The organism is Dongia sp. P2_B8, from assembly GCF_056404715.1.
The window spans coordinates 56,644-167,554 of the sequence record NZ_JBFUDM010000008.1; the positions used below are offsets into that span (position 1 = coordinate 56,644).

General features: G+C 61.8%; 115 protein-coding genes, 1 pseudogene and 1 riboswitch (2 of these 117 running past the window's edge). Of the genes and pseudogenes, 59 read left to right on the forward strand and 57 right to left on the reverse strand.

Features of this window, described 5'->3' with window-relative positions; all coding sequences use genetic code 11:
* Both AC1DWZ_RS20175 and AC1DWZ_RS20180 read left to right on the forward strand, forming a co-directional pair.
* A protein-coding gene (locus AC1DWZ_RS20175) for a TonB-dependent siderophore receptor (protein ID WP_477170743.1) crosses the window boundary here: on the forward strand, positions 1-1,670 show its 3' portion. The gene continues 718 nt to the left of window position 1, outside the view; 1,670 of the gene's 2,388 nt are visible here — the last part of the coding sequence; the start codon falls outside the window, past its left edge; it ends in the stop codon at positions 1,668-1,670.
* Positions 1,671-1,685: 15 nt separating this feature from the next.
* Positions 1,686-2,957 (forward strand): PepSY-associated TM helix domain-containing protein, encoded by a 1,272-nt coding sequence (locus AC1DWZ_RS20180; RefSeq protein ID WP_477170744.1) that lies wholly within the window; start codon positions 1,686-1,688, stop codon positions 2,955-2,957.
* 120 nt (positions 2,958-3,077) lie between these two features.
* Here the strand turns inward: AC1DWZ_RS20180 and AC1DWZ_RS20185 are convergent, their stop codons facing one another.
* The 5 genes from AC1DWZ_RS20185 to AC1DWZ_RS20205 form a co-directional block, all read right to left on the reverse strand.
* The gene (locus tag AC1DWZ_RS20185; protein WP_477170745.1) at positions 3,078-3,539 is read right to left on the reverse strand and encodes a hypothetical protein; all 462 of its coding nucleotides are present in this window, start codon (positions 3,537-3,539) and stop codon (positions 3,078-3,080) included.
* Positions 3,540-3,600: 61 nt separating this feature from the next.
* Complete coding sequence (locus AC1DWZ_RS20190) at positions 3,601-3,741, reverse strand: hypothetical protein (protein WP_477170746.1); 141 nt, start codon at positions 3,739-3,741, stop codon at positions 3,601-3,603.
* Complete coding sequence (locus AC1DWZ_RS20195) at positions 3,725-4,051, reverse strand: beta-barrel domain-containing protein (protein WP_477170747.1); 327 nt, start codon at positions 4,049-4,051, stop codon at positions 3,725-3,727. The genes AC1DWZ_RS20190 and AC1DWZ_RS20195 overlap by 17 nt, the downstream gene beginning before the upstream one ends.
* A gap of 381 nt (positions 4,052-4,432) precedes the next feature.
* Positions 4,433-5,419: an acrylyl-CoA reductase (NADPH) gene (acuI, locus tag AC1DWZ_RS20200; RefSeq protein WP_477170748.1), complete on the reverse strand. Its 987-nt coding sequence runs from the start codon at positions 5,417-5,419 to the stop codon at positions 4,433-4,435.
* A gap of 157 nt (positions 5,420-5,576) precedes the next feature.
* The gene (locus AC1DWZ_RS20205) at positions 5,577-6,923 is read right to left on the reverse strand and encodes a dihydroorotase (RefSeq protein ID WP_477170749.1); all 1,347 of its coding nucleotides are present in this window, start codon (positions 6,921-6,923) and stop codon (positions 5,577-5,579) included.
* Positions 6,924-7,139: 216 nt separating this feature from the next.
* Between AC1DWZ_RS20205 and AC1DWZ_RS20210 the strand changes: the two genes are divergently transcribed.
* From AC1DWZ_RS20210 to fghA, 3 genes are all read left to right on the forward strand, one after another.
* Positions 7,140-7,340 (forward strand): YdcH family protein, encoded by a 201-nt coding sequence (locus AC1DWZ_RS20210; RefSeq protein WP_477170915.1) that lies wholly within the window; start codon positions 7,140-7,142, stop codon positions 7,338-7,340.
* Between the two features lie 349 nt (positions 7,341-7,689).
* The gene (locus tag AC1DWZ_RS20215) at positions 7,690-8,799 is read left to right on the forward strand and encodes an S-(hydroxymethyl)glutathione dehydrogenase/class III alcohol dehydrogenase (RefSeq protein WP_477170750.1); all 1,110 of its coding nucleotides are present in this window, start codon (positions 7,690-7,692) and stop codon (positions 8,797-8,799) included.
* Positions 8,799-9,641 carry an S-formylglutathione hydrolase gene (gene fghA / locus AC1DWZ_RS20220; RefSeq protein WP_477170751.1) on the forward strand — a complete coding sequence of 281 codons (843 nt, stop codon included), beginning with the start codon at positions 8,799-8,801 and terminating at the stop codon, positions 9,639-9,641. Before AC1DWZ_RS20215 ends, fghA begins: the two co-directional genes overlap by 1 nt.
* A 3-nt stretch (positions 9,642-9,644) precedes the next feature.
* Here the strand turns inward: fghA and AC1DWZ_RS20225 are convergent, their stop codons facing one another.
* The 3 genes from AC1DWZ_RS20225 to AC1DWZ_RS20235 all read right to left on the reverse strand — a co-directional run bounded on the left by AC1DWZ_RS20225 (position 9,645) and on the right by AC1DWZ_RS20235 (position 12,966).
* A complete protein-coding gene (locus AC1DWZ_RS20225) occupies positions 9,645-10,073 on the reverse strand; it encodes a metallopeptidase family protein (protein ID WP_477170752.1) in 429 nt (142 codons plus the stop codon).
* A gap of 542 nt (positions 10,074-10,615) precedes the next feature.
* On the reverse strand, positions 10,616-12,046 hold the full coding sequence (locus tag AC1DWZ_RS20230) for a DUF294 nucleotidyltransferase-like domain-containing protein (RefSeq protein ID WP_477170753.1): 1,431 nt from the start codon (positions 12,044-12,046) through the stop codon (positions 10,616-10,618).
* Positions 12,047-12,219: 173 nt separating this feature from the next.
* Positions 12,220-12,966, reverse strand: a complete 747-nt coding sequence (locus AC1DWZ_RS20235) for a 3'-5' exonuclease (RefSeq protein WP_477170754.1) — start codon at positions 12,964-12,966, stop codon at positions 12,220-12,222.
* 254 nt (positions 12,967-13,220) lie between these two features.
* On the opposite strand from AC1DWZ_RS20235, the gene AC1DWZ_RS20240 reads away from it, so the two are divergent.
* Positions 13,221-14,258 (forward strand): cache domain-containing protein, encoded by a 1,038-nt coding sequence (locus AC1DWZ_RS20240; RefSeq protein WP_477170755.1) that lies wholly within the window; start codon positions 13,221-13,223, stop codon positions 14,256-14,258.
* Between the two features lie 41 nt (positions 14,259-14,299).
* Here the strand turns inward: AC1DWZ_RS20240 and AC1DWZ_RS20245 are convergent, their stop codons facing one another.
* The 4 genes from AC1DWZ_RS20245 to AC1DWZ_RS20260 form a co-directional block, all read right to left on the reverse strand.
* On the reverse strand, positions 14,300-14,863 hold the full coding sequence (locus AC1DWZ_RS20245) for a DUF1003 domain-containing protein (protein ID WP_477170756.1): 564 nt from the start codon (positions 14,861-14,863) through the stop codon (positions 14,300-14,302).
* A 264-nt stretch (positions 14,864-15,127) separates the two neighbouring features.
* Positions 15,128-17,572, reverse strand: coding sequence for a GcvT family protein (locus tag AC1DWZ_RS20250; protein WP_477170757.1), 2,445 nt, complete (start codon positions 17,570-17,572; stop codon positions 15,128-15,130).
* A gap of 259 nt (positions 17,573-17,831) precedes the next feature.
* Positions 17,832-20,258: a GcvT family protein gene (locus AC1DWZ_RS20255; RefSeq protein ID WP_477170758.1), complete on the reverse strand. Its 2,427-nt coding sequence runs from the start codon at positions 20,256-20,258 to the stop codon at positions 17,832-17,834.
* Positions 20,259-20,403: 145 nt separating this feature from the next.
* Positions 20,404-21,969 carry a trimethylamine methyltransferase family protein gene (locus AC1DWZ_RS20260; RefSeq protein WP_477170759.1) on the reverse strand — a complete coding sequence of 522 codons (1,566 nt, stop codon included), beginning with the start codon at positions 21,967-21,969 and terminating at the stop codon, positions 20,404-20,406.
* A gap of 178 nt (positions 21,970-22,147) precedes the next feature.
* On the opposite strand from AC1DWZ_RS20260, the gene AC1DWZ_RS20265 reads away from it, so the two are divergent.
* On the forward strand, positions 22,148-23,038 hold the full coding sequence (locus tag AC1DWZ_RS20265; protein WP_477170760.1) for a LysR substrate-binding domain-containing protein: 891 nt from the start codon (positions 22,148-22,150) through the stop codon (positions 23,036-23,038).
* 25 nt (positions 23,039-23,063) lie between these two features.
* On the opposite strand, the gene AC1DWZ_RS20270 is transcribed toward AC1DWZ_RS20265, so the two are convergent.
* The 7 genes from AC1DWZ_RS20270 to AC1DWZ_RS20300 all read right to left on the reverse strand — a co-directional run bounded on the left by AC1DWZ_RS20270 (position 23,064) and on the right by AC1DWZ_RS20300 (position 28,088).
* Positions 23,064-23,324, reverse strand: coding sequence for a TFIIB-type zinc ribbon-containing protein (locus tag AC1DWZ_RS20270; protein WP_477170761.1), 261 nt, complete (start codon positions 23,322-23,324; stop codon positions 23,064-23,066).
* Between the two features lie 200 nt (positions 23,325-23,524).
* Positions 23,525-23,749, reverse strand: coding sequence for a hypothetical protein (locus tag AC1DWZ_RS20275; RefSeq protein WP_477170762.1), 225 nt, complete (start codon positions 23,747-23,749; stop codon positions 23,525-23,527).
* A 78-nt stretch (positions 23,750-23,827) separates the two neighbouring features.
* Positions 23,828-24,115 (reverse strand): hypothetical protein, encoded by a 288-nt coding sequence (locus AC1DWZ_RS20280; protein WP_477170763.1) that lies wholly within the window; start codon positions 24,113-24,115, stop codon positions 23,828-23,830.
* A 15-nt stretch (positions 24,116-24,130) separates the two neighbouring features.
* Entirely contained in the window at positions 24,131-24,934 is an 804-nt protein-coding gene (locus AC1DWZ_RS20285) for a hypothetical protein (protein WP_477170764.1), read from the reverse strand.
* 77 nt (positions 24,935-25,011) lie between these two features.
* On the reverse strand, positions 25,012-25,656 hold the full coding sequence (locus tag AC1DWZ_RS20290; protein ID WP_477170765.1) for an HdaA/DnaA family protein: 645 nt from the start codon (positions 25,654-25,656) through the stop codon (positions 25,012-25,014).
* Entirely contained in the window at positions 25,653-26,864 is a 1,212-nt protein-coding gene (locus tag AC1DWZ_RS20295) for an AI-2E family transporter (protein WP_477170766.1), read from the reverse strand. Before AC1DWZ_RS20295 ends, AC1DWZ_RS20290 begins: the two co-directional genes overlap by 4 nt.
* A 75-nt stretch (positions 26,865-26,939) precedes the next feature.
* A complete protein-coding gene (locus AC1DWZ_RS20300; protein ID WP_477170767.1) occupies positions 26,940-28,088 on the reverse strand; it encodes a DUF2066 domain-containing protein in 1,149 nt (382 codons plus the stop codon).
* Between the two features lie 136 nt (positions 28,089-28,224).
* Between AC1DWZ_RS20300 and purM the strand changes: the two genes are divergently transcribed.
* From purM to AC1DWZ_RS20320, 4 genes are all read left to right on the forward strand, one after another.
* Complete coding sequence (gene purM, locus AC1DWZ_RS20305) at positions 28,225-29,298, forward strand: phosphoribosylformylglycinamidine cyclo-ligase (RefSeq protein ID WP_477170916.1); 1,074 nt, start codon at positions 28,225-28,227, stop codon at positions 29,296-29,298.
* A gap of 9 nt (positions 29,299-29,307) precedes the next feature.
* Positions 29,308-29,973: a phosphoribosylglycinamide formyltransferase gene (gene purN, locus AC1DWZ_RS20310; RefSeq protein WP_477170768.1), complete on the forward strand. Its 666-nt coding sequence runs from the start codon at positions 29,308-29,310 to the stop codon at positions 29,971-29,973.
* 5 nt (positions 29,974-29,978) lie between these two features.
* Positions 29,979-31,007, forward strand: a complete 1,029-nt coding sequence (locus AC1DWZ_RS20315; RefSeq protein WP_477170769.1) for a ribonuclease T2 family protein — start codon at positions 29,979-29,981, stop codon at positions 31,005-31,007.
* A 136-nt stretch (positions 31,008-31,143) separates the two neighbouring features.
* Complete coding sequence (locus AC1DWZ_RS20320) at positions 31,144-31,371, forward strand: hypothetical protein (RefSeq protein WP_298682606.1); 228 nt, start codon at positions 31,144-31,146, stop codon at positions 31,369-31,371.
* A gap of 88 nt (positions 31,372-31,459) precedes the next feature.
* Here the strand turns inward: AC1DWZ_RS20320 and ndk are convergent, their stop codons facing one another.
* Positions 31,460-31,882: a nucleoside-diphosphate kinase gene (ndk, locus tag AC1DWZ_RS20325; protein WP_477170770.1), complete on the reverse strand. Its 423-nt coding sequence runs from the start codon at positions 31,880-31,882 to the stop codon at positions 31,460-31,462.
* Between the two features lie 172 nt (positions 31,883-32,054).
* On the opposite strand from ndk, the gene AC1DWZ_RS20330 reads away from it, so the two are divergent.
* On the forward strand, positions 32,055-33,971 hold the full coding sequence (locus tag AC1DWZ_RS20330) for an ABC-F family ATP-binding cassette domain-containing protein (RefSeq protein ID WP_477170771.1): 1,917 nt from the start codon (positions 32,055-32,057) through the stop codon (positions 33,969-33,971).
* Positions 33,972-34,122: 151 nt separating this feature from the next.
* Here AC1DWZ_RS20330 and AC1DWZ_RS20335 read toward each other — a convergent pair whose 3' ends face one another.
* The 7 genes from AC1DWZ_RS20335 to fabD all read right to left on the reverse strand — a co-directional run bounded on the left by AC1DWZ_RS20335 (position 34,123) and on the right by fabD (position 41,091).
* Entirely contained in the window at positions 34,123-35,625 is a 1,503-nt protein-coding gene (locus AC1DWZ_RS20335) for an endonuclease/exonuclease/phosphatase family protein (RefSeq protein WP_477170772.1), read from the reverse strand.
* A 232-nt stretch (positions 35,626-35,857) separates the two neighbouring features.
* On the reverse strand, positions 35,858-36,361 hold the full coding sequence (locus AC1DWZ_RS20340) for a hypothetical protein (RefSeq protein WP_477170773.1): 504 nt from the start codon (positions 36,359-36,361) through the stop codon (positions 35,858-35,860).
* A complete protein-coding gene (mltG, locus tag AC1DWZ_RS20345; protein ID WP_477170774.1) occupies positions 36,361-37,362 on the reverse strand; it encodes an endolytic transglycosylase MltG in 1,002 nt (333 codons plus the stop codon). Before mltG ends, AC1DWZ_RS20340 begins: the two co-directional genes overlap by 1 nt.
* 133 nt (positions 37,363-37,495) lie before the next feature.
* Positions 37,496-38,758: a beta-ketoacyl-ACP synthase II gene (gene fabF / locus AC1DWZ_RS20350; protein ID WP_477170775.1), complete on the reverse strand. Its 1,263-nt coding sequence runs from the start codon at positions 38,756-38,758 to the stop codon at positions 37,496-37,498.
* Between the two features lie 180 nt (positions 38,759-38,938).
* Entirely contained in the window at positions 38,939-39,175 is a 237-nt protein-coding gene (locus AC1DWZ_RS20355; protein ID WP_133613758.1) for an acyl carrier protein, read from the reverse strand.
* A 214-nt stretch (positions 39,176-39,389) separates the two neighbouring features.
* Entirely contained in the window at positions 39,390-40,127 is a 738-nt protein-coding gene (fabG, locus tag AC1DWZ_RS20360) for a 3-oxoacyl-[acyl-carrier-protein] reductase (protein ID WP_477170917.1), read from the reverse strand.
* A gap of 16 nt (positions 40,128-40,143) precedes the next feature.
* A complete protein-coding gene (gene fabD / locus AC1DWZ_RS20365) occupies positions 40,144-41,091 on the reverse strand; it encodes an ACP S-malonyltransferase (protein WP_477170776.1) in 948 nt (315 codons plus the stop codon).
* 179 nt (positions 41,092-41,270) lie between these two features.
* Here fabD and AC1DWZ_RS20370 point away from each other — a divergent pair, with 179 nt between their 5' ends.
* The 21 genes and pseudogenes from AC1DWZ_RS20370 (at position 41,271) to hslO (ending at position 59,735) form a co-directional block, all read left to right on the forward strand.
* Positions 41,271-41,615, forward strand: coding sequence for a GFA family protein (locus AC1DWZ_RS20370; RefSeq protein ID WP_477170777.1), 345 nt, complete (start codon positions 41,271-41,273; stop codon positions 41,613-41,615).
* Positions 41,616-41,844: 229 nt separating this feature from the next.
* The gene (rpsF, locus tag AC1DWZ_RS20375) at positions 41,845-42,357 is read left to right on the forward strand and encodes a 30S ribosomal protein S6 (RefSeq protein WP_477170778.1); all 513 of its coding nucleotides are present in this window, start codon (positions 41,845-41,847) and stop codon (positions 42,355-42,357) included.
* Positions 42,358-42,464: 107 nt separating this feature from the next.
* Positions 42,465-42,695, forward strand: a pseudogene (rpsR, locus tag AC1DWZ_RS20380) (30S ribosomal protein S18); the annotation flags it as partial.
* 13 nt (positions 42,696-42,708) lie between these two features.
* Entirely contained in the window at positions 42,709-43,290 is a 582-nt protein-coding gene (gene rplI / locus AC1DWZ_RS20385; RefSeq protein WP_477170779.1) for a 50S ribosomal protein L9, read from the forward strand.
* 161 nt (positions 43,291-43,451) lie between these two features.
* On the forward strand, positions 43,452-43,880 hold the full coding sequence (locus tag AC1DWZ_RS20390) for a DUF2946 family protein (protein ID WP_477170780.1): 429 nt from the start codon (positions 43,452-43,454) through the stop codon (positions 43,878-43,880).
* Positions 43,881-43,954: 74 nt separating this feature from the next.
* Complete coding sequence (locus AC1DWZ_RS20395) at positions 43,955-44,539, forward strand: SCO family protein (protein ID WP_477170781.1); 585 nt, start codon at positions 43,955-43,957, stop codon at positions 44,537-44,539.
* A gap of 3 nt (positions 44,540-44,542) precedes the next feature.
* The gene (locus tag AC1DWZ_RS20400) at positions 44,543-45,013 is read left to right on the forward strand and encodes a copper chaperone PCu(A)C (protein WP_477170782.1); all 471 of its coding nucleotides are present in this window, start codon (positions 44,543-44,545) and stop codon (positions 45,011-45,013) included.
* Positions 45,014-45,233: 220 nt separating this feature from the next.
* Positions 45,234-46,724 (forward strand): replicative DNA helicase, encoded by a 1,491-nt coding sequence (locus AC1DWZ_RS20405; protein WP_477170783.1) that lies wholly within the window; start codon positions 45,234-45,236, stop codon positions 46,722-46,724.
* Positions 46,725-46,739: 15 nt separating this feature from the next.
* On the forward strand, positions 46,740-47,879 hold the full coding sequence (alr, locus tag AC1DWZ_RS20410; RefSeq protein ID WP_477170784.1) for an alanine racemase: 1,140 nt from the start codon (positions 46,740-46,742) through the stop codon (positions 47,877-47,879).
* 3 nt (positions 47,880-47,882) lie between these two features.
* Positions 47,883-48,662: an MlaE family ABC transporter permease gene (locus AC1DWZ_RS20415; protein WP_477170785.1), complete on the forward strand. Its 780-nt coding sequence runs from the start codon at positions 47,883-47,885 to the stop codon at positions 48,660-48,662.
* Positions 48,659-49,432, forward strand: a complete 774-nt coding sequence (locus tag AC1DWZ_RS20420) for an ABC transporter ATP-binding protein (RefSeq protein ID WP_477170786.1) — start codon at positions 48,659-48,661, stop codon at positions 49,430-49,432. Before AC1DWZ_RS20415 ends, AC1DWZ_RS20420 begins: the two co-directional genes overlap by 4 nt.
* A gap of 186 nt (positions 49,433-49,618) precedes the next feature.
* Positions 49,619-51,103, forward strand: a complete 1,485-nt coding sequence (radA, locus tag AC1DWZ_RS20425) for a DNA repair protein RadA (RefSeq protein WP_477170787.1) — start codon at positions 49,619-49,621, stop codon at positions 51,101-51,103.
* Positions 51,100-51,816: a CvpA family protein gene (locus AC1DWZ_RS20430; RefSeq protein WP_477170788.1), complete on the forward strand. Its 717-nt coding sequence runs from the start codon at positions 51,100-51,102 to the stop codon at positions 51,814-51,816. Before radA ends, AC1DWZ_RS20430 begins: the two co-directional genes overlap by 4 nt.
* A gap of 25 nt (positions 51,817-51,841) precedes the next feature.
* Positions 51,842-53,299 carry an amidophosphoribosyltransferase gene (gene purF / locus AC1DWZ_RS20435; protein WP_477170918.1) on the forward strand — a complete coding sequence of 486 codons (1,458 nt, stop codon included), beginning with the start codon at positions 51,842-51,844 and terminating at the stop codon, positions 53,297-53,299.
* Positions 53,300-53,301: 2 nt separating this feature from the next.
* Positions 53,302-54,045: an SDR family NAD(P)-dependent oxidoreductase gene (locus tag AC1DWZ_RS20440; RefSeq protein WP_477170789.1), complete on the forward strand. Its 744-nt coding sequence runs from the start codon at positions 53,302-53,304 to the stop codon at positions 54,043-54,045.
* Between the two features lie 116 nt (positions 54,046-54,161).
* Entirely contained in the window at positions 54,162-54,959 is a 798-nt protein-coding gene (locus AC1DWZ_RS20445; RefSeq protein WP_477170790.1) for an ABC transporter permease, read from the forward strand.
* Positions 54,956-55,768: an ABC transporter permease gene (locus AC1DWZ_RS20450; protein ID WP_477170791.1), complete on the forward strand. Its 813-nt coding sequence runs from the start codon at positions 54,956-54,958 to the stop codon at positions 55,766-55,768. Before AC1DWZ_RS20445 ends, AC1DWZ_RS20450 begins: the two co-directional genes overlap by 4 nt.
* 230 nt (positions 55,769-55,998) lie before the next feature.
* Positions 55,999-56,505, forward strand: coding sequence for a GNAT family N-acetyltransferase (locus AC1DWZ_RS20455; RefSeq protein ID WP_477170792.1), 507 nt, complete (start codon positions 55,999-56,001; stop codon positions 56,503-56,505).
* Between the two features lie 86 nt (positions 56,506-56,591).
* On the forward strand, positions 56,592-57,785 hold the full coding sequence (locus AC1DWZ_RS20460) for an acetylornithine transaminase (RefSeq protein ID WP_477170793.1): 1,194 nt from the start codon (positions 56,592-56,594) through the stop codon (positions 57,783-57,785).
* Between the two features lie 2 nt (positions 57,786-57,787).
* Positions 57,788-58,720 carry an ornithine carbamoyltransferase gene (gene argF, locus AC1DWZ_RS20465; RefSeq protein WP_477170794.1) on the forward strand — a complete coding sequence of 311 codons (933 nt, stop codon included), beginning with the start codon at positions 57,788-57,790 and terminating at the stop codon, positions 58,718-58,720.
* Between the two features lie 10 nt (positions 58,721-58,730).
* The gene (hslO, locus tag AC1DWZ_RS20470) at positions 58,731-59,735 is read left to right on the forward strand and encodes an Hsp33 family molecular chaperone HslO (protein ID WP_477170795.1); all 1,005 of its coding nucleotides are present in this window, start codon (positions 58,731-58,733) and stop codon (positions 59,733-59,735) included.
* A gap of 6 nt (positions 59,736-59,741) precedes the next feature.
* On the opposite strand, the gene AC1DWZ_RS20475 is transcribed toward hslO, so the two are convergent.
* On the reverse strand, positions 59,742-61,583 hold the full coding sequence (locus AC1DWZ_RS20475) for a sensor histidine kinase (protein ID WP_477170796.1): 1,842 nt from the start codon (positions 61,581-61,583) through the stop codon (positions 59,742-59,744).
* A 194-nt stretch (positions 61,584-61,777) separates the two neighbouring features.
* A complete protein-coding gene (locus AC1DWZ_RS20480; protein ID WP_477170797.1) occupies positions 61,778-62,335 on the reverse strand; it encodes a hypothetical protein in 558 nt (185 codons plus the stop codon).
* 271 nt (positions 62,336-62,606) lie between these two features.
* Between AC1DWZ_RS20480 and AC1DWZ_RS20485 the strand changes: the two genes are divergently transcribed.
* The gene (locus tag AC1DWZ_RS20485; RefSeq protein WP_477170798.1) at positions 62,607-63,215 is read left to right on the forward strand and encodes a hypothetical protein; all 609 of its coding nucleotides are present in this window, start codon (positions 62,607-62,609) and stop codon (positions 63,213-63,215) included.
* A 21-nt stretch (positions 63,216-63,236) separates the two neighbouring features.
* The gene (locus AC1DWZ_RS20490) at positions 63,237-63,527 is read left to right on the forward strand and encodes a 4a-hydroxytetrahydrobiopterin dehydratase (protein WP_477170799.1); all 291 of its coding nucleotides are present in this window, start codon (positions 63,237-63,239) and stop codon (positions 63,525-63,527) included.
* 7 nt (positions 63,528-63,534) lie between these two features.
* Here AC1DWZ_RS20490 and AC1DWZ_RS20495 read toward each other — a convergent pair whose 3' ends face one another.
* Positions 63,535-64,065, reverse strand: a complete 531-nt coding sequence (locus tag AC1DWZ_RS20495; protein WP_477170800.1) for a PAS domain-containing protein — start codon at positions 64,063-64,065, stop codon at positions 63,535-63,537.
* A 137-nt stretch (positions 64,066-64,202) separates the two neighbouring features.
* Here AC1DWZ_RS20495 and AC1DWZ_RS20500 point away from each other — a divergent pair, with 137 nt between their 5' ends.
* On the forward strand, positions 64,203-64,685 hold the full coding sequence (locus AC1DWZ_RS20500) for an ASCH domain-containing protein (protein WP_477170801.1): 483 nt from the start codon (positions 64,203-64,205) through the stop codon (positions 64,683-64,685).
* Positions 64,686-64,709: 24 nt separating this feature from the next.
* Here AC1DWZ_RS20500 and AC1DWZ_RS20505 read toward each other — a convergent pair whose 3' ends face one another.
* From AC1DWZ_RS20505 to cobA, 4 genes are all read right to left on the reverse strand, one after another.
* Positions 64,710-65,870 (reverse strand): MFS transporter, encoded by a 1,161-nt coding sequence (locus AC1DWZ_RS20505; RefSeq protein ID WP_477170802.1) that lies wholly within the window; start codon positions 65,868-65,870, stop codon positions 64,710-64,712.
* Positions 65,871-66,181: 311 nt separating this feature from the next.
* On the reverse strand, positions 66,182-66,793 hold the full coding sequence (locus tag AC1DWZ_RS20510) for a HupE/UreJ family protein (protein WP_477170803.1): 612 nt from the start codon (positions 66,791-66,793) through the stop codon (positions 66,182-66,184).
* Between the two features lie 177 nt (positions 66,794-66,970).
* Positions 66,971-68,293 carry a cobyrinate a,c-diamide synthase gene (locus AC1DWZ_RS20515; RefSeq protein ID WP_477170804.1) on the reverse strand — a complete coding sequence of 441 codons (1,323 nt, stop codon included), beginning with the start codon at positions 68,291-68,293 and terminating at the stop codon, positions 66,971-66,973.
* A gap of 7 nt (positions 68,294-68,300) precedes the next feature.
* A complete protein-coding gene (gene cobA, locus AC1DWZ_RS20520) occupies positions 68,301-69,140 on the reverse strand; it encodes a uroporphyrinogen-III C-methyltransferase (RefSeq protein ID WP_477170805.1) in 840 nt (279 codons plus the stop codon).
* A 69-nt stretch (positions 69,141-69,209) separates the two neighbouring features.
* On the opposite strand from cobA, the gene AC1DWZ_RS20525 reads away from it, so the two are divergent.
* Positions 69,210-70,334 (forward strand): cobalt-precorrin-5B (C(1))-methyltransferase, encoded by a 1,125-nt coding sequence (locus tag AC1DWZ_RS20525; protein ID WP_477170806.1) that lies wholly within the window; start codon positions 69,210-69,212, stop codon positions 70,332-70,334.
* Here AC1DWZ_RS20525 and AC1DWZ_RS20530 read toward each other — a convergent pair.
* Genes AC1DWZ_RS20530 through AC1DWZ_RS20545 form a run of 4 tightly spaced genes read right to left on the reverse strand, consistent with a single transcriptional unit; the run spans position 70,331 to position 73,169 of the window.
* Entirely contained in the window at positions 70,331-71,566 is a 1,236-nt protein-coding gene (locus AC1DWZ_RS20530) for an MFS transporter (protein ID WP_477170807.1), read from the reverse strand. The genes AC1DWZ_RS20525 and AC1DWZ_RS20530 overlap by 4 nt on opposite strands.
* 4 nt (positions 71,567-71,570) lie before the next feature.
* On the reverse strand, positions 71,571-72,329 hold the full coding sequence (gene cobM, locus AC1DWZ_RS20535) for a precorrin-4 C(11)-methyltransferase (RefSeq protein ID WP_477170808.1): 759 nt from the start codon (positions 72,327-72,329) through the stop codon (positions 71,571-71,573).
* Between the two features lie 7 nt (positions 72,330-72,336).
* Positions 72,337-72,735 carry a cobalamin biosynthesis protein gene (locus AC1DWZ_RS20540; protein ID WP_477170809.1) on the reverse strand — a complete coding sequence of 133 codons (399 nt, stop codon included), beginning with the start codon at positions 72,733-72,735 and terminating at the stop codon, positions 72,337-72,339.
* A 23-nt stretch (positions 72,736-72,758) separates the two neighbouring features.
* On the reverse strand, positions 72,759-73,169 hold the full coding sequence (locus AC1DWZ_RS20545) for a GFA family protein (protein ID WP_477170810.1): 411 nt from the start codon (positions 73,167-73,169) through the stop codon (positions 72,759-72,761).
* Positions 73,170-73,281: 112 nt separating this feature from the next.
* Here AC1DWZ_RS20545 and cbiB point away from each other — a divergent pair, with 112 nt between their 5' ends.
* Positions 73,282-74,256, forward strand: a complete 975-nt coding sequence (cbiB, locus tag AC1DWZ_RS20550) for an adenosylcobinamide-phosphate synthase CbiB (RefSeq protein ID WP_477170811.1) — start codon at positions 73,282-73,284, stop codon at positions 74,254-74,256.
* On the opposite strand, the gene AC1DWZ_RS20555 is transcribed toward cbiB, so the two are convergent.
* The 5 genes from AC1DWZ_RS20555 to cobU form a co-directional block, all read right to left on the reverse strand.
* A complete protein-coding gene (locus AC1DWZ_RS20555; protein ID WP_477170812.1) occupies positions 74,245-75,708 on the reverse strand; it encodes a cobyric acid synthase in 1,464 nt (487 codons plus the stop codon). The genes cbiB and AC1DWZ_RS20555 overlap by 12 nt on opposite strands.
* Positions 75,709-75,857: 149 nt before the next feature.
* Positions 75,858-76,478, reverse strand: a complete 621-nt coding sequence (gene cobO / locus AC1DWZ_RS20560) for a cob(I)yrinic acid a,c-diamide adenosyltransferase (protein WP_477170813.1) — start codon at positions 76,476-76,478, stop codon at positions 75,858-75,860.
* Entirely contained in the window at positions 76,475-80,212 is a 3,738-nt protein-coding gene (cobN, locus tag AC1DWZ_RS20565) for a cobaltochelatase subunit CobN (protein WP_477170814.1), read from the reverse strand. The genes cobO and cobN overlap by 4 nt, the downstream gene beginning before the upstream one ends.
* Before the next feature lie 3 nt (positions 80,213-80,215).
* A complete protein-coding gene (gene cobW / locus AC1DWZ_RS20570; protein WP_477170815.1) occupies positions 80,216-81,286 on the reverse strand; it encodes a cobalamin biosynthesis protein CobW in 1,071 nt (356 codons plus the stop codon).
* A gap of 57 nt (positions 81,287-81,343) precedes the next feature.
* Positions 81,344-81,907, reverse strand: a complete 564-nt coding sequence (gene cobU / locus AC1DWZ_RS20575; protein WP_477170816.1) for a bifunctional adenosylcobinamide kinase/adenosylcobinamide-phosphate guanylyltransferase — start codon at positions 81,905-81,907, stop codon at positions 81,344-81,346.
* Positions 81,908-81,939: 32 nt separating this feature from the next.
* Positions 81,940-82,165: riboswitch (cobalamin riboswitch) on the reverse strand.
* Between the two features lie 204 nt (positions 82,166-82,369).
* Here cobU and AC1DWZ_RS20580 point away from each other — a divergent pair.
* Genes AC1DWZ_RS20580 through AC1DWZ_RS20590 form a run of 3 tightly spaced genes read left to right on the forward strand, consistent with a single transcriptional unit; the run spans position 82,370 to position 84,680 of the window.
* Positions 82,370-83,608 (forward strand): sensor histidine kinase, encoded by a 1,239-nt coding sequence (locus AC1DWZ_RS20580; RefSeq protein ID WP_477170817.1) that lies wholly within the window; start codon positions 82,370-82,372, stop codon positions 83,606-83,608.
* Positions 83,609-83,658: 50 nt separating this feature from the next.
* Positions 83,659-83,940, forward strand: coding sequence for a hypothetical protein (locus AC1DWZ_RS20585; protein ID WP_477170818.1), 282 nt, complete (start codon positions 83,659-83,661; stop codon positions 83,938-83,940).
* Positions 83,925-84,680 carry an SDR family NAD(P)-dependent oxidoreductase gene (locus tag AC1DWZ_RS20590; protein ID WP_477170819.1) on the forward strand — a complete coding sequence of 252 codons (756 nt, stop codon included), beginning with the start codon at positions 83,925-83,927 and terminating at the stop codon, positions 84,678-84,680. Before AC1DWZ_RS20585 ends, AC1DWZ_RS20590 begins: the two co-directional genes overlap by 16 nt.
* Positions 84,681-84,701: 21 nt before the next feature.
* Here the strand turns inward: AC1DWZ_RS20590 and AC1DWZ_RS20595 are convergent, their stop codons facing one another.
* Positions 84,702-85,793, reverse strand: a complete 1,092-nt coding sequence (locus AC1DWZ_RS20595; protein WP_477170820.1) for a hypothetical protein — start codon at positions 85,791-85,793, stop codon at positions 84,702-84,704.
* A gap of 131 nt (positions 85,794-85,924) precedes the next feature.
* Between AC1DWZ_RS20595 and AC1DWZ_RS20600 the strand changes: the two genes are divergently transcribed.
* Together AC1DWZ_RS20600 and AC1DWZ_RS20605 are read left to right on the forward strand one after the other, a co-directional pair.
* Positions 85,925-86,173: a hypothetical protein gene (locus tag AC1DWZ_RS20600; RefSeq protein WP_477170821.1), complete on the forward strand. Its 249-nt coding sequence runs from the start codon at positions 85,925-85,927 to the stop codon at positions 86,171-86,173.
* Positions 86,170-86,574: a hypothetical protein gene (locus tag AC1DWZ_RS20605; RefSeq protein ID WP_477170822.1), complete on the forward strand. Its 405-nt coding sequence runs from the start codon at positions 86,170-86,172 to the stop codon at positions 86,572-86,574. Before AC1DWZ_RS20600 ends, AC1DWZ_RS20605 begins: the two co-directional genes overlap by 4 nt.
* 6 nt (positions 86,575-86,580) lie before the next feature.
* Here the strand turns inward: AC1DWZ_RS20605 and arsC are convergent, their stop codons facing one another.
* Entirely contained in the window at positions 86,581-86,925 is a 345-nt protein-coding gene (arsC, locus tag AC1DWZ_RS20610) for an arsenate reductase (glutaredoxin) (RefSeq protein WP_477170823.1), read from the reverse strand.
* A gap of 80 nt (positions 86,926-87,005) precedes the next feature.
* Here arsC and AC1DWZ_RS20615 point away from each other — a divergent pair, with 80 nt between their 5' ends.
* Genes AC1DWZ_RS20615 through AC1DWZ_RS20625 form a run of 3 tightly spaced genes read left to right on the forward strand, consistent with a single transcriptional unit; the run spans position 87,006 to position 88,306 of the window.
* Positions 87,006-87,578, forward strand: a complete 573-nt coding sequence (locus AC1DWZ_RS20615; protein WP_477170824.1) for a PAS domain-containing protein — start codon at positions 87,006-87,008, stop codon at positions 87,576-87,578.
* Positions 87,575-87,826: a molybdopterin converting factor subunit 1 gene (gene moaD / locus AC1DWZ_RS20620; RefSeq protein ID WP_477170825.1), complete on the forward strand. Its 252-nt coding sequence runs from the start codon at positions 87,575-87,577 to the stop codon at positions 87,824-87,826. The genes AC1DWZ_RS20615 and moaD overlap by 4 nt, the downstream gene beginning before the upstream one ends.
* 15 nt (positions 87,827-87,841) lie before the next feature.
* Positions 87,842-88,306 carry a molybdenum cofactor biosynthesis protein MoaE gene (locus AC1DWZ_RS20625; protein WP_477170919.1) on the forward strand — a complete coding sequence of 155 codons (465 nt, stop codon included), beginning with the start codon at positions 87,842-87,844 and terminating at the stop codon, positions 88,304-88,306.
* A 65-nt stretch (positions 88,307-88,371) separates the two neighbouring features.
* Here the strand turns inward: AC1DWZ_RS20625 and AC1DWZ_RS20630 are convergent, their stop codons facing one another.
* Together AC1DWZ_RS20630 and AC1DWZ_RS20635 are read right to left on the reverse strand one after the other, a co-directional pair.
* Entirely contained in the window at positions 88,372-88,701 is a 330-nt protein-coding gene (locus AC1DWZ_RS20630) for a hypothetical protein (RefSeq protein ID WP_477170826.1), read from the reverse strand.
* A 155-nt stretch (positions 88,702-88,856) separates the two neighbouring features.
* Positions 88,857-89,318, reverse strand: coding sequence for a carboxymuconolactone decarboxylase family protein (locus AC1DWZ_RS20635; RefSeq protein ID WP_477170827.1), 462 nt, complete (start codon positions 89,316-89,318; stop codon positions 88,857-88,859).
* A 66-nt stretch (positions 89,319-89,384) separates the two neighbouring features.
* Between AC1DWZ_RS20635 and AC1DWZ_RS20640 the strand changes: the two genes are divergently transcribed.
* Positions 89,385-89,876: a MarR family winged helix-turn-helix transcriptional regulator gene (locus tag AC1DWZ_RS20640; protein ID WP_477170828.1), complete on the forward strand. Its 492-nt coding sequence runs from the start codon at positions 89,385-89,387 to the stop codon at positions 89,874-89,876.
* On the opposite strand, the gene AC1DWZ_RS20645 is transcribed toward AC1DWZ_RS20640, so the two are convergent.
* Positions 89,873-90,670, reverse strand: a complete 798-nt coding sequence (locus tag AC1DWZ_RS20645) for an IclR family transcriptional regulator (RefSeq protein ID WP_477170829.1) — start codon at positions 90,668-90,670, stop codon at positions 89,873-89,875. The genes AC1DWZ_RS20640 and AC1DWZ_RS20645 overlap by 4 nt on opposite strands.
* A 99-nt stretch (positions 90,671-90,769) precedes the next feature.
* Between AC1DWZ_RS20645 and hppD the strand changes: the two genes are divergently transcribed.
* Genes hppD through AC1DWZ_RS20660 form a run of 3 tightly spaced genes read left to right on the forward strand, consistent with a single transcriptional unit; the run spans position 90,770 to position 93,421 of the window.
* The gene (gene hppD, locus AC1DWZ_RS20650; RefSeq protein ID WP_477170830.1) at positions 90,770-91,843 is read left to right on the forward strand and encodes a 4-hydroxyphenylpyruvate dioxygenase; all 1,074 of its coding nucleotides are present in this window, start codon (positions 90,770-90,772) and stop codon (positions 91,841-91,843) included.
* An 11-nt stretch (positions 91,844-91,854) separates the two neighbouring features.
* Entirely contained in the window at positions 91,855-92,412 is a 558-nt protein-coding gene (locus AC1DWZ_RS20655; protein WP_477170831.1) for a VOC family protein, read from the forward strand.
* A gap of 4 nt (positions 92,413-92,416) precedes the next feature.
* Entirely contained in the window at positions 92,417-93,421 is a 1,005-nt protein-coding gene (locus AC1DWZ_RS20660; RefSeq protein WP_477170832.1) for a fumarylacetoacetate hydrolase family protein, read from the forward strand.
* A gap of 141 nt (positions 93,422-93,562) precedes the next feature.
* On the opposite strand, the gene AC1DWZ_RS20665 is transcribed toward AC1DWZ_RS20660, so the two are convergent.
* From AC1DWZ_RS20665 to AC1DWZ_RS20690, 6 genes are all read right to left on the reverse strand, one after another.
* Positions 93,563-93,790, reverse strand: a complete 228-nt coding sequence (locus AC1DWZ_RS20665; protein ID WP_477170833.1) for a hypothetical protein — start codon at positions 93,788-93,790, stop codon at positions 93,563-93,565.
* Positions 93,791-93,969: 179 nt separating this feature from the next.
* On the reverse strand, positions 93,970-94,179 hold the full coding sequence (locus AC1DWZ_RS20670) for a cold-shock protein (RefSeq protein WP_298682756.1): 210 nt from the start codon (positions 94,177-94,179) through the stop codon (positions 93,970-93,972).
* 224 nt (positions 94,180-94,403) lie between these two features.
* Positions 94,404-95,558: a DNA alkylation repair protein gene (locus tag AC1DWZ_RS20675; RefSeq protein WP_477170834.1), complete on the reverse strand. Its 1,155-nt coding sequence runs from the start codon at positions 95,556-95,558 to the stop codon at positions 94,404-94,406.
* A 9-nt stretch (positions 95,559-95,567) separates the two neighbouring features.
* Positions 95,568-96,344 carry an enoyl-CoA hydratase gene (locus AC1DWZ_RS20680; RefSeq protein WP_477170835.1) on the reverse strand — a complete coding sequence of 259 codons (777 nt, stop codon included), beginning with the start codon at positions 96,342-96,344 and terminating at the stop codon, positions 95,568-95,570.
* Positions 96,345-96,361: 17 nt separating this feature from the next.
* Positions 96,362-96,736, reverse strand: coding sequence for a hypothetical protein (locus AC1DWZ_RS20685; protein WP_477170836.1), 375 nt, complete (start codon positions 96,734-96,736; stop codon positions 96,362-96,364).
* A gap of 70 nt (positions 96,737-96,806) precedes the next feature.
* Complete coding sequence (locus AC1DWZ_RS20690; protein WP_477170837.1) at positions 96,807-97,502, reverse strand: ArsR/SmtB family transcription factor; 696 nt, start codon at positions 97,500-97,502, stop codon at positions 96,807-96,809.
* A 134-nt stretch (positions 97,503-97,636) separates the two neighbouring features.
* Here AC1DWZ_RS20690 and AC1DWZ_RS20695 point away from each other — a divergent pair, with 134 nt between their 5' ends.
* The 9 genes from AC1DWZ_RS20695 (at position 97,637) to AC1DWZ_RS20735 (ending at position 108,270) form a co-directional block, all read left to right on the forward strand.
* Positions 97,637-97,864, forward strand: coding sequence for a DUF1127 domain-containing protein (locus tag AC1DWZ_RS20695; RefSeq protein ID WP_477170838.1), 228 nt, complete (start codon positions 97,637-97,639; stop codon positions 97,862-97,864).
* Between the two features lie 207 nt (positions 97,865-98,071).
* Entirely contained in the window at positions 98,072-98,983 is a 912-nt protein-coding gene (locus AC1DWZ_RS20700) for a hypothetical protein (protein ID WP_477170839.1), read from the forward strand.
* Between the two features lie 484 nt (positions 98,984-99,467).
* On the forward strand, positions 99,468-100,403 hold the full coding sequence (locus tag AC1DWZ_RS20705; protein ID WP_477170840.1) for a ribose-phosphate pyrophosphokinase: 936 nt from the start codon (positions 99,468-99,470) through the stop codon (positions 100,401-100,403).
* A gap of 116 nt (positions 100,404-100,519) precedes the next feature.
* Positions 100,520-101,251: a 50S ribosomal protein L25/general stress protein Ctc gene (locus AC1DWZ_RS20710; protein ID WP_477170841.1), complete on the forward strand. Its 732-nt coding sequence runs from the start codon at positions 100,520-100,522 to the stop codon at positions 101,249-101,251.
* Between the two features lie 52 nt (positions 101,252-101,303).
* Complete coding sequence (gene pth / locus AC1DWZ_RS20715; protein WP_477170842.1) at positions 101,304-101,939, forward strand: aminoacyl-tRNA hydrolase; 636 nt, start codon at positions 101,304-101,306, stop codon at positions 101,937-101,939.
* A gap of 11 nt (positions 101,940-101,950) precedes the next feature.
* Positions 101,951-103,054, forward strand: a complete 1,104-nt coding sequence (gene ychF, locus AC1DWZ_RS20720) for a redox-regulated ATPase YchF (RefSeq protein WP_477170843.1) — start codon at positions 101,951-101,953, stop codon at positions 103,052-103,054.
* Positions 103,055-103,345: 291 nt separating this feature from the next.
* The gene (locus AC1DWZ_RS20725; protein ID WP_477170844.1) at positions 103,346-104,776 is read left to right on the forward strand and encodes an MFS transporter; all 1,431 of its coding nucleotides are present in this window, start codon (positions 103,346-103,348) and stop codon (positions 104,774-104,776) included.
* Positions 104,777-104,853: 77 nt separating this feature from the next.
* Complete coding sequence (locus tag AC1DWZ_RS20730; RefSeq protein WP_477170845.1) at positions 104,854-106,158, forward strand: DUF3422 family protein; 1,305 nt, start codon at positions 104,854-104,856, stop codon at positions 106,156-106,158.
* A 171-nt stretch (positions 106,159-106,329) separates the two neighbouring features.
* Positions 106,330-108,270, forward strand: a complete 1,941-nt coding sequence (locus tag AC1DWZ_RS20735; RefSeq protein ID WP_477170846.1) for an ATP-binding protein — start codon at positions 106,330-106,332, stop codon at positions 108,268-108,270.
* Positions 108,271-108,300: 30 nt separating this feature from the next.
* On the opposite strand, the gene AC1DWZ_RS20740 is transcribed toward AC1DWZ_RS20735, so the two are convergent.
* The 3 genes from AC1DWZ_RS20740 to AC1DWZ_RS20750 all read right to left on the reverse strand — a co-directional run.
* Complete coding sequence (locus tag AC1DWZ_RS20740) at positions 108,301-109,053, reverse strand: class I SAM-dependent DNA methyltransferase (RefSeq protein WP_477170847.1); 753 nt, start codon at positions 109,051-109,053, stop codon at positions 108,301-108,303.
* A gap of 10 nt (positions 109,054-109,063) precedes the next feature.
* A complete protein-coding gene (locus tag AC1DWZ_RS20745; RefSeq protein WP_477170848.1) occupies positions 109,064-109,951 on the reverse strand; it encodes a VOC family protein in 888 nt (295 codons plus the stop codon).
* A 312-nt stretch (positions 109,952-110,263) separates the two neighbouring features.
* Positions 110,264-110,911 carry the 3' portion of a cytochrome c1 gene (locus AC1DWZ_RS20750; protein WP_477170849.1) on the reverse strand. The gene runs 147 nt beyond the window's last position, so only the last 648 of its 795 coding nucleotides appear in the window; its start codon lies beyond the right edge, outside the window; the stop codon is at positions 110,264-110,266.

The window sequence follows — 110,911 nt, forward strand, 5'->3', positions numbered from 1 at the left end:
TCAAGGGCCCCTCCGCCCTCCTCAACGGCGTCTCGCCGGGTGGCACGGTGGGTGGCGGCCTCAACGTTTCACCCAAGCGCGCCGGCGCCGATCCGCTGACCGAGGTCACCGCCACCTATTCCTCAAACACGCAATTCGGGACGGCTGTCGATGTCGGCCGGCGCTTTGGCCCCGACCAGGAGTTCGGCATCCGCTTCAACGGCGCCTTCCGCGATGGCGAGCTGGCGGCTGATGAAAAGAGCCAGCTGCTGGGCCTTGCCGTCGTCGGTGCCGATTACGATGGTGGCGATCTGCGCCTGTCGCTCGATGCCGGCTATCAGCATCAGGAATTCGACCGGTCGGCGGGCTTCGTCTATCTCGGCGCCGGAATCGACCTGCCGCACGCGCCCGATGCCGACACCAACATCCAGGACAAATGGACCTATAACGAGACCAAGGATCTGTTCGGCGCCATCCGCGGCGAATATGATCTCCTCGACAATGTGACACTCTTTGCTGCGTTCGGCGGCAGCAGTTCCGATCAGAAGTCGATCGGCCGTGGCGTCAGCATCATCAACGATGATGGCGATGTCGCGAGCTACGCCGCAGACATTCCCTTCTATAAGGATACGATATCAGCACAGGTCGGCATGAAGGGATCGGCTGAGTTCTTCGGCATGAAGCACGAAGCGACCCTGCAGGCAACGACGCTGCGATCGGAAGAAGGTTTCGGATTCGGCTTCGCCAGCATTCCCGGCACCAACCTCTACGATCCCAATTTTGTCGACGATCCGGACTTCTCCGACAATGCCATCGGCAAGTCGAACGAGAAGCAGCTCAACAGTATCGCTATCGCCGATACGATCGGCGTCTGGGATGACCGCATCCAGCTGACCCTGGGCGGTCGCCTGCAGCAGGTCAAGCTCGACGCCTATAACTACCAGACTGGCGATCACACCAGTTCCTATGACGAACATAAGCTCACCCCCTCGATCGGTCTCGTGGTTCGCCCGGTCGAGGAAGTGTCGCTCTATGCCAACTACATCGAAGGCCTGGTGCCCGGTGACATCGCACCCAGCACAGCCAGCAATGCCGGGCAGGCCTTTGCACCCTATAAGACGGATCAGATCGAAGTTGGCATCAAGCTTGATCTTGACGTGTTCACGGCGACTCTTGCTTTCTTCGACATCACCCAACCAAGCTCCTATGTCGATGGATCGAATACATTCGTCGTTGACGGCGAACAGCGTAATCGCGGCATCGAGTTCAGCGTTTCCGGTGAACCCATCAAGGGCTTCCGGCCGCTGGGCGGCATCACCCTGCTCGACAGCGATCTCGACGGCACATTGAACGGTGACAATGACGGCAATCGCGGCGTCGGCGTCCCCAAGGTCCAGGTCAATCTCGGCGGCGAGCTCGATATCCCGCAGGTGGAAGGCCTCACCGTGACCACGCGTGTCATCTATACCGGCGAGCAGTATTACGATGCCGGCAACACGCAGAAGCTGCCCGATTGGGTGCGCTGGGATCTCGGCGCCCGCTATACGCTGGATGCCCGCGGTACACCGATCACCGTCCGCGCCGACATTGAGAATGTACTGGACAGCGATTATTGGACCTCCGCCGGTGGCGGCTATCTCTCGACCAGCAGTCCGCGCACCTTCCTGGTCTCGACCGCGTTCAGCTTCTAACCCAACGGCCGCAGCTTGATTTCGCCACGCACCGTCTTTCTCCATCTCCACCGCTGGTGCGGCCTTGGCCTTGCCGGCTTCCTGTTCATGTCCGGGCTGACCGGCGCCATCATCTCGTGGGATCACGAGATCGATAGCTGGCTCAACCCGGAGCTTGTTACCGCGACGGCAGAGGGTACACCGAAGACACCGCTGGAACTCGTCGCCATCGCCGAGGCGCAAGACCCGCAGATCTGGGCCACCTATTTCTCGCTGCAGATCGAGGAAGGTCACGCCTTCGAGATCTACGTCTTTCCCAGGGTCGATCCGGCGACCGGGCAATCTTACCTACTTGCCTACAATCAGATCTTCATGGACCCGGTCAGCGGCGAGATTCTGGGAAAGCGCCTCTGGGGTGAGCCGGCGCTGACCCGCGCCAATTTCATGCCGTTCCTCTATCGGCTGCATTACAGCCTGCACCTCCCCGACCCCTGGGGCCTGTGGTTGATGGGCGGTATCGCCTGTATCTGGATCATCGACTGTTTCGTCGGCTTCTACCTGACCTTGCCCTTACGCAAACGGCCCGATCCGCGGCGTAGCCTGTCGGTGGGAAGGGCGCTGGCCCGCGGCTGGTGGGCGCGCTGGAAGCCGGCCTGGACCGTCAAATGGCAGGGCAGCCCTTACCGCGTCATTTTCGATCTCCACCGCGCGTTCGGCCTGTGGCTGTGGGGGTTCCTGTTCATCCTGGCGGTCAGTTCCGCCTCGCTCAATCTCGATACCGAGGTCGCAAAGCCGATCGTCAGCCTGTTCTCATCCTTCACGCCCTCGCCTTTCGACACGCGCGAGCAGGTCGCCTTCAACAAACCGATCCATCCCAAGATCAGCTACGCAGAGATCATCGCCAAGGCGAAGGTGGACGGGCCGGCGCGCGGTTGGGATGCGCCGCCAGGTGCTCTCTATTACGCACCCGATTACGGCGTCTATGGGGTCTATTTCTATCATCCCGGCGATGACCACGGCACCACGGGCGGTGTCGGTCCGGCGGTGCTCTTTTATGACGGCCTCGACGGCCGCCAGATCGGCGACGTGACACCCTGGGCCGGCACTGCCGGCGACATCTTCCTGCAGATACAGTTCCCCCTGCATTCCGGCCGCATCGCCGGTTTGCCCGGCCGCATCATGGTGTCAGCCTCTGGCATCGTCGTCGCGATGCTGTCGGTGACGGGTGTGATCATCTGGTGGAAGAAACGCCGAGCTCGGAAACGGATGTTGGTGGCGCGGGGATGGGGCTCACGTTCGCGCCATTAGGCGAAAAGTAATCTCACTCTGACCCCGATTTTGTAACTCCGATTTTCGTAATTTCTAATTGATAGATTACCCCCGGAGTTTCTGCAGTTTAGGCCAGGATCTCTTGACCGTGTGCCGCAATCAAAGGATCTTTTTCGATCGTGCGGTTAAACCCAAATATGATTTCAGCAGCAGCGCAACTGCCGAAAAGCTTGAAAGAAAGGATATGATGGGATGATATTCTGTATGCCAAAGAGCACAACGAGCGAGCATTGCGCTGTACTGCACGATCTGACCAGTGCACTGCTGAAGGGGCAGATAACTAGAGGACGCTGCGACGATCGCAAGTGTTCCTAATGTACCGTAGCTTGTCGATGGAACATCCAGAAGAACAGTAAGAGAAACTCCCCCGACAATTGCTAGAAACGCTCTTGAAAAGAGAACTAGATAATCAATCTGATCACATGGCTGATGATTGAACAGGCATCCCGCACTGCGCGCGTCAATGATCCAGACCGTCCCAGCATTTAGTAGGCATGCGAACAGAATAATTGCGCAGATACCTTTTATAATAATTGCGCCACGAACTCTGACGTTTGACATCTCAGTTACCACCCTGTAGCAGCCCCATTAGACGCACTCCTCGGCATCGAAAAGTTTGTTGTCACCGCTCTCTCCCCGCCTCATCACCCATCTTCATCAGTGGCGACAGCACGAACTCGATCAGCTTTCTTGTCCCCGTCTTGATCTCGACCGCGGCGACCATGCCAGGGGAGAGATGCACATTCTTACCATCCACATTCATGGTGTCTTTTTTCGAGGCGAATGCGTGTCGTGTAGATGAGGCGCGGCGGCTGGTAGCTGTCGCTCTGCTGTTCGACAGCGTCGTTCGAGATCGTCAACGCTTGGCCAATGAGCGTGCCGTAGCGTGTGAACGGAAACGCATCAGGATTCACGGCCGCTTCCTGGCCTTCTTCGACGAAGCCGGCGTCCTCCGGCACGATGATCATGATCGGTTTGGCGGGCTCGACGACACCGCCGATGGTGTGAAGCTGCAGCGAGAGAAGGTGTTGCGAATTGTCTTCAACCGCGCGCGCATCTTTCTTGAGCGACATGGTCTGTCCCTATTTTTAGCTGAATATATTGGATCATGTATATCAGCTGAATGCAGCTTTCGCAGCCCTACGTTTTGCGGCCCGGGGCAATTATGCTTTGATTGCCGGAATCCTTGCATCCGAAAGCCACGAAGCACTCTCCAGGGGCAACATCGCCATCTCGAGGTTGCTTTCCAAACTCGTGGGTGGTCCGCCTTCACGGACCATAACGATTCAGGCGACGCGCCGAGTGCAATGACTTTAGAGAAGGTCTACGCGGTCCCGTCATCCCCGGGCTCGATCCAGGGATCGGGAGCGACTGGACACGATGTCCATCAGTTTGAACCAGACCCCGGGTCAAGCCCGGGGATGACGATATTTAGAGAGTGCGGGGCGTTACGCTCAAACTCCCAAATCCACGACCACGCGGCCGCGGACTTTGCCCTCCAGGATGGCTTTGCCCAGTGCCGGCAGTTCTTCCAGTCTGGCGCGCTGGATCATGCCGTCGAGTTTTTCCATCGGCAGATCCTTGGTGAGCCGCGCCCACGCGACCTTGCGGCGCATGAGCGGTGCCATCACGGAATCGATGCCGAGCAGTGACACGCCACGGATGATGAAGGGGATGACGGTCGTTTCCAGCTTGGTGCCACCTGCCAAACCGCAGACGGCGACGGCACCGCGATATTTCATCTGCGGCAGGATGGCGGCCAGCGTCGATCCACCGACACTGTCGACGGCGCCCGCCCAACGTTCGCTGTCGAGCGGCTTGCCCGAGGGTGCAGCGATGCTGGCACGCTCGATGATCTCGGCCGCCCCCAGGCTCTTCAAATAATCCGCCTGCTCGGGCCGGCCACTGGAACACACGACCCGGTAGCCGAGGCGCGCGAGGATCGCGGTCGCGACACTGCCGACACCGCCAGCAGCACCGGTCACCAGCACATCGCCATGATCCGGGCGCAACCCATGTTCTTCGAGGGCCATCACGCAGAGCATCGCGGTAAAGCCCGCCGTTCCGATCGCCATCGCGCGTTCGGTGGAGAGGCCGCGGGGCAACGGCACCAGCCATTCACCCTTCACTCGCGCCTTCTCGGCATAGCCGCCCCAATGCACTTCGCCGACACGCCAGCCGGTCAGGATCACCTGGTCACCGGCCTTATAATCGGCATGCTGGCTCTCCAGCACCGTGCCGGCAAGATCGACGCCACCGACATGAGGATAGGTCTTCACCAACCGCCCCAGCCCACCGAGCACGAGGCCATCCTTGTAGTTCAAGGTGCTGTGATGGACGCGGATGAGCACATCCCCCGCCGGCAGCCGGTCGTCGGGCAGATCCTCGATCGCTGAGGTGACCTTGCCATCCTTTTCCTGCAACAGCAGCGCCTTGAACATTATGGACTCCTGAAACGGTAAGCGAATATCGCATTTATCACATTTACTACTCGTCATCCCCGGGCTTGACCCGGGGATCAGCTTCCGCCGCCGAGCTGTTGCCACCAGATCCCCGGGTCAAGCCCGGGGATGACGGTGAAGAACGTGCTCGGCATTATCAATCCTGCGGCTGCATGGTTTCCTGGAAGCGCACCGGGGCACCGTCGGGGCGGCCCAGCAGTTCGCCGTCGCGCATGACGATGGCGCCGCGGATGATGGTGGCGATCGGCCAGCCGGTGACTTCCATGCCGTGATAGGGCGTCCAGCCGGCCTTGGTCGCCATCCAATCGTTGGTGATGGTGCGCTTGGCCTTGAGGTCGACCACTGAAAAATCGGCGTCATAGCCCACGGCGATGCGCCCCTTGCCGCGGATATTGTAGATCCGCGCCGGGCCGGCACTGGTGAGGTCGATGAGACGCTGCAATGTGAGGCGCCCTTCATGCATATGATTGAGCATCACCGGCAGCAAGGTCTGGACACCCGGCATGCCGGAGGGACTTTGCGGATAAGGCCGGGCCTTTTCTTCCAGCGTATGGGGTGCATGGTCCGAGCCGATGCAATCGACGACGCCGTCGCGCAGCGCCTGCCAGATACCATCCTGATGATGCTTGTCGCGCACCGGCGGGTTCATCTGCGCCAGAGTGCCTAAGCGCTGATAGCAATCAGGGGCGGCCAGGGTAAGGTGATGGGTCAGCACCTCGACGGTCGCGATATCCTTATGGTCCTTGAAGATCTCCATCTCGTCAGCGGTGGAGATGTGGAGCACATGGACCCGCCGGCCAGCCAGCCGCGCGATCTTGAGGAGCCGGTTGGTCGACCGCACAGCGGTTTCCACGTCGCGCCAATGCGGGTGCAAGGCGGGATCGCCGCTGTCCTTCACCAGGGCCAGGCGTTCGCGCAGCCGCATCTCGTCTTCGGAATGGATGGCGACCCGGCGCTTGCCGTGACGCAGCACGCTTTCCAGCGTCTCGTCATCCGCGACCAGCAACGAACCGGTCGAGGAGCCCATGAAGATTTTGACACCCGCGCAGCCCGGCAGCATCTCAAGCTCGCCGAGCTTGTCGGCATTCTCGTCCGAGGCGCCGATGAAGAAGGCATGGTCGACCCAGGCCCGGCCCTTGGCGCGGGTCAGCTTGTCGTTGAGGTCCTTGGCATCCAGCGTATTGGGGTTGGTGTTGGGCATTTCGAAAATGGCGGTAACACCCCCCAGGGCCGCCCCGGCCGTGCCGGTTGCCAGATCCTCTTTATGCTCGAGGCCTGGTTCTCGGAAATGCACCTGGGTGTCGATGACGCCCGGCAGGATGGTCAATCCTTGCGCGTCAAGCTCCTGCGCGGTCACAGCCCCGCTCAGTTTCTTTCCCAGGGCCGCGATTCGCCGTTCGCGCACGCCGATATCGAGCGACTCCAGCCCATTTGGCGTGGCAACCGTCCCGTTCCGGATGATGAGGTCAAATGGCGCATCCATGCCGGACACCCTTTCTGCTGTCGAATACCGCTCCCTGATCTCTATCCCCTTGAGAGGAAAGGGTGCAAGGGCGGAGAGTTGGCAGCGCGGCAAACTGTCCCCCAAGGCCCGCTAAATCGTGACGCCGCGCCGGCTTTGGGGTACTATTCGGGCGTTGGGACAAGGTTATGCAAAACTGCCGTATCGCAATATGGGCGGGGAGATGGTCAGACCGTGATGATCGGCCTAAATGAGCTGCGGGTGCAGCTGGAAGAATTGCGCTCCGAACACCGCGATTTGGACGAGGCCATCCGTGCCATGGCCGAAGCCTCGCCCTTCAACCAGCTGCAGATCCAGCGGCTGAAAAAGCGCAAACTGTCCCTGAAAGACCAGATCATCCGGCTCGAGAGTAAGCTGCTGCCGGATATTATTGCGTAGGTCCGTGTGCGCCTTCCATGTCGTCGCGCCCGGACTTGATCCGGGCATCAGCCAGCAACTGACAATCAGAACCCAGTCGAACCGGATCCCCGGCCTCTCTCGATTCGAGGCAGGGGGATTCTAGGCCAGGGGGTCAAGATCGGGGGATTCAGGATCGGGCCCGGGGATGACGTTTTTCGGGTCATTCACCTCACGGGCCAGGCATGAAGGTCCGTCACCTTGGCCCCATCGCCGCAATCTGGCGCACGGAAATGACCCTGGCGTGCGACCTTGCTGTTACGATATTACAAGGCATTGCGACTGATCGGCCCATGGTTTCTTGTGGGCTTTCAACCGAGTGGAGACTCCCATGGACGTGCGCGCCGCCGTGGCCATCGAGGCCGGCAAACCCCTGGTCATCGAGACCGTGCAGCTGGAAGGACCGAAATCCGGTGAGGTGCTGGTCGAGGTCAAAGCGACCGGCCTCTGCCACACCGATTATTTCACTCTGTCGGGCGCCGATCCTGAAGGCCTGTTCCCGGCCATCCTGGGGCATGAGGGGGCTGGCATCGTGGTCGATGTCGGGCCCAACGTGACCAGCCTCAAGAAGGGCGATCACGTCATTCCGCTCTACACGCCCGAATGCCGCCAGTGTGAATATTGCCTCAGCCGCAAGACCAATCTCTGCCAGGCGATCCGCACGACGCAGGGCCAGGGCCTGATGCCGGACGGCACCAGCCGGTTCTCGATGGGCGGCAAGAAGATGCACCATTACATGGGCACCTCGACCTTCGCCAATTTCACCGTGGTGCCGGAGATTGCGCTGGCCAAGGTCCGTGAAGATGCACCCTTCGACAAGATCTGTTATATCGGCTGCGGTGTGACCACCGGCATCGGTGCCGTCATCAACACGGCGCGGGTCGAGATCGGCGCCAATGTCGTGGTGTTCGGCCTGGGGGGCATCGGCCTCAACGTCATCCAGGGTGCCCGCATGGCGGGTGCCAACATGATCATCGGCGTCGATATCAATCCCGCCCGCAAAGCCATCGCCGAGAAATTCGGCATGACCCATTTCGTCAATCCGAAAGAGGTCGAGGGTGATCTCGTTCCCTATCTCGTCAACCTCACCAAGGGTGGTGCTGATTACAGTTTCGAATGCATCGGCAACACGACCTTGATGCGCCAGGCGCTGGAATGCTGCCACAAGGGCTGGGGCGTCTCGGTCATCATCGGCGTTGCCGGCGCGGGCCAGGAAATCTCCACGCGGCCGTTCCAGCTGGTGACGGGTCGCGTCTGGAAGGGCACCGCCTTCGGCGGGGCACGGGGCCGCACCGACGTGCCCAAGATCGTCGACTGGTACATGGACGGCAAGATCAATATCGATGATCTCATCACCCACACGATGCCGCTTCAAGACATCAACAAGGGGTTCGATCTGATGAAGGCCGGGACCTCGATCCGCGGCGTGGTGCTGTACTGATGAGCGTCGTCACCGAACTCGCCCGCCATCGTTGCTTTGGCGGCTGGCAGCTATTCCTGCGCCATGACAGCAGCGAGATCGGCCTGCCGATGAAGTTTTCGGTCTATCTGCCGCCGGCCGCCGAAAAGCGGCCGGTGCCGGCCCTCACCTATCTTGCCGGCCTCACCTGCACCGAAGACACGTTCATGATCAAGGCCGGCGCCCAGCGCGTGGCGTCGGAACTGGGCCTGATGCTGATCGCCCCAGATACCAGCCCCCGCGGCACGGATTTTCCGGGCCAGGCCGACAGCTGGGATTTTGGCGTCGGTGCCGGTTTCTATGTCGATGCGACCGAAACACCGTGGCGCCAGAACTGGCGCATGTATTCATACGTGACCAAGGAACTGCCGGCTCTCATCGCCGCCAACTATCCGGTCGATCCGGACCGGCGCGGTATTTTCGGCCATTCCATGGGGGGCCATGGGGCACTGGTCTGCGGCCTGCGCAATCCGGACCTCTACCGCTCGGTCTCGGCCTTTGCCCCCATTGCCAATCCGATGCACTGCCCCTGGGGCGAGAAGGCCTTCACCGGCTATCTCGGCACGCATCGGCTCGATTGGAAAGCGTACGACGCCAGCGACCTCATGAAGCTGCACACGCACCCCGCGCCGATCCTGGTCGATCAGGGCGAGGCGGACCAGTTCCTGGAGGTGCAGCTGCATCCCCATGCGCTGGAGGAATCGGCAGCCATCTCCGGCCAGAAGCTGACCGTGCGCCGCCATGCGGGTTACGATCACGGCTACTATTTCATCCAGAGCTTCATAGCCGACCATCTCCATCATCACGCGCGGATTCTGGGGTAGGTCCTAGCCCTCCGCCATATTCTCCACGGCCTCCATCTCGGCGTCGGAATAGCCGAAATGGTGGCCGATCTCGTGGACCACGAGATGGCGGATGAGGATCTCCAGGCTGACATCCTCTTCCGCCCACCAGTCGAGAATGGCGCGGCGATACAAGAAGACGATGTCGAGGTCGGTGGGGTCGGCGTGGCCGCGTTCGGTCAGCGGAACACCGCGATAGAGACCGGCCAGCTCGAAAGGGTCTTCGATCCCCATTTCCAGAAGCGTTTCCTCGTCGGCGAATTCTTCCACCCGGAGCGCCACATTGCTGCAGCGGATGAGAAATTCCGCCGGCAAGGACGCCAGAATCCGGCGGCCCATTTCCTCGATTTCGCCAGCGCTGGGCGGCGGCCCGAAATGGCGCAGAGAATCGTCAGCGTCGCGATTGTCGGGCATGGGGGGCTCCTGGGGGTCCGGCTGGATTAGACCCCAACCGGGCAGGCCCGCGCAAGATCAGCCCAGAAGCAAGATTAACCCAGAAGGTCGGAGGCGGCCGCAAGCCAGAGGAGGCTCAGCGCCAGCAGGAATTCAAGCGCCAGCGTCAGCTTGACGATGCGCGCCTTGGTCATCTCTTCAAGCACCGGCGCCGGCCAAAACCAGCACCATCGCAAAAAGCGAAAACAAGGTGAGGCGGGCACTGATGGTGATCAAGCTGTCGAACATGGCGGCGGTTCCTGGAAGCGGTATGGGTCTATTAAACGGCGAAACGGTAAAGGTCTGGTGAAGATGAGCGAGACGACTTGCCCCATAATGTGAGCTAAAGCATTCAGTTACGCAGTGATCCGGGTCACCAATCGTGTTGGGCTGCGACCACCGATCAATGACCGGCGCGCATGGCGGCCAAAGGCCGGAAATGTGGCAAAATCAGGGGTTTCTCGGGGTCTGACAGCGGCGGACGCTGGCGCAATCAAGACCGGGCTGTGATGCCGGTCACCGCTCTAGACGAGAGCGTGGCGGACGATGAGATCGATGACCGACGCGATCTTGAGCCCGTCTTTCAGGCGTTCCTGGTCGAAATCAAGCAGGCGCTTCACCTCGACATCCGAGCCCGGGGCGCGGCCCTTGGCGATATCGGCCAATTGCTGGGCCAGCATCAGGCGGAGCGCCATGTCATGCGCATCGGTGATGCGCAGCAGGTCGTCGGCACTCACCCGCTGCGCTTTCCGCGCCGCCTCCCAGCGCATTTCTGTTTCCAGCGCCGTGCTGCCCAGGCTCAAGCCCAGCACGCGCGCGCCGGAGACGATCGGCAGCAGGGCACCACGCTTGAGATTGAGCCGGCCGCCCTTGGTCTTCATGCCGCCGAAGAGACCGAGCTGCGGCTCGAACTTGCCGATCGAAGCAGCAAGGCGCTTCAGGAACATCGGCTCCTGGCCAAGCTCGGAGGCAAGCGCCCGCAGCTTCACCGCCAGTGCAATGTCGCCATAGGCCGGGCGGAAATCGAAGAAGATATCGGCATTGAGCAACGCCACATCGTCGTCGCTCCCAACCCAGAGGCCGATGCGCTTGCGCCAGCCGGCGAGATTGTGCCGGCATTCGCGGTTGCTGGCCATGACGTCGCCGCGGCAGAAGGGAATGCCGATCTGATCGAGGATGGCGGAACAATGCAGGCCGAATTTCTCGAACCAGGGATCGTCATCCGCAGTCCCGTCATGCACCAGGGCATGATCCTGATCCGCGGCCAGCAGGCTTTCGCCACGACCGGCCGATCCAAGGACCAGGAAGCACCAGGCGGCGGGTGCTGCACCATGGCTGGCCAGCAGCAGATTTTCCGCCAAGGCCGCGACCCTGGCATAGACATCGCGCAGCACGGCGGCGAGGGCGCCGGCGATCTGGCGCGGTGGGACGCCTTCCGCCAGCAGGGCCGTGGCCAGACGCGGCAGGGCCGCCACCACATCCTTGAGGCTCTGCGCATCCGGCGCCTCTTCCGCATCCGCCGCCAACAACAACGCATCGTCGGCACGCAGCTTCAAAAGCGCGCTCATGCTGACGACACCCAGCGCCGCCTGGCTCGACCGGTCCACGACGATCAAATGCCGCGTGTTATGGCGGCGCAGATCGGTGAGCGCTTCGAACACGAACGCATCCGGCGGCAGGAAGGCCATCTCGCGCGACATCGCAGCACCCACCGGCTGCGACAGCGTCTCGGGCCTTGCCGCATGGTGCGCGAGATCACGGTCGGAGATAAGGCCGATCGCCCGTCCATCGCCATCCAGCACTGCAAGCGCGCCGACACGCTTTTCCGCCATCATCGCAGCAGCTTCCGTAAGCGGTGCTGCGGCATCGATGGCGATGACCGGGCTGCGCATGACATCGACCAGCCGGTGGCGATAGGCGAAGGCATCGATCCGCTGCACGATTTCCGGGTTCATGACGTGCCGGCCCTTATCATCGCCGGTGCCACCGCCTCTCCATCGTCAAGCCCGGACTTGATCCGGGCATCCACACTCTCAACTGCCGCAGTGGATCCCCGGGTCCCCCCTGATTCCAGATGGGCCCGGGGATGACGGCTAAGAAAAGGCTGAGTGTGCTGCATGCGCCCTCTTTACCAATGCCAGCGGCGAGGATGTTGCAGGATGGCAGCGCGCTCGAAGGCCAGCGCCTCGCCCAGCGTGCGGATACCGTGCTCCATCAGCAACGGCACCAGGGACAGGAACAGACGGCCGGTCGCTTCCGCATCGCCCCGCGCAGTGTGGCGGTCCGTGACCTCAATGCCGAAGGCGGCACAGCAAGGGGTGAGATCGCGGTGGCGTTCGCCGGGATGGAGGGCGGCATAGAGAAGTGCTGTATCGAGCGCCACCGGCGGCTGCAGACGCAGGCCCATGCGCCGCACCTCGCGCCCAAGCATGGCAAGGTCGAAATAGACCTGATGGCCGATGATGAGCCCATCCTGCAGATGCTGATGCAGTTCCGGCCAATGGGCCGGAAAATCGCCCGCACCCACTACCATCTGGTCGACGATGCCGTGAAAGACAGTCGAGGCCGCCGGGATCGGCCGCCTAGGGTCGATCAGCCGGTCGAAGCTGGGTGCTGCGGCCAGAGCACCTTGGTCGAGACGAAACCCAGCCGCCGAAATGATGCGGTCGCTGCGCACATTGAGACCGGTGGTTTCCGTGTCCATCACCAGGGCGGTGAGCGCGGTGAGCGGGGTGGCTGGCGAAGGCGGCAGGCCGCACTTGACCGTCCCGACCGGCGTCTGGAAGCCGCGCCAGACCCAGCCGACGGCCAGCTGGAGCGACGCCAGGCGCCGGCTTTTCGCCGGTGCGACCCCCATGTCCCGATCAAACGCCAACCAAATCCCCTCCCACCTGCCACATGAGGCCTGGCGCGAGCTTAAGGCAGCAGCTTCGGCCCTGGCCATGCTCATTCCGGCATCATGGAGCTCAAATCGACCTTTTCCGCAGCGCACAATAATGCTAATCAGATAGGAACGTCTCAAAGACGACTAAAAAACACCGTTCTGCTGGCTAGGGTTAACCTGCGCATCGTGTGCGCGCAGGTGTGTCTATTTGTTTCTACCCAACCCTATGGCCGCCAACGGATTCCATGACCCAACCAGAACGCATCATTGAATTGTCCCGCCATGTCAGCGACGTGGCCGAGGGCAAGATCGCCCTTATCAACACCATCACGCGGGAAACCCGCATCCTGGCCCTCAATGCGCTGATTGAATCGGCGCGTGCCGGCGATAGCGGGCGCGGCTTCGGTGTCGTTGCCAACGAGGTGAAGACGATCTCCGAACGCATCACCCAGATCTCGCACCAGCTTTCCTCGGAGCTGGCCGGCGCCATCGCCGAACTGGTGAGTCTGGGTGAAGGGCTGGTGCATCAGGTGCGGGGCCAGCGCTTAGCCGACCTTGCCTTCAACATGATCGAGATCATCGACCGCAATCTCTATGAACGCTCCTGCGACGTGCGCTGGTGGGCAACCGATGCTGCGGCGGTGGATGCGCTGGCAGCGCCGGGGCCGGAGAGTGCCGCCCATGCCAGCTCGCGCCTGGGGGTCATCCTCAACAGCTACACGGTCTATCTCGACCTGTGGATCGCGGATGCTGGCGGCCGCGTCATCGCCAATGGCCGCCCGCAGAAATATCCCAAGGTGATCGGCAGCAATGTGGCCGGGACGAGCTGGTTCAAGGCCGCAATGGCCACCAGCTCGGGCGATGATTACGCGGCCTTCGACGTGGAACGCGTCCCCAACCTCGACAATGCCCAGGTTGCGACCTACACCACCGCCATCCGCGCCGGCGGTGCTGCGGACGGCAAGCCTCTGGGTGCCCTGGGTATCTTCTTCGATTGGCAGCCACAGGCCCAGGCCGTGGTGCAAGGCAGCCAGATCAGTGCCGAGGAGCGAGCATTTACCCGTTGCCTGCTTTTGGATGCCCAGCATCGCATCATCGCTGCCTCGGATGGCAATGGCGTACTCACCGACAGTTTTGCGCTCAAGGAGCTCAGCCAGAAGGCCGGCTATTTTGCTGATACCGGCAAGATGATCGGCTATGCGCTGACACCAGGGTACGAGACCTATCGAGGCCTCGGATGGTACGGCGTCATTGTGCAGGACGTGCCGACAGCAACGCCCTAGGCAGGCAGGTTGGCCCTGCCGTACCCCAGCCTTGCCATGCCTTAACTTTGGCGTTGGACGGCCAGATCTTTTTGCAGTTCCTGGATAACGCTCATCAGCCGCTCCATCTCGCGGGCCCTCAGCATGTCGATCTTTTGGTGCAGCAATTCGATCTCCAACTCGGCCTTGAGGTTGACCTCGTAATCGTTGCGCTGGGTCTGCCGGTCGATCTCCGATTGCCGGTTCTGGCTCATCAGCAGGATGGGCGCCGTATAGGCGGCCTGGAACGAGAGCATGAGGTTGAGCAGGATGAACGGATAAGGGTCCCAGGCGCTGGTCCAGGCAAAGATGTTGAGGATAAGCCAGCCCACCAGCAGCACCGATTGAATGATGATGAAGCGCCATGAACCCACCACGCCCGCGATATTGTCCGCGGTGCGCTGGCCCAATGTCGCCGGCGCCACATCCCGCGGCGCCCGGTCTGCCCGCGCCTTGCGGAGATCGCGCAGCAATGCCTGGTCTTCCTGCGACAGCGCCGTGATCTCATCGAACAGCGCCGCCACGGTGCGGGCACCTGCAGCCACGTCGCGTGCGGCATCGGTCAGCTTGTTATCAGATTGAGCCATGATCTATCCCACCCCTCGCAGGCGCCGATCTGCGCCATCAGCCATTATCACCGGAGAATGCGGGTGTGAGTGGGAAATTTTTGGCTGAGTCGACCGGACGAACTCGATCGATCCATACCCCCCTCCCCGACCCTCCCCCTCAAGGGGGGAGGGTGGTGGGTGAGGATCTTGATTGATGTATTGCCCCGCAACTTATTTACCTCCCCCCTTGAGGGGGAGGTCGCGCGAAGCGCGGGAGGGGGGTGTTGAGCGACCGGGCTGGATTTACACCCGCATCCGGGCCGATTTCGGATCGTACATCGGGGTCAGAGACGCGGTAGCCGGATAGCGCTTCAGTGCAACGCCGATCTCGAACGTGCCGTCCGCGATGAAGCTCGCATCGACACCGTCCTTGTTGTGCACATAGCCCATGCCGATGGCGCCACCCAGATGATGGCCGTAATTGGCGGACGTCACCAGACCCACCAGCGTGCCATTCCGATAGATGGGTTCGTTGTGATAGAGCAGCAAGGCCGGGTCCTGCATCTTGAACTGCACCATGCGGCGGCCGAGCTTGCCCGATTCCTTTTGGCGAAGCACGGCGTCGCGGCCGATGAAGCCGCCCTTCTTGTCGAAGGCACAGGTAAAGCCGAGACCAGCTTCCAGGACGGTGTCCTTGATGCCGATATCGTGGCCCCAATGGCGATAGGCCTTCTCGATGCGGCAGGCATCCATGGCATGCATGCCGGCCGGTCGCACGCCGAGATCGGCACCAGCTTCCAGCACGGCATGCAAGACACCGCGGGCGAATTCGCTGGGGATATAAAGTTCCCAGCCCAGCTCGCCCACATAGGAGATTCGTGTCGCCCGCACCTTCGCATTGCCAAGCTCGATATGCTTGGTGGCCCCGAACGGGAACCCAGCATTGGTGAGATCAGCATCAGTCAGGCGCTGCAGCAATTCGCGGCTCTTCGGTCCCATGACACCCAAGGTCGCATAGGATGTGGTCATGTCGACCAGTTCGACATCCTCGCCGGACTGGATCCGGTCCTTGAGATAGTGCCAGTCGCGCGTCGAGGTGGCAGCCGCCGTCACCACCATGAACTTGGTGTCGTTGATGCGGAAGATGGTGAGGTCGGCCTCGATGCCGCCCTTCTCGTTGAGCCATTGCGTATAGACGGCCTTGCCCGGCTGCGCGATATCGGCGCAGGAGACCCGCTGCAGCAACGTCTCGGCATGTTTCCCCACGACCAGGAATTTGGCGAAGGTCGAGAGATCGTAAAGTGCCACACCTTCCCGCGTCGCCTTCACATCGGCCGCCGCATAGGGGAACCAGTTTTGGCGGCTGTATGAATATTCATATTCCGCCTTCACACCCTTGGGGGCATACCAGTTCGGCCGCTCCCAGCCAGCCACTTCGCCGAAGCAGGCGCCCAATGCCTTCCAATCCTCGTAGAAGGCCGTCTGGCGGACGTTGCGCGAGCTTTCGAACTGGCGGTACGGCCAATGCATGGCATAGAGCAGGCCCAAGGCTTCCGAGACGCGCGGCACGAGGAAGCTCTTGCGGCTCATATGCGGCTGCAGGCGACGGATATCGACGTCCCAGAGATCGAGCGGCGGCTCGCCCTCGACAATCCAATGGGCGAGCGCCATGCCGGCACCGCCACCCGATTGGATGCCGATCGAATTGAAGCCGGCGGCCACGAAGAAATTCTGCAACTCCGGCGCAGGCCCCAGGATATAGCGCTGGTCCGCCGTGAAACTTTCTGGCCCGTTGAAGAATTTGCGGATGCCAACCTTCTGCAGAGACGGCACACGGTGCATGGCACCTTCCAGGATCGGCGCAAAATGATCGAAATCTTCGGGCAATTCGTCGAAGGCGAAATCTTCGCGGATACCGTCCATGCCCCATGGCTTGGCCTTGGGTTCGAAGGCGCCGAGCAGCAGCTTGCCAGCATCTTCCTTGTAATAGGCGCAGGCATCCATGTCGCGCATGACGGGGAGGTCCGGCGTCATGCCCTCCATCGGTTCGGTCACAATGTAGAAATGCTCACAGGCATGGAGCGGAATGTTGACGCCGAGCTTCTGCCCGATCTCGCGTGACCACATGCCGGCAGCACAGACGACATATTGCGCCTTGATAATACCCTCGGACGTGCGCACGCCCGTGACACGGCCTTTCTCGACCAGCACTTCCTCGACCTTGGTGTCCTCGAAGATCTTGGCGCCCTGCATGCGGGCGCCCCGCGCCAGCGCCATGGTGGTGTCGGCCGGATTGCACTTGCCATCCTTCGGGTAAAAGATGCCGCCGATCACGTCGTCCGTGTTCAGCAACGGCCATTTCTGCTGCACGCCGGCGCGGTCGAGTTCGATGCATTCGACCTCGAAGCTTTGCAGCATGTCGGCGCCACGACGGAATTCCTCCCAGCGCGCCTCCGAGGTTGCGACCGACAGCGAGCCCGGCTGCACGAAGCCGGTCGCCTGTTCGGTTTCCTTCTCCAGCGTCTGGTAGAGCTCGGTCGTGTATTTCGCGAGCTTGGTCAGGCTCTCGCTATAAAGCGAGGCGCGCACCAGTCCCGCCGCATGCCAGGTAGTGCCGGAGGTGAGCTTCTTGCGTTCCAGCAGCACGGTATCCTTGCCCCAGCCGAGCTTGCCCAGATGATAGGCAATCGAACAACCAAGAATGCCGCCACCAATGATGACGACGCGGGCTTCCGTAGGGAGTGACATGGGTTGGGTTCTTCGTCTGGTTGGGTTGCGGGCGGATTATGCGGGTGGATGAGTTAGCGGGCAAATAGGTGGTTTCGATGGGGGGTATTGAGCTGAGGCCCCCTCACCCCAACCCCTCTCCCGCGAGGGGAGAGGGGCTTGATGCGAAGGTGGCAATAACCGTCAGTCGCAACGATCTTTGCAGCACGAGACTCATTCCCTCTCCCCTCGCGGGAGAGGGTCAGGATGAGGGGGTGCGACTGAAGACTCCCGCCCATCTTCACGCCTTCAACCGCTCGTTCTTCGGGTCGAAAATCGGTTCCTCGGCAACCACGGCCGGGAAGCGCGTGCCGAGAATCTCGACTTCGAGCTTTGTCCCGACCTCGGCAAGATCCAGCCGCACGTAGGAGAGGGCGACACTTTTCCCGATGCGGAAGCCCCAGCCGCCGGAGCCGACGATGCCAACCTTCTTGCCGTCCTTGAAGACGATCGAGCAGGAAGGTGCATCGGCCGTATTGCCCTCGACGATGAGCGGCACGAAGCGTTCCTTCTCACCGGCAGCATGGCGTTTCTTCAAAGCGTCGCGGCCGATGAAATCGCCCTTCTCCAGCTTCACGAAGCGTTCCAACCCGGCATCGAAGGGTGTGTATTCGTGGGTGATGTCCTGCTTCCAGGAGCGGTAACCCTTCTCCAGCCGCAGGCAATCCATCGCATACATGCCGAAATCGGCAATGCCGAATTCTTGGCCAGCCGCAAAGATCGCATCATACACATGGACGAGGTCACCCATCGGAACATGGAGTTCCCAACCAAGCTCGCCCACATAATTGACGCGGAGCGCGGTCACCTTGCGGCCAGCCACGGTGATCACCTGGCTGCTCGGCCAGGGGAAAGCATTGTTGGAGAGATCGGCATCCGTGATCTTTTTCAGAAGATCGCGCGAGCGCGGCCCGGCCAGCACCAGGGAGGAGGCCGTCCGGCTCACTTCCGTAAGCTTCACCGAGCCGTCGCCGGGTAGATGCTGCACCAGCCAATCCAGATCGTGCCACAGGCCGGAACCCGCCGACATCAGGTAGAATCTGTCCGCCGCGAGGCGCGTCATGGTGAATTCGGAGAGGATCGAACCCTTGGGCGTCAACGTATAGGCTAGGGTCACGCGATTGGATTTCGGCAGAGCGCCGCAGACCAGGTAATCCAGCCATTTCTCAGCACCCGGCCCCTCGACGATGAATTTCGAGAAGCCGCCAAGATCCATGATGCCGACGCGGTTAGAAACGGCATCGCATTCCGCGCGCACCGGTTCGAACCAGGCCTGCTCCGCACGGTGGAAGGAGAGCTTGGTCTTCGCCTCATCCGGATTGCGCGGGAAGTACGCCGCGCGTTCCCAGCCGCCGCGCGCACCCATGATGGCACCCTTGGCCGTCAGCTTCTCGAACAAAGGCGTCTTCAGACGCGGGCGACCTGCCGGCCGTTCTTCATTGGGGAAGCCGATCGCATATTCGTTCTGATAGAGCTCGATCGCCTTGTCGGTCACATATTTCTGGTCGGCAAAGACGGTGTAGCGGCGGTGATCGAGGCCCCAGAGGTCCCATTCGGGTTCGCCATGTACGATATATTCGGCAATCGTCTTGCCAGCGCCGCCGCCCTGGCAGATGCCGAAGCTGAACGTGTTGCAATTGTAGAAATTGGTCAGGCCATGCTGCGGCCCGATATAGGGATTGCCGTCGGGCGAATAGGGGATGGGGCCGTTGATGACCTTTTGTACGCCGACCTGGCCCAAGACAGGAACCCGCGCCACCGCCTGTTCGATATAGCTCTCCAACCGGTCGAGATCGTCGGGCCAGAGCTGGAAGGCGAATTCTGCTGGAATGCCGTCATGCCAATCAGCTTTGCAGTTCCATTCATAGGGGCCGAGGATGAGACCATCGCGTTCCTGGCGCAGGTAATAGGAGACGTCCGGATCGCGCACCAGCGGCAGCTTCTCCGGTCTGGCGGCGAGTTCGGGAATCATCTCGGTGATGAGATATTGATGCTGCATGGCGATGATGGGGAGATACTGACCGACCATGGCCGCCACCTCGCCAGCGCGATAGCCCGCTGCGTTGATCACCTTTTCGGCCGTGATTCTGGTGCCGTTCTTGGTGGTGATTTCCCATTCACCGGATGGCAATTGTTTGATCGCCGTCACCGCGTTGAAGCGCTGCACCTTGGCGCCCATATCCTTGGCGCCCTTGGCCAAGGCCTGCGTCAACTGCGAGGGATCGATATCGCCGTCATGGGCATCCCACAGCCCGCCCACCAGATCATCGAGTTCCATGATCGGATATTTGTCTTTGATCTCGGACGGACTGAGCATCGCGTAATCCAGCCCTTGCGCCTTCGCCATGGCGCAGGCATGGGCGAATTCCTCCATGCGCGATTTTGTGTGTGCCAAGCGGATCGAGCCGGTGACGTGGTAGTTCATCGGGTAATCGACTTCTTGGCCCAGGGTCCGATAGAGCTTCGCGGAATAGGCCTGCATCTTCATGATGTTCCAGGAGCCCGAGAAGGTCGGTACATTGCCCGCCGCATGCCAGGTCGACCCGGAGGACAGTTCATCGCGCTCGAGGAGCAAGCAATCGGTCCAACCGAGTTTTGCCAGATGATAAAGCGCGCTCGTCCCCACGACACCGCCGCCGATGATGACGACACGGGCATGTTCAGTCATTTGGTTCCCCTAGAAAACGGTCTCTTTTCAGTCAACTAAACTTGTCATGGTCCGCGCAGGCGGACCATCCACGAGTTTCCATCAGTATATGAAAGCAACTCGTGGATCCTCCGCCTTCGCGGAGGATGACAATCGAGATACTCCATCACCCCTTGCGCATATGCGCCCGGTCCAGCCGCACCGGATACTTGGCGCGGATGGCATCGTCGACATGTTCCGGGATATGCGCCGGGAAATGGTTGGTCATGATTGTTTTCAGTTTCTTGGTGGCGCGCTGCACCGCATCCGGCCTGCCCTGCTCGACCCATTCCTTGGGGTTCGAGCGGTCGCCGATCATCGGATAGACATATTCTGTCTGCATCAGCTGCAGGGTCTGTTCCGAACCCAGATAATGACCGGGACCTTCCAGACAGACCTTGCGGATGGTTTCCAGCGACAGGCTTTCATCCGAGACATCGATGCCCTTGATGGTGCGCTGTGTCGCCCCGATGATGTCATTGTCGATGAGAAGACTCTCCAGGCAGAAGCCCAAGAGGCTCGCATGCATGCCGGCTGATTCGTAGATCATGTTGGCGCCGGCATTGCCGACCAAAGCATGGTTATAGGCCTTCTCATAACCCGCCTGCGCATCGGGCAGTTTGGAATCGGTCATGCCGGACGCTGTCCCGCCGGTGAGGTCATAGAATTGCGCCATCTGCGCCGAGGCTGCCGAGAGCAACGCCTGTTCCGGCGAGCCGCCCGACATGGCGCCGGTGCGCAGATCGGACACGAAGCACCAGGTGCCGAAGATGGCGGGCGCCCCCGGCTTGATCGCGTTCACATAAACGAGGCCGGCGAGGCATTCGGCCACTTCCTGCACGATGGCGCTGGCCAGGGCCGCCGGCGCCGTGGCACCTGCCTGGCCGGCCGAGAGAAGCAGTACCGGCATGCCACCGCGCACCGCAAGTTCCAGACAACGACACGCATCCTGCGCGAATTTGAGGGGCGGGACGACGAAGCAGTTCGACTGGCTGACGAAGGGCCGTTCGCGCCACTTATCCTCGCCGCCGGCAATCATGTGCAGCATGCCGAGGCTGGCTTCGAGATGCTTGGGATCGACCCAGCTCGACCCCACATGCTTGGTGGTGCCGGAGACCGAGGCATAGCAGGTGTTGAAATCCATCTCGAACGGATCGGGCAGTTCGCGGCACACGACCGAACGCTGATAGAAATGGATGTGATCCAGCGTGTCGACGATGCGCGAGATATCGTAGCAATCGCGCGTGGTGGTATCGCGGTAATCGCCGGTGACCGGGTCGATCATATGCACCGCGGCACCCGCCGTGCCGAAATAGACCTTCTTGCCCCAGGGCTCGAGATCGTAGCGCGGGTCCTGGGCGTAAAGCGGGAAATGCCGCGCCGCCTTGGCCAGCGTTTCCTCGACCAGGGCGCGGGGGAAAGTGAGGCGGCCATTGTCGTTGAGGATCGCGCCGGCCTTGGTCATGACCTCAATGCCGCTGGGGATCGCATCGGCCATGCCGATCTGTTCCAGCACATCGAGGGCCGCGTTGTGGATCTTCAGCACATCGGCGTCGGAGAGCGGCTTGTAGCGCCCGCCTTCGAGACCCGGGCGCACCGGACGATCGTTCTCCGGCAAGGGGGCCGCGCGCGCCGCGCGCCGGGCCTCGCGGCCGCCGCGCCGCACTGTGGTATCGAGCACCGTCGCTGACATGGTTTTCTCTCCCGATTCTAATTGCTTATCCGGCAGCAGGGCCGTTTGAAGCGGATATTCGCCCCGCCCCCAACTTCCGGCAAGCGACCCTTCTTCAGCTTTCGGTGAATTAATTTCATGTATTTCACTGCAAAAATGCGATAAATCTGGACTTATGGCGAAACGAAATCTTCCATCGTTGAAATCCCTGCAGGCCTTCGAGGCGGCGGCACGGCATTTATCGTTCCGCGTGGCAGCCGAGGAACTCAGCCTGACGCAATCGGCCATCAGCCATCAGGTGGCAGGGCTGGAGGAGCGGCTGGGTGTGTCGCTGTTCCGGCGGGCAGCAAGACGCGTCGAACTGACCGAGGCCGGCGCCCAGCTCTATCCATATCTGCGCGATGGGTTCGACCGCCTGGCGCAAGGGGTGGGCCTTGTGGACCGGGTGCGCATCTCCGGCGATCTCGTGGTCCAGGTCTACGTCACCGTGGCGGTGCGCTGGCTGTTGCCCAGGCTCCACCAGTTCCAGGCGGGGCACCCCGATATCCTGGTGCGCCTCTCGACCAGCCAATTGGATTGGGAGTTCGACCCCACGACCGGCGATCTCGGCCTTATGTGCAGCCGGACGGCCAACGGCCCCGGCATCCATTACACGCATCTCTTCGACGCCAAGCTGGTCGCGGTCTGCGCGCCGTCTGTCATGCAAGCTGGAATCGGCCTGCGGCAACCGGCCGACCTCGTCAACCACGCCATGCTGCAGGTCTATACCGCCGCCGAGGATTGGCATGACTGGCTGGAAGCGGCGGGCCTCTCCACGCTCAAAGGCCGCGCAGCACCGAAGTTCGACTCATACCTGCTCGCCATCGAAGCCGCGGTCGAAGGCCAGGGCGTCGCCGTGGTGCCGGAATTCATGGTGGCGCCGGACCTGAAAAGCGGCCGCCTGGTGAAACCCTTCGCACAGATCGAGGTGCGCCACGGTGCGCGCTGGTATCTCGCCTGCCTCGAAGAACGCGTCAAGGAACCAAGGATGCAGCATTTCCGCGACTGGCTGGTGGCGGAGATCGCAGGCGATCCGGCGTTTGCGGGGTAGTGCCCCCTCTCCCTAACCCATCATCTCAATCAAACAATTCGCTCAGCCAGGATTTGCGGCTGTGATGCTTGTGCTTGTAATGATCGTCGCGGTCTCGATGCTGATAGGGATCGCGCGCCGGTTCGCGCCTCGGTGCCTCTTGCGGCACATCCTTCTGGCTGCGCTCGATGATCTTGTCCAACTCGCCGCGGTCGAGCCACACGCCACGGCATTTGCTGCAATAGTCGATTTCGATTCCCTGGCGGTCACTCATGACGAGATCTTGATTGCAGGCCGGACATTTCATCAACACATCTCCCTCATATTTTGTCGTCGCGCCCGCATCAAATGGTTTCGCGGATAGTCGGATGCAAGGGCTTCGACCTGCGGCAGATGTCGCAGGTCGAAGCTGACAAAACGCTGACAAGAGCTTTAACTCGGCGCATTGCTCCTGACGGAATGGTTTTAGGCGCGTGACCATCTTGTGTTCGATCGACGTAAGGCGCCTCACAAAACGAACGCGCCCACGCTCAGCGTCAGTTGTTTCGGATGCTTCATCAGGAACCAGGCGATGACATCGTCGATCGGAGCATTTTCGGGCAACTCAAATCGGTTGGCTAGAAGACGGCGCGCTGATTCACGATCAACGTCAACTAGGTTGGGTGAATGACCGAGTCCGTCGACATGCAATAACCGCAAGACGAGATCCAATGATTTGAGTTCCGCAGACAATACTCTCTCCCTGCGCCATCGCTTGGTGATGGTCCTGGCAAAGCGGCCTCATGAGATAGCGGCCGATGCCAAATCGCATTAGTCCTCTCGGAATCGCTTTAACCTCTTCACCATTTTGCCCGAGATCAGGGCGATGCGTCGCGCCATGGCGACGCGCTTCCGATCCGCTTCGGTCGCTTCAGAACATTCGGTCAAGAACCATGACACCAGATCATCGTCGCTCGTCGATTGATCCAAGCCAGAACGACTCAACAGGGTTTGTCGCGTCGCCTCTCGATCCAACTCGCTCAGATAAGGTGATTCACCGAGTTCCTCGACGTGCAACAATCGCAATGCAAGATCTTTGGAACTGAACTTTTCGCTCAAGCTGCCCTCCGACGACTAAAATAGTGGCAGTTCGGGATGGCCAAATGGAACACAAGACTCGTTATAGAGGTTCGCGGCTCTATTGTAGTCCGCCTTTACTGCATCACTTGTGTCGTCAGCTCTACCTGACAAGATATCGGCCCGCACTTGCCTCAGCCCTTCATACATCTCTTTGCAGGCCTCATCCTGCTCCGGGTCCATTGGGCAGTAGTTATCATTGGCTGGTGGCAACAAATTATCAATTGGCGGCAGTATGGTAGCTGCTATTTGCCCAATAGATGTTTGCTCTTCTTTCGCGCGCGACCCTTCGACCAGGTACTTCGATCCCTGTCTATTGCTAGGCAGCGATGCGCTTCTATTGTTCCCTTCTTTTTTGCCGAGAACGTATTGCAACGCCTCTTGCTCACCAGGCAAACTTGCCCCTTGAATCTCGCTTGCTGTTTTTCCTCGCAGACTTGCCGCTTTGATCTTCAGAACATCTGGATCTTCGGTCGTCTTGAAATTGCCCAGCCGAAATTGGCCGTCCGGGCCGCGAAATCCTGAAACGCCGCCTGCCAAACCGGCATGAACGACTGCCTCTGTCCTTTCGTCGGCTGGATTGCCGTAAAGCCAATTGGCATGATGCACGCCCTGTCGATAGGCATCTACAATCCAGGCTCGTTCGTTTGCCGGGGAGTGATACTGAAAGTTCTCTGAACTTACCCACTTTCCATGAGTCAGCTTGGAGGTCGTGCCAGGAGCTGGATTGGCGTCCTTCTCCGAAGACAACTGAGCCAACTCAAACTCTTTTCCTTGTGCGCCAATCCGCTTTTTCATCATCTTCGCCTCCAAAGTAGCAAAAGAGACGATGCTAGCATTTTAGTCCTAAATCTATCAAGAACAAACAAGGAACATTGTCACGCAAGAATCCGCTTTGCCAACGGCACCGTAATTGCCCTCCCCTCCGCCAATGCGGCACGATCGAGGCGGTCGGCGGTTTCGGCCGCTGCGGCGAAGCTGCGTTCGATGTGGCGCAGAAGATAGTCCACCACTTCGGGTGCCACATTGATCTGGCGGTCGGCAAAATGCTTCACCAGCACGGCGCCCAGCAGCGCGTCATCTGGTGCTGCCACCTCGACCGCCGGCAATGCCTTGAGGCGTGAGGCAAGGTCCGGCAATTGCACATCCCAGCGCGCGGGCGCCTCGCGGCTGAGGATGAGCAGAGAACCGCCATCGTTCTTCACGCGGTTGAGCAGGTGAAAGAAATCTGTTTCGCCCAACGACGGTTCATCGAGGATGAGCAGCGGCTTTGCCGGCAAGTCGGGCAGCGATGTCGGCGCTGTGAGGAACAACGCCCCGTCGCCAACCTTTTCCTGCCAGACATGGCCGAGATGCGTCTTGCCGCAGCCGGTTGGCCCATGAACGGCGAGCGTCGGCCCGGGCCAGTTCGGCCAGGCCTCGATCATGGCAAGCGCCGCTTCATTGCTGGCCGAGGTGACGAAGTCCGCTGCCCCCATGGCATTGCGCCCCGGGAGATCGAAGGGCAGTTGCCGACCGCTCATCTTTGACCCACAGGCCCGCTTTGATCTGTAGATCCATCGCCGGTGGCTGGGTCGACCAGATGCGGCGTCTCATCGGCCGGCCCTGCAGCAACCGGCACGACAATCTCGTGATGCCCTTGATAAAGCGGGCTTGAGAGGTACCGGCCGATGCCGAAGCGCACCAGCACACCGATCGCAGCGGCGACCGGAACCGCCAGCAATAAACCGACAAAGCCGAACAGGGCACCGCCCGACAACAGAGCGAAGATGATCCAGACCGGATGCAATCCCACACGGTCGCCGACCAGTTTGGGTGTCAGGAAATTGCCTTCGAGCATCTGGCCGACAAAGAAAATGCCGGCGACGATAGCGGTGCTGTGCCAGCTCTCGAACGTCGCGAGCGCAATCGCCATGGCGATGACAAAGCCCGACATGGCACCGACATAGGGGATGAAGGTCAGAATCCCCGCCATCATACCGATGACCAGGCCGAAGGGCAGGCCGACGATCATCAGCCCGCTGGCGTAATAGACGCCCAGGACCAGGCACACCGTGGCCTGGCCGCGGATAAAGCCGGCCAGCGTGGTATCGATGGCGCGTGCCTGGCTGCGGATCGCCTCAGCATGATCGCGCGGCAGCAGATGATCCATGCGCGCGATGACCAGATCCCAGTCGCGCAGCAGATAGAAGGTTACCACCGGCGTGATGAAAATAAGCGACAGCAGATTGGCAAGCGCCGCCCCACCCGACACCACACCCTGCAAGGTCTGGGTGACAAAGCCGAAGGCCGACCCCAGGCGCGCACGCAACATGCCGCCCAGATCGTCGATGGCTGGCAGATCGAACCGCAGCCGCAGATTTTCGTAAAGCGGCAGCAGACGCTGATGCGCCCGCTCCACCAGATCCGGCAGGCTGGCAATGAAATTGCTCAGCTGGTCGACAAGCAACGGCACGATCAGCAGGAAGGCCAAGACGATGATGAGTACAAAGACGATCGTCACCAAAGCCGTGGCCAGCGTGCGCGAGCAGCCCCATTGTTCAAGCTTGTCGCACACCGGATCGAGGAAATAGGCAACACCCATGCCTGCCACAAAGGGCAACAGCACGGTACGCAGCAGATAGACCAGGATGAGAAAAACGATGAGGGCCGCAAGATAGCTCGGCCAGCGCCGCACGCGTTGCGGCGGCGCCTCGTCGATCTCGATATTGATGTCGCGGATATCGGTCATGTTGCTCGTTCTGTTTGCCCCACACCCCAGCCCCTCGCCCCTCCGGGGCAGGGGCTGGGGTGTGGGGCTCTAAACCTACGGTGTCGGTGTCGCGGTGCTGCTGGCGCCGAGTGTCAACGTCGCCATGCCTTCGCCGCTGGGCACCAGCATGAGATCCGCCTGGGACAGCGCACGAATGAATTGCGCTTCGTCACCGGCATAGGAGATCTCCAGCTCCGCCCCGCTTTTGGCAAGTTCCTTGAGGTTGACGCCCTTGATCAAGCTGACCTGACCGAGGCGCCGCTTGATCGCCACCCATTGCTCGATTCCGGCCAGCGGCACATGGACGGAAACAGTTGCCCGCTGATTGGGATCGACCAGATTGGCATCCTTCCAGGCACCTTCCAGCATGGCCTGGACGGCCGCAACACCCTGCACCAACAGTCCATCGGGATCGGCAGCGTCACCGGTCAGCGTGTCCTTGAAGTTTTCCGCGCCGTCGACGCCGTGGCGCGTGACGTTGAGCGCCAGCGTGCGCTTGCCATCGGCACTGGCCGGGCTCATCTGCGCTTCGGCGACGATCACGTCGCCGGCCTGGTAACGCTCGCCCATGAATTCGAGCTTGGGCTCGTTCCCGCCCAAGGCTTCGGTCGCGGACAGCGTGTTCTGGTCGTCAAGGTCACCACGCGGCACGGCGATCGGCACCAGCGCGTTGCTGGGCGGCCGCGTGGTCCAGGCAGAGAGCCATTGATTGGTCGGACCCCACAGGCCGGTATTGCCGGTTTCGTCGGTGAAGACCGGGATCACCAGCATCTGCTTCGAGCGCGTCTCGGCAAAGGCCACGCCCTGGGCGCCGAGGAATTCCTGGATCGGTGCGGCGGCGAACCGGATCGTATAGCGGCCGACATAGTGCGTCGCCGCCATTTTCTCCTCTTCGATTTCGACATCGGCGACCCAGCCGCCGATTTCGTCATCGGAAGGCAGCTGCAAGCCGGCCACCTGATCGGCCGGGGCGATTTCCGCCAGGATTTTCTTCAAGGCCTCGCGCTGGGCCATCAGCACGGCCTGGTCGCGCAGTGTGGCGGCATCGCCGCTGACATCGACCGGGACGCCGCTCGCGACATAGACGTTCTGCGCCAGCGCCGGAATCGGCAGCAAAAAGCCACCCAAGAGCAGCAGCAGTGCCAGAATATTGTTAATTTTGCCGCGGCCGAAAATGCCGCGGAAGCCGCCCGTTGGGGCCATTGCAAACCACCCTGAAATGCGTATTGTCCGGACCGAGCTTATAGCAAATCTGTGCCCAAGGAAGCCAGAAGCGGCGCCAAAGTGCGGCGCCCGGGCGGCCAGGGCATCAACAAGAATAAGGACTTAAGTGATCACCATGGGCAATGGCATCACCTATCGCGATGCCGGGGTCGATATCGATGCCGGCAATGCCCTGGTCGAGGCGATCAAACCATTGGCAAAGGCCACGGCACGGGCCGGCGCCGATGCGGGTCTGGGCGGATTCGGCGCCTTCTTCGATCCCAAGCGGGCCGGATTCCGCGACCCCATCTTGGTTGCCACCACCGACGGCGTCGGCACCAAGCTGAAGATCGCCATCGAGGCTGGCCAACACGGCACCATCGGCGTCGACCTTGTCGCCATGTGCGTCAACGATCTCGTCGTCCAGGGTGCCGAACCGCTGTTCTTCCTGGACTATTTCGCCACTGGAAAGCTGGACGTCGAGACGGGGCGGCAGATCATCGCCGGCATCGCCGACGGCTGCAAGCAGGCCGGCTGCGCCCTCATCGGCGGCGAGACGGCGGAGATGCCCGGCATGTATGCCAAGGGCGATTACGACCTCGCAGGCTTTGCCGTCGGCGCCGTCGAACGCGAGGCCGCCATCACCGGCAGCAATGTGGCGGAAGGCGATATCGTTCTCGGTCTCGCATCGTCCGGCGTGCATTCCAACGGCTATTCCCTGGTACGCAAGATCGTCGAGGTGAGCGGGCTTGGCTATGAGGCTGAAGCGCCCTTCGCGAAGGGCCAGAGTCTGGGCGAAGCCTTGCTGACGCCCACCAAGATCTATGTCCGTTCCTGCCTTGCCGCCATCCGCGCCGAAAGCTCGAAGCTGGGCGGCGTGAAGGCCTTGGCCCATATCACCGGTGGCGGCCTGCTGGAAAACATCCCGCGCGTCCTGCCCAAGGAATTGGCCTGCAACATTGATGCGGCGAATTGGAGCCTGCCCCCGGTCTTTGCCTGGATGCGCAAGATTGCCGGCACCGACCCACAGGAAATGGCGCGCACCTTCAATTGCGGCATCGGCATGATCCTGGTGGTGGCGCGCGACGATGCCGCCCACATCGCCAAGACCCTGCGCGATGCCGGTGAAACGGTGAGCGAGATCGGCCGCATCAGCACCCGCGCCGCGGGGGCCGCCGGCTGCGAGGTCCGCAACACCGGTCACTGGTAAGCACCCGCGATGTCCCGGCCGAAGCTGAAAGTAGCGATTCTGATTTCGGGCCGGGGCAGTAATCTGCAGGCGCTCATCGACCGATTCGGGCCACAGGTTGCAGACAGTCCGATCGAGATTGCCCTGGTACTCTCCAATCGTCCGGATGCCTTCGGCCTGACGCGCGCCAGCAATGCCGGTATTCCGACGCTCGTGGTCGATCATAAAGCCTATGCCGACCGTGCCGGCTTCGATGGGGCGATGGACAAGGCCATTCGCACCGCAGGTGCCGAATTGGTGGTTCTTGCGGGCTTCCTGCGCCTGCTGACCGATGGCTTCATTGCCGGCTGGCACGACAAACTGGTCAACATCCACCCGGCGCTGCTGCCCTCGTTCAAGGGCCTCGACACCCATCGCCGCGTACTGAAGCGCGGCGCCCGCTTTCATGGCTGCACCGTGCATTTCGTGCGGCCGGACATGGATACAGGCCCGATCATCGCCCAGGCCGTAGTGCCGGTGCGCCCGGACGATACGGAAAACAGCCTCGGTCTGCGTGTGCTGGCGGCCGAACATCGCCTGTATCCGCAAGCATTGCGCCTCATCGCCGAGGGCAAGGTGCGGGTCGAGGATGAACGCGCGATCGTCGACGATACGGCCTTTGCTGGCGGCACCCTCTATAATCCGCTTGGTGCATGAGCATCATGGGCCAGCCCTTCAGCGGCAAGGGTCCTGTTCTTTTCAGCGCCATTCTTTGGATCTTCGCTGCCGTCATTCCACATAGAGCGCAGGCGCAGGCACTCGATCATTACACGCTGATCATGGCTTGGCTGCCCGGGCAATGCCTGGTCGCCCCGGAGCGGCCGTTGTGCGAGAAGCTCACGCTCAAGGACCCGGCCGGCCGCAACCTCACCCTGGTTGGCCTGCGCCCGGATCCGCATCCGGGGTCTGTCCCGATGCGCGATTGCGACCCGATGACAGATGCCTTCAGCACGCCGCTCTTCAGCGGCGAAGCCGATGCCATCGGCATGGAGGCTTGCCGCCTGCCGGAGGTCAAGCTCAGCGACACCCTCGCCGCCTCCTTGAAGACGCTCATGCCGACCACCGCGCAATGCGATGAGCGGCGCTTCTGGGCGAGCTATGGCAGCTGCTCCATGCTGTCGCAGGAACGTTATTTCCAGCGCGCGGTCGACCGGGCGGAGGAGATGCAGCACTCGCTGCTCAACATCGCCATCGCCGGCGCCATCGGCGGACGTATCAAGCGCGATGCCCTGGTCGAAGCTTTCACCCAGCAGTTCGGTGAAGACAGCGCCGGCTCGCTGCAGCTGGTCTGCGGCCGGTCGAAGGAGCGCCATGTGCCGGTGCTGACCGAGATCCGCCTCAGCCTGCGTCAGCAAGGCACCATGCAGACCTTGACCAAGGAGGGGCTGTGGCGCGAAACCGGCAACAGCCCACGGCAGCGCTGCCCGGACGACATTCTCATCGCGGAAGCTGGCCAGCCGGTGCCTGACCCGATCAAGAAGCCGGCCCCGCCGGGCACGGTCGATATCCCGCAAATGCCCAAGATTCCCGAGCCCGCGGCACCAACCATCGCGGCGCCGACGGTGACGGCCCCCACAATTGCCGCCCCGACCGTCACTGAACCAACCGTTGCGAAGCCAGCGGCACCCGACCCGACCAAGCCGCAGCCGATGGACACTGAGCCCATGCAGATTATTCCGCCGGTTCAGTGAAATCTGCACCCGCTCCCCTCAGGGGGAGGAGATCATCTAGCAAATCCCTACAATCCGGGGTACAGCGCCTGATTGCCCTCATCCCGGCAATTCGGTAAAACAGGGCCAAATACCAACCGCCTTGCTGGAGATATCCATGGCCAATCCGACCGGGTCGCTCAACGACCAGATTCTCGCCAACCGTCAGAAGACCTGGAACGGTCTCGGCCGCCTGCTGTTCTGGGGCACGATCTATGCCGTCCTCTTGGCGCTGATCACAGCGCTCCATGCGGTATTCGGCCCGTCCTGGGGCCTCAGCTTCCCGTCCGGCATCGCGATCGTGGTCGGCTTCGGGGTGGTTGTCGCGGCCGCTATGCGCGGCTGACATCCAAGCTTCCGGCATCCAAGCTTCCGGCAAAGAAAAACGGCGCCGCAATCGCTCGCGGCGCCGTTTTCTTTTGGGATACCCCGCTTTAGCCGACGATGTCGGTGCCAGCGAAGAAGTAGGCGATTTCGATAGCGGCGTTCTCGGGGCTGTCCGAACCATGGACCGAATTCGCCTCGATCGATTCCGCAAACTCCTTGCGGATCGTGCCGGCGGCGGCGTTGGCCGGGTTGGTGGCGCCCATGATGTCGCGGTTCTTCAGGACAGCGCCTTCGCCTTCCAGCACTTGGACGACGACCGGGCCGGAGGTCATGAACTTCACCAGATCGCCATAGAACGGGCGAGCGGCGTGGACTTCATAGAACTTCTTGGCCTGGGCCTCGGACATCTGGATGCGGCGCTGGGCGACGATCTTGAGGCCCGCTTCCTCGAACTTGGCGTTGATCTTGCCGGTCAGGTTGCGGCGGGTGGCGTCCGGCTTAATGATCGAGAAAGTACGTTCGATGGCCATGATTTTCCTCATTTCAGTGTTTTGGGCGTCCCAGATATGTCCTGGGAAGTGTGCAGTGCCCCTTGGCGGAATTCGGGCTGGCTTATATACAACTCAGCCGCACTGCACAACTGAACCCGGGAAAGCCCCGGCCTCACTGCCCTGCGTCGTTTAAAAAAGTAGCCAGATCAATATGTTAACTATTTCGAACCTGACCTATCGCATCGCCGGCCGCGAGATCCTGAGCAATGCCAGTGTCTCCGTCTCGGCCGGCCATCATGCCGGATTGGTCGGGCGCAACGGTGCCGGCAAGTCGACTTTGCTGAAATTGATCTCGGGCGACCTCCATATGGATTCCGGCACCATCGACGTGCCGAAGATGTGGCGCATCGGCCGCCTGGAGCAGGAAATGAAGGACCAGGGCCGCAGCCTGGTCGAATGCGTGCTGGCGGCCGACACGGAGCGCACGGCACTGCTGGCGGAGGCCGAGACCGCAACGGATGCCGGCCGGATCGCCGACATCCACGGGCGTCTGGTCGATATCCAGGCCCACAGCGCTGAATCGCGTGCTGCTGAAATCCTCGCCGGTCTCGGTTTCGATTCCGCGGCACAGAACCGACCCTTGAGCGATTTTTCCGGCGGCTGGCAGATGCGCGTGGCCTTGGCGGCACAGCTGTTCTCCGCCCCCGACCTCATGCTGCTCGACGAGCCCACCAACCATCTCGATCTCGAAGCAACCTTGTGGCTGGAGAGCTATCTCAAGAACTATCCCGGCACGATCCTGCTGGTGAGCCATGATCGCGACCTCCTCAACAAGGTCGTCAATCGCACCATCCATCTGTCGCGCGGCGGCATGATTTCATATGCCGGCGGCTATGACGATTTCGAGAACATGCGGCGTTTGCGCATGGAGCAGGACATGGCCATGGCGGCCAAGGTCGACGCCCAGCGCAAGCACATGATGGCCTTCGTCGATCGCTTCCGCTACAAGGCCTCGAAAGCGCGCCAGGCCCAGTCGCGCTTGAAGATGATCGCCAAATTGCAGCCGATCGCCTTGGTCGCGGACGAGAAGGGCATCAACATCTCCTTCCCGCAGCCTGAGGCTCTCGCCCCACCGCTCATCACAATCGACCATGTCTCGGTGGGTTACGAGCCGGGCAAGCCGATCCTCAAGAATCTCGATTTGCGCCTCGATCCCGATGACCGCATCGCGCTTCTGGGGTCGAACGGCAACGGCAAATCGACCTTCATCAAGCTGCTGGCCGGCAGGTTGGCGCCGATGACCGGCGATATGCGCAAATCATCGAAGCTGCGTGTCGGCTATTTCGCCCAGCACCAGACCGATGAGCTGGACCTGGAAGCAACCCCCATCGAGGTAATGGCGCGGGCGGCTCCCGATCTCCTCCCGGACAAGCGCCGCGCACATATCGGGCGTTTCGGCCTGGGGCAGGACCAGGCCAACACCAAGGTCGCCCGTCTCTCCGGCGGCGAGAAGGCGCGTCTGTTGCTGGCGCTCATGAGCCGCCAGGCGCCCAACATCCTGCTGCTCGACGAACCCTCGAACCATCTCGACATCGACAGCCGACAGGCATTGGTCGAGGCGATCAACGAGTTCGAAGGCGCCGTCATCATCATCAGCCACGACCCCAACCTTATCGAGCTCACCGCCGACCGGCTGTGGCTGGTGAAGGATGGGGCGGTGAAGACCTTCGACGGCGACATGGATGATTACCGCCGCCAGATCATCAACGAGCGCCGCGAAAAGCAGCGCAGCGAGAAGCGCGGTGCGCTGCCGGAGAAGGCCTCGGCGCCGAAGGCGGCCGCAGCCCATGCGGCAGCGCCCGTGAAACCGGCGCCCAAGGCACAGGCTCAGCAGCCCAATGGCAAGAAGGTGGCACTCTCGCCGGAGCGCAAGAAAGCGCTCTCCGGTGCCGAGACGGCGATTGCCAAGCTGACCCAGGCCCTCGACATCATCGAGGCCAAACTCTCCAGCCCCGCCCTCTATAACGGCCCCTCGCCCGAACTTGCCACCTGGCAGACCAAGCATGCCGAGGTGAAGAAGAGACTTGCCGAGGCCGAGGAAACCTGGCTGGAACTCAGCGCGGGTTAAGCTCCCACTTGTCCCCTCCCCCTAGAGGGCTAGGGAGGGGGGTTCTCTCCACCGCTTGGCTCTCTCGAGCCCAATCGCACCATACCCCCCGCCCGCGCTATCGCGCGACCTCCCCCTCAAGGGGGGAGGTAAGCTGCTTTCCGTCCGCGCTCTACTTCACCGTAAAGCTCGCACCTGCAAGCCGCATATAGGCGTCGTCGCGCATCAGACGGATGTCATACGCGCCGGCCGGCAGGACATCGCCCAGCATGTCCTTGTCGAGCACCAGCGAGCCGCTGACGCCCGAGTTCACATAGAAGAAATATTGGTAATTGTCCTCGGCCGGATCGTCCTTGGCATAGATGCCGAGCCAATCGAAACGATTGCCGGGCGCATTGGCCCAGCTGACCGTGATGGGGTCGCCGCTGGCGTAAGCGACTTTGTCGGTGGCAATGCTGGGCAGCTTGCCAGGCTCATGCACCCAGAAGGGTGCCCGTGCCAATTCCTTACCATCCTTGTCGACCAGCGCTGCGTCATAGGCACCAGGTACCAGTGTCGCCGACCCGAAGCTCATGAGATTCGCCCGGTCGGTGCCGTTGTTGGTGTAGAGCGTCATAAGCGGTGCGGCGACCTCCCCGCCGGCCTTGAGGATCGCAACGCGGCCATCCTCAAGGCGGCCATCCTCGGTCGTTCCATGGAAGCGGACATCGATGGCCTCGCCGGGTGCCACGCTGCGTTTCATCAACGATACCATCGCTGGCGCCGGACCGGGTGTGACGTCAAGCGTCGCCACCACCGCCCGGTGATCCGATGGCCAGGGCGAGACCGGGATATCAGTGTCCGGCATCGCTGGATCACCCAGGATCTCAGCAGCCTTGGCTGTCACCGGCCCGGTGACTTGGATGAGGTCGATGCGATCAAGCGCCTCGTTGGCATCGAGATGCGGGAACGGATAGCCATAGCTCCAGGTGATGCCGGGCTTGGCCACCGGGTCCGGATAAACCGCGCGATAGGCATCGGTGAAGCCGGCATCGGCCAGCGCCTTTGTTACCGGCCATTCAATAGCCGCCGTGATCTGCGGGCGCTTGCCCACCATCGCAGCGGTCCAATCGAGATGCGAGGGCGCATTGAAATCGCCGACGATTACGACAGGCGTGCCGGCATCGGCCAGCGCCCTCATGGGTACGATATAGGCTTCCATCGCCGGCAGGCGTGTTTCCTTCTCCAGCGCCAGAATCTCCTCAACGCTCTTCCCGTCGCGGAAGGCATAGGGACCATAAGGGTCGGATGGGAGATGCACGTCAGCCACGGCCACGAACTTGCCGGGCATCACTTCGGCAAAGACGTAATTGAGATCGTTGCCGTCAGGACCGATGGCTGTGGGCGGTGCAAACAGCGGCACGCGGGCGAGGATGTTGCGATTGCTTGCGGCATAGGGCCACCCCAAAGCCGCGGCAATTTCCGCCGTGCGGCCTTCGGCTTCCTGCAGGCACACGATGTCGGCACCGGATGCCTTGATGGCCTCTATCACCTTCGCGAAATTGACCTGATCGCCGCCGAGGAAAATGTTGAAGGTCATCACCTTCAAGGGGATCGGCGCATCGGTCGCCGCGGCATAGCCGGGCAGCGCACTGAGCGCGCAAAGAAGAACCAGACGCCGCAGCCAACCCCACATCGTGACCTCCCCCGTTTCTGGATTGATGCCGGGAAGTCTCGATTACTATTTCAATAAAGTCAATTATTTCAGTTTTTTAACAGTCAATATCTGAACTGTCATTCAATATATTTGACGCGAAATCAAGCAGTTGGAAGAAGCAGATGCCGGCTGGCTTAACGGCGGCCCCACGCTCCAATCGTCATGCCCGGGCCTGACGAACTAAAAGAAACGCTAAGAGGGAGCGGGCCCGTCAGCAATCCTGCGCCAGGGTCAGCGATTGATTCTTCATGTCGACACCGAAGGTGCATTCATAGGGCTCGTCCGGGGTCGAACCGTCGCCATTGGCGCCGTAGCAGACGATGCCGTTGCCGAATTTGGAGAGGCGACCCACGCACTCATCTTCGACCGGCTGCATCGGGAAGGCTTCCCACATCTTCTGCGCCGGGGCACCGGTGACGTAGAAGACGGCAACACTCTTGGGCGCCGCATCGTCTTCCGACCCCAGCGGCACCATCATGTCGAACTCGCCCTGCAGCGGTATGATGGTCTGTTCCTGCGCCACGGCAGGTGTGCGGTCGAACGGCCCGAAGAAGGCGACACCACCAGCGAGTGCCGCCACGACGGCGAGGTAGACGGCGCATTGCTTGCCGACATTCAACACCGGCTCCATGCGATGCATCATGGCGGGCGTTGTGGCCGCGTTCGACGTTGTTGAGCTACTATCTGTAACGCTGTTGTCTGGAATGGTCGACATCAGTTGGCCTGCTTGTTCTGTTTCTGGAGTTTGCGCCATTTGGCGACATTCTTGATATGGCCGTCCATAGTTTCGGCAAAGGCGTGACCACCCGTGCCGTCGGCGACGAAATAGAGTTCCTTGGTATTCTTCGGATGCAGCACCGCGGTGAGTGCCGCGACGCCCGGATTGGCAATGGGCGATGGCGGCAGACCGGTGACGACATAAGTATTGTAAGGGCTGTCGAGCTTCAGGTCGGCATAGGTAAGGTCGCGGCCCAAGGGCGCCTTGCCGAGCGTCACGGCATAGATCACGGTCGGATCGGATTGCAGGGACATGCCTTTTTTCAGGCGATTGTGAAACACTGCGGCGACACGCGCACGTTCGTCCTTGAGGCCGGTTTCTTTCTCGACAATCGACGCCAGAATCACAGCCTCCTGCGGCGACTCCAGCTCCACTGCCGGGTCGCGCTTGGCCCAGAGCTGCGCCACTGTCTCGGCCATGTTGGCCTTCATGCGCTCGACCAGCGCGCCGCGGCTGTCGCCACGCACGAAGAAATAGGTTTCCGGCAGCAACGTGCCTTCGCCAGGTGGTGGCGGCAACGGACCTTCGAGCAAGGGTGAGGCAGCCAGCACGTCGAACACTTCGCGCACCGTCCAGCCTTCAGCCAAGGTGATGCGATGGAGCACGGACTTGCCTTCGATCAGCACCTGCATGGCGCCGCGCGGACTGGCTGCGGTCGGAAAGCGGAACTCGCCGGCATGGAGCGGCTGGTCCTTGGAGAAGAATTTGACGCCGAGCTTGAACACCAGCGGATTGTCGATGACGCCTTCTTTGGCGAGGAGATCGGCAATCGCCCCCACCCCACTGCCCTTCGGGATCACCAGCACGGTCTCGTCGCGCAAGGGGCCGCCGGCATTGAAGGCGTTCCAGAACCAGGCTGCCCCACCGCCACCGATCAGCAGGATGATGAACAGGAAGCCGCCGATGATCTCGGCCAGGGTCTTGCCAGAGAGCTTCACGGTGCCGTGCTCACGAGCGGCCCGCCAGGATGATCATGACCAGCACAGCCATCGCCACGATCGGTGCCCCGATCGACATCTGGGCGATGATCTGCTGGACGAACATGGGCGGCGCGGCGCTGCCGGACCTAACTCAGTTCACGCCCGTGAAGATGACGCTGGCGTTGGTGCCACCAAAGCCGAACGAATTCGACAGAGCGGCCCGGATCTTACGCGGCTTTGCCTGCTTGGCGGCAAGGTCAAGGTCGCAGCCCTCGGAAGGATTGGTGAGGTTGAGGGTCGGCGGCGCCACCTGGTCACGGATGGCGAGGATCGAGAAGATCGCCTCGACGGCACCAGCGGCACCCAGCAGATGCCCGGTCGCCGATTTGGTCGAGGACATGGTGAGCTTATAGGCATGATCGCCGAACATCCGCTTCACCGCACCCAGTTCGATCTCGTCGCCAATCGGCGTCGAGGTGCCATGAGCATTGATGTAGTCGATGTCTTCGGGATTGAGCTGGGCCCGCTTCAGCGCCGCCTTCATGGCGCGGAAGCCGCCATTGCCGTCCTCGGCCGGGGCCGTGATGTGATGGGCATCGCCTGACATGCCATAGCCGATCACCTCGGCATAGATCTTGGCGCCGCGCTTTTTGGCGTGTTCATATTCCTCGAGCACCACCATGCCAGCACCTTCGCCCATGACGAAGCCATCGCGGTCCTTGTCCCAGGGGCGCGATGCCGCCGTGGGATCGTCATTGAACGAGGTCGACATGGCACGCGCGGCACAGAAGCCGGCAAAGCCGATGCGGCCGATGGTGGCTTCGGCGCCGCCAGCGACCATGACGTCGGCATCATCCAGCATGATCATGCGCGCGGCATCGCCAATGGCATGGCTGCCGGTGGCACAGGCTGTCACCACGGAATGATTGGGACCGCGGAAGCCGTATTTGATCGAGACGTGACCGGAAACAAGATTGATGAGACAGGATGGCACGAAGAACGGGCTGACGCGGCGCGGGCCCCTTTCCTTGAGGATGATCGCTGTGTCGTAGATACCATTGAGGCCGCCGATGCCGGAACCGATGAGCACGCCGGTGCGATCGAGATCTTCCTGTTCAGTAGGTGCCCAGCCGCTATCGGCCACCGCTTCGGTGGCGGCAGCCACACCCATGATGATGAACGGCTCCATCTTCTTCTGGTCTTTGGTGGAGACATATTCGTCCGGGTTGTAATTACCGAACGCCTTGTCGCCGAGCGGGACCTGGCCGGCCACTTTGCAGGGCAGGTCGGAGACGTCGAAGCTCTGGATTCCGCTGATGCCGGATTCAGCTTTCAGCAGCCGCTTCCACACATGTTCCACACCAACACCCAGGGGCGATACGATGCCCATTCCGGTGACGACCACGCGACGCATGATGTCCTCGCTCACTCTTTGCCGTTGACTGCACATAACCCTAGCCGGCGACCAAGCAACTCATCGTACCGGCTAGAAATCGTTTGGGCCCCGAATCCGGGGCCCGCACGGGAATTCCTAAACGCCCCAATCGACACGCCAGACCAATTGCCGGGTCAACCGCATCGGCTGGAGATAACCTTAGGCAGACTTCGACTTGATGTAGTCGATGGCGTCTTTCACGGTCAGGATCTTTTCAGCCGCGTCGTCGGGGATTTCGCAACCGAATTCCTCTTCGAAGGCCATGACCAGCTCGACCGTATCGAGGCTGTCCGCGCCCAGATCGTCGATGAAATTCGCACCTTCGGTGACCTTGGCTTCTTCCACGCCGAGGTGCTCGATCACGATCTTCTTCACGCGCTCAGCAACATCGCTCATCTCTGTCTTCCCTTGTTTGAGCCGGCCATTGATCCTGGCCGACGGTCCTTGCAGTTATTACCCGAATTCCGCACCCGAATATTGGTTCCGTCACGCCCAGGAACCAATGGAGTCAGGTGAATCAAATGGCTTCAGTCAGCGGTCACTTAACACAACTCTGCGGGACTTGACCAGTAGCGCCCGCACGAGAGAACCCGATCACATAAAAATGTAATCAGATCATGGCCATACCGCCATTCACATGGAGCGTCTGGCCAGTCACATAGCCACCTTCGTTGCTGGCCAGATAGACCACCGCAGCGGCGATATCGGTGCTTTGCCCCATGCGCCCCATCGGGATCTTGGGCAGCAATTGGCTGTGCTGCTCGTCATTGAGGGCGCCGGTCATGGCCGTTTCGATGAAACCCGGGGCGACACAATTGACCGTAATGCTGCGCGAGGCCAGCTCCTGCGCCAGCGCCTTCGACATGCCGATCATGCCGGCCTTGGCCGCCGCGTAATTGGCCTGGCCGGGATTGCCGGTGACGCCGACGATCGAGGTGATGCCGATGATGCGGCCGAAGCGGCGCTTCATCATGCCGCGCATGGCAGCGCGCGCGAGGCGGAAACCGGCGGTGAGGTTGACGTCCAGCACCTTCTGCCATTCCTCATCCTTCATGCGCATGGCGAGATTGTCGCGCGTGAGGCCGGCATTGTTGACCAGGATGTCGAGCTTGCCCATGGCAGCTTCGGCATCCTTCACCAGCGCTTCGGTGGACGCCACATCAGAAAGATCGGCCACCAGCACATGGATACGTTCCTTGAGCTCGGCAGCGACCGCTTCCAGCGCCTCGCGGCGCGTGCCGGACAAGGCCACCGTCGCACCCTGCGCGTGCAGCGCCTTGGCGATGGCACCGCCGATGCCACCGGAAGCGCCGGTCACCAGCGCGGTCTTGCCGGAGAGATCGAACATCATGAGTTTGGCTCCCTTAGGTCAGGCTCTTGAGGGCAGTTTCGATATCGGCTGGCTGGCCGACCGACTGGCTTTCGATTTCCTTGTCGATGCGCTTCACCAATCCACTCAGCACCTTGCCCGCCCCAAGCTCAAAGACATGCGAAACGCCCAAGGATTTCATGGTCTGCACGCATTCGCGCCAGCGCACGGTGCCGGTCACCTGGCTCACCAGCAATTGGCGAATGGTGGCGGGATCGGAAACAGGCTGCGCCGTTACGTTGGCGATCACCGGCACGGCCGGCATGACGATATTGGTCTTTGCCAGAGCTTCCGCCATGGCATCGGCGGCCGGCTGCATCAACGGGCAATGGAAGGGTGCCGACACCGGCAGCATGACCGACCGCTTGGCACCGGCTTCCAGCGCCAAGGCACCGGCACGCTCCACAGCAGCTAGGGCGCCGGAGACGACGACCTGGCTTGGATCATTGTCATTGGCAACGGCGCAGACGAGGCCCGTCTCCTTGGCCGCTTCCGCCGCCACCTTCTGGGCACGCTCGAGATCGAAATTGAGAAGGGCCGCCATGGCGCCCTCGCCCACCGGAACGGCCTTCTGCATTGCCTGGCCGCGCAGCTTCAAAAGACGCGCCGTGTCGGCCAGCGTGAAAGCACCGGCAGCAGCCAGCGCCGAATATTCGCCCAGACTATGGCCAGCGACGTAAGCGGCCTTGTCGGCGAGACGGAAGCCGCCCTCAGTCTCCAGCACACGCAGGACCGCGAGCGAGACCGCCATCAGGGCCGGCTGGGCATTTTCCGTGAGGGTGAGGTCCGATTCCGGTCCTTCGAACATCAGCTTGGAGAGTTTCTGCCCCAGCGCCTCGTCGACTTCCTCGAACACCAGGCGGGCCGATCCGAATGCCTCGGCCAGAGCCTTGCCCATACCGACGGCCTGCGACCCCTGGCCCGGAAACACGAAAGCGCGCATGAAAGTCCCTCCCATGAAGAGTGCCGGGCTTAGACCCCAAACGGCACCCTGCCGTCAACCCGGAACGGATCGACCCGGCCAGGAACGCCATACCGGGAACGTTATAGTCGACCGGCAAGTTAATGCTTATGACGGGCTCATGCCTATGTCGGGCACGTTAGATCTTCAGGAGGGAATCCATGCAAAAGGGCAGCTGCCATTGCGGCCAGGTGAAATTCGAGGTCGAGGGGACCTATGGCGACGTCATTGAGTGCAATTGTTCGCATTGCAGCCGCAAGGGCTATCTGTTGTGGTTCGTGCCCAGGGATAAGCTGCGCCTTGGCTCACCGGAAGTGCAATTGGGCACCTATAAGTTCAATAAGCATGTGATCGACCACCATTTTTGCCCGACCTGCGGCTGCGCGCCCTTCGGCTTTGGGGTGGCGCCGGACGGGTCGGCCACGGCTGCCGTCAATGTCCGCTGCCTGGAGGGGATCGATCTCACAGCGTTGAAGCGGATTCCCTATGACGGACGGAGCGCATAGGCCCCGGATTCCGCCCAAACCCTTGCATTTCCTGCGCCCCTGTGTATAACCCGCCCGTCCATAGCCCTGCCGACCCTCCGTCACTCTTCTGAGTGCCACCCGCTGACGGTGTGAGGGGATCGGCTAGGTCCGTGAAATGATTGGATTTTCCAGTCAGATCAGCTGATGCGTTGCCGATGGTCGGCAAACCAGCAGCGGGCCGCTAAGAGCCAGAGGGAGTGTTCCTTAAATGCCGTTCTACGAGAACGTCTTTATTGCGCGCCAGGACGTCACTGCCCAGCAGGTTGACGTGTTGGCCGAAACCTTCACCGGCATCGTGACCGCCCAGGGCGGCCAGGTGTTGAAGAAGGAATATTGGGGCCTGAAGGGTCTCACCTACCGCATCAACAAGAACCGCAAGGGCCATTACGTGCTCTTGAACATCGAAGCCCCGGCCAGTGCCATCGCCGAAGTTGAGCGCAACATGCGCCTCAATGAAGACGTGCTGCGCTACCTGACCGTGCGCGTCGATGAGCTCGAAGCCGGTCCCAGCGCCATGCTGCAGTCCAAGGGTCGTGATCGCGAAGGCCGTGAAGGTGGTCGCGAAGGCGGTCGTGAGGGTGGCCGTGGCTTTGGTGGCGGTCGTGACCGCGACGATCGTCTGCGTCCCGGTCGCGAAGGTGGCCGCGAGGGTGGTTTTGGTGGCCGTGACCGTGGCGAACGCCCGGCTGCCGCTGCCGAAGGTGAAGGAGACCGTTCATGAGCGAGTTTGATCGTGGCGGCCGCGAAGGCGGAGCCCGTGACGGTGGTCGCGAAGGCGGCCGCGATGGCGGTCGTGAGGGTGGCCGCGAAGGTGGTCGTGGCGGCGCCGCTGGCGGCCGTCGTCCCTTCTTCCGTCGCCGCAAATCGTGCCCGTTCTCGGGCCCCCAGGCACCGAAGATCGATTACAAGGATGTGAAGCTGCTTGGCCGCTTCGTGTCCGAACGCGGCAAGATCGTGCCGAGCCGCATCACCGCGGTCAGCAACAAGAAGCAGCGTCTGCTCGCCCAGGCGATCAAGCGCGCCCGCTTCCTTGGCCTGCTGCCCTACGTGCTGAAGTAAGGAGATTAGGATCATGGAAATCATCCTGCTCCAACGCGTCGAAAAGCTGGGTCACATCGGCGACATCGTCAATGTGAAGCCGGGTTTCGCCCGCAACTTCCTGCTGCCGCAGAAGAAGGCGCTCCGCGCCACCGAAGAGAACAAGAAGCGTTTCGAGACGCAGCGCGCGCAGATCGAAGCCAACAATCTGAAGCTCAAAGAAGAAGCGCAGAAGATTGCCGGCAAGGTCGACGGGCTGAAGGTGGTCCTCATCCGCCAGGCCTCGGAAACCGGCATCCTGTTCGGGTCGGTCTCTGGCCGCGACATCGCCGAAGGCGTCACCAAGGCCGGCTTCACCGTCGACCGCCGTCAGGTGGTCCTCGACAAGCCGATCAAGACCTTGGGTCTGCACCCGGTGCGTGTTGCCCTGCACCCTGAAGTCGTCGTCACCGTCACCGCGAACGTCGCGAAGTCGGAAGACGAAGCCATTGGGCAGGAAAAGGCCGGCGGTTACGTCGCCAAGAACGAGGACGACGATACCCCCGATCTCGACAAGCTGCTGGCCGAGGCTGCCGAAGCCACGGGCGAAAGCACGTCGGAAGAAGCCGAAGCCTAAAATCAGATCTTCAGGATCTGGTTGCCGCTACCAGAAACGGCCGTCCTTCGGGACGGCCGTTTTTCTTTGCGCGCCAACCTTGGACACCACGGCAAAGGGCCGCATCTCACCTTGCTTGTAGGCATCGGCATTGGGGCAGTAGGATGACGGCGAGGCGACAGATGACAGATTGCGTCACCATTCCTGCCGGCCGTGTGCCGGCCACTGCCACCCGCCGCTGGATTGTCCTGGCGGCGGGGCTGATGGCGTTGTGGTTGCAGTTGACGGCACAGGTCCTGCCGCCAGACGCCATGCAGAACGCCATGCGCGTGGCCGCGCTCACCAGCGAGGAAGCGCAGAGTTTCGCAGGTACTTGCCTCGGCTTCGGCCCGCGCAGCGATGGGCAACCGGCCAAACCCGGCAATCATGCGAGCTGTCCGGTTTGTTTCGCGCTGGCACAGACGCAGGGCCTCGCCCCTGCGCCCATCGATCTACCGGCGACGGTCGCTTGGGCGACGCTCGCCTTGGCTCGGAAACCGGCCACCTCGCCCGCCTGGTCGCCAGCCACGGCGGCTTTCGCCTCGCGCGCACCGCCGGTCTCCCTCAGTTGATTTAAGCCGCCGGCCGCGAATAATCGGCGCGGGCTGGCTCGCGACCCATTTGCTTATCTCTGAGGAGACATCCCATGAACCGGCGCGCCTTGCTGGTTTCCGCCGTGGCCGTTGTGGCCGCCGCGGGTATCGGCGCAAGCTACGTTCTCAACAACAAGAAAATGAGCGAGACCCTGTCGGTGGGCGGGCCGTTCAAGCTCATCGGCACCGACGGCCAGGAAGTGACCGAAGCAGCTTTGAAGGGGAAATATTCCCTGTTCTTCTTCGGTTTTACCTTCTGCCCCGACGCCTGTCCGACGGCGCTCAACACTTTTTCGCTGGTGCTGGGAAAACTGGGGGCGGATGCCGACAAGGTGCAGCCGGTCTTCGTCTCAATCGACCCTGCCCGCGACACGCCGGCTGTGCTGAAGGAATATCTAAGCTCCTTCGATCCGCGCATCATGGGCCTCACGGGAACACCCGAGGCGATCGCCGAGACTGCCAAATCCTTCCGTGTCTATTACGCCAAGCAGGGCGATGGCGAGTTCTATCTGATGGATCACAGCACGGCGATCATCGTCATGAATCCGGATTACGACTATGCCGGCGTCATGGCCGGCAACATGCAGCCAGACGAGATGGTTGCTCGCCTCAAAGACATCATCGCGCAAGGAGCCTGAACCATGAAGCGCATCGCTGCCTTCCTTCTTGCCATGTCGCTTTCCATCATGACTTTCGGCTCTCTCGCCACCGCGCACGAGCAAAAGGTGGGTGATCTCATCCTGCATCACGCCTGGTCGCGCGCCAATCCGGCCGGTGCCAAGTCCGGTGCCGTATTCCTCGTCATCGAAAATACCGGCGATGCGGCAGACCAATTGCTCAGCGTCACCACCGATATCGCTGCCATGGCGGATGTCCATCAGATGTCGATGGCCAACGACATCATGACCATGAAGCCCGCGGGTCCGCTCGATATTCCACCCCATGCCAAAGTCGAATTGAAACCCCATGGCCTCCACATCATGCTGATGGGGTTGAAGAAAAGGTTCTCTGAGGGTGACACTTTCCCGGTAACACTCACCTTCGCCAAGGCGGGGACCGTCACATTGCAGGTCGTGGTCGACAAAGTGGATGCGATGGACTCGATGGATTGAAATCATTTGGGGATTGAGACAAAGCTGACCGATGACCGGATTGCCACATTGGTTCGTCGTTGGTCAGCGAACGTCCGCCAGCGTAGTGGCGCGTGCAGCGCAATGACGCTCTTCACAGCACGCAAGCAAAATTTCGGGCCGACTCGAATAATGGGTTTATGATTGCTATCCCCGTTATCCACAGGCGCTATTGCTGAACCGCTCTGTTAGGGTCGCCGCCATGGAAGCTACACAACAGACCAATGTCACCCGGCTGCGCGGCACCGACGGTTCGACGCCGACGCGCACGCCACCTGTCAATTACGAAGCCGAGCAGGCGCTCCTGGGCGCCGTCCTTGCCAACAATCTGGTCTATGACCGGGTCAACGAGTTTCTGCGGCCGGAACATTTTGCCGATCCGCTCCATGGCCGCATCTTCGCAGCTATCGGCAAGCTCATCGAACGCGGGCAGATCGCCAATCCGGTGACGCTCAAAAACCTGTTCGACCAGGACGGTGCGCTCTCCGAAATCGGCGGTGCTACCTATCTGGTACAGCTCGCCCAGGCTGTCGTGACGGTGATCAATGCCGAGGATTACGGCCGCACCATCCATGATCTTTATTTGCGCCGGCAGTTGATCGATCTCGGCGAAGTGACGGTCAACGAGGCCTATATCCACGATACCGATGTCACTGCCCTGCAGCAGATCGAGCAGGCGGAAGGGAAACTTTTCGCACTTGCCGAAACCGGCCAGGTCGAAGGCGGCCCGAAGGATTTCCGTACCATCGTGGTCTCGGCCCTGCAGATGGCCGAAGCAGCCTTCAAGCGCGACAGCCATTTGACCGGTGTCACCACGGGCTTGACCGATATCGACCGCAAGCTAGGCGGTTTGCAGCCCTCGGATCTCATCATCCTCGCCGGCCGCCCCTCCATGGGCAAGACGGCGCTCGCCACCAATATGGGCTTCAACGCCGCCTCGGCCTTCAAGGAAGGCGATACCGGGACGCGTTACAAGGTTGCCTTCTTCTCGATGGAAATGTCATCGGAACAGCTGGCCTTGCGTATCATGGCAGAGAAGTCGGGCATTTCTTCCGACCGCATCCGTCGCGGTGACATTAAGGGCGATGAGGAATTCATCCGTGTCGTCGAATCCGCCAATGAGATGAGCTCGGCAGGTTTCTTCATCGACGACACGCCGGCGCTCACGATCCCGGCCTTGCGGACGCGCGCGCGGCGCCTGAAGCGCCAGCATGGTCTCGATCTCATCATCATCGATTACCTGCAGTTGATGCGCTCGGCCAATAACCGTGGCTCAGAGAATCGCGTGCAGGAAATTTCCGAAATCACCCGCGGCCTGAAGGCCATCGCCAAGGAACTCAATGTGCCGGTGATCGCACTCTCGCAGCTCAGCCGTGCTGTCGAGCAGCGCGACGACAAGCGCCCGATGCTGTCGGATCTGCGTGAATCGGGCTCGATCGAGCAGGATGCCGACGTGGTCATGTTCGTCTACCGCGAAGAATATTATCACGAGCGCCGGAAGCCCGGGGACCACGAGACCGACAAGATGCAGGAATGGCAGCGCGAGATGGAGCGCGTCCACAATGTCGCCGAAGTGATCATTGCCAAGCAGCGCCATGGCCCGATCGGCACGGTGCCGCTGCAGTTCGAGGGCATGCTGACCAAGTTCAGCGATCTGCTGCGCAGCGATTACGTCCCGGCGCAGACCGAATAGGGACGGGCGAAACGCATGCCCGACTCCTTTGCGCCGGTGCTGACGGTCGATATCGGTGCGCTCCTTGCCAACTATCGCCTGCTCAGCGCCACGGTAGCGCCAGGCCACTGTGGCGCAGCCCTCAAAGCAGACGCCTATGGTGTCGGCGCTGCGATGGTAGCCCCGCATCTGAAGCGGGCCGGCTGCGAGCATTTCTTCGTGGCGACGGTGGATGAGGGGCTTTCGCTCCGCCAGATGCTCCGCACCGGCCGGATCTACCTTCTCAATGGCCTGCCGCCAGGGGCGGAAAGGGACATCGCGCAAGGCGAGCTCATTCCCATCCTCAATTCCCTGCCCGAAATCGAACGTTGGCAGGCCTTTACCCGCGCCACCGCCCCGCGGCCGGCCGGACTGCAGTTCGACACCGGCCTCAACCGATTGGGGCTGGGGCCGGAAGATGCGCTGCGCCTCATCGGCGATCCGCATCTGCTGGATGGGCTGGAGATCGGGCTGGTCATGAGCCATCTCGCCTGTGCCGACGATCCCGAACATCCGCAGAACCGCGCACAGCTCGCCCGCTTCCGGGAGATCGCCGACAATCTGAAGATACCATCGCGGGCCGATGGGCGCGCCGGGACGCGTGGCGGCGCCCAAAAACCCCTGCTGTCGCTGGCTGCCTCCTCGAGCATTTTCCTTGGGACCGATTATCATTTCGACCTCAGTCGGCCGGGGGCGGCGCTCTATGGCATCAACCCCGTTCTGGGAGCCAGGAATCCACTCCGCCCCGTCATCCGTTTGCAGGCAAAAATCCTGCAATTACGCGAGGTTGACTTGAATATGACCGTTGGTTATGGTGCCTCGCATCAAGTTCGGGGGCCGTCCGTGCTGGCCACTATTGGGGTTGGCTATGCGGACGGAATTTTCAGGTCGCTGGGTAATCGTGGTGCGGTCTTCGTGGCCGGCCAGCGGGCCCCGATCGTGGGGCGCATCTCGATGGATTTAGTCACGATCGATGTCGGTCATCTGCCGCGGGCTGTCTTGCAGCCCGGCATGTCCGTCGACCTCATCGGTCCGGAACAATCGATCGACGATCTGGCACGTGACGCCGGCACCATCGGCTATGAAATCCTGACCAATCTCGGTGCGCGCTTCCAGCGCCGCTATACCGGCGCCTGAGCGATGGCCGTGCCGGTTCTGCAGCCGATCGGCCGCACCTTCCTCGCCAGCCTGGAATCAATCGGCCGCCTTGCGCTGTTCACGTTGAAGGCGCTGCTGCATTGCGTGACGCCGCCCTTTTATCCGCGCCTGATCCTCAAGCAGATGATCGAGCTTGGCTTCTATTCCCTGCCCGTGGTCGGCATGACGGCGGTTTTCACCGGCATGGTGCTGGTGCTGCAAACCTATGTCGCCGTGTCGCGCCTCAATGCCGAATCCACCATCCCCTATGTCGTGGTGATCTCGCTCACCCGCGAACTGGGTCCGGTGCTGGCGGGCTTGATGCTGGCGGGCCGCGTGGGTGCCGCCATGGCCGCCGAAATCGGCACCATGCGCGTTACCGAACAGATCGATGCGCTGCGCACCCTCTCCACCAACCCGTTCAAATATCTGATCGCACCGCGCCTTATCGCCGCCATCCTGATGCTGCCCGTGCTGGTGGGTATTGCCGACATCATCGGCGTGTTCGGCGGCTATCTGGTGAGCGTGTTCAAGCTGGATTTCAGCCCGCATATCTATCTGAAGAACACGGTCGATTTCGTCGAGACGATCGATATCGTTTCCGGCCTGGTGAAGGCTGCGGCCTTCGGCTTCATCGTGGCGCTCATGGGCACCTATAACGGCTTCCAGTCCAAGGGTGGCGCACAGGGTGTCGGCAAGGCCACGACCGATGCCGTGGTCAGCGCCTCCATTCTCATTCTCGCGGCCAATTTCATCATCACCGGGATTTTCTTCAGCCGATGAGCGATTTGAAGATCAAAGTACGGGGATTGAAAAAGGCGTTCGGCCCCAAGCAGGTGCTGAACGGCGTCGATCTTGACGTGCCCCGTGGGCAATCGCTGGTGGTGATCGGTGGGTCGGGCACCGGCAAGTCGGTGCTGATCAAATGCATCCTGGGCCTCCTCGAACCGGATTCGGGCTCGATCGAGATCGACGGCCAGGAAGTGGTCGGCTTGGCCGCAGCCAAGCGCGAAGACATCATGCGCAAATTCGGCATGCTGTTCCAGGGTTCGGCCCTGTTCGACAGTCTGCCGGTCTGGGAGAACGTCGCCTTCGGCCTCATCGCCGGCCGCGGCATGGACCGCAAGTCGGCGAAAGAGGTCGCCTTGCGCAAGCTCGCCGCCGTCGGCCTTGGGCCGGAGGTGGGTGAGCTTGTGCCCTCAGAACTCTCTGGCGGCATGCAGAAGCGCGTGGCGCTCGCCCGCGCCATCGCCGTCGAGCCGGAGATCATTTTCTTCGACGAGCCCACGACCGGCCTTGATCCCATCATGGCGCAGGTCATCAACGAGCTCATCGTCAAATGCGTGAAGTCGCTGGGCGCCACGGCCCTTTCCATCACCCACGACATGCATTCGCTGCGCGCCATCGCCGACGGTGCCGCCATGATCTATGAGGGCCGCATCATCTGGTCCGGCGATGCCAAGGGCATCGACCATGCCGGCAATGACTATGTCGAGCAGTTCGTGCAAGGCCGCGCCGAAGGCCCGATCCGCATGCCCGTCCGGCCGCTGTGAGGCGGGCGGTGACAGCTAGACTGAAATCTCCCCCTCACCCCGTCCCTCTCCCGCAAGGGGAGAGGGAGATTCCAGCGAGCTTGTGCGCAGAGCTCACCTCCTTGCGGCATGAAGATTATTGCCGTGTTCGCACCAGGCCCCTCTCCCCTCGCGGGAGAGGGGTTGGGGTGAGGGGGTGTCGCCGCGATGACTAAACCTATCCGCAACTATGTCTGTCAGTCCTGCGGCTCCGCCTTTCCGAAATGGGCGGGGAAATGCGAGGCGTGCGGCGCCTGGAACTCGATCGTCGAGGAGCCGGTCAGCAGCGGCGATGTCCCCAAGGGTCTCAGCGGCAAGCGCGGCAAGGGCGTCACCTTCGTGCCCCTCGACGGCGACGTGCCGCAGACGATCCGCCGGCCGACCGGCATGGCGGAATTCGACCGTGTCACCGGTGGTGGCCTGGTGCGCGGCTCGGCGGTCCTCATCGGCGGCGATCCCGGCATCGGCAAATCGACGCTGATGCTGCAGGTGGCGACGATGCTACGTGGCATCCGCGTCGCTTATATCTCCGGCGAAGAAGCGGTCGAACAGGTACAACTGCGCGCAAAGCGTCTCGGCCTCGGCCCCGACGGCAGCACACCGTCCGCCAAAAACCCGGCCGGCGAGATGCAGACCGAACTGGCTGCCGCCACATCCTTGCGCGACATCATGGCAAGCCTCGACCAGGTCGATGCGCCGCAGGTCGTGATCATCGATTCCATCCAGACGCTCTATCTCGACAGCCTCGATTCCGCCCCCGGCACGGTGGCGCAGGTGCGCACCTGTTCGGCCGAGCTCATCCGTCTTGCAAAATCCCGCGGCTTCACCTTGCTGCTGGTGGGGCATGTCACCAAGGAAGGGCAGATTGCCGGTCCCCGCGTGCTCGAACACATGGTCGACACCGTGCTCTATTTCGAAGGCGAGCGCGGCCATCATTTCCGCATCCTGCGCTCGGTCAAGAATCGCTTTGGCCCCGCCAATGAGATCGGCGTCTTCGAGATGACCGACCGAGGGCTGGCCGAAGTGCCCAACCCCTCGGCTTTGTTCCTCGCTGAACGCCACGGCAATATCTCCGGCGTCTCGGTCTTTGCCGGCATCGAGGGCACCCGGCCGGTACTGGTCGAGGTGCAGGCGCTGGTCTCGCCCTCGCCGCTCGCCACGCCGCGCCGCGCCGTGGTCGGCTGGGACAGTGCGCGTCTTGCCATGACGCTGGCCGTCCTTGAAACCCGCTGTGGCCTGGGCCTTGCCGGCAGCGAAGTCTATCTCAACATTGCAGGCGGCCTCCGCATCACGGAACCGGCAGCCGATCTGTCCGTGGCGCTGGCGCTCATCTCCTCGCTCTCGGACCGGCCGGTGCCATCTGACCTCATCGCCTTTGGCGAAATCGGCCTCTCGGGCGAGGTCCGCATGGTCACGCAAGCGGAGACGCGGGTCAAGGAAGCAGCCAAGCTCGGCTTCAAACGCGCCATTCTCCCCAAGCGCCTCAGCCAGCCCAGCGGCAAGAAATTGAAGGTCGAAGGACTGGAACTGATTGAAATCGGGCATCTCCAAGAAATGATCGATTGGCTCTATAATGAGGTTCGTTCGAACGCGCTGCAGGCGACGGTGACCGCCAGCCGCCAGCAGCATGCTGTGGAAGGTAAGCCGCGTTGAATTTCCTCGATCTCATCATTCTGGGTGTCATCGGCCTTTCCACGCTGCTGGCTTTCTCGCGCGGCTTCATCAAGGAAATGCTGTCGATTCTGGGCTGGATCGGTGCTGTCATCGCCACCCTCGCTTTGTTTGGCCCGGCCCGGACCATCGTGCGGCAATACATCGCGGAGCCCCTGCTGGCCGACATCGCAGCCGGCATCGGCATCTTCGTTGTGACCCTGGTCCTTTGCGGCATGCTCAATCATTGGATTTCCGCCCAGGTGCGGAGCAACGGCCTCGGCGCCCTCGACCGGTCGCTGGGCCTGGTGTTCGGCCTGGTGCGCGGCTCGGTGGTGGTGTGTGCCGCCTATATCCTGATGGCCTGGGCCTTGCCGAACCCGGCCGAGCGCCCAGATATGGTGAACGAGGCCCGGATGCTGCCGGCGGTGGAGCGGGGGGCGACCTTTATCCTCACTTTGCTGCCGGACGACATCCTGAAAACCGGCGAAGACGCCATCAACCAAAGCCTGAAAGCGGTCGAACAGGGCCAAGCGATCGGCAATGCCTATCAGTCGATTTTGCCAGACCCAAATGCCACCAATGCAGTGGGCACAGACCCCGCCCCCACAAAGGCGGGTGCTGCACCGCAAGATCAAGGTGGACAAGGCGACGGATCGGGGTATAAGGACGCCGAACGCAACGACCTAAACCGACTAATCCAGGGTTCCGAATAACCCGGCCGGAAAAAGGTAAATGCCGATGCTCACAACGAACCCCTTCGATGACGACAAATTGAAGGAGGAGTGCGGCATTATCGGCATCTTTGGTGTCGAAGAAGCCGCTACCCGCACAGTTCTGGGCCTCCATGCCCTCCAGCACCGCGGCCAGGAAGCTGCCGGCATCGTGTCCCACGATGGCAACGACTTCCATGCCCACCGCGCCATGGGCCATGTCGCCGACAATTTCTCCCATGAGAGCGTGGTGGGTCCGCTGAAGGGCCGCGCCGCCATCGGGCATGTGCGCTATTCCACGACCGGCGAGACGGCGCTCCGCAACGTGCAGCCTTTCTTTGCCGAACTGGCCTTTGGCGGCATTGCCATCGCCCATAACGGCAACCTCACCAACGCCGCCGCCATCCGGCGCGAGATGGTGAAGCGCGGCTCGATCTTCCAGGCCTCCAGCGACACCGAAGTCATCCCGCATCTGATGGCCACACATCTGCGCGGCAATGTCGTCGACCGGCTGATCAACGCCCTCCATCAGGTCGAAGGCGCCTATTCGATCGTCGCCATCGCCAAGGACATGGTGATCGGCGTCCGTGACCCGCTGGGTGTCCGGCCGATGGTGCTGGGCAAGCTCGGCGACGGGTTCATCCTAGCGTCTGAGACCTGCGCCCTCGACATCATGAGCGCCGATTACATCCGCGATGTCGAAGCTGGCGAGATGGTGATCCTCGACAAGAACGGCGTCACCTCGCTGCGGCCCTTTTCGCCGGCGAAGCACCGCTTCTGCGTATTCGAATATATCTATTTCGCGCGCCCCGATTCGGTCATGGAAGGTGTCAGCGTCTATGACGCGCGCAAGCGCATCGGCGCGGAACTCGCCAAGGAAGCCGGTGTCGATGCCGATGTCGTCATCCCGGTGCCGGATTCAGGCGTGCCGGCAGCCCTCGGCTATGCCGAAGGGTCCGGTATCCCGTTCGAATACGGCATCATCCGCAATCACTATGTCGGCCGCACCTTCATCGAGCCCACCGACCAGATCCGCCATCTCGGCGTCAAGTTGAAGCACAATGCCAACCGCGCCAAGGTCAATGGCAAGCGGATCATCCTGGTCGACGATTCCATCGTGCGCGGCACCACCTCGAAGAAGATCGTCGAGATGATGCGCCAGGCCGGGGCGACCGAGGTGCATATGCGCATCTCGTCACCACCCACTTCCTATTCCTGCTTCTACGGCATCGATACACCGGAGCGCAGCAAGCTGCTGGCTGCCCGCATGGATGTCCAGGAGATGGCCGATTTCATCGGCGCCGATTCGCTGGCCTTCATTTCGTTGGACGGCCTCTACCGTGCCATGGGCCATGCCGAAGGTCGCGACAGCAAATCGCCGCAATATTGCGATGCCTGCTTCACCGGCGATTATCCGACCGAACTCACCGACCAGAACACCGATACGGTGACCCAGCTCTCGCTGCTCGCTGAAAAGAGCGCATGAACATGGCTACGTCGGTTGTTGCACCCGGCATGCTTGCCGGTGGAAAACTTGCGGGCAGGATTGCGCTTGTAACCGGCGCCTCGCGCGGCATCGGGGCCGCCATCGCCCGGGCCTATGCGCGTGAAGGCGCCGAGCTGATCCTGACAGCCCGCACCACCGGCGGCCTCGAGGAGCTGGACGACGAGATTCGCGCCATCAACGGCAAGACCAGCCTGCTGGTGCCCTTCGACCTCAAGGATTTCGACGCCATCGACCGGCTGGGGGCCGCTCTCTACGAGCGCTTCGGGCGCCTTGATGTGCTGGTCGGCAATGCTGGCGCCTTGGGCACGCTCTCGCCGCTCGGCCATATCTCGCCCAAGGAATTCCAGGAGGTCATCGACCTCAACCTCACCGCCAATTGGCGCCTCATTCGCCAGATGGATCCCCTGCTGCGCCAGTCCACAGCCGGCCGGGCCATTTTTGTGACCTCCGCCGCAGCGCAAGGGCCCCGCGCCTATTGGGGCACCTATGCCATTTCCAAGGCAGCGCTGGAAATGATGGTGGGGATCTACTCTCAGGAAATCCTGCAGACCAATGTGCGCGCCAACATGATCGACCCCGGCCGCACCCGCACCAAGATGCGCGCCAAAGCCTATCCCGGCGAAGACCCGGCCACCCTGAAGACGCCGGACGAGATCATGGAAAAGTTCGTCGAGCTCGCCACGGCAGAATTCACCGGCAACGGCAACGTCGTGAAGGCGCAGTAGCGGCGCTTCCCTGAGTTCGTCATGGTCCGGCACGCCCCCATATGCATTCAACGACGGGCCGGGCCACGATCTAAGCAATTGCCTGACCGCCGCGCCGCCACTACCTTCCCGTCATCATGACACCTGCCCTTGCTCCCCGCCGTTATGGCCCCGTCAATTGGATCGGCCTGTGGACGCTCTACCGTAAGGAAGTGCGCCGGTTCCTGGCCGTGGGCACGCAGACCGTGCTGGCGCCGATGGTGACGACCTTGCTGTTCCTGGCCGTCTTCGTGCTGGCGCTGGGGCATTCGGTCGAATTGGTGGGCGGTGTTCCTTATATGGAATTCCTGGCGCCCGGCCTCATCATGATGGCCATGACGCAGAACGCCTTTGCCAACGCCTCCTCCTCGCTGATGATCGCCAAGATCCAGGGCAACATCGTCGATCTGCTCATGCCGCCCTTGTCGGCGCTGGAGATCACGCTGGGCCTGGCCTTGGGCGGCCTCACCCGCGGCATCGTCGTGGGCCTTGCCACCGCCGCCGGCATCTGGGTGTTCGTCCCGCTGCATGCGGCCCATGTCAGCGCGCTGCTGTTCTACGGCGTGATGGCCAGCCTCATGCTGGCGCAGCTCGGTGTCGTTGCCGGCATTTATGCCGAGAAGTTCGACCATATGGCGGCGGTCACCAACTTCATCATCACGCCTTTGGCGTTCCTCTCCGGCACCTTCTATTCGACCGAGCGTCTGCCGGATCTGGGACGCTTTCTCGCCCACCTCAACCCCTTCTTCTACATGATCGACGGCTTCCGTTACGGCATGATCGGCCATGCGGACGGATCGCTGATCATCGGCGCCCTGGCGCTCATCGGCGTCAATGCCGCTTTGCTACTGGCAAATTTCTTGAGCTTCCAGCGCGGCAGCCGGTTGAAGGCATGAGCGCGCCGGCATCCGGGCAGATCGGCAAGCTGCGGCGCTTCGGCCTGGTCAACTGGCTGGGCCTCGGCACACTCACCCGGCGTGAAGCCAGCCGCGGGCTCAAGGACTATCACTATCAGATCCTGGGGCCGGTCATTTCCAGCCTGCTCTATCTCGCTGTCTTTCATCTGGCGATCCGCACATCCGGCACCAGCGCCAGCAATGCCGACCTCCTCAACTTTATAGCGCCCGGCCTCATCATCTTCGTCGCCTGCGAGAAAGCATTCGAGAATGCCTGCTTCTCGTTCATCTTCGACAAGCATGAGCGGGTCATGGCCGATCTCCTGATGGCGCCGCTCACCTCGCTTGAGCGTGTCTGTGGCTATCTCGCCGGCGCCTGCCTCGCTGGCTTTACGATCGGCGGCGCCGTGGCCCTGGTCTCGCTGTTCTTTGCCGAGCTCACCTTGATGGAGCCGCTGGCGCTGATCTTCTTCGGCCTCATGGGCGCCATGATGCACGGGCTCATCGGTATCCTGGTCGGTATCTGGGCGGAGAAGTGGGACAATTACGCCCTCGTCCACACCTTCATGCTGCTGCCGCTCTCCTTCCTCTCCGGCCTCTTCTACCGGGTCGAGAACCTGCCGGCGCTGGCGCAGGATCTGGTGCGCCTCAACCCTGTTTTCTACATCATCGACGGCTTCCGCTTCGGCATGACCGGATCGGCATCGGCCAACCCCTGGGTCGGAGCCGCAGTGTTGCTCGCGGTCAATGCCGGCCTCTTTGCCCTGGCCTATAGCTGGTTCCGACGCGGGTATCGCCTGAAGCCCTAGGCTGCTTGACCGCCTTCTGTTTCTTTTTTAGAGTGGCCGCATGCTTGCACGTCTTTCCGCATGTTCCCAGCGACGCCGATTCTGCACCCTGGTGCGGAGCGGTCAGCTTATGGCGCGAACAGGAAGAACTGCCGGGAGATAGCTCCCAAGCTTCCGTCGTCCAACCAAAGCGTCCCCTGCCCACCCCCCGGTCGGCGGGGTTTTTTGCATCTGCATTTCGGAGCCAGTAAATGACCATCGACCCAACCATCGACATCAGACCCATCGACATCAGACCGGCCGGGCCAGATGAGGCAGCGGTCATCGGCAATATTGTGCGCGCCGCCTACGCAAAGTGGATTCCCGTGATCGGTCGTGAACCGCGCCCCATGCAGGTCGACTATCAAACGGCCCTGCAGGATCACCAATTTGATGTCGTCGTCGAAAACGGCCAGATCCTGGGATTGATCGAAACCATCCAGCATGGCGATCATCTTTGGATCGAGAATGTCGCCGTCGTGCCGGAGGCCCAGGGCCGGGGGATCGGGCAGCGCCTGTTGGCGCATGCCGAGCATAGGGCTGCCGAACGGGGATGCTTCGAGGCCCGCCTGCTCACAAATGGCGCATTCCAGGCCAATGTGTCGCTTTACCGGCGGCTGGGCTATGCGGTGGACCGGGAAGAGGATTTTATGAACGGCACGACCGTCTATATGAGCAAGAAGCTTGCGCGAGAGCCCCACGCATCACCCACCGGTTGACAGCAGGGGGCCATCTCCCGATAGTCGCCGCTTTCCGGCCCCAACCGACCCCAAATGAGCCCTTTTTTGACCCGCCAGAGGCAGAAATGACCGTCCAGAAGCCATCCAGCCTGATGCAGACCTATGCCCGTTCCGAGCTCGCCTTCGAGCGCGGTGAAGGAGCCTATCTCTTCACGGCCGATGGGCGACGTTTCCTCGATTTTGCCAGCGGCATCGCGGTGACGGCGTTGGGTCACAGCCACCCGCATCTGGTGAAGGCGCTGACCGACCAGGCGCAGAAGCTATGGCACACCTCGAACCTCTATCAGGTGCCGGGGCAGACCCGTCTTGGCGACCGGCTGACCGAAGCCACCTTTGCCGACCAGGCCTTCTTCGCCAATTCCGGCGCCGAGGCGATCGAATGCGGGCTGAAGCTCATCCGCAAATATCAGGACGATTTCGGCGATCCCGCGCGCTACCGCGTCATCGCCTTCGAAGGCTCGTTCCACGGCCGAACCCTCTCGACCCTCGCTGCCGCCGGCAATGAGAAGTACCTTAAGGGCTATGCGCCGAATGTCGACGGCTTCGATCATTGCGCCTTCGGCAACCTCAACGAAGTGCGCGCCAAGGTGGGTCCGGAAACGGCCGCCATCATGATCGAGCCCGTGCAGGGCGAAGGCGGCATGCGTGCCGCCGACATCGAGTTCCTGCAAAACCTGCGCAAAGTGTGCGACGAATTCGGCCTGCTGCTGATGTTCGACGAAGTGCAATCCGGCGTGGGACGTACCGGCAAGTTCTTTGCCCATGAATGGGCTGGCGTGACACCGGATATCGTGGCAACCGCCAAGGGCATCGGCGGCGGCTTCCCGTTGGGCGTCTGCCTGGCCACCAACAAGGTGGCGGCGGCCTTCGGTCCCGGCGCCCATGGCACGACCTTCGGCGGCAACCCGCTCGCCATGGCGGTCGGCAATGCCGTGCTCGACATCATTCTGGCGGATGGCTTCCTTGCCAATGTCAACAAGGTGAGTGCGCATCTGGATGCACGCATCGACGAGCTGCTGCGACGATTCCCCGGCGCATTCGAGAGCAAGCGCGGCAAGGGTCTGATGCGCGGTCTCAAATGCGCGAGCGGCGTCGTCAACACGGAGATGGTGGAACGCTTGCGCGGTGTCGGTCTGCTGACCGTGGGCGCTGCCGACAACACCATCCGCCTGTTGCCGCCGCTCATCGTCACCAATGCGGAAATTGATTCCGCCATCGATATGCTGGCCACGGTTGCGGCCCAAGCGAAAGCTGCCTGAAAATGACATCTGCCAAACTGACAACGCCGAAACATTTCCTCGACCTCGACATCATGTCGGCGGCCGACCTGCGGCGCATCGTCGATACCTCGAAGGCCGTGAAGGCGAAGGACTTCCCGAACGGCAACGCCAAGCCCTTCGCCGGCAAAGCGCTGGCCATGATCTTTGAAAAGCCCTCGACCCGCACCCGCGTCTCCTTCGAGATCGGCATGAAGAGCTTGGGCGGCGAGGTCGTGGTGCTTGAGCGCGAGAGCTCGCAGCTCGGCCGTGGCGAGACCGTGGCCGACACGGCCCGCGTGCTCTCACGTTATGTCGATTGCATCATGGTGAGGACGACCCGCGAACAAAAGCTGATGGAACTGGCGGAGAACGCCACGGTGCCGGTCATCAACGGCCTCACCGACCGCACCCATCCCTGCCAGCTGATGGCGGACGTCATGACCTTTGAGGAACATCGCGGCCCCATCCAGGGCAAGCGTATCACCTGGTCGGGCGATGGCAACAACATGGCAACGAGCTGGATCCATGCCGCCGTGCGCTTCGACTTCGAACTCAACATCGCCTGCCCGGCCAATCTCGCGCCACCGCGCGACGTCATCAATTGGGCACACGCCCAGGGCGGCAAGGTCAAGATCTCCGACAATCCACAGGAAGCGGTCAAGGGTGCCGACTGCATCGTGACCGACACCTGGGTTTCGATGGGGGATGCCGATTCCTTCGACCGGACCGAGCAATTGCGGCGCTTCCAGGTCGACGAAAAACTGATGAAAATCGCCAAACCCGATGCCATCTTCATGCACTGTCTGCCGGCCCATCGCGGCGATGAAATGACTGCCGCCGTGATCGACGGGCCGCAATCGGTGGTGTGGGACGAGGCGGAAAACCGTCTCCATGCCCAGCAGGGGATTCTTTATTGGTGCCTCGGTCTGCTTTAATATGACGTCCATGGAAGCAGCCACCCTGGTCCCACCCGCCAGCGATTTCGTCCAGCCGTTCCAGATCGAAGGCCATGGCGTACGTGGCCGCCTGATCCGCATCGACCAGGTGGCGAGCGAGATCATCGCCAAGCATGCCTATCCGGAGCCGGTGGCACATCTGCTCACCGAAATGATGGCCCTGGCCGCCATCCTGGCGGCGACCCTGAAATATGAGGGCGTCTTCACCCTGCAGGCCAAGGGCAATGGCGCCGTCCGCGTGCTGGTGGCCGACGTCACCTCAGCCGGCAATGTCCGCGGCTATGCGCAGTTCGATGAGAAGGCGGTGGCAGCCATTCCGGCTGCCTCCGTCAATCTTATGCGTCTTACGGGCGGCGGCTATCTTGCGTTCACGGTCGACCAGGGTGAGCACGCTGAACGCTATCAAGGCATCGTCGAGCTGGAGGGGACCAGCCTGGTCGAATGCATCCACCATTATTTCCGCCAGTCGGAGCAATTGCAGGCCGCCTTCAAGCTGGCGATCGAGCATCATGCGGATGGCTGGCGGGCAGGTGCCATCATGCTGCAGCGCCTGCCGGCACAAGGCAGCTCGCAGGGTGGCTGGACGCCCGACGGATCGACGCCCCATGATTGGCACGGCCGCAACGACGATGCGTTCGACGCCGGCACCGAAGAAGCCGAGGACGCCTGGCGCCGTGCTGTGGCCCTGATGGCCAGCACCCAGGACCGCGAGCTGCTGGGCCCGGAAACCGGCATCCACGATCTGCTTTATCGCCTGTTCCACGAGGACGGTGTCCGCGTCTTCACCGGCCATCCCCTGCAGGCGCAATGCCGCTGCTCGCGCGGCCGGGTCGAGAACGTGCTGAAATCCCTGGCATCAGACGAGCTCCATGACCTCGCCATCGACGGCTCGCTGGTGGTGACCTGCGAATTCTGCAACAGCGAATATCGCTTTGCCCTGAGTGATGTGACGCCCGGGGTCGACACTGGGGCCGACACTGGCGCCGACACCTGAGATCGATCAGTCGGCCGGAATCGTCACCGGATCGATGGCCGGCTCGATCGTCATCGCCGCGTTCTGCCGCGGCGGAAAATAGAGTCGCACGGTCGTGCCGCGGCCAAGAATGCTGTCGACCTTGATCTCGCCGCCATGCATTTCAACCAGGCTGCGCACGATCCACAGGCCCAGGCCCAGACCTTCCTCCTTGCCCGCGGTCATCGGGTCGCCGCGCGAGAAGCGCTCGAAGATGCGCGGCAGGACGGCGGGGGCGATGCCAGGCCCTTGGTCGGCGACATCGATCATCAATCCCTCGTCCATGGTCTTCTGCAGGCGAACGAGCACCGTGCTGCCGCGCCCGGAGAATTTGACGGCATTGGTCAGCAGATTGCCGAGAATCTGCAGCGCGGCACGATGATCGACCAGCCAAGGCGGCAGGTCCGACCCGGCGTCCAGCTTCAAGATGACATTCTTGGTATTGGCGGCAGGCTGCAGAAACGTGATGGCTTCGCGCGCGAGGATGACGGCATCGTGCTCTTCTTCCTGCAATTCGACCTGGCCGTTTTCGATTCTCGCTGTATCCAGGATGTCGCTGATGAGGTGCAGCAGGTGCGATCCGCTGTCGCTGATATGTTTGACGCAGTCGCGCTGCCGCTCATCTTCCATCTGCCCGCAGATGCCAAGGCGCATCATGTCGGAGAAACCGATGATGGCATTCAAGGGTGTGCGTAATTCGTGACTCATATTGGCCAGGAACTGGGACTTTGCACGGTTGGCCTGTTCGGCGGCGTCGCGTGCCAGCGACAGCTCGACCACATGGCGGCGGAACATCTCGGCAGCCTGCTTGGCGGTCGCCGACAAGGCCCGCTCGCGCTTGATCTCGTGGCGCGCCAGCAGGAACAGCAGCGCGCAGAGCACTGAAAAACACAGGCCGCCAATAAGCACGGCATTGGCGAGATTGCGGTTCGGCCCGCCCTGGAAGGTCGGCGCCAGTGACCAGGTGAGCTGCCATTCGGCACCGGCAAAGGCCAAGCGCGACGTCAGTGTCTCCTGTGTCGCAAGAGCAAATTGGCCCAGCGTCGTCATGCTGGGATCGCCGGGCAGCGGATGGAAGGTGACGGCGAATGTTTCGCCCTCGATCATGGTGCGGTGGGCGAGGCCGAGATGCAGTCCCGATGGCACTTTCTCGGCAACGAAGGTTGCGAGTATTTCCTCAAGATTGAGCGGCGCCACCAGCAAGGGCGGATGCGGGCCGCCTTGCAAGGCCACCACCAGGGCAAAGCGCGGACCGATCGTGTCATGGAACATCGGGACGGGCGAGAGCAGCAGATGCTGCGGCTGCTGGGCGGCGAGGTCCGCCGCGGCCACCAGCCCCGCCCACTTCGCCGGGTCATGGCCGAATTTGCCATAGCGCTCCAGACCAGTTCCGAACGGCATTTGATAATCGCCCCGTGGGCCGGCCGTCAGATAGGCAATCGAGATCGTGCTGGGTGCCAGATCATTGGTGGTGAGCGCTGCGATGGCGCGGTTGAATTCTGATTCGGTGACATTCTCGGACCCGAGGAAGAGGCCCGTCACGGCACGCACAGGCACTTGCGTCGCACGCAGCACATCGAGCAACGCATCGTCCAGGCGCTCAGTCTGATTCTGTGCGATCTCGCGCCACGTATCGTCGGCGCGGCGCGTCAGTTCCGCATAGATGACATAGGTGGCAAGGAAGCCCACCAGCAGGATGATGAGGGGAATGGCGATAAGCAGCCAGGAGATATGGCGCTGCGTACGGTGTGTACCGACATAGTCTGCAAGATGCGTTGATTCCAGAAACGCCGGCGCCACCTCGGTAGCGGATGCAGCGCTCCCTGACATGGCAACGGGCATCCGATGCGGGCGTGCGCTGGCGGCCAATGTCATCACCACACCATCGGCGACGGATATGGCCCGCGCGCGATGCTGGCAACGCGAGGTCTCATCGTATGATGATGTCTCGCAAGCACTTTACCCGCAAGGTTAATTGATTGCTAACGTCCTAGGAACATTGACATATCGATGATCGCGCCAGATCAGTGCAGCGTTGGCTGCGGCATCGCGTACTGCGCCGTGCTGCTGCCGGCTCGCGCTGCCGTCACCGATCCCTCATCGAGACGGTGCGCCCGTGGTGCCAACCGCAAATCCGCCTGCGCCAGCAAGGTAGCGAAGGTGACGAGTGAGCTGAAGCCGATGCGCGCTGCGGCCGGCGGGACCCACGCACGCAGTTCGTGATAGGCAGCGAAAGCTTCGCCATGCTGCGCTGCCGACAGGGCTTGGTGGAAGATCATCTCATCGGGGCTGACATGGCGGCATTTCAAGCAGCGGATGTCGATCTGGCGCGTGGCGGCGCTGGCGATGGTCATGAACAGCTCATCCAGGGCCTGCTGCGCCGGCAGCAGGTCGAGTCTGCGGAAGGTGCCGCCGTCGATTGCCTCGAATGGCTGTTCGAGTTTCAACGCCGTCACCCAGGCGCGCACCGCCCAGATGGCGAACTGACTGGCAAATGGCAGCGACTCGATAGACGTCTCGCTGCCGTCCTCGCCAAGCAAAGTGTCCGGATGGTGTGAACAGGCATTGTCGTTGGCTGCCATGCGCTAACCTTCAGTAAGCTGCCCTCCTGGTCCTTGGCGGGGGTCCTTGGCAGGGGTCCTCGGCGGGGATCCTCGGAAGGGCGGGTTTCGATCTGCCGGCATCCTAGCCAGCCGGAATTCTAATTGCAAATGATTTGCAATTGCAAATGAGAAATCGGATCCCACTTGCCCACCCACGGCGCCACTGGCAGTTTCGAGACCCATACCGGGAACAGATCGACCCACCTGCCGTTGATCCCGGCACCGTATTCCAGACGAGCCATTCCAGGACATGACCCAGCCCCATCGCCCCCTTACCCGCCTCGGTTTGCTGCTGCTTGGCCTCCTCGCCACGGGCCTTGCCGCCGGTTGCGACACGCCGCCCGAGCGGCAACGCTTTCCCGACATCACCTTCCAGCACCTGGCACCCTTCAAGCTGGACGTGGCGCAGATCGAGATCGAATCGGCCTATCGCAGCGCCGACCATGCCGATGACAATGGGGCCGAGTATCCGGAACTGCCGGAGAAACTGGTGGCCGATTGGGCGCGCGACCGACTGCGGGCGGTGGGCGAGCGCGGCCAGGCCAATTTCACCATCGTCAATGCGCGCGCCGTTCGCATCCCGCTGCCTCGTTCATCCGGTCTCGACGCCGCCTTGAAGAACGAACAGTCTGACCGCTATGAGCTGACCCTCACCGTGAAGATCGAGGCCGGCAATCCACTGCTGGGCAAAGCCGGCAGTCTCACGGAAACGGTGACCCGCTCACAGACCGTGGCCGAGGATCTGACGCTCAATCAGCGCGAAGTCGTGCTGTTCAACCTCCTCGATTCCGCGATGAAGGATTTGAATACCCGGCTGGAACAGAGCATTCCGCAATATCTGGCGCCGCTTGTCCGCTGACGCGCCGAGGAGAACACAGACATGATCGCCAAACTGACCGATGCCGAACGGAAAGCTGCGCTGGCGACGCTTGCCTCGTGGCAGATGGTGGACGGCAAGGACGCCATCCATCGTGCTTTCAAGTTCAAGGATTTCATCGAGGCCTGGGGTTTCATGAACCGGGTCGCCTTGCTGGCGCAGGCGCAGGATCATCATCCCGAATGGTTCAACGTCTATAACAAGGTCGAGATCACGCTGACGACCCATGACTGCAAGGGCTTGAGCGCCCGCGATGTGAAGCTTGCCCAGGATATCGACAAGCTGCTGGCCTAATTCGTCGTCAGATGCGGACGATGGGCGGTGCGCGCGTGATCTGGTGTTGCGAGAACAGAAAATCCTCCATCGACAGGCAGCGATCGACCACGGCCCCGTCCGATGACAAAGGCAGGATCGCGATTTCGCTGCGTCCGGTCATCTCACCTGCCAACGGCCAGGCATCCAGGCCAAATATCGGCGCCTTGAGCTCAAGGACAAGCTGATAGGCGCGCGTGTAGCGGCCATGCGTGTCCCAGCGCAATTCATCGAGATAGCGGCCGGTGAAATCGAGCCGGTTGAAATCCACTACCTGGGTTCCGACCAGGCGATAGCGAATACGGAACGGCTGCTCGATATCGACCATGACCACATTGGGCAGCAGATCGAGAATATCGGCAGGATCGATATCGGCGCGTCCCGGCATCTGCCGGCCACCGCAACATGATTGCCAATAGGCCACCAGGCGGCGGATCCGGTTCGACGTGATGATTTCAGGGGTCGGCGCGAAATCCGGAAAGGATTGGCCGGCCTTATGTTCCCCCCCGTTGTCGCTCATATATCCTTGGGCTCCAGCTATTTTGGATCTTGAGATTAGCACGTTCCGCAGCAACCAAGCCCGGCTTTGCAATCACCCGCTTGACCTTGGCCCGGCATCATGGCGATGTGCGACAAGTTTCCATGAGAGAGCCCTTCATGAGTTCCGACCCGCAGATATCCCCCGCGATCAAGGCCTTCTGGGCCGCAGCCCGGCAATCCGTGTCCTCTTTGCCGGCAGAGGTCGACGCCGACATCTGGTTCTTCGGCGACAGTCAGGAACTGGCGATGTCGCTGGCCGGGCTGGTTCTCCATGGGCCGAAACGTGCGACCACCGGCCTCGTCGCGGAAATGGAAGCAGAGGGGGTGGCGCTGCCGCGGCAGGGCGGGCTCAGCCTGGTCACCGATTTCCAGGGCACGCCGCTAATGATCTTGCGCTCTACCCGCGTCGAGATCCTGCCCTTCAACCAGGTCGATGCCGATTTTGCCGCAGCCGAAGGTGAAGGCGATGGCAGCCTTGGCTATTGGCAGAACGCCCATGAACGTTATTTCAGGCGCAGCTGCCAGCGCATCGGCATTGCCTGGCGCCCGGATCTGCCGGTCGTATGCGAGCGGTTCGAGCTGCTCTATCCGCTGCCCTAAAGAGAGCCCCGATCAAGTTGCAACCTAAAGGCTGCGGGGGAGTTTCAACGCCAGCAGCGCGCAGAACAGCGCAAAGCAGGCATTGACCAGGAATACCACCGGCAGCGGGAAGAAGCTGAGCAGAATCGCGAACACGGCCGGCGGGATGAGGGCCGCGGCATCACGGTAGATGCTGAACACCATGGTCATCTGCGGCCGTTCCCAGCCCCGCACCGCACGCAGGAACGTCACCACCGCCACGGAATCCAAGGATACCGCACCCACGGCGGAGACGATCAGCATCCAGCTTGCAATATCGGGCTGGTCGCGGAACCACACCACGGCGAAGGTGGCACAGGAAACCCAGAGGAATCCACCACAGATGAAGCGGCGCAGGCCGATGCGGCGCCCGAGCCAGCCCAAGAACAGGCTGACAAACAGCAAGGCGGTGCAGGAGGAAATGAGATTGCCCGCTTCGACCGCAGGCTTACCCGCCTGCACCAGATAGATGGGCGCATAGGTGAAGAGCGTCACCCACCACATCTCGCGGCCGAAATTCAAGACCCAGGCCAGAGTCAGGCGCTTTTGTGAGAAGTAGCGCCGGATATTCCTCCCCGGCTTGAACCCACTGGGCGTGAAGCCCACGCGCATCAGGGCCGGCGATGGCGCCTGCAGATGCAGCGCCTGGAAATAGAAGAACAGGATGACGGCTGCGGCGATCGAGACCAGGAAGGGGAGGACCGGCCAGATCTCGTAGAGCCGGATACCGAGGAACGGCCCACCGACCCAGGCCGTGGCCGAGAAGAAGGTGCGCAGCGGTTCCGATTTCGCGAGGTCGCGCTTCTCGATGAAGCCGGCGATATAGATGTTGAGGAGGCCGAGGAGGCCCGCTGCCGCCATGGCGCGCAGCATCCAGCCGCCACCAAAGCCGGTCAGCGTTTGCGACGCCATCAGCAGGGACGCAACACCCAGCATGCCGATCGCCATCAGATAGGTGGCACGCGGCCGCCACAGATGGATGATGGTCGGCAGCACCAGCGCCATGCAGACACCGGCGATGCCCACCACGGTCACCGCCACACTGACATTGCGCGCCGAGCCTAAAAGCTCAAGCGCTGCCAGCGGAATGACCGGCGCGATGATAGCGCGAGCGATGGAATCGAGTGTGAAGAGCGTCGCAAAGAGCACGGGGCCCGGACGCGTCACGGGCGCATGCCAGGGGGGTCGACCCAGAGGGGGTCGGTCGGCAAGGGCTTCGGTACTCATGGAGATCGGACGATCGCTTTATCGCGGTTCTAGGGACCTGACCGGTTCATCATAGCGATTATACGCCCCAAGACGACGCCCGCCTTTGCATAGCGGGTATCCGTGGGAGGATGAGACAGGAATCACCGCTCCCTCGCGTCGCATCACTCCCTCAGCCGTCATCCCCGGGTGAAGACCCGGGGACCCACTGGTGCCATTGAGAGTGTGGATGCCCGGGTCAAGCCCGGGTATGATGGATAATAAGTTGGCGCCTAAAACCCAGCCACCATGGCGCCGCCGGCAATGACGGTCACCGCACCGGCAATCTTCAGGACCGCCGGCTTGGCGTAGTTGAATACCGCCCACCCGAGACCCAGCCCGACGAGATGGAGCGCGCCGGTCGTCAGCACGAAGCCGGCGCCGTAGCTCCAGGCCGAGGCCATCGACGGCAGCTCCGTCCCATGGGCATGGCCGTGGAAGAGGGCCATCAGCGCCACCAAGGCACCGGCAGCGGCACTCGGCATGCGCGTGCCAAGGCTGACCAGCAGGCCGATGACGATGACCGATCCGGCGACGCCGAGCTCGACATCGGGCAGCGGAAAACCAGCGAGCGCCAGCATCGCGCCGAGGATCATGGTGGCAACGAAGGCGAGCGGCACCAGCCACAGATTGCGCCCACCCAATTGCGCCGCCCAGACACCGATACCAGCCATTACCAGCAGATGATCGAGGCCGTTGAAAGGATGCGAGAGGCCGGCTGCGAAACCGAGACCATGGAGACCGGTATGCGCGAAGGCGGGGGTGGCAACGAAAGTCAACACAGGGAACGTAATCAACGCAGAGAAAGTCGGGGCGGCCGCAGCCGCGAGGCGGGTCAGGGTCATGATCGTCCTCGGCAATAGGATGAAGATTGCCTCGTGACAGATCCGCGTGCGCCTTTATCCCTGACAGCGACTTTTCTGGTCGCAGCACGTCTCAATCAACTGAGGCATTTAAGGTGCCCGAAACCGCCGCACCTTGGCAAGCGCTTCAATCCCTGGGCGCTTCAATCCCTGGGCGCTTCAATCGGTTGCGCGGTCGATGAGGTGCATGAAGGACCCCATGACACTGCCCCGCCGCCGGCCGACAGCGCCGAGGTCGCGACCGCGCGACTCCGCGGCCTGGAACAAGGCCGGCCCGTCACCTTCGCTGAGGATGCTGGCATAGTGGAACTCATGGCCTCGGAACCGACTCTTGGCCTGCGCAAAAGGCGCCGCCGCCAGCAAGCTTGCCTGGCGATAGCCAAGATGCAGCTTGCGCTGGGCGAAGCTGGTTTCGACCGGCAGCAGCCCCGCCATGGCGTGGCGTTGCCCATCGGCATCGATGAGGCCGGTGCCCAGGGTCATATAGCCACCACATTCGCCGTAGATCAGCGTGCTGTTCGACGCTGCAGACCTCAACCCGTTCAAGAAGTTGGTATTGGCCGCGAGCCGGCCCGCATGGAGTTCCGGATAGCCGCCAGGCAGGAAGATCGCATCGGCATCAGGTCGCGGCGCTTCATCGGCCAAGGGTGAGAACGGCAGAATCTCGGCCCCCGCCGCCGCCCAGGCTTCGAGATGAAAAGGATAGGCAAAGGCAAAGGCCGCATCGTCGGCGACCGCGATGCGCTGCCCCAAGGGCGGCAGCAGGGGTGCAAGCTTTGTGCTTTGCGCCGTGATCGACCCTGCCACCGCTTCGATGCCATCGAGATCGACGCAATCGATGAAAGCATCGCGGGCGGCGGCGAAGAAGGCTTCAAGGCCCTCATGCTCGCGGGCCTGGACCAGTCCCAGATGCCGCTCGGGCACTTTGAGTGCGGCAACACGCGGCAGATAGCCCAGCACCTTGATGCCCGCCGCCGCTGCCGCATCGGCCAAAATCTCGCGATGCACGCCGCCGCCGATATTGTTGAAGATGATTCCGGCAAATTTCTGTGCCGGATCGTGGCGCATCAGCCCTTCGAGCACCGCCCCGGCGGTCGCGCCCTGCCCCTTGGCATTCACCACCAGCAGGATGGGGAGGCCGAGATGGCGCGCAAGCTCTGCGGTCGACCCGTTCTCGCGGCCGCCCTTGCCGGGGACGCCGTCGAACAGGCCCATGACACCTTCGACGATGATGAGATCGGCGCGGGCTGCCTGATGCGCCATGAGGCCATCCAGCGCCGGTTTGCGCATCGCCCAGATGTCGAGGTTAAAACAGGGGACACCTGTCGCCGCGGCATGGAAGGCGGGGTCGATATAATCAGGCCCTGCCTTGCAACCGGCAACGCGGACACCGCGTGCCTTGAAGAGGCTGAGAAGGGAAAGGGTCGTGAGGGTCTTGCCGCTGCCCGAGGCGGGTGCGGCGATGATGAGGCCGCGCGACAAGATGCGCTTAACCCGTCTGGTCGCGGTGACGCCGGCCGAGCGGATCAGGGGTCAGGCGCTTGCCGCCGATGGCGCCCAGCCAATCCATGGCTGCGCGCAGGCGCACGACTTCGCCCACCACCACCATGGCCGGCGGTTCGATGCCGGCGTCGGCCGCGTCACTGGCGGCACGCGACAAGGTCGTTTCCAGCACCCGCTGTTCGGCGGTGGTGGCCTTGGCGATGACGGCCACGGGTTCATTGGCCGCGCGGCCGGCCGCCATCAACCGCTCGGCAATGCGGTCGAGATGTTTCAGCGCCATGTAGAGCACGATCACGGGGGCGCCCTTGGCGAGCGAGGCCCAGTCGACGGAGTCCGGAATCTCGCCGGTCGCATCATGGCCCGTGACGAAAGCGACCGCGGCATTGCAATCGCGATGCGTGACCGGGATACCGGCATAAGCAAGGCCACCGATGCCCGCCGAAATGCCCGGCACGATGCGGAAGGGAATGCCGTGTTCAACCAGGGTCAGGGCTTCTTCACCGCCGCGCCCGAACACGAAGGGGTCGCCGCCTTTGAGGCGGAGGACCCGCTTGCCCTCGCGCGCCAGCTGCACCAAACGCAGCGAAATATCCGGCTGCTTGGACGAAGGCTTGCCACCGCGTTTGCCCGCATATTCCAGGACGGCACCATCGCGGGAGAGGTCCAGAATCGATTTATCGACCAGCGCGTCATAAACGATGACATCCGCCTGGGCCAACGCCTTGACGGCGAGCAGCGTGAGGAGGCCCGGATCGCCCGGACCGGCGCCGGTCAACCAGACCCAGCCCGATTCCAAATCCGGCAATGTCGCGAATAGCTTATCCATGACCCACAAATTAGCCGAAGATCGCGCCGGGACTAGCCAGCAAAAGACATCGGCCCATAAAATAGCGTCATGACCGGTAAAAACACGACAGAGACCGATAATTCCCGGAAACCTTTGGGTGAATTGCGGCGTGGCTGGACCACGGGCTGCTGTGCCACAGCAGCCACAAAAGCTGCTTTTTCGGCCATTTTGACAGGAACATTCGCCCAAAACGTCACAATTTCCCTGCCGAAGGGCGAAAAACCCACCTTTCCTCTGCTGGAACCGGCCTTGACAGGCGAATTTGCGTCGGTTGGCATCATAAAGGACGCTGGCGACGACCCGGATGTGACCCATGGCGCCCATATTCGGGCCACAGTGCGGCGATTGCCACCCGGGTCCGGAACGGTTTTCAAGGCCGGTGAGGGGGTGGGTACCGTGACCAAGGCCGGCCTGCCGATTCCCCCAGGCGAGCCTGCCATCAACCCCGCCCCGCGCGCGATGATGGTGGGGGTCCTCGCCGAGGTCGCCGCCGAACATGGCACGCACCCGGATGCGGAAATCACCATTTCGGTCATCGGCGGGGCAGAGATCGCCAAGCAGACCTGGAATCCCCGCCTTGGCATCGTCGGCGGCATTTCGATCCTGGGGACGACCGGCATCGTGCATCCCTTTTCCTGTGCCGCCTGGATCGCCTCCATTCATCGCGGCATCGATGTCATCCGCGCCGCCGGTCTCATCCATGCTGCGGCCTGCACCGGGTCGACCACGGAAGCGGCGGTCGGAAAGATTCACGGCCTGCCGGAGTTCGCCTTCATCGACATGGGCGATTTTGCCGGCGGCGTGCTGAAATATCTGCGCCATCATCCGATCCGGCACCTCACCTTGGCCGGTGGTTTTGCCAAGATGGCAAAACTCGCCGAGGGTCATCTCGATCTTCATTCCGGCCGCAGCCAGATCGATCTTGGTCGTCTTGCGGAACGTGCGCTGGCCCTGGGCGGCGATGCGGTGCTGGGTGCGCGGATCCGCGCCGGCAACACGGCGATGGAAGCGCTGGAGCTTTGCACGGAAGCCGGCGTGCCTATCGGCGCCGACATCGCGCAATCGGCCCGCGATGTGGCGCTGCGTGAATCGGACAACCAGATCGACATCGAATTGCTGGTCTTCGACCGCAAGGGCAAGCTGGTGGGCAAGGCGGGGTTTGCGCAGCGCTAGAGACCGCGCAACTTCCGCACGTCGGAGAAGAACGCCACCACGGGCGAAAACACATAACCTGCGATGGCCACCCACATCATGGCGTTGAGGCCATGGACGTCGGCCATGAAGCCGGCGAGCATCGCTGCGAACGGCAACGGCCCGTCATTGACAAGGCGGATCGTGGCACCGGTGCGCGCGAGATAGGAAGCCGGCACGCGGCGCTGCCTGAGGCTACGCTCGACCACGACGAAATAGCCGGTGCTGCCATCGCCCAGCAATTGCTGCAGGATCAGGAACACGATCATCAGCGTCGGCGACACGCCCAGCAGCAAGCCAGCGAACGGAATGCAGGCAAGGCCCAATGCCTTCACCGCAAACGCGATGACGAGGCCGGGCCCGATCGGGAAACACCTGGCCAGCGTTGGCGCCCAGGCGGCACCGATGAGGCTGGCAGCACCGCCCGTGGCGATGATGAGGCCGAGGGCGAAGGGGGAGAGCCTCAAGTCGCCCACCAGATAGAGCACGTAGAAAGGCCCGATCATGCTGCCGAAGAAGGCACGTATGAAGCGTGCAAACAACAGCGGCCGCAGCACGGAATCATGCCAGATGATCCTGAGACCATCCCGGATCTCGGCGCGGAGGTCAGGCTTCACTGTCAGGGCGGGTGAGTCTTCCGGCGCCTTGATGCGCAGCAGGAACAGGGCCGAGAAAAGATAGCTCACTGCATCGAGGAGAATCGTGAGCGGCCCGCCGATCGCCTGCACCAGCAGGCCGCCCAAAGGTGGACCGACAATCTCGGTTGCAGCATCACTGGCTTCCTTCGCCGCATTGGCACCCAGAATCTGGCCGCGCCCGACCAGGCCCGGCAGATAGGCCTGATCGGCAACGTCGAAGGCCAGCGTGAGACTGGAGACGACAAACGCCACCAGGCACAGCTGGCCGATGCCAAGCCAGCCCAGATAGGCCGCAACCGGCACGGTGAGGAGCAGCAGGAAGCGTGCAAAGTCAGCGACGATCATGCTGGGCCGGCGGCGGATGCGGTCGAGAAAAGCCCCGGCATGGAGCGCCATCAGCAAGGTGGGGAGGCTCGCTGCAATACTGAGCGACGACATGGCGATCGGCCCGACGCCCAGCACCAGGACGGCGGTCAATGGCAATGCTTCGCGGGCGAGCTTTGCCCCCAGTTGCGAGACGATGAGAGCCGACATCAGGCGGCGGAAATCAGCATGGCGCCAGATGGATGGCGTCATGCCGTCATTCCGTGCGGTAGAGATGCTGGTGTGTCGCCTTATAGAGCTGGCTGTCGTTGAAATCGGCACTGCCGAAGACACGACCCACAAGAATGAGCGCGGTGCGGGCAATGTCGCTGCCGGCGAGCTTGCCTTCAATATCGGCGAGTGTTCCGCGCACCACGGCCTCATCGGGCCAGGAAGCGCGGTAGACCACCACCACCGGGCAATCGGCGCCATAGTGTGGAGTGAGGTCGCGCACCACCTTGGCCATGCTCTTGACCGAGAGATGGAGTGCCAGCGTGGCGCCGGCAGCGCCCAAGGTGGCGAGATCCTCGCGGGGCGGCATCGGCGACGAAGAACCCTGCACGCGCGTGATGACGATGCTCTGGCTGACGCCGGGCAAAGTGAGTTCGGTCTTCAGCAAGGCAGCTGCTGCGGCAAAAGCGGGGACACCAGGGATGACGTCGTAGGGAATGCCCAGCGCATCCAGCCTGCGCATCTGTTCGCCGATGGCGCCGTAGATGGAGGGGTCGCCGGAATGAACGCGCGCCACATCCTGGCCGGCTTGGTGGGCGCGCTCCATCTCGGCAACGATCTCATCGAGATGCAACGGCGCCGTGTCGATGACACGGGCGTCCGGCCGCGCGAGACCCACGATGCCCTGCGGCACCAGCGATCCGGCATAAAGCACCACCGGCGCCTGTTCGATGAGACGGCGGCCCTTGACCGTGATGAGGTCGGGATCGCCTGGACCGGCGCCGATGAAATGAACGATGCTCATAGTGTCTTTATTGCCCGGGAATGCCGCGCCGGGCAATGGCGCAGGTGACACGCCCACCCTTGGTCTTGGGCACAATCAGGCTGGCGACCGGTCCGGCCGCGGCCAGGGCGGCGGCTTCCGCAACACCATGACAGCCGACCGCCTCAAAGACCTGGTCGGAAGGATTGAGGAGCCGTGGCGTCTCCGCTTCCAGCGCCGCCGCGGTGAAATACTGCACCGCGCAGCCGAATTGCCGGCCGAGACCATCAACGATGCCATCTGCCGCTTTTGACTCGAGCGAGGCAATCGCCGCGATCTCACCTGGCGTCAGCCCGGCCTGCCGGCAGCATTGCTGCACCAGCGCCAGGGCTGCTGCGAGATCGGCGCCGGTCTCATGGCCGACGCCAATGTAATGCGCCCTCTTCACGCCACCCTCTTCACGCCACTGGCCTATTCGCCACGATGACGCGGCAGATCATCGGCCGTCTCGAACCAGGGCAGCTTTTCCTCGACATGCCAGTGTGCTACAGGCACGAGATCGTCGGCCTGGTCGAAGCAGCTGATATTGAGATGGATCTCATCCGGATATTTCTCGGCCTGATAGCTGAGTGGTGTCCCGCAACGGGCGCAGAACTTTCGCGTGACGCCGGGCGAAGAGGCATAGGCGGATGGCTCGCTTTTGGTCCAGCGGAACGTGTCGCTGACCTGGAAGGCTGCAAAGCTCGCCACCGCCGCCCCCGTCTGCCGCCGGCAGGAGAAGCAATGGCAGTGGAAGACCGATCTCGGCGTACCCCGTGCCACAAACCGTATCGCACCGCACAAGCACCCACCTTGATGTTCGATCACGGGATGTTCAACCATATCGCCTCTCCTTCGAGTCTCCGGCCTGACGCAGAAGGTCTGGCGCAAAATCGGCGGTCGACGACGCTGCCACGCTTGACGTTCGCCTGCTAATCGGCAGGATCGCGGTCTTATGTCGACCGACCTTCTGCATCCAGCCGCCCTCTTCATCGCCATCCTGGCCGATGCCGCTCTCGGCGAGCCGCATTGGCTGTACCGGCGCGTGGCCCATCCGATCACGCTCATCGGTGCTGTCATCGCATGGGCCGACCGCAGGTTCAACCATGTGAGCGACAGCGCCGACAAACGGCGCCGGGGGGGTATCCTGCTCACCCTCGTCCTGACATCGGCCGCATTGGCGCTTGGCTGGATCATTCAGGCCCTGCTGCTGCAGCTGCCCCTGGGGCCGCTCTGGCTGGGGCTGGTGATGTCGGCCTTGATCGCGCAGCAGAGCCTTTATGCCCATGTGGCCGATGTCGCCAAGGCGATAACACTTTCCGGCCTGGAAGGTGGGCGCATCGCCGTCGCCCGCATTGTCGGCCGCGACCCGGACGCGCTCGATATTGGTGGCGTCGCGCGCGCCGCCATCGAGAGCCTGGCCGAAAACTTCTCCGACGGGATCGTGGCACCGATCTTCTGGGGCCTCATCCTGGGACTCCCCGGCATGCTGACCTACAAGGTCATCAACACCATGGACAGCATGATCGGCCATAAGACGCCGCGTCACCTCGCCTTCGGCTGGGCGCCGGCGCGGCTCGATGATCTCGTCAACCTACCGGCCTCCCGCCTTTCGGCATTGCTGCTGGTCCTGGCCGCCATCATACAGCGGGATGCCAAGCCTGGCGCCGCCATCCGCGCCGTCCACCGTGACGCCAAGCGCCACAAATCGCCCAACGCCGGCTGGCCGGAAGCCGCCATGGCCGGTGCCCTGGGCTTTGCCATCGCCGGGCCGCGCAGCTATCACGGCCACCTTGTCTCCGATCCCTGGATGAATGATGGCGGTCGCTGGCAGCTGGGTGCCGCCGACATCCGGCAGTCGCTCGGGCTCTATTGGCGAGCCTGTGTAATTTTGGCGGTTGGCGTGTTGGTGGTGGCGCTAGCAGTCTGAACGCGCAATCTCCAGCATCCGGTCCAGATCGGCATGCCGCTCAAGATGTACCGCGAGATCATCCAGTGCCTGTTCGACACCCTGTTCATAGGCAACGCCGGTTTCAGCGCGGGGCCGCAAGCTGGAGAGGAACGCGTGGCGGAAACCGTCGGCGGCGAAGAGGCCGTGGACGTAGCAACCCATGATCCGTTCGTCGGCAGAGACCGCGCCATCCGGCCGATTACCGATGGCGAGATAGGGACGGGCGCAGTCAGGGCCTTCGCTCACGCCCACATGCATTTCGTAGCCATGGACATCGTGGCCTGATGCCCGGGCCGTCACCTCGACCAGCGCCTTGTCGTCGGTAAGGGTGGTGACGATATCAAGAAGGCCCAGCCCATCAATGCCGCCCCTGGGTCCTTCGATACCGCCCGGATCTTCCACGCGCCGGCCCAGCATCTGATAGCCGCCGCAGAGGCCCAGAATGGCACCGCCGCGCCGGCGATGGGCGCGGATGTCTATGTCCCAGCCGGTGTCATAAAGTGCGCGAAGATCGGCAATGGTGGCTTTCGAACCCGGCAACAGGATGAGATCGGCATCGCCGGCCAAGGCGCGGCCGGGGCGCACCAGCTCGACGCTGACATCGGGTTCGGCGCGCAAGGGGTCGAGGTCGTCGAAATTCGAGATACGTGGCAGTTGCGGCACCACAATCTTGATCCCGGCTTTGGTGTTGGCTTTGTAGCTGTCGAGAGCCACCGCATCTTCCGGCGGCAATCGGTCGGCACCGGCAAACCAGGGCACGAGGCCGAGCGCATCAAGACCCGTCTTCTCGCTGATCAGTTTCATGCCGTCGGCAAAGAGCACGGGATCACCGCGAAATTTGTTGATGAGGAAGCCTTTGATGCGTGCAGCTTCCGCCGGCGCCAGCAATTGCACGGTCCCGAAGATGCTGGCGATGACACCGCCACGGTCGATATCGCCCACCAGCACCACGGGAATGTCGGCAGCCTCGGCAAAGCCCATATTGGCAATGTCGCCGGGGCGCAGATTGATTTCAGCTGGCGACCCGGCCCCTTCGACCAGAACCAGATCGGCCTCGGCGGCGAGACGCTGATAGCTGTCGAGGACAGCCTGCAGCAATTGCGGCTTCAGCCGGTGATAGTCAGCGGCCTTGGCATTGCCGAAGATCTTGCCCTGCACGATCACCTGGGAACCGACATCGCTTTGCGGCTTCAGGAGCACCGGGTTCATGTGCACGGAAGCCGCCACCCGCGCCGCCCGCGCCTGCAACGCCTGCGCCCGCCCGATCTCACCACCATCGGCGGTGACGGCGGCATTGTTCGACATGTTCTGCGGCTTGAACGGCCGCACCTTGAGACCGCGATTCGTGAACGCGCGCGCAAGGCCGGCGACGATCAGCGACTTGCCGACGTCCGACCCGGTACCCTGGAACATGAGGGTGGGGGTGGTCATGGCGCGAGCTCGGTGGGAACGAGCTTGCTGCGCCCCCACCCTACCCTCCCCCTGAAGGGAGAGGGTTTGGACCGAGTGGTGGCGACCATCTCGCTATAAAAGCCCTCTCCCTTCAGGGGGAGGGTTTGGGTGGGGGCAGCTCTCACCGACTAAAACTCAATCCCTGCCTGCGCCTTCACGCCGTCGCGGAAGGGATGCTTGATCATTTCCATCTCGGTCACCAGGTCGGCGATGGCGATGATTTCATCTTTCGCATTGCGGCCGGTGACGCAGACATGAAGATCGGGGCGCTTGGCTTTCAGGAACTCGACCACTTCCTCGACCGGCAGATAGTCATAGCGAAGGGCTATGTTGATCTCGTCCATCAGCACGAACTGGAAGCTGGGATCAGACATCATGCGCTTGCCTTCATCCCAGGCGGCCCGCGCAAAGGCGATGTCGCGGGCGCGGTCCTGGGTTTCCCAGGTGAAGCCTTCGCCCAAGGCCTTGATCTCGATCTGGTCGGGGAAGCGTTCGAGGACCGTGCGCTCGCCGGTATCCCATTTCCCCTTGATGAACTGGATGACGCCCACCTTCATGCCATGACCGATGCAGCGCATGACCATGCCGAAGGCCGCGGTCGACTTCCCCTTGCCCTTGCCGGTATTGACGATGATGAGGCCCTTTTCGCGGGTCTTTTCCGCCATCATGCGGTCGCGCGCTTCCTTACGCCGCGCCGCCTTCTCATTGGCGCGCTGGTTTGATTCGTCGGTATCGATATGTTCGCTCATGCTGCTTCACTCCCTGTCGCCCAGGCTTGCAGCTGCACGCCTGCCGAATTTGATTTTGCCTGCCAGAGGCCGCGCGTCTGCGCTTCCAGCAGCCGGTCGGCGATGTCCTTGAGGGCCGCCGGATTATGCCGTTCGAGAAAGGCGCGGACCTCGTCATCGACCAGATAGGCGTCGAAGACCGCGTCGAAATGATGATCCGCCACGCAATCCGCAGTGGCGGCGAAGGCGAACAGGTAATCGACCGTGGCGGCGAGCTCGAAACCGCCCTTATAGCCGTGGCGCATGATGCCGCTGATCCATTTCGGATTGACGACGCGGGCACGAACGATGCGGGCGATTTCTTCATCGAGGGCGCGCACCTTGGGCGCTTCGGGCCGGGAATGGTCATTGTGCCAGACGATGGCGCGCTTGCCCGTGAGATGCTTGATGGTGGCGGCCAGGCCACCTTCGAACTGGTAGTAATTGTCGCTGTCGAGGAGATCGTGTTCGGCATTATCCTGATTGTGCAAGACCGCTTCGACACCTGTGAGACGCTGCGCAAAAAGCTGTTGCTGCGCTTCGCCGCTCGACCCCTGGCCATAGGCATAGCCGCCCCAGGCGAGATAGGCACGGGCAAGATCACCGGTCTCGGTCCAGCCTTTTTCATCGATGAGCGATTGCAGTCCGGCACCATAGGCGCCGGGCTTGGAACCGAACACGCGGTAGCCGGCACGGCGCGTGGCATCGGCTTCCGACATGCCATCGGCGACAAGCGTCTGCCGTTCGCTGCGCACGCGAGCGGCCAGTGGATTGAGGTTGTCGGGCTCATCCAGTGCGGCCACATCGCGCGCTGCGGAATCGAAAAGGTCGATCTGTGCCGGGAAGGCGTCACGGAAGAAGCCGGAGACCCGCAACGTGACGTCGACGCGCGGCCGGCCCAGGACGGAGAGCGGCAGGATTTCGAAGCCCGCGACACGGCCCGATCCACCTGGATCCCAAGTGGGCTTCACGCCCATCAGCGCCAGGGCCTGGGCGATATCGTCGCCACCGGTGCGCATGTTGGCGGTGCCCCAGGCGGAGAGCACGATGGCCTTGGGCCAGGCACCATGTTCCTGCCGGTGCCGGTCGAGGACCAGCAAGGCTGATTGCCAACCCAAAGCCCAGGCGGTAGGCGTCGGCACGGAGCGCGTATCCACGGAATAGAAATTGCGGCCGGTGGGCAGCACATCGAGACGACCGCGCGTTGGCGCGCCGGAAGGGCCGGGTGCGATGAAGCGACCGTCAAGACCGCGCAGGATGGCGCTGATCTCGGCCGGACCGCAGCCCGCGACGCGGGGCCGCAAATCTTCGTCGATGAAGCTCAGCACATCGCGCGTGCGCGTCCATGCCGTGTCGGATATTTGCGTGCCGGACACCAGCGCCAGTGCCAGAATTTCCAACCGCTCGACCGTGTCACCGCCCAAGCGCCAGGCATCGTCACTGATTTTCTGCAGGGCACCGGGCTTGGGGCCGGTCCAGGGATCACCAAGCCTGGTGTTCAACGGATCGAAATCGAGGCCGAGCTCGAGATCTGCAGCGAGTGCGCGAATGAGCGATTGGCTGCGACCTTCGCCCTTGCCACGCGGGAGGCGCGTGAGAGCCACCAGCAACTCATCCAACATGGCGCCTTCGGGTGCCTTCCCAAAGATGTGCAAGCCATCGCGGATCTGAGCCTCTTTCAGCTCACAGAGATGATTGTCGAGTTTTGCCAGCGCCGCATCGGTATCGTCGGTCGGCAGCACGCCGCAATCGGCGGCGAGGCCACTCGATATCGCAAGATCAAGGATCTGGCGCTTCAAATCCACACAGCGCCTGGGATCGACCTGGCTCGCCTCGAAATATTCATCGACCAGCCGTTCGAGATCCCGCAGGGGGCCATAGCTTTCCGCACGGGTGAGCGGCGGCGTCATGTGATCGATGATGACGGCCTGGGCACGGCGCTTGGCTTGCGCACCTTCGCCGGGGTCGTTGACGATGAAGGGATAGAGATGCGGCAGCGGCCCGAAGATGGCCTCGGGATAACAATTTGCTGAGAGCGCCAGGGATTTCCCTGGCAGCCATTCGAGATTGCCATGCTTGCCCATATGCACGATCACATGGGCGCCGAACTGCCGCCGCAGATAGGCATAGAAAGCGAAATAGCCGTGCGGGGGCACGAGATCCGGGTCGTGATAGCTGCTGGTCGGATCGACATTGTAGCCGCGGGCCGGCTGAATGCCGATCACCACCTGGCCCAGCGACATCAGCGGCAGATCGAAGGCGCCGGCACTGTAGAGCGGGTCCGCCGTCGGGGCACCCCAGCGCGCGGTGACCGCGTCCTGCATCGCTGCCGGCAGTGTACTGAAGAAGGTGGCATAATCGGTACCACTCAGTCGGAAGATGCCGGCAGGCCGTGCCAGCAACCGCGCCATCAAGGCTTCGCCGTCCTGCGGCACGTCAGTGACACCGTAGCCAGCATCCCGCATGGCGTGCAGCACCTCGATCGTGCCGGCCGGCGTATCCAGCCCGACACCATTGCCGATGCGGCCATCGCGGTTGGGATAATTGGCAAGGATCAACGCCACGTGGCGATCGGGCGCGGACGTGCGGCGCAGCTTCACCCAATTGACCGCGAGATCCGCGGTGAAGGCCACGCGATCGGCGACCGGCTGCGGTGCCACGATCGTGCATTGCGTGGCTTCGTCATAGCGCGCTGCGGACTTCCATGAAATGGCGCGGGTGATGATGCGGCCATCCAGTTCCGGCAGCGCCACCTGCATGGCCAGATCGCGGGGGCTAAGGCCGCGCAGGCCGGTTTGCCACTGCGCTTCGCTCTCGCTGGACAGCATGACCTGCAGCACCGGATGATCCGCGCCGTCGAACGGCGTCGAGAAAGCCGTGGCGCCCGGCTGCGAGATGGCAAAGCCGGTGCAATTGAGCGTGATGTCGGGCGCCGTCTCGGCGTAAAGCGATCGAATGAGATCCGCCGCCACCGCTTCCTTCAACGAATTGACGAAGATGGGAAGTGGATTGAGGCCGCGCGCAGTCAAGGCGCCGATCAGCGCATCGATTGGCGCCAAGGTGCCTGATTGCAGCAGCGCGCGGTAGAAGACGATGCCGGCAACCGGCGCGCCTTCGCGCCACAGCGGCGCAAGATCAGAAAGACTGAGCACCGGCGTGCCAGGCCAATAGAGCCCAGCACGCAGCAGGGGCCGCGGTTCCTGCCAGGCTGTGTCATAGCCGATGAGGCTTGCGGCATAGTTCAGGAATTCTTCGGCATTGCTCTTGCCGCCATGGACCTGGAACTGCCACAGGCGGTGTGCTGCCTCATCGTCGATGGTCGAGCGGCGCGACAATTCGCTGTCCGGCTGGTCATCGCCGGAGAGACAGGCAAACCTGATGCCGCGCGCTGAGGTGACTGCCGCCAATTGTTCGACGCCATAGGGCCAATAGCGCTCGCCCCCGATGAGCCTGAGGATCACCAGCTTCGCTGACGCCTTGGGATCGGCAATCACTTGGTCGAGATAGAGATCGACCGACATGTTGTGCTGCAACTGCAGCAGATTGACGAGACGCAAACTTGGCCGGGGTTCAGGCAGTGCCGCATGCGCGGCTGCCAGCGCCGCAAGCTCGGTATCGGCGGCACTCAGCACCACGATTTCGGCCGGTGACTGGCCGAGATCGACGGCCTCGCCGCCGTCGCTGATGGTTCCGGGTTTGGCGGCGAGAAGATGCATGGGTCAGGCGGCGACGCCGAGCGGTGCCGTCAGCGCCGCCGTGATGGCGGCGCGATCAAGGCCCTGGAGGCCGATGATCACGATCTGGCCTCGACGGCCTTCGGCCGCTTCCCACGGACGGTCGTAATAATGCTGCAGGCGATTGCCGACACCTTGCAGCACCAGGCGCATGTCCTTGTCAGCCACAGCCAGGAAACCCTTCACGCGGAGGATGTCGTGCTGTTCGATGACAGGGACCAGCTTTGCCAGCAGGTCCTGCGGCTGGCCCAGTTCGGCAACGTCGATATGGAAGCTTTCGAAATCGTCGTGGTTATGATCCTCGCCTTCCAATTCGTGATGCGAATGGCGCTGGGCGAGATCGTCTTCGGCCGCGGCATCCAACCCCAGGAGCACGCGGGGATCCACCTCGCCGAAGCGTGCCGTGATCATCTTGGCCGGGCGCTGCAATTCCTTGATGATATGGGCCTGGGCGGATTCATGCTCAGCGCCCGACATCTGGTCGGCCTTGTTGACGATGATGAGATCGGCGCAATTGATCTGGTCTTCGAACAGTTCTGCCAAGGGACTGTCATGGTCGAGCCCGTCATCCATTTTGCGCTGGCTGTCGACCGCTGCCGGGTTGTCGGCAAACCGCCCTGCCGCCACCGCCGGGCCATCGACCACCGCGATGACGCCATCGACCGTGACACGGGTGCGGATTTCCGGCCAGTTGAACGCCTTCACCAGGGGCTTCGGGAGCGCAAGGCCGGAGGTTTCGATGACGATATGATCGGGCGGATTGGCGCGGTCAAGCAGTGCCTTGATGGTGGGGAGGAAATCGTCGGCCACCGTGCAGCAGATGCAGCCATTGGCTAGCTCGACGATATTCTCTTCCGGGCAGCCCTCGATCTTGCAGCCCTTGACGATTTCGCCATCGACGCCAAGCTCGCCGAATTCATTGATGATGAGCGCCAGGCGCTTGCCGCCGGCATTCTTCAACAGATGCTGGATGAGGCTGGTCTTGCCGGCCCCCAGAAATCCGGTGACGATGGTGGCGGGGATTTTCCCGCCGGTCTTTGAATTCGTGACTGACATGATCATTCCTTAGTCGGCAGACGCGATGTTCGCGTCGTTATTTCAGGACCAGCGGCCCTACTTCAGTATCAAAGGCAGGCCGGCCGCGATGAACAGCACATGATCGGCGCGCGCGGCCAGGCGCTGGTTGAGCCGCCCGGCATGGTCGCGAAAATCACGCGCCAGTTTGTTGTCCGGCACGATGCCAAGACCCACCTCGTTGGCGACGAAAATGATCGGCCCGCCGCATTGGCCGAGCGCTTCCTCAAGGGCTGCGGATTCCACCGCGACATCACGCTCCGCCAACATCACATTGGTGAGCCAGAGCGTCAGGCAATCGACCAGGACCGCCGCGCCCTTCTCTGTTTCCGACACGAGGGCCTGGGCGAGGGCCAGGGGTTCCTCCACCAGGCGCCAGTCGGGATCGCGCCGCTCGGCATGCAGCTTCACCCGCTCAGCCATCTCGGCGTCGCGAATCTCAGCGGTGGCGATGTAGGTGCGGCTGCCCGTATGGCGGTCGAGCAGCTGTTCCGCATAGCGGCTTTTGCCCGAGCGTGCGCCACCCAGCACCAAAGTGATGGCGGGGAGCGGGGTGATCAAACCGGATAGGCCGGTGCCTAAGCCCAAGGGTTGCGTAGACAAGATGACGCGCACCTCCCTCCGAGGTCGTTGCCGAAATCGAATGATCGCCGAGGTTTCCTGGCTCGACCGATGTCCGCGGGGTCGCCTTCCCAGCCAAACCGGCCAGTGGCCTTGAACCCGCGGTACCCCGAGAAAACTTGGGGCAACAGTCCTACAGTTGCGGGGGCAGCGCCGGAATCACCCTGTCACCAGGACTGACCGGCTTCCCTCACTGCGATCGGGCGCCAACCTATCCAAAGCAGCAGCAATTGGCCAGAAAGCTTTTGGGCAATCGCTGACCAGTAGAATGACGCTTCCCTTAGGAATTAGAACGTCTCCAAACACATATTATAGTGTAAGTATTTCTGTGCGAAATTTACCCCTTCTTATCTATCGCCTGCCAATCTGTGGACTGTATGGTTGCGCTTGCCCGAGAGGGGTTCGCGACTAGCATATCGGGGACGGGTATATCGGGCGGCCGCGATGAGGTGGCTGCCGGGTGGAGAAGCGTTGCCGCATTCGAGTGACAGGAATCTGCGCCGCCGTTTGGCCTTCCCCCGACAGGGCACCGCACTGTCGGCTGCCGACGTGACGGTGCTCGACGTCGTGGCAACGCCAACCGTGATCACCTGCCTTGCCAGCGGCAAAGTCCTTTATGCCAACAGTGCCGCCCGCGACCTGTTCGACCGGCCGGAGGACCAGCCAGCCAACCATTCGAGCGACTCTTTCTATGCCGATCCGGCGGCGCGGACCGAGCTCGTGCGCCTGTTGCGCGACGAGGGCCAGGTCATCAACCACGAAATCGAGTTCGTGACCCATGGCGGGCGGCGTTTCTGGGGCCTGCTCTCCGGCCATGTCGCCGCATTCGACAATTATGACGCCATCATCGCTTCGATCGTCGACATCTCGGCACAAAAGGCGCGCGAGGTGCAGCTGGCACAGGCGACAGAGCAACTGCGCGCCCAGGCTGCGGCGAGCACGCTGCTCACCCGCGAACTCAAGAATCAGCGCCAGGTGGCGATCACGGCCAGCCGCGCCAAAAGCGATTTCCTGGCACGCATGAGCCATGAACTGCGCTCGCCCTTGAACGCAATTCTAGGCTTTTCCGAGATCATCGCCGACGATCTCTTTGGCGCAGCCGGTGTCGTGCGGTATCAGAATTATGCCCAGAACATCCATGATGCCGGCGCGCATCTTCTCGCCCTCATCAACGACATCCTCGATCTTTCCAAGGTCGAAGCGGGCGAGCTGCAGCTGACCCTGGAACCTATTGAACTCAAGGAACTGATCAACGGTTCGGTGCAGTTGATGGCACCGATGGCTGAAAAGCGCGGCGTGCAATTGGTGGCGGATCTTAGCCGGTCCCCCTTGTCGCTGGTGGCCGATCGCCGGCGCCTGCGGCAGATGATCATGAACGTGGTGAGCAATGCCATCAAGTTCACCCTGGCCGGCGGTACCGTGATGATCACGGCGCATCAGGCCCAAGGCGACATCGTCATCGACATCGCCGATTCCGGCATCGGCATGACCCCGGACCAGATCACGATCGCCCTGCAGCCCTTTGGCCAGGTGGCGACCGACAGCCCCTATGCCCAGGTCGGTACCGGCCTCGGCCTGCCCATCGTGGCTTCGCTGGTCGAACTGCACGGTGGGCGGCTCGACATTCAGTCGACCCCCAATGTCGGCACCACAATCACTCTTACGCTGCCTAAAGTAAGGTAACCGGCCGAAACCAAGTTGACGGCTTCCGATGCAGCCTTAAATTCTGCTGCATGAAGCATGCGACCGGCCCCGCCCTCGATCAATTGGAACCGCTCCTTGTGGCCATTCGCGCGCGCGCGGGCCTCAAGGAGAAATCGCGCGGCGCCTTCTATTGCAAATCACAAAGCCTGCTGCATTTCCACGAGGACCCGAAGGGCTTGTTTGCCGATCTGCGGATCGGTGATGAATTTCAGCGCTTTCCGGTAAATTCCAAAGCCGAACAGACGGCGCTCCTGAAAGCGCTGGATGCACGTCTGGCCGCCCAGGGGAGAGTTTCATGCGGTCGATCCTGATCACGGGTGCCGCGTCCGGCATTGGCGCTGCCACCGCGCTGGCGCTGGCCGGGCCAGACACGCAAATCTTGCTGCACACCAAAAGCAACCGTGCTGGCCTCGAGAAGGTGGCCGAGGCGCTTGAGGCCAAGGGTGCCCGCACCCTGCTGGTGCTCGGCGATCTCGCCTTGCATGAGACAGGCGCCAAGCTGGTCGCGGCAGCGGTCGAGGCTTTCGGCGCGCTCGACACGCTGGTCAGCAATGCCGGATTTCCCCTGCGTCCCCTCATCGGTGCCTTGACGCGCGACGAATTCGATCATGCCCATGCGGTCATCGCCGGCGGCTTCTACGCCCTCACCAGCGCCGCCCTGCCGCATCTCAAGGCCGCTGGTGCGCAGGGCCGCGTGGTCGCCATCTCGACCCACAATGCGCATCTGTTCCTGCCGGGCTATCTCAACTTCCCGGCCTCCGCCGCCGCCAAGTCGGCCCTCGAAACCCTGGTGAAGTCGCTGGCGCTGCAATTGGCGCCGGACGGTGTCACGGTCAACGCCATTGCCCCCGGCCTCATCGCCAAGGACAAAAGCAGCGGCGAGCAGACCCTCTCACCAGAAGAATGGCAACGCCTCAAGGCGCGCATCCCCATGGGCGATCTTGGGCTCCCCGCCGACATCGCAGCCACCGTGGCGTTCCTGTGTTCGCCCGCCGCCCGCTACATCACCGGCCAGACCATCCATGTCGACGGCGGCCTGGTCATCCGGTGATGGCGCTCTCCTGCGTCTGCGCTATTCCATTTGATAGGCTACCTCGCGAATCCGCTCGTCGATTTCGGCTGCCATGCTCGACGGTCCGCCAGGCACGGTCGCCGTGAAGAAAACATAATAGCCACCCTGTCGTCTTTGAAAGGCCGACAGATACATCATGACCGACTTGCCGCCATCGCTGCAGCCGGCATAGGCGCGCGGCATATAGGCGCCGTGCAGCCGGACCGAAGCGTCCAGATTGCTGACGAACTTGCCCCGACAATCCTCGCGGGTGCCCTCCATCATCGCCGAGAGCGATGCTTCGGCGTCTTCGCGGCCACCCTCGGTCACCACAAGCAAGGCCCCGACCACGCCCTTGCCATTCCGCCACACCGTCGAGGATCCCACGACATTGTCCAACCCCTCCTTGATCTGGTAATCGGCGACACCAGCGCCTTGCAGCAGCTTGGTCGTTGTGTTGTTGGCCTCGACCTGAGAGTCGGGCTTTCCCGCATCATCCCGCCCCGAACCCGCAGGGCCACTTGCCGGATCGAAGGGATTCGCGCTCAAGCCGGCCGAATCTTGGCCGGCCGATGAGGGCTCGAAGGGATTGGTGCGAGAGGCCGCCCTGACACGCCGGTCGACGCAATCGAACAAGGCAAGCAGGCCACGCGATGTCCCCTGGAGATTGAATGACAGAAGCTCGGCGGCTGTATCGATATAGAGCATGCGGCCGGCACGCAGCTGGTCGAACAAGCGGCCGTTGCCGTCAACGGCGATATGAACCCACCGCGTATCGGATACTTCCGCCACAAGGCGCGTTGGCTTCGCGTCATCGACGGTCAACTGGACATCATATTTGTCGCCCGATTTGAGCCGCCAGCTTTTGCCGACAAGCCGGATGGCCCAATAGAACTGGTTGTCGAGATAGAAGATCAGCGATACGCCGTCGTCATAGCTGGCGCTCATCGTGCAATGGCTGAACGCCGTGTCGTCGTCGAACGTAAAGGCCTCAATCAGCCAGACGCCTTCGTAATGCTTGTCGAGAAGATCGGCATGGGCCGTTGCCCCGCCTCTGATAGATGCGGCGAGTATCGCAACGGCGAATAGCAGGTAGCTCAGCACACGCTTCATGGTTCAATTCCCTATTTGTTCCATGCTCCCTAACGGTACATATATATTTATTCTACGCAACTATTAAGAATGTTGTTGCCATAGTTGGTATATTGGTACATAAGTACCAAATAAAGAACGAGGATCGAGAGATGGAAACCATCGAACGTGTGCAGACCGGGGTGCGGCTGGAGAAACGGCTGCTGAAAGTGCTGAAGGCCGTCGCAGAGCTCAAGGACATGTCCCTGGGCGATCTCATCGAGGGAATGGCGCTTCATGCTTTCGAGGGACAATGCGCGTTCGAGCCAGCGACAGTGCAGCAGATCGGCGAACTCAAGAAGGTCTATGGCCTGACCCTCACCGCCTCCGCCGCCCACCGCCTGACGGAGAAGACGCGATGAACGACGACGATTTCCTGAGCGCGCTGGAGGCATGCACACTGGTACCCGCCGCCTTCAATCACGCGGCGCATATACGAGCCGGCTTTCTTTATCTGCAGCGCCAGGATTTCCCGGAAGCCCTCGGCGCCATGCGCCGCGCGATCAGGGCATTTGCAGCGTCGATCGGCAAGGACGGCCTCTATCACGAGACGATCACGACGGCGTTCATGACGTTGATCAATGCGCGACTTGCGGTCGAACCTGCAGGTGTCGCTTGGGAAGGCTTCACCGCACGCCACCGGGATCTCTTCGATGGCACGGCACTCGCGCAGCACTATTCGCGCGAACGACTCCAGCACCCGCTGGCGCGGCAGATATTTCTGCTGCCAGATCGCGCACCGGTGAATGAAGAGGCGGCGTAAGGCCCTTCACCCCACCACGTCCCACACCCGCTCCGCCGGGCGGCATAGCACGGCGCGGCTGCCGTTGACGACGATGGGACGTTCGATCAGCACGGGCTCTGCCACCATCTTGGCGATGAGTTGGTCTGGCTTCAATTTCGCGACATCGCCCAGCGCTTCATAGGCCTCGCCTTTGCGGCGCAATATGGCGACCGGGGCCGCGCCATCCATGCCTGCCAGGATTTTTGTCAAGGTCGCGGCATCGGGTGGCGTTTTCAGATATTCGACCACCTTGGGGTCATGACCCTTATCCCGCAGCCAACCCAGCACCTTGCGCGAGGTGCTGCAATTGGGATTATGATAGATTGTCATGGCCATTTTGCTGCGACCTTAGATTGCGTGATTTGTGCCAACCAACTTAGCGCAGGCAATTTAGCGGTGCGGGAGGCTTCTTGCCAGCGACACTGCCGGAAATCATTGATGAACCCAGTCTGCGTGCCGACCCGCGTTTCGGCCGCCTGCTGCGCTACGTCGCGGAGAAACGCGGGACGCGGCGCTGGGCGTCCCGCACGGACATCGACGCCAGCGAAATCCCGACACTTCTCGCCAATATCTGGATCATCGAAGTCGAACCCCGTCCAGACGGCAGCCTGCAGCCACGGCTCCGGGTCCGCCTGGCCGGTACGCAGATCGAGCGGATCTATGGCCGCAGCCTCGCTGGCGCCTATCTCGAATCGCTTGATTGGGGTTTTCATTCGACCCGCATCTTCAACTCGCTGGGGCGCATGGCCGATTTTGGCGACAGTCATTTCCTCGACGCTTCGGCCCAGATCCAGCCACGGCTCTCGCGCCGGGTGCGGCGTCTAGGGATACCCTTGTCGGCCGACCAGCAGCGCGTCTCGCATCTGCTGCTGCTGGCCTTCTATGAATTCACCTCCGGCCAGCAGGATCATTTTCACGAATTATGGCTGGATGTGGAAGGAACTGGACGAATGCCGCCCGCCGTCCTAAATGATGATCCATGAAAATGCTCTATTTCGCCTGGATCCGCGCCAAGATCGGCATGGCCGAAGAACAGATCTCGCCACCGCCGGAGGTACGGAAGGTTGGCGAGCTTCTCGATTGGCTGGAGGCGCGCGGTGGCAATTTCGCCGCCGCCCTCAGGGAGCGCAGCGTGGTCAAGGTGGCGGTCAATCAGGAATATGTCGGGCCTGAGCATCTCCTGCAGGCAGGCGATGAAGTGGCCCTGTTCCCACCTGTTACCGGCGGCTGAGCCGCAGCCCTGATGATTACCATCAAGGTCCAGCACGAAGATTTCGATATCGGTGCCGAGTTGATGGCACTTTCCGCCGGCAATACCCAGATCGGTGGTGTCGCCAGTTTTACCGGCCTGGTGCGCGATATCGCCGATGCCGCGTCATCCAGCATGACGCTGGAACATTATCCCGGCATGACCGAGAAGCAGCTCAAGGCCATCGCGGTCGAGGCGACACAGCGTTGGCCCTTGGACGCATGCCTCATCATTCATCGGCATGGCAAGTTGGCACCGGGCGACCGGATTGTGCTGGTGGCGACCGCGTCAGCACATCGCGAGGCGGCATTGGCCGCCTGCGCCTTCCTCATCGACTGGCTGAAGACGAAGGCGCCGTTCTGGAAACTCGAAGACGATGGCAGCACACAACGCTGGGTCGATGCCAAAGACAGCGACGATGCAGCGGCAGCAAAATGGGCGGCACCGCTCAAGAATCAATAAATCTGCAATCAATAAATCTGCCCTGGCTGAAAAACCTGCCTGGCAGAAAAATCTATCGGGCTGAATTATTTCTTGGCAGCGCCGCGAGCTTCTTCTGAAACCAGCTTCATCATGATGTTGCGCCAGCTGGGTGTCGGCGGCGTATAGCGGACATCGAGTCCACCCGAATCGTTCTTAATCACCACGCCATAGGTCGGCAGGCTGCGCTCCCATTCCTTGAGCGTAATGACGAACGAAAATTCCACGCGTTGACCAACCGCCATCCAGTCCGGCATGCCACCGATCAGCACGTCCTGGATGTTCATGTTGATGATCGGATGCGCTTTGCGATCGATCATCACATGCATGTTCTTGAGTGTCAGCCGTGGCAGTGGCTGGGAATTCTGAGCCTGCATTCTGAAACCTTTCCTGGGCCCCCATGAATCTTGTCCGGGGTGAATATGTCCGGATGAACGGATCCGGGGCCTCGGTTAGGCTCAGACTGCAGCAAGATGGTTAGGAAATGGTTTATGGCATTTAGCCCATATTGGGCTGAAAAACGGCGGTTTCCTTACGCCGCCAGGATCGGCGCAAAGCGCAATCCGATTGAAATCCTATTCCAGGCATTGATGTTGGCGATGGCCGAGGTGAGAAAGCAGATCTCGCTCTCGCTGAACTCGACCTGCAAGGTGGCGTAGGCGGTTTCCATGGCTGGGCCATGGGCGAACTCCGTCAACGCTTCGGCCCAGGCGAGGGCTGCCCGTTCGCGCGGCGTGTAGATGTCGGTGTCGAACCAGGCCGCCGCCAGATCGAGCTTCGCCGCGGGCACCCCCAGGCGGCGCGCGATGGTCAAATGGAACTGGACGCAGAAAGCACAGCCGTTGATCTGCGATACGCGCAACTTCAGCAGCTCGGTCAGCGTCTTCTCCAGGCCAGAATCATCGACCGCCTTGCTGAGCGCCACCAGCGCATCCCGTGCCGCGGGAGCGACCCGGTAGAATTCTTCCTGTTTGATTCGCGGCATGATCGACATGGCTATTCCTCTTGCAGCAACTTCTCTATTATCAGCATACGAATAACATATAAGAGCTCTGATAATATGAGCAAGCGCAAATCGGCCAAGGCAGCGATTCCGACCGCCCTTATCCCCAAACCAGGTGAGGGCAAGCGCGGCGAGGCCGGCTATCTCGGCTATCTGCTGCGCCAGGCCAGCGTCGCCCATCGGCAGCGCTTTGAGCAGGACCTCCTGGAGGTGGGCATCACCAATCCGCAATTCGTGGTGCTGACCATGCTGGCGAATTATCCCGGCCTCTCCAATGCCGATCTTGCACGCCTCTCGCTCCTCACGCCACAGACGGTCAGCGTCATCGTCGCCAATCTCATTCGTGCCGGCTGGGTCGAGCGACGCAAGCATGCGGTCCATGGCCGCATCCAGCATATCGACGTGACGACGCCCGGGCGTGAACTGCTGGCACGCTGCCGCAAGCCCGTGCAGCGCGATGAACAATGGCTGGCAGCAGGCCTTGGCGGCGAGGAAGAGCGTATCGTGCGCCGCTGGCTGGTGCGCTTGGCGAAAGATAGTGGGACCTAAGGGCCCTTGGTCTTTGCGATCGCCTGGCCGATCTTCATGGCCGTCGCTTGCATGTCACCCAGATAAAGACGCGCCACATCGGCGACCTCGCGCATCTCCACCGGCCAGACCAGACTGATGCAACCCAGCGGCATTCCTTGCTGCTGCACGAACGCGATGGCGATATCCATCGGCTCGCGGCCATAGTCGGAGGAATCTGGCCAATAGCCCCGGGCCCGGATGCCATAGCCGCGCTTTTGCGTGGCGGCAATCTCGGCGGCCAATTGCCCACTGGTGAGCGCGTGGCGTTCGGCCGGTGAGTCGGTGCGCATCAGATGCTGAAGGTGCCGCGTGCTTACAACCTCATCGCTGGCGGCCAGCACGGCGCGACCCGGCGCCGAGAAGGCGAGCGAGGGGCGAAAGCCCGCGACCTTGGGATCGACATGGCTCTCTCCTGAAATACGCGTGGAGTCGATCACCTCGAGGACGCCATCCTCGATCAGCCAGGTGAGGTCGGCGGCAAGACCCGTTCGCTCGGTCAGCGCCAGGAGATGCGGCATGGCAAGGCGCGCCACGGAAGCACCGAGGCCCGCCGCCGGGCGCATGGTGGGATCTGGCATGGTCGGCACATAGCGCGCATCATTGTGGCGGCGATAGATCCACCCCTGCGCCACCAGGGTGCGCAGCAGCCGGTAGGCGGTGGCCTTGGGCAGGTCAGCATGCCTGGCGAGTGCTGCCAGCGTGTTGGGCCCACGCCGACTGAGGATGTCGAGGAGTGCCAGGCCTCGCTCCAGGCTGCGATTGGACTTGATCATGCCGGATAGTGTTTCACCAGGTGACACACCTGTCTAGGCCCCCACCCCCATGGATCTTAGCCTGGGTCCAATGGTTGGTGATCCAGCGGAGGCATTACGATGAACATCGACAGCAGCAACCCAATCGGCCTGGACGGTTTCGAATTCGTCGAATTCGCCGCCCCCGACCCTGCCCAGCTAGATCAGATCTTCCGCCATCTCGGCTTTTCGCTGGTGGCGCAGCACCGGTCGAAGAACGTGCAGTTGTATAGACAAGGCGGCATCAATTTCATCCTCAACCAGGAGAAATCGAGCCTCGCCCATTATTTTGCCGAGGAGCATGGCCCGTCTGCCTGCGGCATGGCGTTTCGTGTCGCGGACGCTCACCAGGCCTATGCCGAACTGCTCCGCCGGGGCGCTCAGCCGATCGACATCCTGCCGGGGCCGATGGAACTGAAGCTGCCGGCCATCAAGGGCATCGGCGGGGCGCCCATCTATCTCATCGACCGCTATGCACCGGGCGCCAGCATCTATGACATCGACTTCCGCTATCTGACCGAAGAACGCCAGCCGGTGGGCCTCGGCCTCACCGAGATCGATCACCTCACCCACAATGTCTATAAGGGCCGCATGGCGTTCTGGGCCGGCTATTACGAGCGCCTGTTCAATTTCCGGCAGGTTCGCTACTTCGACATCAAGGGCGAATATACCGGCCTCCATTCCAAGGCCATGTCGGCGCCCGATGGCCGCATCCGCATTCCCTTGAACGAGGAAGCCTCAAAAGAAACCGGCCAGATCGAGGAGTTCCTGATGCGCTTCAATGGCGAAGGCATCCAGCATATTGCACTCTCGACCGACGATATCTATGCGACCGTCGACCGCCTGCGCCAGAACGGCGTCCCGTTCATGAAGGCGCCGCCACAGGCCTATTACGACATGCTGGCGGAACGCCTGCCCGGCCATGGCGAGGATCTGGGGGGACTTAAATCCCGCGGCCTGCTGATTGACGGCAGCACGGAGAACAACGATCCGCGCATCCTCATCCAGATCTTCACCACCACGCTGCTGGGCCCGGTCTTCTTCGAAATCATCCAGCGTAAACGCGAGGAAGGTTTCGGCGAGGGCAATTTCGCGGCGCTGTTCCGTTCGATCGAGCGCGAGCAGGTCGAACGCCGCGTCATCGGCCAGAGCTGAAGGAGAGTCGCATGAACGCACCCAGCTTCAAACTAGGCGGTGTCCATCATGTCGCCTATCGCTGCCGCGACGCCAAGGAAACGGTCGAATGGTACGGCAAGCATCTTGGCATGGACTTCGTGCTGGCGATCGCCGAGGACGAGGTACCCTCGACCAAGGAACCCGATCCCTACATGCATGTGTTTCTGGATGCCGGTGGCGGCAATGTCCTTGCCTTCTTCGAGCTGCCGACCAAGACCGAGATGGACCGCGACCGCAACACACCGCTCTGGGTGCAGCATCTGGCGCTGAAGGTCGAGAGCGAGGCCGACCTCCTCGCTGCCAAGGCGCGGCTGGAGGGTGCCGGCATTAAGGTGATTGGCCCCATTGATCACACCTTGTTCCTGTCGATCTATTTCTTCGACCCCAACGGCCACCGGATCGAGCTTGCGTGCGAGACGCAGACCGCTGAGATGAAGCGCAAGCTCGACGAAGTCAAATGGCCGATGCTGGAAGAATGGTCACGCACCCGGCGAGCGCCCAAACATGCCAACTGGCTGCACGACGGCAGCCTGAAGAAGCGAAGCTGAAGATATGAAACTCGCCTCCCTGAAAAACGGGCGCCGTGATGGCGCGCTGCATGTGGTTGATCGCGCGCTCAAACGCGCTGTTCCCGTGACCGAGATCGCGACCCTGCAGATGGCGCTCGACGATTGGGCCCATGCCGAACCGATCCTGCAAGCGCTGTCGACGCGCCTCAATGACGGGCAGCTCGACGGGACCATCGCCTTCGATCCGCAGACCTGTCTGTCACCCTTGCCGCGCGCCTTCCAATGGGCGGATGGCTCGGCCTATGTCAATCATGTGGCGCTGGTCAGGAAAGCACGCGGGGCAGAACTGCCGGAGAGTTTCTGGACCGATCCGCTGATGTATCAGGGCGGATCCGACACGTTCCTCGCACCCCATGACCCCATCCCGTTGAAGGATCCGTCCTGGGGCGGCGATTTCGAGGCCGAGGTGGCCGTGGTGACCGGCGACGTGAAGCTGGGTGCCGGCCCGGAGATGGCGGCGGGACAGATCCGCCTTCTCATGCTGGTGAACGATGTCTCGCTGCGCGGCCTCATCCCCGGCGAGCTTGCCAAAGGGTTCGGCTTCTTCCAGTCGAAGCCGGCCTCCAGCTTCTCGCCGGTCGCCGTGACGCCGGATGAGCTGGGAGCTGCCTGGGATGGCAAGCGCCTGAACCTGCCGCTCCGCTCGACGCTCAACGGCGCCTTGTTCGGCTGCCCGGATGCCGGGACGGATATGACCTTCGATTTCCCGACCCTGATTGCCCACGCCGCCAAGACGCGCGCCTTGTGCGCCGGCAGCATCATCGGCTCCGGCACCGTGTCCAACCGCGGTGCGGATGGCGGGCCGGGCAGGGCGGTTGCCGAGGGCGGGCGCGGCTATTCCTGCATCGCCGAGCGGCGCATGGTGGAGACCATCCAGGCCGGTGCCGCGGTCACGCCCTTCCTGGGAAAGGGCGACAAGGTGCGGATCGAGATGCTGGATGCAGCAGGCGCGTCGATCTTCGGCGCGATCGAGCAGGTGGTGGTCTAAGACATGTTGGAATCGTCATCCCCGGGCCTGACCCGGGGATCGGGTGTGACTGGACTGTACACGTCAGTTGCGGGCTGATGCCCGGGTCAAGCCCGGGCATGACGATTGGCGAAGAGTCTTCGTCAGCTACCTATCAGCTACTTACTGGTTCGGCGAGCGCTTGATCGACTTGATCTTGCCACGGGACTGGCCGGACATTTCGGCGATCTTGCGGTCCTGTTCTTCGATGAAGGTCTTCGCCGGATCGTCGCCATCAAGGCCGCCCAGTTCCGCGCCCGGCACCTTGCGGTTCGAGGTCAAGCGGCCATCTTCGTAAATCACGTCGAACAGCACGGAGCTGGTATCGACAACCGGTTTCTTGCGCGCCACGGGGAAACTCCAATTTTTAGCCTGAGATGATTTTAGGCTGAGCTGAGGCGCATATGGCCGCGGTACGCGGCATGGTCGAGCTCAAAAAATCCGACACCAAATATCGCAAAAGCAATGGGGCACCAGTTTCCTGGTGCCCCATCGTCGCCAGCACTGCCGAAGCAGTGCCTAACGAAACCTTAGACGGCCTTGAGATTCTCGGCCGAGGTCTTGCCGCGCTTCGGGTCGCGCTGCTCTTCGTACGAGACCTTCTGGCCGTCGTTAAGAGTACCGAGACCAGCGCGCTCGACGGCCGAAATGTGGACGAAAACGTCCGGGCCGCCGTTTTCCGGCTGAATGAAACCATAACCCTTGGTGCTGTTGAACCATTTGACAGTGCCGGTGGGCATTGCTGTCCTCCACGTAAACTAGTTGGGTGGCGCCGCTCCCCATGAGCAACGCATCAGACTGTGTCTCGATATGACGCGATCTGGGCACCCGGAGGGCGTAGCAGGTCGGCAGCACGAAGCAGAATGACCGGCCTAAGATAGAAATTCTCACCAAAGACGCAAGAAGAAAGGCGACATACGGTCGCGTCGATTTAGTTAACTACCTGTTATTACTTATTTTTTTATCAGCGGTAGCGACCCGAAAATGTCCCTGGAACCGGCTTTTTAGAGGATTCCACCCCCTCCAAGAGGAGAAATCCCTGTTTTGCGCGCTCCCGTCCGTTGACCAGAAGGCCGATGAAATGCCCGCCGGGATAGTAGCGACGGGTGGTCACCGGCTTCAGGGAATGACGCTTTTCGAGGGTCACCGTTTCGCCCGGCGCCAGGGTCAGCGTGGTCCATTTGAAGACCTTCGGCCGCCCCTCGCCGCGTGCCCCCAGATGATGCACGGCATAATCGACAATGGCGTAGGCGGGCTTGGACCCGGCATTGGTGAGTTGCACGGCGATACCGATCGAGCCGCCGATGGCGATGCTCTTTGCATCAAGCTTTAGCGAGCTGATGCGCAGATCGGCGCCGTGATCGACACCCATAAGGCCAAGCGCACCTTCGTGACCCTGCTTCACCAGATGGCGTAGTGCATGTTTGACGAGCGGTCCGCGGCTTTTCATCCACGGCTTCACATACCGCACCAGCAGATCCGGATGGTCCTTGGCGATGTCGTTGAGGTTGTTGGCGACCGAGCGGCGGACAGCTTCAATGGAATCGTCGCGGAGTGCCTCCAGGATCGGGAAGAGCGGTTTCGGATCCTTGACCAGCGCGGTCAGGCGCAGGCCCCAGGGGAGACGTGGCCTGGCCCCTTCGCTGGCCAAGCGCCGCACGCGCCAATCTGCATCCTCCGCCCATTGCCGCATCACAGCCAGGACCCGCTCCTGGTCACGCTGGATGAAGGGACGGATGTCGAACTCGGCCGAGAAATGCCGCGTCGTGCGCGCAAAGTAATCGAGCGCGAGATCCGCATGGTCGAGGCCCGCCAGCGACACGAAGCGGTGGCAGGCGAGAATTCGGAAATCACCGAAATCGGTGCCGTCGCCGGCGGGTGGCGCAGCACCCAGCGCCTTGGTGACGATCTTCACCGATTTCCGGAAATCCGGCGGCAGCTGTCGCTGCATCTCAACGGCAATGCGCTCGATGCGCGACTTGAGCTCCAGAGCAGGGAGATCGGCGAGGATCGCCTTCTTAAAACGCGCCGCCGGAAAATCAGGCCAGGCCGCCCCGAGACGATCCGACAGCCAGGCGACCGATACCGCATTGAAGATTTCTTTCAGCGGCTCCGCCAAGATCTTTGCTCAGCGATGCTTGAAACTGGGCTTCCGCTTTTCGGCAAAGGCGCTCATGCCTTCCTTCTGATCCTCGGTCGCGAAGGCGGCGTGGAACAGGCGGCGTTCGAACTTGATGCCTTCGGCAAGGCTGGTCTCGAAAGCGCGGTTGACGCTCTCCTTGGCCATCAGCGCGATGGGTGCCGAGAAATTGGCGATCTTCTCAGCCGCTGCCAAGGCTTCCTCAAGCAGTTTTTCGAGCGGCACAATACGCGAGACAAGCCCGCTACGTTCGGCCTCGGCGGCATCCATCATGCGGCCGGTGAGGACGAGGTCCATGGCCTTCGCCTTGCCGATGGCGCGCGTCAGGCGCTGTGTCCCGCCGGCACCCGGAATGACACCCAGCGTGATTTCGGGCTGGCCGAACTTGGCGTTCTCGGCCGCGATGATGAAATCGCACATCATCGCCATCTCGCACCCGCCACCCAAGGCAAAGCCAGCAACCGCCGCAATCACCGGCTTGCGGCAATCGGCAACGCGTTCCCAGCCTTTCGTGATGAAGTCGCTGACCAGCACATCGACGAAACCGCGATCCTTCATCTCCTTGATGTCCGCGCCGGCGGCGAAAGCTTTTTCCGAGCCGGTGAGCACGATGGCGCCGATGCCGGCATCCGCTTCCAGATCGTCAAAGGCGATGCCCAGTTCCCGCACCAATTCATCGCACAGGGCGTTCAGGGCCTGCGGGCGATTGAGGCGGATGAGGCCGACACGGCCCTTGCGTTCCAGTTCGATGGTGGCGAATGCCATGATCTTGAAAATCCCGATCAGTTTTCAGAAGAGAGCGTAAAGGTCGCCGTCACTGGACCGGCTTCCGGCCCCAGTACGTCGATCTTGAGGGTTTCATTTTCGCGCCGCCAATTGCCTTCATCGGTTTCTTTCCAGCCAAGCTGCGGCAAGGTCGCGTCGTAGAAGTCATGGACGCTGCCGGCAGTGCCGGGTCCGCTGGCATAGGCCGTGACCACCTTGCCGACCGCCGAATCGAACACAGTCGATTTGTCCTTGGCCTCCACCAGGCCGTCGGGCAGCGGCAGATCGCTGATGCCGGACAGGTAATCGGTGGCCTTTGCGGGCGTGACGCCGGCGGCAACACCGGAAACGGCAAGCAGAACGAATAGAAGCGCGGCCAGGAATCGGCTCATGCGACAGCCTCCTCAAAAGGGGCTTCTTTCTAGCCCGGATGGGCCACAGGCTACAAGGCAGATGGGCGTTTCAGCTGAGATCGATGCCGAAGGCGGATCGCAAGCCTGTCCGGCCGGCAACGGTGATCTTCACGGCACGGCTGTCACGGATATGTTCGATCCAATGCTGGTCGAAACAATGGGCCGCGAGTGCCGCACCAATGGCGCCTGCCAGATGCGGACGCCGCTCGCTCCAGTCGAGGCAGGGGCGGCAAAAGACCCGCTTATGATTGTGCTGCAAGGTATCTGGCGCAATGCCGAGTTTATGGAGCGCCTTGACACCCGCCTCGGTCAGCTCCCCGGCATCGTCGCCCAGCACGATATGACCGCGTTCGACCAGGGCATCCGTCAAGGCGACACCCAACCGGCCGGCGAGATGGTCGTAGCAAGTACGCGCCAGGCGCATGGCCGTATCGTTGGTGGTGCGTGGCTGATAGCGCGCCGGCGAACCGATCGCAGCAAAGGTCATGATGCCTTCCAGCATCCGGCTGACCAAAGGCGAAGCGAGACGGAAATAGCGGTGGCGCCCCTGCTTCACCACCGAGAGCAGATTGGCGTCATGGAGCTTGGCGAGATGCGCACTCGCCGTCGACGCACCGACACCAGCCACATAGGCAAGTTCCGTGGCAGTGAGCGCGCGACCATCCATGAGGGCTGCCAGCATGTTGGCCCGCGCCGGATCGCCGATCATGGCGGTAACTTCTGCGAGATTTGCGCCAATCGTCATGAGCCCATCATAAAAACCCGCTATGCCCACAACAAGCTCGAACGCTTCGGCCGCGAACGAAGCGTTCGGCTTCGACAAAACACCCGCTTGCGCCCATTTTCGGGATGCGGCGGATGCAAATGATGAGGTGCGCCATGACATTGAAATTGATCACAGCGACAGAACGGCAGGCCCTTCCGGCAAAGCAGGTACGGTCGTTCATGGCGCTCATGGCCGCGCTGGCGGCATGGTTACGGGACGGCGCCGACCGCGCCCGGCAACGTCGTGCACTTTCCCGGTTGAACGACTTTGACCTCCGCGATATCGGCCTCACACGCCGTGATGTGGCGGATGAGACGGCAAAGCCGTTCTGGCAGATCTGACGGAACGGCCTTCCCCTCACCGCACAAGCCGGCAGTCGCTACCGGGACCGGCCGCCTTGTGCTGTCGCAGCGCTCGACGGATCTCGTCGCGCGACAGGAGTGTCGGCTCAGCCCCTGTGAAGTCCTTCACAGAGATTCCGGCCTGCTTCCCCTAGATGTCTTGCAAGACGGCTGGTTGCCGAACGACATCTGTCCGGGAACAGGATTATGCAACACGGATTTACCTATGCCTCGACCCTGGCCGCCTCGCACAAGGCCCATTGGCGGATCGAAGACCTGATCGGCGGTAACCGCAGCCTGGACTTCAACCGGCCATTTCTGCCGGAAACGCTGGCCGGCGTTGCGGAACTGGATTTCCTGGGTACACGCAAGAAGCGCCTGCTCAACCAGATCCGCGGCCACAGCTATCTCTATCTTTTCGGCCTGGTCGAGGCATTCATCTTGCTCTTCGTGCTGGATCATGCGCGGCACCGCGCGCCGGGCAAGGAAGTGGAAACACAAGCCTTGCTTGGCTTTGCCGCCGAGGAAACCAAGCATATCGAGCTGTTCGCCAGCTTTCGCCGCCACTTTCTGGAAGGCTTTGGCACTTCATGCGCCGTCATCGGGCCGGCGGAAGCCGTGGCCAGGGAAGTCCTGCGCCATCATCCCCTCGCTGTGGCCCTGGTCATTCTGCATATCGAATGGATGACACAGCGCCATTATCTCGACAGCGTGCACGGCGACAAGAGTCTCGACCCCTGCTTCAGCGACTTGCTGAAGTTTCATTGGATGGAAGAAGCCCAGCACGCCAAACTGGATACGTTGATGGTGGAAGATATGGCCCGCCAGGCCTCGCCAGCGGAAGTCGAGGTCGCCATCGACGGTTATCTTGCCATCATCGGCTTCATTGCTGCGGGCCTGCGCCAGCAGGTCGAGTTTGATCTCGCCAGTTTCGAGACCGCGGCGGGGCGCCAATATGACGAGGGGCAGCGCGACATGATCAGGTCGTCCCAGTTGGCGGCGATGAACTGGACTTTCCTGGGCAGCGGGATGACGCACCCGATGTTCTGCAGCATTGTCGGCGGCATCAGCCGACCGGCCGAAGCCCTGATCCAGGAACGCGCGCGCGCATATTGCTGAAGCGCAGCGGGGTTGCCAGCCCCGCCATTTCGGCCTAGGTCACGGGTGTACCCAAGACAATCTCGTTCTCGTTGGGACAATCTTGCCGACGGAAGATTTGGATGCCCTATGTCATGGTCGTGATGGCCGGCCTGCTGGTGGTTCTGGCCATGATTTTTGTGGTGCTTTGAGGGGGGCCGGCAGCCACCCTGGCCCGCAGTCGTCCCGAAACACCCCCAGAAGTTCATTTAATCATTATTTATCAAATAGATAACAATTCTGTCGCGGTCCCCACGCGGCGCTTTACTGGTTTTTGACCCGCTGATACATTCCGCGCGCATTTCGACCCCCCGCAAAACCAGATCCTGCGGCTTAGGGGAGGGGGTTTTTTGTCTTTGGGCCGCTTGGGCCTGCTGGACGGAAGACCCCGCGAGAGTCTGACATGGGTGAGCCGGCCGGATTTCGCAAGAGACCCGGCCCAAAGCGGGACGAGAGACGGCACAAGATGAAGATTCTTACCGGCAACAGCAACCGGCCCCTGGCGGAAGCGATTTCAGCCTATCTCAACCTGCCGCTGGTCAATGCCAGCGTGCGGCGCTTTTCCGACATGGAAGTGTTCGTCGAGATCAATGAGAACGTCCGCGGCGAGGACGTGTTCATCGTCCAGCCGACCTCCTTCCCGACCAATGACAATCTGATGGAACTGCTGGTCACGGTCGATGCGTTGAAGCGCGGGTCCGCGCGCCGCATCACGGCGGTCATCCCCTATTACGGCTATGCCAGGCAGGACCGGAAGTCCGGCCCCCGCACGCCGATCTCGGCCAAGCTGGTTGCCAACCTCATCACCACCGCCGGCACCGACCGTGTTCTCACCGTCGATCTCCATGCCGGGCAGATCCAGGGCTTCTTCGACATTCCGACCGACAATCTGTTTGCTGCCCCCGTCCTCACCAAGGACATCAAGGAGCGCTTCGGATCGGGTGATAATCTCTGCATCGTCAGCCCCGATGTCGGCGGCGTGGTGCGTGCCCGGGCGATTGCCAAGCGGGTCGAGGCGGAACTGGCCATCGTCGACAAAAGGCGCGAACGGGCCGGCGTGTCCGAAGTCATGAACATCATCGGCGAAGTCGATGGCAAGCGCTGCATCCTGGTCGACGATATTGTCGATTCAGCCGGCACGCTCTGCAACGCCGCCGTGGCGCTCAAGGAAGCTGGCGCCTTGTCGGTCGCCGCTTATGTGACCCATGGCGTGCTGTCGGGCGGTGCCGTTGCCCGCGTCTCGGCCTCGCCCCTGGAAAGCCTTGTCATCACCGATTCAATTCAGGCCACCGAAGCTGTGCGCGTGTCGCAGACGGTGCGCCAGCTCTCGATCGCGCCGCTTCTTGCCGAAGCCATGGCGCGGATCAGTGAGGAGAAATCGGTCTCGTCCCTGTTCGACTGAACCCAAAGTTCAAGCGAATGGGTACGCGACTGAAATCCGATCGGCACCCCTGGAGGCCGGTCGGTCGGAACCTGGATGGTCCAGGTTTTGTAAACTGCGATATATAGGAGACAGCAATGTCCGCAGTTGAATCCGTAGCCGCGGAAGGTCGTGACCGCGCCGGGAAGGGGGCCGCCCGTGCAACCCGTCGTGCCGGTCGTGTACCCGCCGTTATTTATGGCGACAAGAAGGAAGCTACCCTCATTTCGTTGGATCCGAAGTCGATCGACCGCTTGATCCACAAGAAGGCCTTCTTTGCGACCCTGCTCGATATCGAGCTCGCCGGTAAGAAGCATCGCGTTCTGCCGCGCGACGTGCAGTTCGACGTGGTCACTGACCGCACGCTGCATGTCGATTTCCAGCGCGTCGGCAAGGACACCAAGATCCACGTCAACGTGCCGGTCGTGGTCCGCAACGAAGCTGCCGCCCCGGGTATCAAGCGCGGTGGCGTGTTGAACCTGGTGCGTCACGAAATCGAATTCATCTGCTCGCCGGACAACATTCCGCAGTCGGTCGAAGTCGACCTCACCGGTCTCGACATCGGTGGCAGCATCCACATCAGCGCCGTGAAGCTGCCGGAAGGTGCCACACCGACCAGCCGTGAACGCGACTTCACCCTGGTCACCATCGGTGCGCCGTCGGGCATGAAGGCCGATGCGGACGCGGCTCCGGCCGCTGCTGCTGCGGCCCCGGCTGCTGGCGCTGCTGCTGCAGCTCCGGCCAAGGGTGCGGCGGCGGCTGCACCTGCCAAGGGTGGTGCGGCTGCGGCTCCGGCCAAGGCGGCTGCTCCGGCGCCGAAGAAGAAGTAAGACGCCGATCATTGTCGGCGAAGACTTATCAATAGGTTGGGCGGGGCCCGTGATGCGCCTTATCGTTGGATTGGGCAATCCCGGGCCCCGCTACGCCGACAACCGGCACAATATCGGTTTCATGGCGGTGGACACGATCGTCCGCCGCTATTCTTTTGGACCCATCAAGGCAAAGTTCCACGGCGCCATTGCCGAAGGGACCATCGGGCCTGAAAGAGCGATCTGCCTCTGCCCCACCACCTTCATGAACGAATCCGGCCGCGCCGTGCAGGCGGCCATGCAGTTCTACAAGATCGAGCCCGGCGACATCGTGGTCATCCATGACGAGATCGACCTGCCGCTCGGCAAGGTGAAGGTGAAGCGTGGCGGTGGTGCCGGCGGCCATAACGGCATCCGTTCGATCGACGCCCATATCGGGCCCGATTACTGGCGCATCCGGTTGGGCGTCGGCCATCCCGGTGTCAAGGCACTGGTGAAGAATTTCGTGCTGATGGATTTCGGCAAGGAAGAGCGCAAGTTCGTCGAAGAGATCAACGACGCTTGCGCCGACCATCTGCCGATCCTGTTTGCGCAAGACGAGAACAAGTTCATGAACAAGGTCAATGTGACCCTGTTCCCGCCGGCGCCGAAAGACGAGACGTTGAAAACGGATCGTCGGGCGAAGAACGGCGAAGACGAGACGAAATAGAGGGTCATCTTATGGGTTTCAATTGCGGTATCGTCGGCCTGCCCAATGTCGGCAAGTCGACCCTGTTCAATGCGCTGACCGCGACCGCCGCGGCCCAGGCGGCCAATTACCCGTTCTGCACGATCGAGCCCAATGTCGGGCGCGTCTCGGTGCCCGATGACCGGCTCGAGAAATGCGCGATCATCGCGAAATCCGCAAAGCTCATCCCGACGCAGCTGGAATTCGTCGACATCGCCGGCCTGGTGCGTGGCGCCAGCAAGGGCGAAGGTCTGGGCAACAAGTTCCTCGCCAACATCCGCGAGGTCGACGCCATCATCCATGTGCTGCGCTGCTTCGACGGCGAAGTCACCCATGTGGAAGGATCGGTTGATCCGGTGCGCGATGCGGAAACGGTCGAGACCGAACTGATGCTGGCCGACATGGAAAGCGTCGAGAAGCGTTTGGACGCCGCCAACAAAAAAGCAAAGAGCGGGGACAAGGAAGCCAAGGCACTCTCCGACATCCTGACCCCCGCCGTCGAGGCGCTGCGTGCCGGCAAATCCGCCCGCACGGTCCTCCCCACATTGTCGCCCGAACAGCGCRTGCAGTTCCGCCAGTTGCAGCTGATGACCGGCAAGCCCGTGCTCTATGTCTGCAATGTCGATGAGGGTAGTGCCGCGACCGGCAATGATTGGTCGGAGAAAGTGGCTGTCATGGCCAAGGCGCAGGGGGCTGCGACCGTGGTCATTTCCGCCGCCATCGAGGCCGAGGTGGCCCAGCTCACCGACGAGACGGAAAAGAAGGAGTTTCTGGAGACCCTGGGTCTTGAGGAAACCGGCCTCACGCGTGTCATCCGCGCCGGCTACAAGCTCCTCGACCTCATCACCTTCTTCACCATCGGCCCCAAGGAAGCCCGCGCCTGGACCGTGCGCCACGGCGCCAAGGCGCCGGAAGCCGCCGGCGTCATCCACACCGATTTCGAACGCGGCTTCATCCGCGCCGAGACCATGTCATGCGACGACTTCATCGCATTGGGTGGCGAGCCCGGCGTCAAGGAAGCCGGCAAGTTCCGCCAGGAAGGCAAGGAATATGCCGTCCAGGACGGCGACATCTTCAATTTCAGGTTCAATGTCTAAGGACTGAGCAGTCGCTCACCCCCCTCCCCTGCCCTCCCCTCAAGGGGGGAGGGAGTATTGACCGAGTGGCGGCAGCAGCCTCGTTCCAGTCCTCTCGCCCCTTGAGGGGGAGAGTTAGAGAGGGGGGTGGGCCTCACGCTCGATCCCCCAAAACCCTGCGCTCGAAAGTTCCGAAAACGGCTGCCTGTTGACGCATAGCTGCGTTCCCGGATCGGGCGTAGTGGGCGGTGGCAGCTTTCCCTATCTTGGGGACCCGACTGCTTCAAGCATTGCCGCTGCAAAAAGTCCGTTATGCAAGCCAGCTACCGCACCTTGGCCCTGATCGTGGCCGCCGCTCTCTTCATGGAGAATCTGGACACCACGATCATTGCGACCGCCCTTCCCGACATCGCCCGTGAGATTGGCGCAGCGCCGCTCAAGGTGAATCTGGCGATCACCTCCTATCTCCTCAGCCTCTCCATCTTCATTCCCCTGAGCGGCTGGATGGCGGATCGCTTTGGCGCGAGACGGGTCTTCAGCCTGGCCATCGCCGTCTTCATGGGGGGATCGATCGCCTGCGCCATCGCCGATTCGCTCTTCGGCTTGGTGGCGGCCCGCATCCTGCAGGGCTTCGGCGGTGCCATGATGGTGCCGGTCGGGCGCCTCGTCATCCTGCGCGCCGTCCCCAAGGGCGAGCTCATCAAGGCGCTGACCTATCTCACCATCCCGGCTTTGCTCGGCCCGGTGCTGGGGCCGCCCATCGGCGGTTTCATCGTCACCTATTCCTCCTGGCGCTGGATCTTTCTCCTCAACATTCCGGTCGGCATCGTGGGGATCATCCTCAGCATCCTCTACATTCCCCCGATCAAGGCGGCCATCGTGCCGAAGCTGGATTGGATCGGCTTCCTGCTCACCGGCTTTGGTCTCGCCAGCCTGGTCTTTTCCTTCGAGGCGATGGGCCGCTTCCCCTTGCCCAACTGGGCGCTGGGCGGCATTGCCGGCTTCGGCCTGCTGTGCCTGGTCACCTATTGGTACCGCGCGCGCCACATGGCGGAGCCGGTCGTCAATCTGAAGCTGATGAAGATCAGCACCTTCCGCCGGGCCGTGCTGGGCGGCAGCGTGTTCCGCATCGGCATCGGCGCGCTCCCTGTCCTGCTGCCGCTGATGCTGCAGCTGGGCTTCGGCCTCACCGCCTTCGCCTCGGGCCTCCTCACCTTTGCCAGTGCCGCGGGCTCGCTGATGATGAAGGGGGCCACGCAGTTCATGCTCCGCACCTTCGGCTTCCGCCGCGTCCTCATCTTCAATGCCATTCTGTGCGGCGTGATCATGATGGGCTATGCGCTGTTCAACCCGGCCATGTCGCATATCATTATCTTTGTGGCCCTGCTGGCCGGCGGCTTCATCCGCTCGCTGCAATTCACCGGCCTCAATGCGCTCTCCTACGCGGATGTCGACGAGGCATTGATGAGCAATGCCTCGACCTTCTCGGCCATGATGCAGCAGCTCTCCTTGAGCATCGGCGCCGGCACGGCAGCCCTCGCTCTCCACATGACGCTGACCCAGCGCCACGGCGACACGTTGCAGGCGGCGGATTTCCAACCGGCCTATCTCTTCATCGGCGGTATCGCCATGGTGTCGTCGCTGTTCTTTCTTGGCCTAAAGAAGGATGCCGGCGCCAATGTCAGCGGCAATGTCCGGCGCGTCGCCGTGACGCAGGAGATCAAGGAAACCCGATCGCGCTAGAACCTGCTATGCTAGGCCCAGATATCAGGGAGCTATCAGGGGGCTATCAGGGGTTCCAGAAGACGCGGAGACGATCGATGTTCGCCGAACATCCCTTGCGCCGGGAATTGAACGACGAGGTCCATGCACGCCCGCCCTTGCGGATCGACGGGCCGGCCGTTGTGCTGCATCTGGCCTGCCTGCGTGCTGCCGGTGATCCCGCCGGGGCGCTGGATCTGCGCTTCATTGCCGATCTCGCCCAGCATCACGGCGCCCCGGCGCCCGATCCCGCCAGCCGCTATGGCATTCTGCCGCGTGGTCCGACCCAGCTGAAATGGGAACTCCATACCGAATTCACCAGCTATACCCTGGTCATGCCGCGCCCCGACTTGCAGCCGGGGGCCTTGAGCTGGGCCGAGCTGCCGCAAGACGCCCTGCAACTGGCCGCGCAATGCCCCGGCCAATGCGTGGCGGCGCTGGTGCTGGAATTCCGCGGTGCTGACAAGGCCGATCTCAATCTCGATCTGGTGGGCGCCCTCTTTCCCTCCGGCGATGTGGTGGCTTCCAGCGTCGGCGACGACGCGGCCGAGATCTGGACTGATTTCCGGCTGGACGCGGCTGGCTATGGCCGCATGCTGATGATCAACCGGAACCTCACCGCCGGACGTGCCGGGCGCATGGTGCAGCGGCTTCTGGAGATCGAGACCTATCGCCTGATGGCGCTCCTGGGCTTGGCGCTGACGCGCCGCACGGGTAGCGCGCTGGCTGGATTGGAGGCGCGCCTCAAGGCGCTCATCGAACGCACCGCGGCCTTGGGCGGCGACGGAGAGGGCGATGATGGCGGCGACCGGCTGCTGCTCAATGAACTGACCAGGCTGGCGGCGGAATCAGCCAGCCTCAGCACCGCCACGCGCTACCGCCTGAGCGCCGGCAATGCCTATGCCGAACTGGTGGTGCGGCGCCTCGACGATATCCGCGAAGGGCGCGTCGACGGTCTCTCCCGCCTCTCCAGTTTTCTCGATCGCCGCTTCACGCCGGCGATGCGCACCTGCGAAGCCTTTGCGCGGCGGCTGGAGCAATTGGAAACCGGCATCGACCGCGCCAGCGACATGCTGCGCACCAGGGTCGATGTCAATTTGCAGGCACAGAACGGGGCGCTGCTCCGCGATATGGAAAGCCGCAGCCGCGTGCAGCTGCGCATCCAGGAAGCGGTCGAGGGCCTGTCGGTGTTCGCGATCAGCTACTATTTGATTGGCTTGCTGAAGGTGGTGGCGGAAGGTCTGCTGCCGGACAATATGGGGCATGCCCATCTGCTGCTCTCCGCCGTCGCCGTCCCCATCGTCCTGGGTGCCGTCTGGCTCGGCGTCCGCCGCCTGCGCCACGCCATCAAGGGCAAGAGCTAAGCTTACGTTACTTAGAACTGAGGCATATATATTCGAATATTGATTGCAATCAGTATTCTGTTCGCGCACGATATAAATCGTACGCAAACATGCATTTCAGTTGGGTTCCCGATGCTCGCTAATATCAAAGGGTTAGTCGACCGACTCGACTTACCGCATACGCGAGGCATTATGCCGCTATTCGAAGCGGTATCGAATGCCATCGACGCCATTGAGGAACGTGGCCAAGGATTTATAGGGAAGTCGATAAAAATTGATCTGATCGCGGCGACAGACCTACTGACTGCATCTGGCGAGAAGACGTTTCGAGTAGATGGTTTCGACGTAGCCGATGAGGGGATTGGCTTCACAGAAGAAAATATGGCGTCATTTAAGGAGGCGTATACGCTCTCCAAAGTTAAGCTTGGCGGCAAAGGTGTGGGCCGCTTTTCTTTTCTCAAAGTATTTACTTCTGTTCATGTGCGTAGCGTCTTTGAAAAAAATGGGGATCGGTATCTGCGGGAGTTTGATTTTTCTGTAGATAAAGAATTGCAGGGCGCCGATATCGTCACTGAGACGCAAGAACCGATTGGAACGGTTGTTTCGGTCAGAGGAATCGTACCAAGATATTTGGTTGGCTGGCCAAGCGATCCATCTCTCATCGCTGTGCGAATTGTGGCACATTTTCTAATTCGATTTGCAGCGCGCTCTTGTCCTGTGATGATTCTAAATTCCGACGGGCAAGCTAGTATAAATTTGCATGATCTTTTCGATACTACTGTGCTCCCTCACATTGAGGAGTCCTCATTCAATATCAATGAGCACACATTTGCTTTGCAAGCATTTCGCCACAATGATGGTCGCGCGAAACACGACCTCTACCTTTGCGCAAATGGAAGAGAGGTTGTTACTCTTAAGCTAAAAGACATTCTTCCTCAGCTCCCTGAGCGGTTCGTTGACGAGAATCAAAACGCTTATACTCTGATAGTTCTCGTGACCGGGGAGTACCTGGACGACCACGCCAATAAAGAGCGCACGAGAATTTCGTTTCAGTCGGACGAGGAGCTAGACTTAGATAGCGCACTCATAGCTCGATCAACCCTTAACAATGCAATAGCTGATGCTCTACGACCTCTGTTGGTAGGTGACCTCAAGTCCACTAACGAAGAGAAACGTGCGCAGATTGAGCAGTTCGTTCAGATTGCGCCTGAGTACCGCGTGTTGACTCACGAAAAATACAAAGGGTTGATTGAAGAGAGAATTCAGCCTGGCCTCAAAGAGGACCAGCTAGACGAAGCGCTTTTGCATATAAGACGTGAAGTTGAAGATTCTATTCGGAAAGAAGAGCGCCATGTTGCAGCGCTTATAGAAAAAGAATCGTTCGATCACTACCAAGAGCGCATCAAAAAACTAATGGAGGATATGAACGACGTCGGCAAAGCCAAACTCGCTGACTATGTTGCTCATCGCCGTACCATTCTTGATCTTGTCGATCAAAATTTGAAACGAGTACAGGCTGACGACAAATACCCTTTCGAAAAAGTTCTACACAATATGATCTTCCCGATGGGTAGGGATTCAAAAGATATATTTCTAGATCAACAAAACCTTTGGATGATCGATGAGCGCCTTTGTTTTCATACGTTGCTAACATCTGATCAGAAGTTGAATAAAGTGAAAGGTCTCGCGAAGACATCGGGCAAGGAGCCGGATATCTTTGCTTTCTTCTATGATACGCCAATAGGTGTTGCTGAGCCTGACAACCTACCAGGCGGCGGCATCGTAATCATTGAGTTTAAACGGCCGGGCAGAAACGACTATACCAGAGACCCGGCAGACCAAATTATTCAGCGTTTTGTGGAGATCGACCAGGGCGGGATAACGGATATTGAGGGACGCCCAATAAACCCCAATCAATTGCGGTATACTGGCTATCTGATAGCAGATCTAACGCCGTCTCTTCGTCGCCAAGTGCAAATGCGGTATCACCGAACCGCAGACAACGAGGGATTCTTTTATACGCTGCCGGAAGGCAATGGATACGTCGAAATAATTTCTTACGACAAGCTTATGCGGGATGCGAAGCGTCGGAATCGCGTTCTATTTGACAAACTCGGGCTCCATAAACACTAAAGCCTGACCTGCGAAAACGCTTTCGAATGCTTAAACCAAAGAGCCGACTGGAATGATTTCTTTGCTCGCCGGCGCATAATCGCTGCCTTGCCAATCGCCCAGCCAGCGGTCGACGGTGAGGCCGGCTTCATCGATCAGTGCCGCGATATGTTCCTGCGAGGTGAACCTGATCTGCGATTTCGCGGCCAGCAGCTCGCCATTCGGCAGGCGGTAGCAGGTGTCGTAGGTGACGATGCCGGTGGCTAGATCATGGGCATAGTCATTCCACGATTCGACGGCGCCATGGCGCGGATGATCGACCATGCGGCGCGAATCCTTGGGCGACCATTCCAGCCATTCCTGTCCGCGCGGATTGCGGCTATCGAAGATGAAGCGGCCCTTGGGCGCGAGGTGAGTTGCGATGGTTCGCAACAGAGCGAGTTGGTCGGCGTCCGTCAGGAATACCTGGAAGGCATGGCCGGTGAGGAAGATAAGATCGAAGCGCTGATCTAGCCGCACGGTCCTGCCGTCGCCTTCCACCCAGCGCACCTTGTCGCCGCCAGGGCGGCGGCGCGCGATGTCCAGCATCGCGACGGCAGGGTCGACACCGACGACAGTTTGGCAAAAAGCGCCGCAAGCAGCCGTCAACAAGCCGGTGCCGCAGCCAAGGTCGAGCACAGCGCGCGCGTCACGCGCGAGGCGTTCGCAATAGCGGGTATCGTCGGCCCAGCCATTGTCGAGATCGTAGAAGTCAGCCAGACGCGGGTCGCGATAGAGCGCATCGCTGCGTGTCACATCGGTCATGGGATGAGAATTACTCCTGGACGAATTCGATGATGACGCCGTCGGCTTCTTCGGGCGGCACGATGCAACCCTTGCCGGTCTTGAGCGCCAGCACATTCTGGAACCGCAGATGATCGCGGCAGCGCGCTTTGTCGGCGACCGCGATCTTGAGTGCCGCAATCCAAGGTGCCGGATATTCCGGCAGCGGCACCAGGGCCGGATAAAGCTGGGCAAGGCCGGCCCGGTTGGTGAAGCGGATATGGCCGTTGCCGGTATCGATCACGGTCATGTAGTTCGTGGTCTTGATGCAATCGGGGCCGAACACGTCCAACCAGCCAAAGGCTGCCGCGACCGGATCGTCGACCACCACCGTCATCGAGACGATGCCGGTCGCCCTGTTGGCGTGGCGCAGCCATTCCGGCCGGCGGATGAGGTCGGGCGTCTTATGCGCGCAGACGAAGGCCGAAAGGCCCGGTGTTGCCGTTTGCGGCAGCATGACCAGGCCGAATTCCGGCAGCACGGTGCCTTCCGGCAGTTCGAGTTCCCGCTTCAGGACCTTGGGTCCCTCGGCGGCAATGCCGATGGCACGCAGCTGCGCCGCGCAGGCAACCTCGTCAGGACTGGCGAAGGCCAGCCCCATCAACCCTTCGCGGGTCTTCAAGAACGATTCGAGATTGTTGGTGAATTGCGCCGGATCGATGATGCCGAGGAGCTCGATATAGCTATCCTCGAACATGATGCAGTAATTGCCGGTGCCCCAGCCGATATGGCGGCCGCGCGGCGTCAGGTGGAACCCCAGCCGCGCCCAGCGCACTGCCGAGGCTTCGAGATCGCGGACACCGACCAGCACATGATCGATGCCGGTGATGGCTGGAACCGGTATCTGCAACGCCATGGCCGGCAGCATCAACTTCCCCATCCCATTCTGTTCATCTTGTTTAACGCAGATCGCGGCCCCGGTAAACTTTCGGCAAACTTTCGGTGCAAACTTGGCGGCAACCTTGGTGGGCGAACTCTCAGGACCAACCTGGTGCGGTGGACGTCAGGACAATATGCCGCCCCGCCGTGACACAAACGTAACTCGGATATCTGCACAACCCAGATACAGGCGTAACTCGAACTGGGTGAGATCGATCCGGGCTCATCCGCCTGCTCAAAGAAAAACCGCCGCCCCGGTGACCGGGACGGCGGTTTTCAGCGCTTTAGAACGACCGAGCGTCCGTGGCCAAGGTCAGTGGATCTTGGCCCAGATCTTCCGCTTGGCGGCATAAGCGATGAGCGTGAACACGATCAGGAACAGCATCGCGCGCAGACCCGTATGCAAGCGGCTTTCATAGTTCGGCTCGCCCGCCCAGGTCAGAAACACCGCCACGTCGCGTGACATCTGTTCGACCGTGGCCTGGGTCCCGTCTTCATAGGTGACGGCCCCTTCGGAGAGCGGGTTCGGCATCGCGATCTGGTGACCGGCGAAGCCTTCATTGTAGTTCATGCCTTCGGTCAGGTGGAAACCGGCTGGCGGCTCCTTGTAACCATTGAGCACACCGTGGATGTAATCGGCACCTTCATAGGCACCGAAACCCTTGCCGGCACGGCTGCGGGCGATGAGCGAGAAGTCCGGCGGCAAGGCACCGTTGTTGGCAGCACGCGCTGCCTGTTCGTTGGCAAACGGCGCCTTGAAGTGATCGGACGGCTTGCCGGGACGATCGAACATCTCGCCTTCGTCGTTCGGACCGTCGGTGACGGTGACCGAGGCCGCGATCTCTTTCACCTGGTCTTCCGAGAAGCCGATCTCCTGCAGATTGCGGTAGGAGAGCAGGTTCAGCGAATGGCAGGCCGAACACACGTCCTTATAGACCTGGAAACCACGATGCAGCTGCGG

Bases quoted from the DNA above. Each gene is read 5' to 3' on its own strand.
- purN (WP_477170768.1), top strand. From the start codon at position 29,308: ATGTCCCGGCCGAAGCTGAAAGTAGCGATTCTGATTTCGGGCCGGGGC.
- AC1DWZ_RS20655 (WP_477170831.1), top strand. From the start codon at position 91,855: ATGAACGCACCCAGCTTCAAACTAGGCGGTGTCCATCATGTCGCCTAT.
- AC1DWZ_RS20695 (WP_477170838.1), top strand. From the start codon at position 97,637: ATGACATTGAAATTGATCACAGCGACAGAACGGCAGGCCCTTCCGGCA.
- AC1DWZ_RS20455 (WP_477170792.1), top strand. From the start codon at position 55,999: ATGACCATCGACCCAACCATCGACATCAGACCCATCGACATCAGACCG.
- alr (WP_477170784.1), top strand. From the start codon at position 46,740: ATGCCCGACTCCTTTGCGCCGGTGCTGACGGTCGATATCGGTGCGCTC.
- AC1DWZ_RS20680 (WP_477170835.1), bottom strand. From the start codon at position 96,344: ATGGCATTCGCCACCATCGAACTGGAACGCAAGGGCCGTGTCGGCCTC.
- AC1DWZ_RS20370 (WP_477170777.1), top strand. From the start codon at position 41,271: ATGCAAAAGGGCAGCTGCCATTGCGGCCAGGTGAAATTCGAGGTCGAG.
- AC1DWZ_RS20530 (WP_477170807.1), bottom strand. From the start codon at position 71,566: ATGACGCCATCCATCTGGCGCCATGCTGATTTCCGCCGCCTGATGTCG.
- AC1DWZ_RS20660 (WP_477170832.1), top strand. From the start codon at position 92,417: ATGAAACTCGCCTCCCTGAAAAACGGGCGCCGTGATGGCGCGCTGCAT.
- cobN (WP_477170814.1), bottom strand. From the start codon at position 80,212: ATGCATCTTCTCGCCGCCAAACCCGGAACCATCAGCGACGGCGGCGAG.
- AC1DWZ_RS20340 (WP_477170773.1), bottom strand. From the start codon at position 36,361: ATGTCGACCATTCCAGACAACAGCGTTACAGATAGTAGCTCAACAACG.
- acuI (WP_477170748.1), bottom strand. From the start codon at position 5,419: ATGTTCAAGGCGCTGCTGTTGCAGGAAAAGGATGGCAAGGTCACCTCA.
- purF (WP_477170918.1), top strand. From the start codon at position 51,842: ATGCTCACAACGAACCCCTTCGATGACGACAAATTGAAGGAGGAGTGC.
- fabD (WP_477170776.1), bottom strand. From the start codon at position 41,091: ATGCGCGCTTTCGTGTTTCCGGGCCAGGGGTCGCAGGCCGTCGGTATG.
- AC1DWZ_RS20585 (WP_477170818.1), top strand. From the start codon at position 83,659: ATGAAGCATGCGACCGGCCCCGCCCTCGATCAATTGGAACCGCTCCTT.
- moaD (WP_477170825.1), top strand. From the start codon at position 87,575: ATGAAAATGCTCTATTTCGCCTGGATCCGCGCCAAGATCGGCATGGCC.
- cobO (WP_477170813.1), bottom strand. From the start codon at position 76,478: ATGAGCGAACATATCGATACCGACGAATCAAACCAGCGCGCCAATGAG.
- AC1DWZ_RS20460 (WP_477170793.1), top strand. From the start codon at position 56,592: ATGACCGTCCAGAAGCCATCCAGCCTGATGCAGACCTATGCCCGTTCC.
- cobW (WP_477170815.1), bottom strand. From the start codon at position 81,286: ATGTCAGTCACGAATTCAAAGACCGGCGGGAAAATCCCCGCCACCATC.
- AC1DWZ_RS20590 (WP_477170819.1), top strand. From the start codon at position 83,925: ATGCGGTCGATCCTGATCACGGGTGCCGCGTCCGGCATTGGCGCTGCC.
- AC1DWZ_RS20745 (WP_477170848.1), bottom strand. From the start codon at position 109,951: ATGGGGAAGTTGATGCTGCCGGCCATGGCGTTGCAGATACCGGTTCCA.
- AC1DWZ_RS20725 (WP_477170844.1), top strand. From the start codon at position 103,346: ATGCAAGCCAGCTACCGCACCTTGGCCCTGATCGTGGCCGCCGCTCTC.
- AC1DWZ_RS20730 (WP_477170845.1), top strand. From the start codon at position 104,854: ATGTTCGCCGAACATCCCTTGCGCCGGGAATTGAACGACGAGGTCCAT.
- AC1DWZ_RS20190 (WP_477170746.1), bottom strand. From the start codon at position 3,741: ATGAATGTGGATGGTAAGAATGTGCATCTCTCCCCTGGCATGGTCGCC.
- AC1DWZ_RS20740 (WP_477170847.1), bottom strand. From the start codon at position 109,053: ATGACCGATGTGACACGCAGCGATGCGCTCTATCGCGACCCGCGTCTG.
- AC1DWZ_RS20500 (WP_477170801.1), top strand. From the start codon at position 64,203: ATGAGTTCCGACCCGCAGATATCCCCCGCGATCAAGGCCTTCTGGGCC.
- AC1DWZ_RS20490 (WP_477170799.1), top strand. From the start codon at position 63,237: ATGATCGCCAAACTGACCGATGCCGAACGGAAAGCTGCGCTGGCGACG.
- AC1DWZ_RS20670 (WP_298682756.1), bottom strand. From the start codon at position 94,179: ATGCCCACCGGCACTGTCAAATGGTTCAACAGCACCAAGGGTTATGGT.
- AC1DWZ_RS20735 (WP_477170846.1), top strand. From the start codon at position 106,330: ATGCCGCTATTCGAAGCGGTATCGAATGCCATCGACGCCATTGAGGAA.
- AC1DWZ_RS20225 (WP_477170752.1), bottom strand. From the start codon at position 10,073: ATGCCCGACAATCGCGACGCTGACGATTCTCTGCGCCATTTCGGGCCG.
- cobA (WP_477170805.1), bottom strand. From the start codon at position 69,140: ATGGATAAGCTATTCGCGACATTGCCGGATTTGGAATCGGGCTGGGTC.
- AC1DWZ_RS20210 (WP_477170915.1), top strand. From the start codon at position 7,140: ATGATCGGCCTAAATGAGCTGCGGGTGCAGCTGGAAGAATTGCGCTCC.
- AC1DWZ_RS20320 (WP_298682606.1), top strand. From the start codon at position 31,144: ATGGCCAATCCGACCGGGTCGCTCAACGACCAGATTCTCGCCAACCGT.
- AC1DWZ_RS20545 (WP_477170810.1), bottom strand. From the start codon at position 73,169: ATGGTTGAACATCCCGTGATCGAACATCAAGGTGGGTGCTTGTGCGGT.
- AC1DWZ_RS20600 (WP_477170821.1), top strand. From the start codon at position 85,925: ATGGAAACCATCGAACGTGTGCAGACCGGGGTGCGGCTGGAGAAACGG.
- rpsF (WP_477170778.1), top strand. From the start codon at position 41,845: ATGCCGTTCTACGAGAACGTCTTTATTGCGCGCCAGGACGTCACTGCC.
- AC1DWZ_RS20300 (WP_477170767.1), bottom strand. From the start codon at position 28,088: ATGGCCCCAACGGGCGGCTTCCGCGGCATTTTCGGCCGCGGCAAAATT.
- AC1DWZ_RS20405 (WP_477170783.1), top strand. From the start codon at position 45,234: ATGGAAGCTACACAACAGACCAATGTCACCCGGCTGCGCGGCACCGAC.
- AC1DWZ_RS20355 (WP_133613758.1), bottom strand. From the start codon at position 39,175: ATGAGCGATGTTGCTGAGCGCGTGAAGAAGATCGTGATCGAGCACCTC.
- AC1DWZ_RS20290 (WP_477170765.1), bottom strand. From the start codon at position 25,656: ATGAGCGGTCGGCAACTGCCCTTCGATCTCCCGGGGCGCAATGCCATG.
- AC1DWZ_RS20440 (WP_477170789.1), top strand. From the start codon at position 53,302: ATGGCTACGTCGGTTGTTGCACCCGGCATGCTTGCCGGTGGAAAACTT.
- AC1DWZ_RS20595 (WP_477170820.1), bottom strand. From the start codon at position 85,793: ATGAAGCGTGTGCTGAGCTACCTGCTATTCGCCGTTGCGATACTCGCC.
- AC1DWZ_RS20215 (WP_477170750.1), top strand. From the start codon at position 7,690: ATGGACGTGCGCGCCGCCGTGGCCATCGAGGCCGGCAAACCCCTGGTC.
- AC1DWZ_RS20645 (WP_477170829.1), bottom strand. From the start codon at position 90,670: ATGATCAAGTCCAATCGCAGCCTGGAGCGAGGCCTGGCACTCCTCGAC.
- AC1DWZ_RS20580 (WP_477170817.1), top strand. From the start codon at position 82,370: ATGAGGTGGCTGCCGGGTGGAGAAGCGTTGCCGCATTCGAGTGACAGG.
- hppD (WP_477170830.1), top strand. From the start codon at position 90,770: ATGAACATCGACAGCAGCAACCCAATCGGCCTGGACGGTTTCGAATTC.
- AC1DWZ_RS20205 (WP_477170749.1), bottom strand. From the start codon at position 6,923: ATGGATGCGCCATTTGACCTCATCATCCGGAACGGGACGGTTGCCACG.
- AC1DWZ_RS20555 (WP_477170812.1), bottom strand. From the start codon at position 75,708: ATGACCACCCCCACCCTCATGTTCCAGGGTACCGGGTCGGACGTCGGC.
- AC1DWZ_RS20395 (WP_477170781.1), top strand. From the start codon at position 43,955: ATGAACCGGCGCGCCTTGCTGGTTTCCGCCGTGGCCGTTGTGGCCGCC.
- AC1DWZ_RS20710 (WP_477170841.1), top strand. From the start codon at position 100,520: ATGTCCGCAGTTGAATCCGTAGCCGCGGAAGGTCGTGACCGCGCCGGG.
- AC1DWZ_RS20255 (WP_477170758.1), bottom strand. From the start codon at position 20,258: ATGACTGAACATGCCCGTGTCGTCATCATCGGCGGCGGTGTCGTGGGG.
- AC1DWZ_RS20245 (WP_477170756.1), bottom strand. From the start codon at position 14,863: ATGGCTCAATCTGATAACAAGCTGACCGATGCCGCACGCGACGTGGCT.
- AC1DWZ_RS20635 (WP_477170827.1), bottom strand. From the start codon at position 89,318: ATGTCGATCATGCCGCGAATCAAACAGGAAGAATTCTACCGGGTCGCT.
- AC1DWZ_RS20480 (WP_477170797.1), bottom strand. From the start codon at position 62,335: ATGGCAGCCAACGACAATGCCTGTTCACACCATCCGGACACTTTGCTT.
- AC1DWZ_RS20400 (WP_477170782.1), top strand. From the start codon at position 44,543: ATGAAGCGCATCGCTGCCTTCCTTCTTGCCATGTCGCTTTCCATCATG.
- AC1DWZ_RS20260 (WP_477170759.1), bottom strand. From the start codon at position 21,969: ATGTCAGCGACGGTGCTCGATACCACAGTGCGGCGCGGCGGCCGCGAG.
- AC1DWZ_RS20335 (WP_477170772.1), bottom strand. From the start codon at position 35,625: ATGTGGGGTTGGCTGCGGCGTCTGGTTCTTCTTTGCGCGCTCAGTGCG.
- AC1DWZ_RS20485 (WP_477170798.1), top strand. From the start codon at position 62,607: ATGACCCAGCCCCATCGCCCCCTTACCCGCCTCGGTTTGCTGCTGCTT.
- argF (WP_477170794.1), top strand. From the start codon at position 57,788: ATGACATCTGCCAAACTGACAACGCCGAAACATTTCCTCGACCTCGAC.
- AC1DWZ_RS20700 (WP_477170839.1), top strand. From the start codon at position 98,072: ATGCAACACGGATTTACCTATGCCTCGACCCTGGCCGCCTCGCACAAG.
- radA (WP_477170787.1), top strand. From the start codon at position 49,619: ATGACTAAACCTATCCGCAACTATGTCTGTCAGTCCTGCGGCTCCGCC.
- AC1DWZ_RS20415 (WP_477170785.1), top strand. From the start codon at position 47,883: ATGGCCGTGCCGGTTCTGCAGCCGATCGGCCGCACCTTCCTCGCCAGC.
- AC1DWZ_RS20450 (WP_477170791.1), top strand. From the start codon at position 54,956: ATGAGCGCGCCGGCATCCGGGCAGATCGGCAAGCTGCGGCGCTTCGGC.
- AC1DWZ_RS20705 (WP_477170840.1), top strand. From the start codon at position 99,468: ATGAAGATTCTTACCGGCAACAGCAACCGGCCCCTGGCGGAAGCGATT.
- rplI (WP_477170779.1), top strand. From the start codon at position 42,709: ATGGAAATCATCCTGCTCCAACGCGTCGAAAAGCTGGGTCACATCGGC.
- AC1DWZ_RS20420 (WP_477170786.1), top strand. From the start codon at position 48,659: ATGAGCGATTTGAAGATCAAAGTACGGGGATTGAAAAAGGCGTTCGGC.
- AC1DWZ_RS20285 (WP_477170764.1), bottom strand. From the start codon at position 24,934: ATGATGAAAAAGCGGATTGGCGCACAAGGAAAAGAGTTTGAGTTGGCT.
- fabG (WP_477170917.1), bottom strand. From the start codon at position 40,127: ATGTTCGATCTCTCCGGCAAGACCGCGCTGGTGACCGGCGCTTCCGGT.
- AC1DWZ_RS20605 (WP_477170822.1), top strand. From the start codon at position 86,170: ATGAACGACGACGATTTCCTGAGCGCGCTGGAGGCATGCACACTGGTA.
- AC1DWZ_RS20390 (WP_477170780.1), top strand. From the start codon at position 43,452: ATGACAGATTGCGTCACCATTCCTGCCGGCCGTGTGCCGGCCACTGCC.
- AC1DWZ_RS20330 (WP_477170771.1), top strand. From the start codon at position 32,055: ATGTTAACTATTTCGAACCTGACCTATCGCATCGCCGGCCGCGAGATC.
- AC1DWZ_RS20230 (WP_477170753.1), bottom strand. From the start codon at position 12,046: ATGAACCCGGAAATCGTGCAGCGGATCGATGCCTTCGCCTATCGCCAC.
- AC1DWZ_RS20270 (WP_477170761.1), bottom strand. From the start codon at position 23,324: ATGAAATGTCCGGCCTGCAATCAAGATCTCGTCATGAGTGACCGCCAG.
- AC1DWZ_RS20685 (WP_477170836.1), bottom strand. From the start codon at position 96,736: ATGAGCCGATTCCTGGCCGCGCTTCTATTCGTTCTGCTTGCCGTTTCC.
- cobM (WP_477170808.1), bottom strand. From the start codon at position 72,329: ATGAGCATCGTTCATTTCATCGGCGCCGGTCCAGGCGATCCCGACCTC.
- AC1DWZ_RS20640 (WP_477170828.1), top strand. From the start codon at position 89,385: ATGAGCAAGCGCAAATCGGCCAAGGCAGCGATTCCGACCGCCCTTATC.
- AC1DWZ_RS20445 (WP_477170790.1), top strand. From the start codon at position 54,162: ATGACACCTGCCCTTGCTCCCCGCCGTTATGGCCCCGTCAATTGGATC.
- fabF (WP_477170775.1), bottom strand. From the start codon at position 38,758: ATGCGTCGCGTGGTCGTCACCGGAATGGGCATCGTATCGCCCCTGGGT.
- fghA (WP_477170751.1), top strand. From the start codon at position 8,799: ATGAGCGTCGTCACCGAACTCGCCCGCCATCGTTGCTTTGGCGGCTGG.
- AC1DWZ_RS20475 (WP_477170796.1), bottom strand. From the start codon at position 61,583: ATGTCAGGGAGCGCTGCATCCGCTACCGAGGTGGCGCCGGCGTTTCTG.
- purM (WP_477170916.1), top strand. From the start codon at position 28,225: ATGGGCAATGGCATCACCTATCGCGATGCCGGGGTCGATATCGATGCC.
- AC1DWZ_RS20525 (WP_477170806.1), top strand. From the start codon at position 69,210: ATGACCGGTAAAAACACGACAGAGACCGATAATTCCCGGAAACCTTTG.
- AC1DWZ_RS20185 (WP_477170745.1), bottom strand. From the start codon at position 3,539: ATGTCAAACGTCAGAGTTCGTGGCGCAATTATTATAAAAGGTATCTGC.
- ndk (WP_477170770.1), bottom strand. From the start codon at position 31,882: ATGGCCATCGAACGTACTTTCTCGATCATTAAGCCGGACGCCACCCGC.
- pth (WP_477170842.1), top strand. From the start codon at position 101,304: ATGCGCCTTATCGTTGGATTGGGCAATCCCGGGCCCCGCTACGCCGAC.
- AC1DWZ_RS20195 (WP_477170747.1), bottom strand. From the start codon at position 4,051: ATGTCGCTCAAGAAAGATGCGCGCGCGGTTGAAGACAATTCGCAACAC.
- arsC (WP_477170823.1), bottom strand. From the start codon at position 86,925: ATGACAATCTATCATAATCCCAATTGCAGCACCTCGCGCAAGGTGCTG.
- AC1DWZ_RS20240 (WP_477170755.1), top strand. From the start codon at position 13,221: ATGACCCAACCAGAACGCATCATTGAATTGTCCCGCCATGTCAGCGAC.
- AC1DWZ_RS20315 (WP_477170769.1), top strand. From the start codon at position 29,979: ATGGGCCAGCCCTTCAGCGGCAAGGGTCCTGTTCTTTTCAGCGCCATT.
- AC1DWZ_RS20630 (WP_477170826.1), bottom strand. From the start codon at position 88,701: ATGCAGGCTCAGAATTCCCAGCCACTGCCACGGCTGACACTCAAGAAC.
- cbiB (WP_477170811.1), top strand. From the start codon at position 73,282: ATGTCGACCGACCTTCTGCATCCAGCCGCCCTCTTCATCGCCATCCTG.
- AC1DWZ_RS20510 (WP_477170803.1), bottom strand. From the start codon at position 66,793: ATGACCCTGACCCGCCTCGCGGCTGCGGCCGCCCCGACTTTCTCTGCG.
- AC1DWZ_RS20250 (WP_477170757.1), bottom strand. From the start codon at position 17,572: ATGTCACTCCCTACGGAAGCCCGCGTCGTCATCATTGGTGGCGGCATT.
- hslO (WP_477170795.1), top strand. From the start codon at position 58,731: ATGGAAGCAGCCACCCTGGTCCCACCCGCCAGCGATTTCGTCCAGCCG.
- AC1DWZ_RS20690 (WP_477170837.1), bottom strand. From the start codon at position 97,502: ATGACGATTGGCGCAAATCTCGCAGAAGTTACCGCCATGATCGGCGAT.
- AC1DWZ_RS20495 (WP_477170800.1), bottom strand. From the start codon at position 64,065: ATGAGCGACAACGGGGGGGAACATAAGGCCGGCCAATCCTTTCCGGAT.
- AC1DWZ_RS20295 (WP_477170766.1), bottom strand. From the start codon at position 26,864: ATGACCGATATCCGCGACATCAATATCGAGATCGACGAGGCGCCGCCG.